We start from the raw sequence: 112,556 nt of genomic DNA, 5'->3' as shown, positions 1-112,556 counted from the left end.
TAGTTGATCCACGACAGGGTGTGCATGAAGCCCCACACGCCGGCGCCGAAGAAGGCCACGGCGGCACAGCCCATGGTCCACAGCATGGCGGCCTTGTTGGGGTGGTTGCGGTTGCCCTTCCAGAACATGTAGAAGGCGAACACCACCATGGCGAAGAACGGGATCACCTCGAGGGTGGAGAAGATGCTGCCGATGGGCTGCCAGTAGCCGGGGGTGCCGATCCAGTAGTAGTGGTGGCCGGTGCCCAGCAGGCCGGAGAAGAGCGCCAGGCCGACGATGACGTAGAGCCACTTCTCGATGATTTCGCGGTCCACGCCGGTCATCTTGATCAGCAGGTAGCCGAGCAGGGAGGCCATGATCAGCTCCCACACGCCTTCCACCCAGATGTGGACGATCCACCACCACCACAGCTTGTCCAGTGCCAGGTTGTCGGGGTTGTAGAAGGCGAACAGCCAGAACACGGCGGCCAGCCAGAGGCCCAGCATCAGCACCATGTTGATGGCCGTCTTGCGCCCCTTGAGCATGGTCAGGCTGGTATTGAACAGGAACATCAAGAACGAGATCGTGATCAGGAGCTTCGACCAGAGCGGCTGCTCGAGGTAGTGGCGCCCCCCTCGTGGATGCCGAACTGTAGCTGATCAGCGCGCCGGCGCCGGCGATAGCGAAGATGCCCAGCTGCAGGTAGGCGAGGTTGGGGCTATAGATCTCGTTCTCGGCCTCCTCGGGCATCAGGTAGTAGGTGCAGCCCATAAAGCCGATCAGCAGCCAGACGATCAGCAGGTTGGTATGGCTGGTACGGGTGATGTTGAAGGGCATGGCCTCGGACATGAAGTGAGGCCAGACATAGGCGGCGGCGGCGGCGAGACCGAAGACGATCTGCAGCGCGAACAGCGCCATCGCGACCATGAAGAATGGCAGGGCCACCTTCTGCGTTTCATATTTCATCGGTGCGGCTCTCCTTGGTTCTGGAATCCGGCTGTGTCATGGGTCCGGATCAACCGGCCGGATGGGGCGGCCAGCCCTGGGTGTCGATGGAGTCGGTCCACTCGAAGAAATCGATCAGTGCCTCCATCTCTTCGTCGTTGATCTCGAAGTAGGGCATCTGACGACGGTTCGGTGCTCCGGTGGGCTGGGCGCGCATCCAGGCCGCCAGCGCCATGCGGGCGCCCTCGGGGTTCTGGTGGCCGCCGTAGCGGGTCCAGACGTTGCCGACTTCCGGTGCGAAGTAGGAGCCTTCACCGAGGATGGTGTGGCAGTTGATGCAGTTGTGCTCCTCCCATACGTGCTTGCCCAGCCGCACGGAGTCCGTGAGCGGCTGGGTCGAGGTGTTGACGATGTAGTAGTGGCTGTGAGCCGTCAGCGCGGCAAACACCAGGAAGAAGAACAGCGACCCGCCATAGAAGATGTTGCGGGCCGCTGCCTTTGTCAGGCCTTCGGTCATGGACCATACCCCCTTGCTAGTCTGTCTTCTTGTGGAAAACGACCGATGGTGCCGGCCGCCTCCGCCCCCTTAATATGCATTCTCTATGCATGTTAAAGAGTAGCAGCGAGGACGCGTCCATGACTTTGACGAGGGTCAATAGGGAGGAGGCCGAATCACATTGGCAAGGCTTGCCAGACCTGGCGGGATAGGCAGGGCCGGCAGCGCACTGCCGGCCGGGAGGGTCACTTCTCGGTGAGATCCTCGATCCAGGTCAGGGCCGCCACGCCGGTGGGCAGGCCCAGGGTCGGGATGGCCAGCATGGCCACCTGCTTGAGCGCCTCGGGAGACTCGCCCTCCTCCAGGCCGCGGCGGGCGTGGGAGTGCACCGCCCCCTCGGAGCGCGCGCCCACGGCCAGCGCCAGCTTGACCAGGCGGCGGGTGCGCTCATCCAGGGGACCGGCCTCGGCGCAGGCCTTACCCAGCTCGGCATAGGCGTCCCACACCTCGGGATACTGCTCGGCGACCTTGCCGGCGCCGGCGGGAAGTTGCTCTTGGCTCATCGAATCGCTCCTTGTGGGCTGGAGTGGGTGCCGGGGAAGGTCGGCGCCCAAGCGGGAGTATAGTGAGCTCCGGCCCCCGGCGTCATGCCGCGCCTCAGCCGGCCGCCAGCCAGGAGAGCGGGCTGTTGTGCAGCGCCGCCCCCAGCATGTAGGCGAAGGTGGCCACCGCTGCCAGGGCCGCGCCCCCGCGCACCGCGGGGCTGCGCCCGCGCTTGATCGCCAGGGTGCCCAGGCCGATGTAGAGCAGCAGGGCGATCAGCTTGGCGGCAAGCCAGGGGTGGTGCTGGGGCCACATCCTGAGCATCACCATCAGCAGCACGCCGAGCGTCAGCAGCAGGGTGTCGTTGACGTGAGGCAGCACCCTGACCCAGCGGCGCTGGAGCCAGGACGACTCGCGCACCGACCACCAGGCCCGCACCACGACGAACAGCAGGCTCAGGGTGGCGGTGGTGATATGCAGGTGCTTGATCAGAAAGTAGTGCTCGATCATCTCGAACCTCGCTGGAAGCCTAGCCGTCCTTGCCATCCGCGCGGGTGGTCAGCAGCGGCAGCGTGTAGTGGAACAGGAAGATCAGGTAGGCGATGCACCAGAACAGGATGCTGAGGTTGTAGGTCCAGTGGGTGATCTGGGGAAACATCGCCAGCACCGGCGAGCGCAGCAGGGCGCCGGCGAACATCAGCACAAGCCCCACGCCGATGCCCGGCAGGGTTCGAATCTCGCGGCCGGTATGGCCAAGCGCCACCCGGGACATCATCGCCAGCATCATGGAGGCGATGCCGCCGATGGCCAGGGCATGCAGCGCCAGCTCCACCCGGAACACCCCGGTCTGGGCCAGGGCCCACATCACCAGCCCCACCACGATGAAGGCATAGCTCAGGTGCAGCCCCCACAGCAGCGGCTCATGCAGGGTGTGCCATCCCTCCCAGGGGGCCAGGCGCACGCCGTTGGCGGCGGCCGCCACCAGCATCGTCCAGCCCAGCAGGCCCGCCGGCAGCACGACACCGAGCACCACCGCCAGCTGCAGCAGCACCACGGCGTAGATGGACCACAGCGAGAGGCGCTCGAGCATCGGCCAGTCGGCCGGCTTGGCACGCCCCAGCTTGCGGGAAGTGAAGAAGGGGATGACCCGGCCGCCCAGCAGCACCATCAGGGTGGCGATCAGCAGCACCCCCAGGTAGCCGCCCTCGCGGATCGGCGGCAGCTGGCCGCGCATCACCCCGAGGTGCATGGCCAGGTTGGCCACCGCCATCAGCAGCAGCAGCGGCACGAAGACCAGGTTGCGCCACTGGCGCGCCGCCACCACCATGCGCGCCAGCGCCAGGGCGGCCAGGGGCAGGAAGGCCAGGTCGATGGCCATCAGCACCCCGGCGGGCAGCCCCATGGGGAAGGCGATCAGCAGCCGGGCCGCCAGCCAGAGGCCGACCAGGCCCAGCAGCGGCGCGCCCCGCAGGCTCGGCTGGCCGGTCCAGTTCTGCGCCGCGGTGAGCAGGAAGCCCACCGCAACGGCGGCGCCGAAGCCGAAGATCATCTCGTGCTGGTGCCACCACATCAGCCCGCCGTGGGGGCGCAGCAGGATATCGCCGTGCCAGAAGGCGAACCACACCACCATGGCCAGCACGCTGAACAGCGAGGCGAGCAGGAAGAGGGGGCGGAAGGCGAGCCGGGCGACGGGGATGCCGGCCGGCTCGGGTTGGGGTGACGTCATGGCAGCTGTCCCGACGGTTGCGCTAGATTTCCCATTGTGCCTTGCCCGAGGCCGCCGGGGCCATGACAGGTATCAAGAATATTTCTTATCGCGGCCGCTCGGTGACCGCCCGGTGCCTACCGGGTCTGGTTCCAGATGTTGTACTTGCCGGAGGGGCGTTTCATGGGCATCCGCCCCAGCTCCTCGAGGGTATCGGCATCGAACCACAGCAGGTAGCCATCATCCTCCCAGATGCTCAGCAGCAGGGTCTCGCCGCGCCGGTCGAACTCCACGTGGGCGGCGGTCTTGCCCGGCTCCGGAATCAGCGTCTCGACGACCTGAAGGCTCTGCTTGTCGAGCACATGGACGCGATCCTGATGGGGACCGAAGAAGACATCCACCCAGGCGTAGGGGGAGTTCTCGTGGCTGCGCGTGAAGAAGCCCGGACCGTCAGTCTCGATATGGGTGATCAGCGACCAGTCGTTCATATCGAGCACCGAGACCCGCCCCATGTTGAGATGGGGCACGGCCATCACGCTGGTGCCATTGCGCTCCCAGGTCAGGCTGGACCCCAGATGCGGCATGCCCTCCAGGGGCAGGTCCGCCACCTTGCGCGCCTCGTCGAGGTCGAACACCTGAGCGCCCCGGCCACCACGCGTTGCGCCGATGACATGGCGATAGTCACGATCGAAGAAGAAGTTGTCCAGGTGGTCGGGCGCCTTCACACGATGCAGGGCGACATCGCCCAGAATCGTCTCATCGCCCTCGATGCGCTCCTCCGGCCAGCGTATCTCCCAGACCTCGGGGATATCGGGAAGCGCCGCCACGAAGCTGTTGCGTGGCGCCGCGGTATAGACGGCGCTGACCCGGGAGGTCTCGCCGCTGAGCCCCTCCGCAGGGATCCTGGCAACCAGATCGAGGTTCCGGGCATCCAGCAGCACCAGGCTGTGGGGCAGGTAGTTGCCCGCCAGCACGTAGCGCCCATCGGCGGAGACGGCGATGTTGCGCATGTTGATGCCGGCGCGCACCTCGGCGGTCACCGCCAGGTTGTAGATGTCGTACTTGGTCACCCAGCCATCCCGGGAGCCGAAGTAGACATAGCGACCATCGGCGGAGAACTTGGGCCCACCGTGTAGGGCATAGCGGCTGGGGAAGCGGGTGATGCGCTCGAAGGTGTCGCCGTCCAGCAGGCTGACGTGGTGATCGCCGATCTCCACCACCAGGAAGAGGTTCTTCAGATCCTCGACCTCGAATACCGGCGCGTCCGGCAGGCTGCCATGGGGGTGAGCGACATCGTGGCTGGCCAGGATATCGGCCTCTTCCCAGGCCAGGTCATGCTCAGGCGGCGTGAAGATCCACTCGGCCAGGGCCGCCACCTCCTCCTGAGACAGCAGCTCGCGGTAGGCCGGCATCTCGGTGTCCTTCCGCCCCTCCAGTATCGTCGCCATGGCGTCGTCGGGGCGGACACGGGCCAGGTTATCCGGCAGCAGCGCCGGCCCGATGCCGCCCAGCCGGCTGACGCCGTGGCAGATCGCGCAGTGATGGTTGTAGAGCACGTTGGCATCGGGCTCCGCGGCCATCAGCGGCAGGGCGGGGGCGGCCAGCAGGCCGCCCAGCAGCAGGGTGCGCAGGGTCGTCACGGCGTGTCTCACAGCGCCACCCTCCCCATCCCGTGCGCCAGGGCGTCGATGGCGTCTTCCGGCGTCCGGGCCAGGCGGGTCATGGCCGGCGCCAGGGTCTCGGCCAGGCTGACCACCTCGCCCACCACGATCAGGGTCGGCGGCCGGAAGGCCTCGCGCTCGATCGCCCCCACCAGATCCCCCAGGGTGGTCAGCAGGTGGCGCTGCTCCGGCGTGGTGCCCCGCTCCACCAGGGCCACCGGAGTCTCGGCGGGCATGCCGTGGGCCTGCAGCTCGCGGCGGATCAGCTCGGCGTTGGCCAGCCCCATGTAGAACACCGTGGTGTGATGGGGCACCGCCAGAGCCGCCCAGTCGAGGGCCAGGTCCCGGTCCCCCTTGCAGTGGCCGGTGACGAAGGTGACGCTCTGGGCGTAGTCGCGGTGGGTCAGCGGGAAGCCGGCGTAGCTGGAGCAGCCCGAGGCCGAGGTGATGCCCGGCACCACCCGGAAGCCGATGCCGTGCTCGATCAGGTACTCGGCCTCCTCGCCGCCGCGGCCGAAGATGTAGGGGTCGCCGCCCTTGAGGCGCAGCACCCGCTGGCCCTCGCCGGCCAGCCACACCAGCAGGGCGTTGGTCTCGTCCTGGGTCAGGGCGTGGCAGCGCGAGGCCTTGCCCACGTAGTAGCGGCGCGCCTCGGGCCTGGCCATGGCGAGGATCTCGGCGGAGACCAGCCGGTCGAACACCAGGCAGTCGGCCTGCTGCAGCAGCGACAGGGCGCGCAGGGTCAGGAGGCCGGGATCGCCCGGGCCGGCGCCCACGATGGCGACCTCGCCCGGCGCCAGCGGCGCCTCGTCGAGGCCGAAGTGGCAGGTCTGGTTGTGTCGGAATGCTGTCATGGCTCGCTCTCCCGGAGCATCACGGTCTGAATTCTCGCTCGACGTTCAGAGCTCGGTGGCCTGAATGGCCTCGTAGGGTGCCGACACCCGCCGCTCGCCGTCGGCACTGGCGCCGATCTCCTCGTTGGTGAGGTAGCAGCCGGGATCCTCTTCCCAGGGGTCCCCGGTCACCTTCCAGGCCCGCACCCGGGTGTTGCCGTTGCAGATGTCGAGGAAGCGACACTCGGCGCAGCGCCCCTTGAGCGGCCGCGGCCGCTGGCGAAAGCCCGCCATCAGGGGGTCTGTGGTGTCGCGCCAGATTGTGGAGAAGGGCCGCTCCCGGACGTTGCCGAGGTCGTGGTCCCACCAGAAGGTATCCGGGTGGACGTTGCCGAGGTTGTCGATGTTGGCGATATGCTCGCCCGAGGCGTTGCCGCCCCAGTTGACCAGCCGCTGGCGCAGGGCGTCGGCCTGGTCGGGGAAGTGCTCCCGGGCCCACATCAGCAGGAAGGGGCCGTCGGCGTCGTTGTTGCCGGTGACGTACTCGCGCTCCACGCCGCGCTCGAGCTCGTCGCGGCAGTGGTCGAAGAGCCGGGTCATGGCATCGCGGGTCATGCGGTACCAGGCATCCTGCTTGCTGTGGCGCCGGCCGCGGCCGCCGTAGTTGAGGTGCGAGAGGTAGAACTTGTCGACGTCGTGTTCCTCGATCAGCGCCAGGATGTCGCCGAGCTGCTCGTAGTTCTCGCGGGTCAGGGTGAAGCGCAGACCCACCTTGATGCCGCGCTCCTTGCACAGCTTCACCGCGTGCATCGACTCGCGGAAGGCGCCCTGGCGCTGGCGGATGACGTCGTGGGTGGCCTCCAGGCCGTCGATGCTGATGCCCACGTAGTCGTAGCCGATGGCGGCGATCGCGTCGATGTTGGACTCGTCGATCAGGGTGCCGTTGGTGGAGAGCCCGGTGTAGATGCCCAGCTCCCGGGCGCGCCGCGACAGCTCGAAGATGTCCGGGCGCATCAGCGGCTCGCCGCCGGAGAGGATCAGCGCCGGCACCCGGAAGCCCTTGAGGTCGTCGAGCACCGCATGGGCCTCGGCGGTGGAGAGCTCGCCGGCGAAGTCGATGTCGGCCGAGGTGGTGTAGCAGTGCTTGCAGGTGAGGTTGCAGCGGCGGATCAGGTTCCAGATCACCACCGGCCCCGGCGGCTTGCGGGCCGTCGGGATCGGGGTCGGCTCCATCAGGCTCTTGATATAGCGGGTGACGCGAAACATGGCTTACCTCCTGGGCTCGGGCTTTCGCCCGGCACCGGGTCGGCCGGCCAGTCGCAGGCCGGTCTTCTTGAGAATGCGGGAGCTGTAGAGGATGCGGTGGTCTCGGCAGGCCTCGCCGAGCAGCGCGCGCAGCGCCTCGGCCTGGCGCTCGACCTCCTCCCGGGTGTGGCCGTGAAGCATGGCAAAGAGGTTGTAGGGCCAGTCGGGAAGGTGGCGCGGGCGGCGGTAGCAGTGGCTGACCCCGGGCAGGGTCGCCACCTCGCGGCCGAGGCGGTCGATCTGGGCGTCGTCCACGTCCCACACCGTCATGCCGTTGGCCACGTAGCCGAGCCGGTAATGGTTGGGCACCGCCGCGACGCGGCGCACGATGCCCACCTCCTGCATGCGAGCCAGGCGAGCCCGAACCTCTTCGGCGCCGAGCCCCAGCGGCCGGCCCACCGCGCCCCAGGGGTCGGGCACCAGGGGCAGGCCGGCCCGGGTGGCCAGCACGATGGCGCGATCGGTGGCGTCGAGCAGCGAGGATGACTCAGACGGGCAGGTGGAGACGGACATGGAATTCCTCCTGCTTGGGCATGTTGAAGACGGGCAGGCCGGTCGCGGCCTCGATCTCGTCGATCACTTCCTGGATGCGCTCCGGCGTCTCGGTGGCCAGCACGAACCACATGTTGAGCGCGTGCTCGCGGCGGTAGTTGTGAGCCACCTCGGGAAAGGCGTTGACCGCCTCCACGACCGCCTCGAAGTCCGGCTCCGGGACCGCCAGGGCGGCCAGGGTCAGGCCGCCGCCGAGGCGCTCGGCGTGGTACATGGGGCCGAAGCGGCTGAGCACCCCCGCCTCCAGCAGCCGCTCCAGGCGGTAGAGCAGCTCGCCCTCGGAGAGGTCGAGCTCCGCGGCCACGGCGGCATAGGGCGCCGCCACCAGCGGCAGGCCATCCTGCAGGCGGTTGATCAGGCGCCGATCGGCGGCGTCCAGCTCGGCGGCCGGCCCCGCGGCGGCGGGCTGGCGTGCAGCGGCGGCGGGCTGGCGTGCAGCAGCGGCGGGCTGGTGTGTAGCGGTGGCGGGCATGGCGGTCATGGGCGCTCCTCGGCGGTATAGCGGCCGCCGTGCTGGCGGTAGGCCTTGAGGCTGAACAGCACGCGGTGGGGGATGGCCTGCAGCGCCTGGCGCTCGACGATCTCGTCGAGGGCGGCCAGCACGCGCTCGCGGCGGGTGCCGTGGATCATGCAGAACAGGTTGTAGGGCCAGTCGGGCAGGCGCCGCGGCCGGCGGTAGCAGAGGGTGACGACGGGCTCGGCGGCCAGGCGTCGGCCGAGCTCGGCCACCTCGGCGTCGGGCACGTCCCACACCACCATGGCGTTGGCGGTGATGCCCAGGGCGCGGTGACGCACCACCAGGCCGAGGCGCTTGACCAGCCCCTCGGCCTGCCAGCGACGCACGCAGGCCATCACCTGCGCTTCGCTCAGGCCGCACTGCTCGGCCAGCGCCTGCCAGGGGCGCGGCACCAGCGGCAGCCCCTGCTCGACCAGGGCGCGCAGGCGGCGCTCGGCGAGGGGCTCTGCGCAGGCGGGAGCCGGCTGTCGGGCGTTCATGGCGCCTCCAGTTCATGCCAGGGGATCGGGAAGCCGAGGTCGATATGGAACCCCTCGAGCATGGGCAGGCGCAGGATCTCGCGCTCGAGCTCCGCCTCCAGGGCATCGAGGCGGGCCTCGAGGACCGCCTCGTCCGGCGCGGTCATCACGAACCAGAGGTTGAAATCGTGCTCGCGCAGGTAGTTGTGGTTGACGCCGGGGGCGCGGTTGATCGCCTCCGCCACGGCATCGCGCGAGGGCCCGGGCGCCGCCACCGCGGCCAGCAGGCTGGCGCCGGCCCGGGCGTGGTCGAACACCGGCCCCACTCGGCTGAGCACCTCGAGATCCGCCAGGCGTGCCAGGCGCTCGAGCACCTCCGCCTCGCTGCTGCCCAGGCGCGCCGCCATGGCGGCGAAGGGCCGCTCGCAGACCGGCAGGCCTCGCTGGTAGGCGTCGATCAGTTGGCGGTCCAGGGGGGCGAGTGTGACCATGGGGCGCTCCTCGTGGCGCTTTTAAGATGCCTTTCTCGAGCATCTTACCTGCAGCCCGAACCCCGCAAGCGGAGAACTCCGCGGTGGTTGACGCAAGTCAAAAGAGGCATGCGGAATGCCCTTTTATGACCCGATCCCCTTCGCAACGGCGCCGCGGCTTGATATTCATCAACGCAGAGCGCCGCCCGGACGGCGAGACTCGGGTATCCGTCAGCCACCTCCTGCGAGCCCCGATATGCCCAAGAGAGCCCTTCCCCTGCTGTTACTCGGCCTGGCCTGGCTGCTGCCCCAGGTGGTCCAGGCGGAGAGCCGGGACGCCGACGCCCTGAACCCCGAGCGCCTGGAGACCCTGCTCTACCAGGACTGCGGCTCCTGCCACGGTATGACCCTGCGCGGCGGCCTCGGCCCCGCCCTGCCCCGCGACCGCATGCAGACCCTGAGCCCCGAGGCGCTGACGCACATCATCCGCCACGGCATCCCCGGCACCGCCATGCCCGGCTGGAAGGCGCTGCTCAGCGAGGAGGAGGCGCGCTGGATCGCCGAGCACCTGCAGACCGACAACCGCCTGAAGACCCTGGACGACTGATCCCCCGAGGAGACCGCCATGCCGTTGCACCGCCCCTTCAAGACCCTGCTCGCCGCCGGCGCCCTGTCGCTGCTGGCCGCTGGCCCCGCCCTGGCCGAACCCGCCGTGGAGCTGCGCGGCACCGGCGACCTGGGCGTGGTGATCGAGCGCGCCACCGGCAGCGTGGCGCTGGTCGACACCACCCACAAGCGGGTACTCAGGAACATCGAGGGCTTCGGCGACCTCTCCCACGCCTCGGTGAAGTTCACCCGCGACGCCCGCCACGCCTTCGTCTTCGGCCGCGACGGCGGCCTGACCCGGCTCGACCTGCTCACCGGCGAGATAGACGGGCGCATCATCCAGGGCGGCAACAGCATCGGCGGCGCCATCTCCCAGGACGGCCGCTTCGTGGCGGTGGGCAACTACGAGCCGGGCGGCGTGAAGGTGTTCGACGTCGAGACCATGGAGCTGGTGGTCGACGTGCCGGCCACCTACGAGAAGGCCGACGGCACCACCGACCAGGCCAAGGTGGTGGGCGTAGTGGACGTGCCGGGCAACATGTTCGTGTTCAGCCTCTTCGAGGCCGGGGAGATCTGGACCCTGGACATGTCCACCGAGGAGCACGAGGTGACCCGCTACCGGGACATCGGAAGCATGCCCTACGACGCCCTGATCACCGCCAACGGGCGCTACTACATTGCCGGGCTGTTCGGCGAGGACGGCATGGCGCTGCTCGACCTGTGGCACCCGGAGAAGGGCGTGCAGCGCATCCTGCCCGACTACGGTCGCGGCGAGGAGCGCCTGCCGGTCTACAAGATGCCCCACCTGGAGGGCTGGGCCATGGCCGGCGACCAGGCCTTCTTCCCCGCCGTGGGCCGCAACGAAGTGCTGGTCGCCGATACCCGCGACTGGTCCCTGACCCAGCGCATCGAGGTGCACGGCCAGCCGATCTTCGTGATGAGCCGCCCCGACGAGCAGCAGGTGTGGGTCACCTTCGCCCACCCCGACAACGACCGCGTCCAGGTGATCGACACCCGCACCCACGAGGTGATCGAGACGCTCTCCCCCGGCGAGTCGATCCTGCACAAGGAGTTCACCCCCCGCGGCGAGCACATCTGGATCTCCGCCCGGGACAGCGGCCACGTGGTGGTCTACGACACCCGTACCTTCGAGGAGCTGGCCCGCCTGCCGGCGGAGTCCCCCAGCGGGATCTTCTTCACCCACCGGGCCCACCGCATCGGCCTGTGAGGGATGCGTCGGGGGGGCGACAATTCGCCCCATGACAGCGCCCCCACTAAGAGGTATTTTATATGCATCTTAAAAAACACCCCCCGACGAACGACTAGAAGAGGAGCCAGCCATGCTGACCCCTGCCCAGGAAGCCCTAATCGCAGCCACCGCCCCCACCGTCGCCGAGCATCTCGACGCCATCACCCAACGCTTCTATCCGCTGATGTTCGACCGCTACCCCGAAGTGAAGCCGCTATTCAACGAGGCCCACCAGGCCGACGGCGGGCAGCCGAGGGCCCTGGCCGGTGCCGTGCTGGCCTATGTGCAGCTACGCCGTGATCGCGAGAAGGTGCGCGAGACCCTGGCCACGGTGGTCAGCAAGCACGTCTCCCTGGACATCCGCCCCGAGCACTACCCCATCGTCGGCGAGTGCCTGATGACCGCCATCGGCGAGGTGCTCGGTGACGCCGTGACACCGGAGATCGCCGCCGCCTGGAGCGGTGTCTACGAGGAGCTGGCCGGCCTGCTGATCGAGCTGGAGGCCCACCGTTATCGGACGTTCGAGCAGCGACCCGGCGGCTGGCGCGGTACCCGCACCTTCCGCATCGCCGAGATCCGCCAGGAGAGCGCCGTGATCCGCTCCTTCGTGCTGGCGCCCGTGGACGGCGACCCGGTGGCCGAGCATGCCCCGGGCCAGTACATCGGGGTCAGGCTGACCCTCGACGGCGAGCCGCTCTATCGCCACTACAGCCTCTCGGCGCTGCCCAACGGCCGCACCTACCGGATCTCCGTCAAGCGCGAGCCGGAAGGGCGCGCCAGCCGCCACCTGCATGACGCCATGGCACTCGGCGATACCCTGGAGCTGCTGCCCCCGGCCGGCGACCTGACCCTGGTCGAGGGTGACGAACCGCTGCTGCTGGCCTCCGGCGGCGTCGGCCAGACGCCGATGCTGCCCCTGGCCCACCAGGCGCTGGCCCAGGGTCGCCGGGTGGTCTATCTGCACGCCGCCCTGGATGCCAAGCATCACGCCTTCCGTGACGAGGTCGCGGCCCTGGCCGAGGCCCACCCGGAACGGCTTCAGGCGGTGAGCGTCCACGAGCGCGGCGAGGCGGCCGACCATGTGGGCCGCGTCGACCGCGCGCTGCTGGCCCGGCTGCTGCCGGAAGGGGCACGCTGCTACACCGTCGGCCCCCAGGGTTTCATGAGCGCCGTCGACCGGGCCCTGGCCGAGCTGGGCGTGCCGGCCGAGCGCCGCCACCACGAGCACTTCGGCCCCTCGCGCCCCCTCGACGCCGCCTGAGTCCGCCGTCGCTGCCCCGGGCGCCGTCTGCCACCTGAACTGAAGTGTGTTACCCACCCCACGAGGAACTCACCATGAACCTGATCGAACAGAGTGTCGGCCGCACCGCCCTGACCCTGCCCGGCGCCACCCGGGTATTCCGCGACCACAACATCGACTTCTGCTGCGGCGGACGCATCAGCCTGCGCGAGGCCGCCGAGCGCATCGGCCTCGCGCCCGAGGCTCTGGTCGCCGAGCTCGAGGCACTGCCCGCCGGCGCGAGCGACGAGCGCGACTGGCAGTCGGCCAGCAACGACGAGCTGATCGACCATATCCTGACCCGCTACCACGACGTCCACCGCCAGCAGCTGCCCGAGCTTGTGCGCATGGCGCGGCGCGTCGAGCAGGTCCACGGTGAGCGCGACAGCTGCCCCAACGGCCTGGCCGACCTGCTCACCACCATCCATCAGGAGATGGAGAGCCATATGCAGAAGGAGGAGCAGATCCTCTTCCCGATGCTGCGCCGGGGCATGGGCGCCCAGGCCCAGGGGCCCATCGCGGTGATGCGCCACGAGCATGACGACCACGGCGAGAACCTCGAGCAGGTGCTGGCGCTGACCGACAACATCACCCCGCCCAAGGGCGCCTGCACCACCTGGCGCGCCCTCTACACCGGGCTGCGGGAGTTCCGCGACGACCTGATGCAGCACATCCACCTGGAGAACAACCTGCTCTTCGAACGCGCCGGCTGAACGATGCCACGCTGGCCCGCCCGCCACGGCCCCCGATACCGGGGGCCGTTTGCGTTCAGGAACGCCTGGTTTCAGGAAAAAGTGCCGACGCCTGGCGCGCCCGCAGACCCAACCCGGGGTCGCCATGACCCGCGTCAAAAGACCGCCGGGGATAGTCGACTAGCATGGTCGGGATTCCCACCACAGGAGGCTCACCATGGAGCTCGTCTGCCCCGCCGGCAACCTGCCCGCCCTGAAGCGCGCCGTGGATGAAGGGGCCGATGCCGTCTATTTCGGCTTCCAGAACACCACCAACGCCCGCCAGTTCGCCGGCCTCAACTTCACCGACAAGCGCGCCCGGGAGGGCATCGACTACGCCCACGCCCGCGGCAGGAAGGTGTTCTGCGCCATCAACACCTACCCGCAGCCGGACGGCTGGGCGCTGTGGACACGCGCCGTGGACCAGGCCGCGGAGCTTGGCGTCGATGCCCTGATCATGGCCGACATGGGGCTGCTCGACTACGCCGCCCGCCGCCACCCGGACCTCGCCCGCCACCTCTCGGTGCAGGGCTCGGCGACCAGCCATGAGGCCCTGCGCTTCTACCACGACCAGTTCGGCATCAAGCGCGCCGTGCTGCCCCGGGTGCTGTCGATCACCCAGGTGCGCGACCTCGCCAGGCAGAGCCCGGTGGAGCTCGAGGTCTTCGCCTTCGGCAGCCTCTGCATCATGGCCGAGGGGCGCTGCTACCTCTCGTCGTATCTCACCGGCGAATCCCCCAACACCCGCGGGGTCTGCTCGCCGGCCGCCCACGTGCGCTGGGAGGAGACCCCCGAGGGGCTGGAATCGCGCTTGAACGGCGTGCTGATCGACCGCTACGGCGAGGGCGAGAACGCCGGCTACCCGACGCTGTGCAAGGGGCGCTTCGAGGTGGGTGGCGAGACCTACCACGCCATCGAGGAGCCCACCAGCCTCAATACCCTGGAGCTCTTGCCCGAACTCGCGGAGCTCGGCATCAGCGCGGTGAAGATCGAGGGTCGCCAGCGCAGCCCGGCCTATGTGTCGAAGGTGGCCGGCATCTGGCGCCAGGCCCTGGATCGTCTCGAGCGAGCCCCCGGCCGCTTCCACGCCGAGCCCGCCTGGATGACCGGCCTCGGCGAGGTGTCCGAAGGCAGCACCACCACCCTGGGCGCCTACGAGCGCCGCTGGAAATAGGAGAGAGCCCCATGTCCGAGACCCCCAAGCTTCAGCTGTCGCTGGGCCCGGTGCTCTTCTACTGGACCCGCGAGCGCTACGCCGACTTCTACCGCGAGGCCGCCGATTGGCCGGTGGAGATCGTCCACCTGGGCGAGTCGGTCTGCTCGCGGCGCCGGGACATGAAGCTCGACGACTGGCTGGGGCTGGGCCGCGAGCTGGCCCAGAGCGGCAAGCAGGTGGTGCTCGCAAGCCAGACGCTGATCGAGTCAGAGGCCGACCTGCGCGACCTGCGCAAGCTCTGCGACAACGGCGAGTTCCTGGTGGAGGCCAACGACCAGAGTGCCCTGCAGCGCCTCTCCTCGGCCGGCCTGCCCTTCGTCGCCGGTGCGGCGCTCAACCTCTACAACCCGGCCACCCTTTCCGTGCTGGCCAGGGCCGGCATGCAGCGCTGGCAGGCCCCGGTGGAGATGGCGAAGGACGACCTCGCCCGCCTGCTGGCGGACTGTCGCAACGAGGGCCTCGAGGCGCCCTGCGAGGTGTTCGCCTACGGCCACCTGCCGCTGGCCTGGTCGTCGCGCTGCTTCACCGCACGCCGCTACCAGAAGCCCAAGGACCGCTGCCAGTTCGTCTGCCAGAAGCACCCGGAAGGCCTGGCCCTGCGCACCCAGGAGGCCGCCCAGGTCTTCACCCTCAACGGCATCCAGACTCTCTCCGGCGCCTGCCAGGACCTGCGCCACGAGCTTCCCGCCATGGCCGAGATGGGCGTGGGCATCGCCCGCCTGAGCCCCCGCCCCGAGGGCATGGCCGAGGTGGTCACCGCCTTCGACGCGTCGCGCCGCGGCGAGCTCTCTGGCCCCGACCCGCTCGCCCTGGTCGATGCCGAGATCTGCGACGGCTACTGGCACGGCCGCCCCGGCATGGACCATAGCCGAGCAGCGAGCCTGGGATGAGGGCCGCGGCGATCCACCTGGCGCACGACCCGGCGACGATCCGCCTGCCGATCGCCGGGGTCACCGCCCGGGATGACCAGGCCCTGCCGGGTCGGCGGGCCGCGGTGGTCTATCTGCAGGGGTGTCCGCTGGCGTGCGGCTACTGCGAGACGGCGGGCAGCATGGGGCCGGCGCGCCGGGCTGCCCCGGGCGAGTGGCAGGCCATCGAGGCGCTGCTGGCCGCCCGGGCAGGAGAGATCGATGCCGTGGTCTTCAGCGGCGGCGAGCCCACCCTGCACCCCGACCTGCCGGCCGCCGCCGACGCCTGCCGAGCCCTGGGCCTGGCGGTGGGGCTGCACACCGCCGGCCCCTACCCGGAGCGGCTCGAGGCGCTGTTGCCACGGCTCGACTGGGTGGCGCTGGATACCAAGGGGCGCGGCGCCGACTTCGACCGCATCAGCGGCCGGCCCGGCATCTGGCAGCGCCACGCGCGCAGCCTCTCGCTGCTGCTGGAGGGCGACACCCCCTTCGAGTGCCGCACCACGGTGCACTGGCGCGACTTCACCCTGGAGGAGCTCGAGCGACTGGCCATGACCCTGGCCGACTGCGGCGTACGTCGCTACGCTATCCAGCTGGCACGGCGGGAACACTGCCTCGACCCCGGCTACTGTGAGCCGGTGGAAGAGGCCCCGCCCCGGGAGGCCCTGGAAACCCTGATCAGGCGACTGAAGCGCCACTTCGAGCACCTCGAGCTGCGCGGCTGAGCCCCCGCCTGAAACGCCACCGCCCCGGGCCACTCTCGTGACCCGGGGCGGTGCGTGTACTGCGCTGGTCCGTCAGCGCGAGGAGCCGTGGCGCGCTGACGTCAGCCGCACTACTGTTAGCCGCACTTGGACCAGCCGCAGCCGGAGTAGCAGGTGGGGCAGCCGTCCATCATGATCAGCTCGCCGTTGCACTCGGGGCAGTGGCCCACCACGGTGGGGCCGTCGGCCTTGGCGTGGGCGGCCTCCTGGGCCTTGCGCTCGGCCTGCTCGATCTCCTCCGGGGTCGGCGGCTGCCACAGATGGCCGCTGGCCTGGCGCTGGGCGTAGCGGGCCACCAGCTCCTCCACCGGCACCTGGTTGCCGTCCTGGTCGAGGAAGCCGCGGCGGAAGAGGATCTGCTGGATCGACCAGGCGATGGCCGCCACCTCGGAGTCGTGGAACATCGGCTTGCCCCAGCGGTTCATACCGCAGCGCACCAGGCCCTTGTCCCAGGCCACCTTGCGCAGGTCCGCCACCGCCTGGGTGACGTAGCCGCCGCGGGCGGCCAGCGACAGGCTGCGCATGGTGGCGGTGATCCACTGGTGCTCGCTGGAGAGCTGGCCGGAGGGGAAGAAGAACTCCACCGGGCGCTCGATCACCACCCGCTTGCCGCCCAGCACGCCCTCAACGGGCATGAAGGAGACCAGCAGGTAGACCTTCTTGCGCCCCTCGGCGCCGACGTAGGAGATCTTCTCCGACACGGCCTCCAGAGTGCCCTCGGGACGCGAGGGAATGCGCACCGTGAGCGGATTCTCCTCGGGCAGCGGCGGCTCTTCCACCGCCTTCTTGACGCTGTAGGAAACGATCTTGGACGTGATCTCGACGGCCATCAGGAGGCTCCTCCGGAAAGTTGTTGGGTGGCACTGGGCATCCATCGCTCGGGGCTGATCCGGCAAGTGCCGTTATTACCACTTGCCATAGGTGCCTTCCTTCAGCGCATCATAGAGGTTGGCCGCGTTGTGCTCCTCGCCGTCGTAGATGATCTTCTCGTCACCGGCAAGCTCAATGGTCTCGCCGTTCTCCAGCTCGAACACGTAGGTGGTGTTCTTGAGATCGTCCTCGCGCACCAGCACGCCCTGGAAGGCCTCCGGGTTGAAGCGGAAGGTGGTGCAGCCCTTGAGCTTGCTGGCGTAGGCGTCCAGGTAGAGGTCCTTGAACTCCTCGAAGGCGAACTCGGTGGGCACGTTCACCGTCTTGGAGATGGCGGAGTCGACCCAGGCCTGGGCGGCGGCCTGCACCGCCACGTGCTGCTTCGGGCTCACCGCATCGGCGGTGATGAAGTAGTCGGGCAGGTCGCTCTCCACGGCGTCGGCGGCGATGAAGTGGCGGTAGGCCGCCAGCTCGAAGGAGACCACCTCCACCTGCTCCTTGGTCTTCTTGCCCGACTGGATCACGTTGCGGAAGTAGCGGTGCGAGAACGACGGCTCGATGCCGTTGGAGGCGTTGTTGCCCAGCGACAGCGAGATGGTGCCGGTCGGGGCGATGGAGCTGTGGTGGGTGAAGCGCGCGCCGTGCTCGGCGAGCTGGGCGACCAGCTCCGGCTCCACCTCGGCGACCTTCTGCATGTAGCGGCTGTAGCGGGCGTGCAGGATGCGGCCCGGCACCTTGTCGCCGACCTCGTAGCCGTCCTTCTTGAGCTCGGGACGCTCGCGCATCATCTTCGGGGTGATCTCGTAGTCCTCGGCCAGCGCCGGGGCCATGCCCTTCTCCCGGGAGAGCTCGAGCGCCTGCTTCCAGCCCTCCACGGCCAGGTTGCGGCTCACCTCCTCGGTGAAGGCCAGCGACTCCGGCGAGCCGTAGGGGATCTTGAGCATGGTCAGGGTGGAGCCCAGGCCCAAGAAGCCCATGCCGTGGCGGCGCTTGGCCTCGATCTCGCGGCGCTGGCCGGGAAGCGGCAGGCCGCTGATCTCCACCACGTTGTCGAGCATGCGGGTGAAGATCGCCACCACCTGGCGGTAGCGCTCCCAGTCGAAGCGCGGCTTCTTGCCGAAGGGGTCGATGACGAAGCGGGTCAGGTTGACCGAGCCCAGCAGGCAGGCGCCCTCCGGGGGCAGCGGCTGCTCGCCGCAGGGGTTGGTGGCGCGGATCTCCTCGCAGAACCAGTTGTTGTTCATCCGGTTGACCTGGTCGATCAGGATGAAGCCCGGCTCGGCGAAGTCGTAGGTGGAACGCATGATGGTGTCCCACAGCTCGCGCGCCTTGATCACCTCGACGATGCGGCAGGCCACGCGGCCCTCGGCGTCGACGGTGTAGCCCTCCTCGATCACCGGCCAGTCGCGGTAGAGCAGCTCGCTCTCGTCGACGTCGTCCTTCTCGCCGGCGTGCAGCGGGAAGGCCAGCGGCCAGTCGGTGTCGTTCTTCACCGCTTCCATGAACTCGTCGGTGATCAGCAGGCTCAGGTTGAACTGGCGCAGGCGGCCCGCCTCGCGCTTGGCCTCGATGAACTGGCGCACGTCGGGGTGGCCGACGTCGAAGGTGCCCATCTGGGCGCCGCGGCGCCCGCCGGCGGAGGCCACCGTGAAGCACATCTTGTCGTAGATATCCATGAACGCCAGGGGGCCGTTGGTGCCGGCCCCGGCACCGAACACGAAGGCGCCCTTGTGGCGCAGGGTGGAGAAGTCGTAGCCGATGCCGCAGCCCGCCTTGAGGGTCATGCCGGCATCCACCACGGAGTCGAGGATGTCGTGCATGGAGTCGCGGATGGTGCGGGACACCGTGCAGTTGATCAGGCTCACCGCCGGCTTGTAGGCCTCGGCGCCGGCGTTGGACATGATCCGCCCGGCCGGGATGGCACCGTTCTCCAGCGCCCAGCGGAACTTCGGCAGCCACTCGTCGGCACGTTCACCCTCCACCGCGGCCAGGGCCCGGGCCACCCGCTCCCAGGTGGCACCCACGTCCTTGTCCACGGGCTTGCCGTGGCGATCCTTGAGGCGGTACTTGGAGTCCCAGATGTCGCGGGACGGCCCCTGCAGGGGGACCTCGCTGGATGACTTCACGGCCTTGGTGGAAGTGCTCATGCGGATGGCTCCGGAAGAAAGTCGGTTTATCGGAAAAGGGTCAGGTCGTGCGTCTCGCCAGCCGCTCCAGGCGGACCAGCAGTTCACCGAAGGGCCCCTGGGCCAGCCCCTCCTCGCGACCGTCGAGGAGGTTCTTGACCATCAGGCCGAGCTCGGTGTCGCCCTCGATCAGCAGCCGGCGCTGGAAGAACAGGGCGTCGGGGTCCTCGCGGCGGGTGGCCAGGCAGAGGAACTCGCGCCAGCCGCCGCGGATGGAGGCCTCGCCGGGCTCGGTACAGACCCTGAGACGCTCGTTCTCGAGGGTCAGGGTCAGCGCCACGCCGAGATCCTCGATGGCCAGGGTGATGCGGCGCCCCTCCAGGGCGTCGAACTCCCCCTCGGCCAGGGGCTCGGCGAAGGTGCGGTTGAGCAGCGGTTCCACCAGGCGGCGCTTGACGCCGACCGGCACGCGCGGATCGACGGCGCGAATCAGGCGGGCGGGTGCGGGAAGGCGCGGCAGGGCCTGTAACGGTAAAGGCAACAACGGCAGGGACATGACAGCTCTCCTGAGGATAACCACGCGGCCGAGGCCGCCGAACCGCTCATCCTAGGCCGCTGCTCCCCGGGCTGCACTGACATGCATCATGTCGCCGGACAGCCCTCGATCACCCGCGGCCCGCCTACCATATATAGACCATATCGCCTCGGCAAGCCCCATATCTGGTGCAGGCGAGGCGACATCATGACCCATTTTCATTTGACAGCGGAAGAGCCGCGGCGTGGCGCGGCCAGGGGCGGGAGACGGCGCGCCGGCCGGCTGCGCCGACTCGCTCAGACGGTGCGCGAGTAGCGGTTCTCTTCGGGCTTGAGATAGGCGTCGAAGGCCATGGCGGCATTGCGCATCATCAGCCGTCCGGCGGGCAGCACCTCGATCTCACCCTCACGGATCGCCAGCAGGCCGTCGTCGGCCATCTCCTGCAGCTGCGCCAGGGCGTCGGCGAAGTAGCCGCGGAAGACGATGCCGTGGGCGGCCTCGATGGTGGCGAAGTCGATGCGGTTGTGGCACATCAGGGCGTTGATCACGTCGCGGCGCAGGCGGTCATCGGCGTTGAGGCGGTAGCCGCGGAACACCGGCAGGCGCCCTTCCTCCAGGCGATGCTGATACTGGGCGGTCTCCTTGACGTTCTGGCTGTAGGTGTCGCCCACCTTGCCGATGGAGGTGATGCCCAGGGCGATCATGTCGCAGTCGGCGTGGGTGGAGTAGCCCTGGAAGTTGCGCTGCAGGGTGCCGTTCTCGCGGGCCAGGGTAAGCTCGTCGTCGGGCAGGGCGAAGTGGTCCATGCCGATATAGACGTAGCCGGCGGCGGTGAGGCGGCGGATGGTCAGCTCGAGCAGCTCCAGCTTGCGCTCCGGCGGCGGCATGTCCTCGGGGCGGATCAGCCGCTGGGCCTTGAACAGCTGGGGCAGGTGGGCATAGCTGTAGCTGGCGATGCGGTCCGGCTGCAGGGCGATGATCTTGGTCAGGGTGGCATCGAAGCTGGCCACGGTCTGGCGCGGCAGGCCGTAGATCAGGTCGACGCTCACCGACTGGAAGCCGGCGTCGCGGGCCGCCTGGACCAGTTCCACCACCTGCTCCTCGCTCTGCAGACGGTTCACCGCCTCCTGGACGTCACGATCGAAGTCCTGCACCCCGAAGCTCAGCCGGTTGAAGCCCAGGTCGTGGAGCTCGTGGATCTGCTCGGGCGTCACGGTGCGCGGGTCCACCTCCAGGGAGAACTCGCGCTCGGCGGGCGGGGCGAAGTGGAAGGCCTCGTCCAGCGCCGCCATCAGCTCGCCGAGCTGGGCGTTGCTCAGGTAGGTGGGCGTGCCCCCGCCCAGATGCAGCTGGGTCATGCGCCGCGACTCGTCGAACAGCGCGCCCTGCACGCGGATCTCCTGCTTGAGCCACTCGAGGTACTCGGCGGCCCGCTCGGTGTTGTGGGTGATGATCTTGTTGCAGGCGCAGTAGTAGCAGAGGCTCTTGCAGAACGGGATATGCACGTAGACCGACAGCGACTTGGGCGTCTCGGCCCGGTTGCTGCGTTCGGCCGCGGCGCGATAGTCGTCCTCGGCGAAGGCCGCATGGAACTGGGGTGCCGTGGGGTAGGAGGTATAGCGCGGGCCCGGACGGTCGTACTTCTCCACCAGGGGGCGATCGAACAGCAGGTCGTCTTGCATCGTGAAACAGCCTCTTTAAACCGGGTGGCGGCACCGCGGCGCCGCCGTATGGGGCAGAGTATGCCATTCAGGGTCCGGCGCGTCGGTACCCTTCTCGAGGTAGCTGACCTGGATCAAGCCTGCGGCGCACCGTGCGGCGGCACCAGTGGAGCAGCCGCCAGGCGGCGAGCCCCCAGGCCAGGCTCCAGGCGAGGGCAGAGCCCCACAGCAGCAGCAGCCACCCCTCCCCGGCATCCAGCGCCAGCAGGCGCAGCAGCGCGGCCAGGGAGAAAAGCAGCGCCAGGGGCAGCAGCAGCGTCTCCGCCTCGGGGCGCGCCTTGGCGCGCAGGATCGCCTGGCGCAGCATGATGCCGGAGGCCAGGGTGCCGAGCGCCCCGATGGTGAAGGCGTGCAGGGTGGCGCTGGCGTGGGGCTGCTGCCACCAGGCTCGGGCCAGCAGCAGCAGCAGCAGACCCACTCCCAGCCAGGCGTAGCCCACCATGAGCCCCAGCAGGTCGGGTCGCCCGCGGCAGGCCCAGGGCCGCCAGCGCCATAGCCGCCACAGCACCAGCAGCCCGGCCGCCAGCACCAGCCCCGCGGCCAGTGGCCTCAGCGGCGGCCACAGCATCAGCAGCGGCGTCACCCCGAGCAGCACGATCAGCGCCGCCTCGAGGCGCGGCGCGACCCCCCCGCCCCGGCCTGGCGCCGGTTCGCCATCAGGTGGCCGTTCACCGCCGGCGCCAGCACCCGCCCGCCCATGAACACCATCAGCAGCACCAGCCACAGCACCCCCTGATGCATCACCAGCACCGTGGTCGGCATGGCGCCCAGGTGGCGCCAGACCAGGGTGACCAGGGCCAGCAGGCAGAGCAGGCCCAGCAGCGGCGAGAGCACCCGGTTGCGCCACTTCTTGGCGGCGATGAAGCGCGGCACCAGGTGCCAGGCGACGAACAGCACGAAGCCGGCATCGGCCAGGATCACCGGCAGCGCGCCCGGCCAGACCAGGCCGCCCAGGCGAGCCAGCAGCCACAGCCCGACCAGCAACCGCAGCCGGCGCGGCGGCAGCGGCCCGAGCAGGTAGCCGGCGATCACCGCCAGGACGAAGCCGAACAGCAGCTCGCGACCATGTGCCGCAGGGGAGGCCAGCAGCGGCACCTCCTGCAGGTGATAGAGTGACAGCAGGGAAAGCGGCACCAGCAGGGCCGCGTGCAGGGCCGCCAGCGGGAAGAGCCAGCGCCAGGCCGGAACGGTGGAAGCGGTTCTCCCGGGGCGATTCACGGAAGGCTTTGCGTCACTCTTTAACATGCATGTAAAATACTATTTATCGAGCATCGCCGCCACGGGGGAGGTTCTGCATGACACACCCGGTCTCGCGTATCGCCTGGAGCGGGCTGGCCTATGGCTGCATCGGCCTGGGCACCGCCGGCCTGGTAGTGCCGCTGCTGCCCACCACGCCCTTCCTGCTGGTGGCGGCCTGGGCCGCCCCCAAGGGCTCCCCGCGGCTGGCCCGATGGCTGCACGCGCATCCGCGCCTGGGCCCCACCCTGCACGCCTGGCGGGAGCAGCGCGCGGTGCCGCGCCGGGCCAAGCGGCTGGCGCTGGTGCTGCTGCTGATGAGCTGGCTGGTGCTGTGGGTCGGCGGTGCGGCGCCCGCCGTGCTGGCACTGACCGGGCTGCTGTTCACCGGCGTGGCGACCTTCCTGCTGACACGACCCGATGCCACAGGCGCAGGCTCTCTCACGGCGATGAGAGAAAAAGTGATAGAATAGAAGCATATTACATAATTAAGTTTGACTAATATCAAGCCGATAGGTGCCAACACTCGTATGCATCTGACCCGCTTTACCGACTACTCCCTGCGCGTGCTCATCTACCTGGCGGTGAAGGGGGAGGAGCGCTCCACCATCCACGAGATCGCCGGGCGCTTCGAGGTCTCCCGCAATCATCTGATGAAGGTGGTGCAGGACCTGAGCCACAAGGGTTATATCACCGCCATTCGCGGCAAGAACGGCGGCCTGCTGCTCAAGAAGGCCCCCGAGGAGATCCGCCTGGGCAGGCTGGTGCGCGATACTGAGAACGACCTGCAGTTGGTGGAGTGCTTCGGTGAGAAGAACGAGTGCAAGATCACCCCGGCCTGCCGGCTCAAGCCGATCCTCGCCGAGGCGCTACGGGCCTTTCTCGCCGTCCTCGACAAGTACACCCTGGCCGACATGCTGGGTCCCCAGCAGCCGCAGCTGGTCGAGCTGCTGAAAATCGAGCCGCTGACCGGCAGCAAGGCCGGCAGCACCCCGCCGCTGGCCTCCTGACGGCCGCCCGGCTTGCGCTGCCGGGCGGCGTCGGCGATGCTTCAAAGTGCGTTCTGCCATGACATGGGTCATGGCTACCCATGGGGCCCTGCGCCATCATGGGCCCAGACATCGGAGGCGTCGGCGCCATCCGATTTTTTCACCGCCTTAAGATGCATTCTGGAGACATGTTCATGAAGCGACTGGCTACCCTCACCCTGACCGGCGTCGCCGCCCTGGCCCTCTCGGCCGCCGTCCAGGCCGAGCCCGACGGCGAGGCGATCTACAACCAGGCCTGCATGGCCTGCCACATGACCGGAGCCGCCGGCGCGCCCATCAAGGGCAACGAGGGGCACTGGGCGGAGCGCCTCGAGAAAGGCATGGACGAACTCTACGCCAACTCAATCAACGGTATCGGCGCCATGCCACCCAAGGGTGGTCACGCCAACCTGAGCGACGAGGAAGTGAAGGCTGCCGTCGACTTCATGCTCGAGCCGGTGCTCTAACTCTCTTCGCGACTCGCGACCAGCGGTGGCCTGCCCACCATCCAGCGGGGCGCTAGCGCCCCGCTGCGCCCTCCTCCTTCAGCGCATCGCGCGCCTCCAAGACACGTAACCCTTTGGGATTACTCCCTCCGGCTTGACCTGGGCCACACCGGGCATGACCCAAGTCAATTAAAACCAAGCGGTCAACTGGCATGATGGGCAACAACACATAAGCAACATTTCAAATGCATGTTCTTGGCAACTCCCTTCCCTGGCCTCGAACACGCACTTGATAAGGAAGGCCCATGTCCATCCGGCACCGCCCGTTCCTCTCCCTGGCCCTCGCCTGTGTCTTCGGCTTGTCGATGCTGCTCGGCGCGTCCGCGCAGGCCTTCGAGCTGTCCCAGGTGAAGGCGGGTTTCCCCCGCGCCACGCGACTGGCGGAAGTGGAGGGCGAGCATGCCGCCAAGGCGGTCTACGCCGGCGACACCCTGCTAGGGTATGCCTTCGAAACCGATAACATCGCACCGATACCGGCCTACTCCGGCAAACCGATCAGTATGCTGGTGGGTATCGACACGCAGGCCCGCATCACTCAGGCCACCATTCTCGGGCACGAAGAGCCGATCATGCTGGTGGGCATCCCAGAGCAGCGCCTCATCGACTACGCCGATGCCCACGTTCCCCATCACGTCAGCGAGCGCCTGCGCGTCGGTGAAAACCTGGACGCCATCTCGGGCGCCACCGTCACCGTGATCGTGCTCACCGAGACGATCATGCGTTCCGCCCGGCGGGTGGCCGCCGAGCAGGGCCTGATCGACGACCCCCTGGCCACTCCGCCGGCCAGGGTACGCCAGGAGGTGTTCGAGCCAGCCAACTGGGAGACCCTGGTCGGTGACGGCACCATTCGCCGGCTTCACCTGACCCATGGCCAGGTCAACGAGGCCTTCGCCGGTACGCCCGCCGAGGCGTACGCCAGCAGTGCGGCGGCCGACAGCACCTTCATCGATCTCTACCTGACCTACCTGAACGCCCCGACGGCCGGCCGCAACCTGCTCGGCGACGTGGTCTATGACCAGCTCATGGAGCGCCTCGACGAGGGTGAGCACGCCATCGGGGTGATGGCCCGCGGCGACTACTCCTTCAAGGGCTCGGGCTATGTGCGCGGCGGCATCTTCGATCGCATCGAGGCGGCCCAGGGCAATACCGCCATCACCTTCCACGACAGCGACCACCGCCGCATCGTGCGGCTCGGCATCGAGGGTGCCCCGGCGCTGACCGAGCGCGATATCTTCATCATTCGCGAGGAGGCCCAGTTCGATCCCGGCGAGCCCTGGGAGCTGGGCCTGCTGGTACGCCGGGCGACCGGCGCCCTGGATACCGAGTTCGTTCGCTTCAACGCTCACTACAGCATTCCCGAAGCCTATGTCGAACGCTTCGAGGCGCCCGTGGAAGAGGCGCTGTGGGTGCAGGTGTGGCGCGACCGCACCTTCCAGATCGCGATCCTCGGGGTAGGCCTGACCGTGCTGACTGCCGTGATGCTGTTCCAAGACGTGCTGGTGCGCTACCCAAGGGTGTTCAACCCGCTGCGGGTCGGCTTCCTGGTCTACACCGTGGTATTCATCGGCTGGTACTCACTCGCCCAGCTCTCGGTGGTCAACATCCTGACCTTCGTTCACTCGCTGATGGACGGCTTCAGCTGGGAGTCGTTCCTCATCGACCCGATGATGTTCATCCTCTGGTCGTTCGTGGCGGTGACGCTGCTGATGTGGGGCCGCGGTGTGTTCTGCGGCTGGCTGTGTCCGTTCGGCGCCATGCAGGAGCTGATCAACAAGGCCGCGCGCAAGCTCAGGGTGCCTCAGTTCGAAGTGCCCTTCGCCCTGCATGAGCGGCTGTGGGCGATCAAATACATCATTCTGCTGGCGCTGTTCGCGGTCTCGCTGCACTCGCTGGGCCAGGCCGAACGCTACGCCGAGGTGGAGCCGTTCAAGACCGCCGTGACCATGCGCTTCCAGCGCGAGTGGGCCTTCCTGGCCTATGCCCTTGGCCTGCTCGCCATCTCGGCCTTCACCCACAAGGCCTACTGCCGCTACATCTGCCCGCTGGGTGCGGGACTTGCGATTCCCGCCCGCCTGCGCCTGTTCGACTGGCTCAAGCGCCACCGCGGCAGCTGCGGCACCCCCTGTCAGATCTGCGCCAACGAGTGCGAAGTGGCCGCCATCCATCCCGACGGCCGCATCAACGCCAACGAGTGTCACTACTGCCTGGACTGCCAGGTGACTTACCACGACGACCGGCGCTGTCCGCCGATGGTCAAGCGCCGCAAACGCTTCGAGAAGGCCGCTCGCGCCTCCTCCAAGGGCGGTGCCGTTGAATCCTTCCCGGCCGATGCTGCGCAGGGCAGCCAGGCCAAACTGCAGCGCATTCCCACTCTTCAGGAGGAGTGAACCATGAGCGACAAGAACGACCACATCAAGGACCTCAGCCGCCGAAACTTCCTGCGCAACAGCGCAGTGACCGGTGTGGCCGGGGCCAGCCTGGCGAGCGGTTTCGGCGCTGGCGCCCTGGTACGCAGTCGTCCCGCCGAGGCGGCGACCAACAACGAACACCACGTGGAGCCGGGTGAGCTGGACGAATACTACGGCTTCTGGAGCGGCGGTCACTCCGGTGAGGTGCGCATCCTCGGCGTGCCCTCCATGCGCGAACTGCTGCGCATCCCGGTATTCAACGTCGACAGCGCCACCGGCTGGGGCATCACCAACGAGTCCAAGCGCGTGCTGGGGCCCAACGCCCCGCTCAACGGCGACACCCACCACCCCAAGGTGAGCTACACCGACGCCCGCTACGACGGCCGCTGGTGCTTCATCAACGACAAGCTGAACACTCGGGTAGCGCGTATCCGTCTGGACATTATGCGTGCCGACAAGATCGTCACCATCCCCAACGTACAGGCCATTCACGGCCTGACCCTGCAGCGCGTGCCGAGTACCGAGCGGGTCTTCGCGGCAGGCGAGATGATCGTGCCGCTGAACAACAACGGCGAGCACCTGGACGATCCGTCCGAATACTGGACCATGATGACGTGTATCGACGCCGAGACCATGGAGTTCAAGTGGCAGGCGATCGTCGACGGTAACCTGGACAACTGCGAAACCGACTACACCGGCCGCTTCGTCGCCGCCTCCTCCTACAACTCGGCGCGCGGCATGACCCTGCCGGAAATGATGGGCCCGGAGCGCGACTGGACGGTGTTCTTCGACGTTCCTGCCATTGAAGCAGCGGTTGCCGCCGGCAACTACACCACCATCGGCGACTCCCAGGTACCCGTGGTCGACGCTCGCGAGCAGGCACACAGCGGCCGCAACCCTTTCGCCCTCTACGTACCGACCCCGCGCAGCCCCCACGGCGTCAACACCATGCCTCCGGAAGGCAAGTACTGCGTCGTCAGCGGCAAGCTGTCGCCCACCTGTACCGTATTCGAGTGGTCCCGCGTGGCCGAGTGGTTCGACGGCGGTCTGTCCGACCCGCGCGACACTGTGGTGGCAGAGCCGGAAGTGGGCCTGGGGCCGCTGCACACCACCTACGACGACCGCGGCAACGCCTATACCGGGCTGTTCCTCGACAGCCAGGTGGTGAAGTGGAACGTGGAGGATGCCATTCGCGCCTACAACGGCGAGGAGGTGAACTGCATCCGCGACCGCATCGACGTGCACTACAACATCGGCCATATCAAGGCCTCGCTGGCCTGTAGCCGTGATGTCGACGGCAAGTATCTCACCGCGCTGTGCAAGTTCTCCAAGGACCGCTTCCTGCCGGTGGGCCCGATGCACGCCGAGAACGATCAGCTGATCGACATCTCTGGCGAACAGATGAAACTGGTGCACGACGGCCCGACCTACGCCGAACCCCACGATGCGCTGATGATTCGTGCCGATCAGCTCAACCCGTCCCAGGTCTACACCCGCGACGATCCCTACTTCGCCGAGACCGTGGCCATGGCCCACGCCGATGGCGTCACGCTGGAGACGGACAACAAGGTCATCCGCGACGGCAACAAGGTGCGCGTCTACATGACCTCCGTGGCGCCGAGCTTCGGCACCACCGAGTTCCGCGTGAAGCAGGGCGACGAAGTCACCATCGTGGTCACCAACATGGACACCATCGAGGACGTCAGCCACGGCTTCGCCCTGGTCAACCACGGCATCAACTTCGAGATCCATCCGCAGCAGACCTCGTCGGTGACCTTCGTGGCCGACAAGCCTGGGGTCCACTGGTACTACTGCAGCTGGTTCTGCCACGCCCTGCACATGGAGATGTCAGGTCGCATGCTCGTAGAACCCGCGTGACGTGGTAACCCGGCCGGCCCTGCGGGGCCGGCCACTGTCCTACTCGAGGTGACCGTGGTGCGACACTTTCTTCTTTCTCTACTGGGTGGCTGCGGCCTGCTGCTGACGGCGACCTTCGCCTTCGGCGAGCTGCGCATCGCGCCCGGCGACGGTCCTCTCCAGCTTCATATCGATGCCGCCGCTCCCGGCAGCGAGCTGATCCTCGCCGAAGGGCTGTACAGCGGCAGCATCCTGATCGACAAGCCGCTGACCCTGCGCGGTGACTCCGGCGCCATTCTCGACGGCGAGGGCAGCGGCGACGTGATTCGCGTGACCTCCCCGGACGTGCGCATCGAGGGCCTGACCCTGCGCAACTCTGGCTTCAACCTGACCGATATGAACGCCGGCATTCATGCCGAGCGCGAGGCCCACCGCATCCACGTCGAGGACAACGTGCTGGAGAACGTGGCCTTCGGCCTCTGGCTGTGGCACCTGGAAGCGCCCAGCGTGATCGGCAATCGTATCGCCGGTAACACCAGTGTCCGTTCGCAGGACCGCGGAGATGCCATCCGCCTGTACAACATCAGCGGCGGCACCATTGCCGACAACGACGTGCGCGACTCACGCGACGCCATCTACGTCGATACCAGCCGCGACCTGACCTTTCGCAACAACCGCCTGCGCGACTCGCGCTTCGGCATCCATTACATGTTCACCCACGGCGGCAAGATCGTGGGTAACCATACCAGCGGCACCCGGGCCGGCTACGCGCTGATGATGTCCCGCGATCTGGAAGTGGTGAACAACCGCTCCGAGCGCGACATGAACTACGGCATCCTGATGAACTACGTCAACTACAGCACCATCGCCGGCAACGACATTCGCGGCATTACCGCCTGGCACGGGCCCGGCGGCAGCGAGCACGGCGTGACCCTGGGCGCCGAAGGCAAGGCGCTGTTCATCTACAACTCCCAGCACAACGAGATTCGCGGCAACCGCCTGGCCGATAGCGAGATGGGCATCCACCTGACAGCAGGCTCGGAGAACAACCGGCTCTACGCCAACGCCTTCATCAACAACCGCCAGCAGGTGATGTACGTGGCCACCCGCCATCAGGAGTGGTCCCGCGACGGCCGCGGCAACTACTGGAGCGACTACCTGGGCTGGGACCTGGACGGCGACGGGATCGGCGATACCCCCTACGAGCCCAACGACGCCGTGGACCGCCTGCTGTGGCGCCACCCCGAGGCGCGCCTGCTGCTGCACAGCCCCGCCGTGGTCGCGCTACGCTGGGTACAGCGCCAGTTCCCGATCTTCCGTGCCCAGGGCGTGCAGGACAGCGCCCCGTTGATGCACGCCCCCGACCTTGGAGAAGCCCAATCATGAATCCGGTAATCGAATGTCGCGGGCTGACCAAGCGCCACGGCGAGCTCACCCGCCTCGACGCCCTCGACCTCACCGTCAAGGAGGGCGAGGTACTCGCCCTGCTCGGCCACAACGGCGCCGGCAAGACCACCACCATGAAGCTGATCCTGGGGCTGATTTCGCCCAGCGAGGGCACCCTGTCGGTGCTGGGTGGCGCCCCGGACGGCCCCCACGCGGAGACCCTGCGCCGGCGCCTGGGCTACCTGCCGGAGAACGTCAGCTTCTACGAACAGCTCACCGGCCGCGAGGTGCTGGCCTACTTCGCCCGCCTCAAGCGCATCGAGTCCCGCCAGGTGGGCGAGCTGCTCGAGCGGGTCGGCCTCGCCGAGGCGGCCGACCGGCGGGTCAAGACCTACTCCAAGGGCATGCGCCAGCGCCTCGGCCTGGCCCAGGCCCTGCTCGGCGAGCCGCAGCTGCTGCTGCTCGACGAGCCCACCACCGGGCTCGACCCCGCGGCCACCCGCGACTTCTACGAGACGGTGCGGGAGCTGCGCGAGCGTGGCTGCACGGTGCTGCTCTCTTCCCATGTGCTGCCCGGCGTGGAGCCCTATATCGACCGCGCCCTGATCCTCGGCGGTGGCCGGCGCCTGGCGCTGGGCAGCCTCGACGAGCTGCGGCGGGAAGCGGCACTGCCGCTGACGGTGCGCGCCCGCGGCAGCTGGCCCGGCACCGACTGGTCGCATGGCTGGGAAGCGGACCGCGTGACACCCCGCCACCTCAACGGCCATGCCCTCGAGCTCCAGGTCCACCCCGACGCCAAGATGGCGGTGCTCCGGCGCCTGGCCGACGCCCCGGGGGTCGAGGACATCGAGCTGCTGCCGCCGACCCTCGAGCACCTCTATGCGCATTTCTCCGCCCCACCCCCCCATGCCACCGGAGGCCCCCGATGAACGCGACCCTGACCGTGGCCCACAAGGAGTTCCGCGACGGCCTGCGCAATCGCTGGGTACTGGCCATCGCCCTGATCCTGGCCGCCCTCGCGGTGGGCATCGCCTGGTTCGGCGCCGCTGCCAGCGGCGGCATGGGCTTCACCTCGCTGGCCACCACGGTGGTCAGCCTGTCGACGCTGGCGGTATTCCTGATTCCGCTGATCGCGCTGCTGCTGGCGTACGACGCCGTGGTCGGCGAGCAGGAGTCGGGTACGCTACTGCTGCTGCTCACTTATCCGCTGAGCCGCACTTCCCTGCTGCTCGGCAAGTTTCTCGGCCACGGACTGATTCTGGGCGCCGCCACCGCGCTGGGCTTCGGTATTGCCGGCGTGGTGATCGCCTTCGGCGCCGATGGCGTGACGCTCGGCGACCTGGTGGCAAGCCTCGGCCTGTTGATCGTCAGCAGTATTCTGCTGGGCTGGGTGTTCATCGCCTTCGCCTACCTGATCAGCGTGTGGGTCACCGAAAAGGCGCGCGCCGCCGGACTGGCGCTGGCGCTGGGCGTGTGGTTTCTGTTCGTGCTGGTGTTCGATCTGGGGCTGCTGGCGCTGCTGGTGAGCGTGCAGAGCGGCGGCGACTGGCTGCCGTGGCTGCTGCTGCTCAACCCCACCGACGGCTTCCGCCTGATCAACATGGTGGGCTTCGAGTCGGCCCAGGCCTACACCGGCGTCACCGCCATTGCCCAGAACAGCGCCTTCCATGCCGGCTGGCTGATGCTGGTGCTGGTTGGCTGGATCGTCGCCCCGCTGGGGCTGGCCATATTGCGCTTCCGTCACCATTCGGCCTGACCCATCTCCCCCTTACCGGAACCCTTGCCATGAAACCTGCTAGCCTCGCCGGATACACCCTGCCCCTGGCCCTGTCGCTGCTGCTGACCGCCTGCGGCGGCAGCGGCGATACCGAGCTGGCGGCTCCCCAGCCCATCACCGATGGCGACAGCTGCCACGTCTGCGGCATGCTGATCCAGGAGCTGCCGGGCCCCAAGGGACAGGCCTACCTGAATCGCGATGCGTCCGCCCGCAAGTTCTGCTCCACCACCGACCTCTTCGCCTTCCTGCTGCAGCCCGAGAACGAGACCCGCCTGAGCCATGCCTGGGTGCATGACGTGGGCGTGACACCCTGGACCACCCCGTCGGATGATGCCTTTATCCTGGCAAGCGAAGCCTACTATGTGGTGGAACACGAGCGCCGCGGCGCCATGGGCCACACCCTGGCGCCCTTCGCCGAGGCCCGCCTGGCCGAGGCCTTCCAGGAGACCTACGGCGGTCGCATCCTCACCTTCGAGGAGATCGACCTGGAGCTGCTGACCGAGCTGGGCCGCCGCGACGCCGTGATGCAGCCCGGCGGCCACCATGGCGAGACTGGGGCCGGAGGCCACATGCACGGGCACTGACCCCCTCCACAGGAGGATCCCTCCATGTCTGCGACCCCCGCCCCCCATCGCGTCGCCGTCATGTTCCTTGCCCTGACCGCCATCGCCCTCGCCGGCCACCCGGCGATCCTCCTGGCCGGAGGCAAGCCCGCCGACCCGGAGGCCGCCGCGGCGGATGGCGCTGCCAGCCGCGGCGCCGAACTGGCAGCGCTTTGCACCAGCTGCCACGGCCGCGATGGCCGCAGCAACATCTCCCGCTTTCCCAGCATCGCCGGCCTCGAGCCCGAGGTATTCACGGCCCGCATGCAGGCGCTCAAGGCCGGCGAGCGCGGCCACCTGCTGAAGCGCATGACCCGTGACCTGAGCGAACAGGATATCGCCGACCTGGCCGCCCACTTCGCCGAACGGAAGTGACGCGACCTCGGGCCCCGCGGCAGGGCGGATGTCGGTCGGCAGGCAATGGACGGGGTGCTACCATCGGCAGCTGGTCCCCAGGAGTGCGTCCATGCCCAAGCTGCCCCTTCTCGCCCCCCCCACCCTGCTGGTCACCGGCCTCATGGCCCAGGGCGCCGCGGCCGCCATCTATAACACCGCCGATGCCGAGGCCCACCGCCACTGGCAATCGCTGATCCTGACGCTGGGCGAGGAGCGCCACTATCGCGCCCTGGAGGTCGGCAGCTACAGCGACTCCCTGTTCAGCGTCAACCTCACCCCCGGGGCCTGCGACAGGCCCTGGCTTGAGCTGCGCGTGGACCTGGGCGAGCGTCAGCCGGAGAGCCGGGTGGTCAACCGCGTGCCCGCCGACCTGCGGGTGGACCACGAGACGATCCACGGCGGCGAGGCGGAGTTCATCACCGAGCGCGGCGACAGCGGCTTCTACGTGCAGTTTCTGCTCGAGGAGCAGCCACTGCTGCTGGAGGAGATGCGGCGCGGCGAGACCCTGCGGCTGCGCCTGATGCGCGCCGAGGACGATCCCTGGTTCATGGTGTTCTCCCTGGAGGGTGCCGCCGAGGCCATGGCCCGCGCTGAGCGACTGTGCCGAGTCGACGACTGACGCGAGGATGCCCAGCCCGCGACCCGCGGCTTCTCATGCAAAGGGCCGCGCCGAAGGGCGGCCCAGGGTGCAACAGGATGGTGGGGGCAACTACTGGCGACCGGAGAGCCGCCGATTGTCCAGATACTCCACGGTCAGGTACTCCTCGAAGGTCCACAGCCGCACGAAACGGTCGCGCTGCTGCTCGTCGCCGCCCCAGGCGGAGAAGCCCAGCGGGGTAGCCGGCATGCCCTCGGCAAGCTGCTCCAGCCACCACTCGGCCATCTCCTCCCCCCATGGCTGGCCGTACTCGGCCGTCAGCCGCTCCTTGACCGCGGGGTGATCGTCCACCTCGGGATGGAAGGCCACCACCAGCGCCAGCTGCTCACTGCCCGCGGGGAAGACATAGCGCAGGTCGGTCTCCACCGCAGGGTCGCCGCCCAGGCGGCCATCGATCAGCAGGTCGCCGTCGGCGGTCTGCTCCTCGGTGACGTCGGTCACGCCATCCGCGGCCAGGCGCTCGCGCACCTCGTCGGGGGACATGCCGAACTCGGCGCTGCCGTAGCCGGTGATGGTCGGGGCGGCCAGGGCCGCCCCGGTGACCAGCAGCAGGGCCGGCGCCAGGGCGCCGATCCAGCCGCGGAACTGCCTCGCTTGACTCATGCCACCTCCTTCTCTCAGCGCTCGATGCGCGTGGCGTTGATCTCGACCAGCTCCTCGTCCACCTCGTCGGCGCCGAACATCAGGCCGTGCTGCCAGGAGACGTGGTGGAAGCGGGAGGAGGCATGGTCATCGTGAAGCGCGAAGTTGATGTTGTACTTGCCGTCCAGGGAGAGCGGCTTGTCGCCCTGCTGACCGGTGCGCAGGGCGCGGGTCATGTAGGCAGTCCAGACACCGTCCTCCTTGCTGGCGCTGAACACCACCGCCTCGCTCTCGTTGAAGTGGCGCTGCTCGAGGATATAGCCGGACTCGGTGCGCTCGCTGCCGCTCTTGAAGCGCGCCATGTCCAGGTAGACCCCGCCTGCGAACAGCTCGTCGATCTCCTCGCTCTCCTTGAGCTTGTCCCAGCCGCCGCGGGCGGCGCCGCGACGGCCGCGCACCTCGATCTCGGTCCGGCTCTCGGAGAGGTACTTGGTCACGCCGTCCATCAGCGCCAGGCGCTCGGCCAGTTCGCTCTGCTCCAGGGCCTCCTGGTCGGGGGCGTCCGGCATGTAGGTGGAGTCGTGGTGGCAGCTCGCCCAGCAGCCGCCGCGGTCGGCCATGTCGACGCGGTCATCGGCGAAGCTGACAGTCAGCTTGATCTCGTTCTCCGGGTCCATCATGCCGCCATCGACGAAGGGCAGCGGCGCATGCTCGGCGTCTTCCCACTGGAAGCGCATGTAGAGGTAGTCGTCATCGAAGGCGGTCTGCACGGTCATCGGGATATGGCCGCGCTTGTCGCCCAGGTCATAGGTCTCGATCTTCTCGGCGCTGGTGGCCAGGGCACCGATCTGCGCCTCCTCGCCGGCGTGGCACCAGATGCAGCGGTCGCCGAAGCTGAAGGCGCGCCCGCCGCCGTGGGAGCTGCCGTCCTGGATCCACTCGATGGAGGTCTGGCCCGGCATGAAGAGGGTCACGTCCAGCGCCGGCACCTCGTCCCAGGCCAGACCGGAGGCGATATCGCCCTCGGCGGCCACGGCGTCGCCCAGCTCCTCGGCCTCCAGCGGCATCGCCGGCTCGCCGCGCTCGGCCAGGTCGGTCTCCGGCTCGTCGTGCTCGAAGCGGGCGGCCCACACCTCGGACTCGTCCCAGGCCTCGGGCAGCTCGTGGGCGATGCCCTGGTGGCACTCGATGCAGGTCTGGCCCTGCTCGAAGGCACGGGCGTGCTCACGGGCGGCGCGGGCCGGCTGCTGCTCCAGGTCCATGGCGGACCAGTCGTGGCAGTTGCGGCATTCGCGGGAGTCGGTGCGCAGCATGGAGCGCCAGACGTTCTCGGCCAGATGCAGCCGCTTGTCCTCGAACTTCTCCTTGGTGTTGATGGTCCCCAGCATCCAGTGCCACACCTCGCGGCTGGCCTCGATCTTGCGGATCATCTTGGGCCCCCAGGCGTCGGGCACGTGGCAGTCGGAGCAGGTGGCCCCCACGCCCGACTTGTTGTGGTAGTGGGGGCGGTCCTTGTACTCGTCGTAGACCCAGCTCATCTCGTGGCAGGCGGAGCTGCAGAACTTCATGTTGTTGGTGGCTTCCATCACCGTGTTGAAGCCACCCCAGAAGAGGATACCGGCGACGAAGAAGACCGCCACGGCCCCCAGCGACGCCCCCATGATCGTTAACTTGCGCCAGTTGCGCAGTCGCTCCCTCAGCATGTCAGTCTCCCGAAAATGTCATGACAGCAGATGCCTGCTCTCGAGATGCCTTGCTTTCGTTATGGTGTCCGGCCCCTTGCCCAGCCACTCCGGCGTCCTGCGTCCGGGAAGGCGAGAATGGCTGGAAAAGGAGCCGGAGCGCCCGAGGGCGCTCCGGCGGGGCGGCCTAGCCGCGCTCGTACTTCTTGAGACGGTTGTAGACGTTGAACTTGCCGGTCGGCGTGTTCAGGTTCTCGACCCGGGCCTTCTCTTCCAGGGTCTTGTCGTCGTAGATCACGATGGCGCCGTCATCCTGGTGGCCGCGGCCGCGGGCCCAGATGGAGACCCACACCTCGGTACCGGACTGGTCGTACTCCATGTGCACCGCCACGGCGTCATGCTCGGCGGGACGGTCGGCGACGTGGATCGGAGTCAGCTCGCGGGTCTCCTTGTCCATGACCATGACCCACTGGTTGACGTCGGCCTCCGGGTGCATCGCCTGATCGATCCAGACGTGCGGGGAGTTCGGGTGGCTGCGCACGAACAGGCCGGGGCCGTCGGTCTCGACGGTGCCGCAGATCTCCCAGGCATGATCCGGATGCCCTTCGGGATCGGTGCCCCAGAAGGTCATCAGGCCCTGACCCAGGTGGGTGGTGCCGGCCACCGGGCCGCACTCGGGATCGATCCAGTTGGCGCCCGGACCCGGGTGCGGGATCTGCCCGGTGTTGAGCAGGCTGACGAGCTTGCGCTCCACGGTGTCGATGAAGGCCATCTTGTTGCTGAAGTTGGCCGCGATCATGAAGTAGCGGCCGGTGGAGTCGAAGAAGCCGTCGTGGAGGTACTCGGCGGAGGCAATGTGGTCGATGCGCAGGTTGTCGATGTCGCTGTAGTCGACCTGCCAGACCTGTCCGGTCTCCTTGACGTTGACCAGGAAGGTAGGCGCATGGGGCGTGTCATAGAGCGCCGCCACGCGGGCCTCGTGGACGTAGTTGCCCTCGGTGTCGTAGCCCCGGGTGGAGACCACCTTCAGCGGCTCCATGGTGTGGGCGTCGGCGATCACGAAGTGGGGGGGGCAGTAGCCGCCGCCGATGACGTACTTGTCGGCCCACTCGCCATAGTGGGAGACGGCCACGTCGCGGGCGTCGATGCCGATGAACACCTCGGCGGTCACCTGGGGCGGATCCATCCACAGGTCGATCTTGGAGAGGCGACCGTCGCGGCCCTGGACGTACCAGAAGCGTCCGTCGGAGCTCGACTTGGCGACGTGCACGGCGTATCCGGTCTCGGCCTCGGTGACCAGCTCCTTGGTGTCGCCGTCGATGATGCCCATGGCGCCGCGGTCACGCAGGATGGTGACCATGAAGTTTTCCCAGTTGCGATCATGCTGGGGCGAATCCGGCCACTCCTCCTCGGGGACCACGATGGTCCAGGTCTCGCGGATATCGGCCAGGGACATCTCCGGCGGCTCTTCCGGGGTCTGCTGGATGTACTTGGAGATCAGGGTGATCTCCTCCTCATCCAGAATGCCGTCGAAGTTGTTCATCCCGCCTTCGGTGCCGAAGGTGATGATGCTCTCCAGACGGCGCTGGCCCATCTCGATGGTGCTCTCGGGCAAGAGCCCGGGACCGGTGGCGCCAGCGCGCAGGGTGCCGTGACAGCCGGCACAGCGCTGGAAGTAGATGTTGCCGGCGCGGTCCAACTCCTCTGCGGTCATCTCCGGTGCCGCCGCCTGCGCGCCGCCCGCCATCATGGCGGCCAGCGGGAAGCTGAGGGCGAAGATCCCCTTGCTCAGTGCTTTCTTGTGCATAACGTGCCTCGCTCTGTTTCCCCGTGGGGTAGGGTCTGGAGAGAGCCTCGCGTGGCCCGGGTCGGCGATTCGACAACCCGGGGAGACACCCTCCACCTGCCAATAAGTAGTAGCAGCTTTACTTCTTTACTCACTTGACAGTGGTCAAGTGGCAAACCGGAGCGTTGACTTATGTCATGGGTCGTGACGAAACGGCGTCCAGCCCCCGGCTGCCGCTGAGGCCGGGGCAGGCGGGCAGGGGGCGCGACTCTCCCCCGCGGACCAGCTGGCGCAGGGCCGGCAGGTCCTCAAGGTGGACGCAGTTGCGCTCGCAGCGCACGCCGAAGGCCCGCAGGCGCGCCATGGCCCGGGAGAAGCTCTCCGGCTTCATGCCCAGGCGAGCGGCGATCAGCATCTTGTCGCAGGGCAGGCTGACGGTGGCACGGGGGGCATCGTCGGGGCATAGCGAGAGCAGGAAGGCCGCCAGCCGCTGGTGAGTCGACTGGTTGGTGAGCTGGTCGAGCTGCAGCACCAGCGCCCGCAGCATGCCGGTCAGGTTGGCCAGCAGGTTGAGCGTCAGGCCGTGGTGCTCGTGCAGGGTGTCCAGGAAGGGCTCGGCCGGAAAGACCAGCAGTCGAGCGTCCTCGGCCACGCCGGCGTTCACGGGGAAGCCCTGGCGGTCGAACATCGCCGCCTCGGCGAAGGAGTCGCCGCGGGTGAAGAGCCCCACCATGCATTCGCTGCCATCGGGGCTGTCGCGGTAGAGCTTCACCCAGCCGTCGAGCACCACGAAGAAGCGATCGGCGGGCTCGCCCTGGGCGAACAGCCGGGTGCCGCGGGGGCAGCAGCGCTCATGGGCACCCCGCGCCAGCAGCGCCAGGGTCTCCTCGGTGAGGCCGGTGAACAGCGGCACCTGATGCAGGATGCGCAGGGTCTCCCGGGTGAAGCGGACTGTCATCTTGGCCTCCTTGACCCTTTCCCGGGCTAGCGCAGCGTCATTTCCGCCAGGTTGCCGCGGATCACCTCGGCCTCGGCCGACTCCGCGGGCAGCACCGCCAGCAGGCGCTCCCAGTAGGCGCGGGCCTCGTCGAAGGCCTCGTCCTGGTAGGCGCGGGTGCCGGCAAGCCACAGCCCCTGGGCGTGCTCGGGGTCGATGGCCAGCGCCTGCTCGATCAGCGCCGCCGGCTCACCCGCAAGCCCCCCCTCGAGCTCGGCCAGCACATCGGCGTAGCGCACCAGCACCTCGGGGTCACGGTCGCCACCGTGGCGCAGCGCCTCGCCGAAGGCGCGGCCGGCGGCCTCGAACTCGTCGAGGAAGGTCAGCGTCCGGCCCAGCAGCACCCAGCCCTGGAGGTCGGCCGGGTCCTGGGCCAGGCGCACCTGCAGCCCCTCCACCAGCCGGGTGAACTCGCGGGTCATCTCCTCGTCGCTGGGCTCGACCTGCTCGGGCGGCATCGTCACCTGGCCGGCCGGAGCGCGGGCGGCGAACACCTCCTCGCTGTAGCCCACCGAGAGGTAGGTGCCGATGGCCAGGAAGGGCAGCAGCGCCATGCTGGCCACGGCGGCGACCTGGGCCAGGCGGCGCTGGCCGCGGCCCTCACTGCCGGCGCCGGCATCGGCCTCCAGCACACCGCTGTCGAGCAGCTCGCGCTCCAGGTCGGCCAGGGCGCGGGCGTGGCGCTCGGCGGTCAGGGTGCCGGCCGCCAGGTCCTGGTCGAGCTCGGCGACGCGGTCGCGGTGCACCGCCAGCAGCACCTCGCGGCGATCGGGGCCGGCCGCGCGGGGTTCACGCAGCAGCGGTATCAGCACGAAGGCCAGGGCCAGCAGGCAGAGGCCCAGGGCCAGCAGCAGGAAGACGCCATTCATCTCGTCGGACCTCCGGGGTCAGTCGCCACGGCGCAGGCGCTCCAGCGCCGCACGCTCCTGGTCGGTGAAGTGGGGCTCGTCATCGGGCCGGGCGCGCCGGCGCATCACCTGCCACCAGACCAGCAGGCCGCCGCCGAAGAGCAGGAAGGGGCTCGCCCAGAGCAGCGCCGTATTGGCCTGCAGCGGCGGCCGGTAGCGCACGTAGTCGCCGTAGCGCGCCACCATGAAGTCGACGATGGCCTCGGCGGACATGCCGTCCCGGGTCATCTGGTAGACCCGCCGGCGCATGTCGGCGGCGAGCTCGGCGTTGGACTCGTGGATCGTCTCGCTCTGGCACACCGTGCAGCGCAGCTCCCGGGTCAGCGCCTCGTACTGCTGGCGCTGGGCCTCGCTGTCGAAGGCAAGCGGCTCGCCGATGGCCGTGGCCAGGGCGATGCCGGGCGAGAGCGCCAGCGCCAGCAGCATGAGCAGGCCTGCCAGCCAGCGGTTCATGACGCCCTCCCCGCCGACTCGGCGCCCAGTTTCTCCGTCGTCCGCTGTTCGGCTCTCAGCTTCTCGGCTCTCAGTTTTTCAATCAGGGGCAGCACCTCGTCGAGGAGCAGCTGGCGGCTGAGCGGGCCGATGCGCTTGTAGCGGATGATGCCCTCGGCATCGAGCACATAGGTCTCGGGGGTGGCGTAGACGCCCCAGTCGATGCCGGCATCCCCCGCGGGGTCGTAGGCGATGGTGCGGTAGGGGCTGTCGGTCATCTCCAGGTAGCGCAGCGCGGCGTCGCGCTCGTCCCGGTAGTTGAAGGCGTGGATGGGGATGCCGCCGCGGGCAAGCTCCATCAGCAGCGGCTTCTCAGCGCGGCAGGTGCTGCACCAGGTGGCCCAGACGTTGACCAGCGCCACCTCGCCGATGAAGTCCTGCTCCGTCAGCAGCACCTCGGGATCCTCCAGGGCCTCCAGGGTGAAGGCCGGCGCCGGCTTGCCCACCAGGGGCGAGGGCAGGTCCCGGGAGTTGAGCCCCAGGCCGAGCAGCAGCAGGCCGAGCAGCGCCATCACCGCTACCAGCGGAATCAGCAGCTTGAGCTTCATGAGGCGGTCACCTCCCGACCGACGCCCGGCGTGGCCGCTGGCTCGCGCTCGCGGCGCCGGGCCAGCCGATAGCGCTTGTCACAGGCCGCCAGCAGGCCGCCCAGGGAGAGCAGGATGGCACCGCTCCACATCCAGGCCATGTAGGGCTTGTAGTAGAGACGGAAGCTCCAGGCATCCCCCACCAGCCGCTCGCCCAGGGAGACATAGACGTCGCGGGTCGCCGCGCGATGCAGCGAGGCCTGGTGCATGGGGTTCTGGGGCTGGGTGTCGTAGTAGCGGCGCTGGGGCAGCAGGGTGGCCACCGGGCGGCCGTCGCGGGTCACCGCGACCACCGCCTGATCGGCGTCATAGTTGGGCCCGCGCACCTCCTCCATGCGCAGCAGGGTGAACTCGAAGCCCGCCGCCGCGGTGGTCTCCCCCGGCTGCATGCGCACGTCGCGCTCCACCTCGTAGGTGTTGACCATAGCGATGGCGACCACCACCAGCGCCAGGCCCACGTGGGCCAGGTGCATGCCCAGGAAGCTCGGGCGCAGCACCCGGCGGACGCGCGTGGCCAGGGGCTGGCGGCCGGCGAGGCGCTTGCGGATATCGAGCAGCGCGGTGAGGATGATCCAGCTGCCCAGCATCAGCGACAGGGCGGTGAGCGGGCGCCAGGCGCCCAGGGTGAGCGGCCACAGGCCGCCGGCCACGACGCTTGCCAGCAGCACCCAGCGCAGCTGGCGCACCACCTCGGCGGGGGTGGCCTGCTTCCACATCACCGTGGGGCCGAGGCCCACCAGCAGCAGCAGCGGCAGCATCAGCGGCGCGAAGACGGTATCGAAGTAGGGGGGGCCCACCGAGATCTTGCCCAGGCCGAAGGCGTCGAGCACCAGCGGGTAGAGGGTGCCGATGAAGACCGCTGCGAAGGCCACGGTGAGCAGCACGTTGTTGGCCAGCAGCAGCGACTCCCGGGAGAGCCAGTGGAAGCCGCCGCCCAGGCCGACCCGGGGCGCCCGCCAGGCGTAGAGGGTCAGCGAGCCCAGCAGGGTCGCCGCCAGCATGGCGAGCAGGAAGACGCCTCGGTCCGGGTCCGTGGCAAAGGCATGCACCGAGGTGATCACCCCGGAGCGCACGATGAAGGCCGCCAGCACGACCAGCGCGAAGGTGATGATCGCCAGCATCAGGGTCCAGACCTTGAAGCCGCCGCGCTTCTCGGTCACCGCCAGGGAGTGCAGCAGGGCGGTGGCGGTGAGCCAGGGCAGGAAGGAGGCGTTCTCCACCGGGTCCCAGAACCACCAGCCGCCCCAGCCCAGCTCGTAGTAGGCCCACCAGGAGCCCATGGCGATCCCCAGGGTGAGGAACACCCAGGCCACCGTGGTCCAGGGCCGTGACCATCGCGCCCAGGCGGCGTCCAGGCGGCCGCCCATCAGCGCCGCCATGGCCAGGGCGAAGACCACCGCAGTGCCCACGTAGCCCATGTAGAGCAGCGGCGGGTGCAGGATCATGCCCGGGTCCTGGAGCAGCGGGTTCATGCCGCGGCCATCCAGGGGACCGGGCACGATGCGGTCGAAGGGATTGGAGGTGAAGACCGTGAAGGCGATGAAGGCCACCGAGATCATGCCCATCACCGCCAGCACCCGTGCCAGCATCTGGCGGGGCAGCGCGCGGCTGAAGCGCGCCACCGCCACGCCCCAGAGGCCGAGGATCAGCACCCACAGCAGCAGCGATCCCTCGTGGCCTCCCCACACCGCGGTGATCTTGTACATCAGCGGCTGGCTCAGCGCCGAGTGGCTGGCCACGTAGCGCACACTGAAGTCATTGGCCAGGAAGGCCCAGGTCAGCACGCCGTAGGCGATCGCCAGGAAGACGAACTGGCCGCTGGCCAGGAAGGCCCCCGTGCGCATCAGCCGCAGGCTGCCGGTCTGGGCACCCACCAGCGGCAGCACGCTCTGGATCAGCGCCAGGCAGAGCGCCAGGATCAGCGCAAAGTTACCGAGTTCCGCCACCATCTGCTGTTCCCTCCCGCCACCGCTGAGGCCCGGCCGACCGGGCCTGGATTCACCGGGCCGGCGGCTGGCGCCGACCCCCATGCAGGGAATGGTCGGGGAATCCCCCCTTAAGATCCATACTCGATACCTCTTTTCGGGCGGGGCCGTGACCCATGTCAAACATTGCCGAACGCTGCCTCAACGCACATGAAAGACGGACGCTGACAGGGCCTCGGCGGGGCGTTATGCTGGGAACCCTGTTTTCCTGACCCTCGATTTTCACAACCCTCGATCTTCACAACCCTCGATTCTCAAAACCATGGTGACCCGCCCCGTGAAACGTCCGCTGATCCCCGCCCTGCTGCTCGCCGCCGCCCTGCCCCTCGGCCTCGCCGTCACCACGGCCCAGGCCGAACAGGCCGCACCCGATGTCATCCTGCACACCAGCCACGGTGCCATCGGCATCGAGCTGTTCCAGGCCGAGGCCCCGGAGAGCGTCAACAACTTCCTCACCTATGTGCAGGAGGGCCACTACGACGGCACCATCTTCCACCGGGTGATCGACGGCTTCATGATCCAGGGCGGCGGCTTCGACGAGGAGATGCGCCAGAAGGCGACCCGCGACCCGATCACCAACGAGGCCGACAACGGCCTGAAGAACCGCCGCGGCACCCTGGCCATGGCACGCACCGGTGACCCCCACTCCGCCACCGCCCAGTTCTTCATCAACGTCGCCGACAACGGCTTCCTCGACCACGCAAGCCCGCAGTCGGGCCAGACCTGGGGCTACGCGGTGTTCGGCCAGGTGGTGGAGGGCATGGAGGTGGTCGACGCCATCCGCCGCGTGCCCACCGGCAGCCGCGGCCCCTTCCAGGACGTGCCCCGCGAGCCCGTGGTGATCGAGCGCGCCGAGCTGCCCTGAGCCGGCCAGACAGGAGAGCATCGTGGCAAGACTGCTGTTCCGGCTGGGCAACGTGCCCGACGCCGAGGCCGAGGAGGTGCGGGCGCTGCTCGAGGCGCACGGCTTCGACACCTACGAGACCCGGGCCGGCTTCTGGGGCCTCGGCGTGGCGGCCATCTGGCTGCGTGACGAGGGTCAGTTCGAGGCGGCCCGGGAGGCCCTCGACGCCTATCAGCAGGGCCTCACCGAGCGGGTTCGCCAGGAGCGCGACGACCTGGCCGAGCGCGGCGAGGCGCCGACCCTGTGGACGCGCCTGCGCCACCACCCCATCCGCATGCTGCTGGTGGCTGTGGCAGTGGGGGCGATACTGGCCCTCACCCTGCTGCCCTTCCTCTGGCTGATCTCTCGCTGATCGGCCAACACCTGGCAACACGCCAAACCATGCAAACGACGACGCCCCCGCAGGCCAGGCCTGCGGGGGCGTCGCTGTGACGGGCGGGGGCCGGGAAGAAGAGCCCGGCCCCGCCGATCAGCTGCGGATCAGGTGGTCGAAGGCGCCCAGCGCCGCCTTGGACCCCTCGCCCATGGCGATGATGATCTGCTTGTAGGGCACGGTGGTCACGTCGCCGGCGGCGAAGATACCGGGGAAGCTGGTGGTGCCGTGGGCGTCGGTGATGATCTCGCCGCGCTCGGAGAGCTCCACCGGGGAGCCCTTGAGCCACTCGGTGTTGGGCACCAGGCCGATCTGCACGAAGATGCCTTCCAGGTCGAGCTTCCTGATCTCGCCGCTGGCGCGCTCCTCATAGGTGAGGCCGTTGACGCGCTGGCCGTCGCCGTTCACCTCGGTGGTGCGGGCGCCGAGGATGATGTCGACGTTGGGCAGGCTCTTGAGCTTCTTCTGCAGCACGGCGTCGGCGCGCATCTCGTCCATGAACTCGATCAGGGTCACGTGGCCGACGATGCCGGCCAGGTCGATGGCCGCCTCGACGCCGGAGTTGCCGCCGCCGATCACCGCCACGCGCTTGCCCTTGAACAGCGGGCCGTCGCAGTGGGGGCAGTAGGCCACGCCCTTGTTGCGGTAGTCGGCTTCGCCGGGCACGTTCATCTCGCGCCAGCGGGCGCCGGTGGCCAGGATCAGGGTCTTGCTCTTGAGGCTCGCGCCCGACTCGAACTGCACCTCGTGCTCGCCGCCCGGCTGGGCCGCCGGCACCAGCTTGACCGCACGCTGCAGGTTCATGATGTCGACCTCATACTCCTTGACGTGCTCCTCCAGCGCGGCGGCCAGCTTGGGGCCCTCGGTGTGGGAGACGGAGATGAAGTTCTCGATGGCCATGGTGTCGAGCACCTGGCCGCCGAAGCGCTCGGCGGCAACGCCGGTGCGGATGCCCTTGCGCGCGGCATAGACCGCCGCCGCGGCGCCGGCCGGGCCACCGCCCACCACCAGCACGTCGAAGGCGGCCTTGTCGTTGAGCTTGGCGGCCTCGCGCTTGGCGGCGCCGGTATCCACCTTGGCCAGGATCTGCTCCAGGCTCATGCGCCCCTGATCGAAGGGCTCGCCGTTGAGGTAGATGCTGGGCACCGACATCACCTGGCGCTGCTCCACCTCGTCCTGGAACAGGGCGCCGTCGATGGCCACGTGGCTGACGACCGGGTTGAGCACCGCCATGAGGTTCAGCGCCTGCACCACGTCGGGGCAGTTCTGGCAGGAGAGCGAGTAGTAGGTCTCGAAGTGAAGCTTACCCTCGAGGCCCTTGACCTGCTCGATCACATCAAAGCCGACCTTGGGCGGATGACCGCCCACCTGCAGCAGCGCCAGCACCAGGGAGGTGAACTCGTGGCCCATGGGCAGGCCGGCAAAGACCACGCCGGTCTCCTCACCGGGGCGGTTGATGGCAAACGACGGCTTGCGGGCGTCCTGGCCGTCGAGCTTCAGGGTAATCTTGTCGCTCAGGCCGGCGATATCGGTCAACAGACCGTGCAGTTCCTGAGACTTGGCGCCGTCATCGAGGGAAGCGACGATCTCGAACGGCTGGGTGACCTTCTCCAGATAGGCTTTGAGCTGGCTTTTCAGATTGTCGTCCAACATGACAGCGGTTTCCTTCATGTTCGCGAAACAGGGTCACAAGGGGGCCGTGCGAGCACCGAGGGCGTCGCGAGGGCGATCTTGTGAGGGGGTAGGAACACCCGGGCGGAAGTGCCCGGGTGGGGAGCGGCGAGGCCCGGGGCGGGGCCTCGCGGCAGGGGCAGATCGTTTAGATCTTGCCGACCAGGTCCAGGGACGGAGCCAGGGTCTTTTCGCCTTCCTTCCACTTGGCCGGGCAGACTTCGTTCGGGTTGTTGCGAACGTACTGGGCGGCCTTCAGCTTGCGCAGGCTCTCGGTGACATCGCGAGCGATGGCGTTGTCGTGGATCTCCAGGGTCTTGATCACGCCGTCCGGGTCGATCACGAAGGTGCCGCGCAGGGCCAGGCCGGCTTCTTCGATGTGCACACCGAAGGCGCGGGTCAGCTGGTGGGTCGGGTCGCCGACCAGCGGGAACTTGGCCTTGCCCACTGCCGGGGAGGTCTCGTGCCACACCTTGTGGGAGAAGTGAGTGTCGGTGGTGACGATGTAGACTTCGGCACCGGCCTTCTGGAACTCCTCGTAGTGGTCGGCAGCGTCCTCTACCTCGGTCGGGCAGTTGAAGGTGAAGGCGGCCGGCATGAAGATCACGACGGACCACTTGCCCTTCATGTTCTCTTCGGAGATCTCGACGAACTCGCCGTTGTGGAAGGCGGTGGCATTGAACGGCTTGATTTCGGTGTTGATCAGGGACATTCGACAACGATCCTCTAGACTTTGGTATGAGGGGTGACCGGAATACGGAAGGGATGGTAGCCCGCATCCGCCGATAGCGTAAATTGAATGGTGGCATCGAGGTGATAATTCAACCCTATGGGTGATGACACCCCGATGTCAGCCGATCTGGACGGCCTCGCCCTGGCGATCCAGCGCCAGGAACTGCTCGACGTTGCCCATCTTGAGCGACTCTACCATGCGGTTGAGCTGGGCCTCGGCCTGCTCCGCGCTCGGCGCCTCGCCGCCGCGGCCGGAGAGCGCGCCAACGAAGACGATGTCCCACTCGATGCCGGTCTCCTTCGACTCCGCCACCAGGGCGGCCATGTCGCTGAGCTCCACCGGCGCCTTGTCGACGCAGAGCACCGGTGTCAGCACGCCGCCGACGCCCTGCTCGAAGTTGCGGCGCTGCTCGGCGGTGGGGTTGTCGGGCAGTTCGGCCCGGGTGAAGACGAACAGCAGCCGCTGGGCGTCGGGCTGCAGGCGGGCCTCGCCGAGCAGATCGGCAAAGTTGGTGATGGCCAAGGGAACCTCCGGGGCGAAAGCGTGATGGATGAGCGCCAGCCTGCCCCCTTTCGCGCGGGGGCTCAAGGGGCTGGCGGGTCAAACGGCTACGTCAATATGGATGGGACAAGGATGCATAGCTATCACCGCCGGATAGCCCGCTCGGGGCTGTTCCGGCGACAAGCCTACGGGGAGGCGCTGTGAACCCATCCCTGGGCGCTACCGATGCCATCCCTGGCATAGGACCTCCCCTTCGACTTGTCCCCGGCGCCCCTGGCTTGGCGGCTTGCGTGGGACTCAGCCCTGGCGGGCGGAGAGGATGGAGGAGAGGCCGTCGCAGGCCACCAGGGGGTCGTCGCAGTTGACCACCACCTCGGTGTGGCCGAGCACAAAGGCCTTGCCGGTAATGGTGTTCTCCACCACGGCGTGGGACCCCTCCTGGCGGGTGCCGGTGAAGGTGCCGATGAAGCCGGTCTCGCGCAGGGAGACGGTCTCCAGCCGGTCGCCGGGGCGGATGCGCCCCTCGTGGTTCATCAGCGCCAGCCGCGCCGAGGTGCCGGTGCCGGTGGTGCTGCGGCAGATCACTCCCGGGTGAACGTAGGTAGTGGAGCGGGAGCGGTAGAAGTCGTTGGCCACCTGCTCCACCGGCCCCATGAAGTGCAGGAAGGGCAGCGGGCCCACGTCGCCCAGGGTGTAGTGGGAGAAGCCCCGCTCGGCCTGGATCGCCTCGACGATTCGGTGGGCGCACTCCGCGAGGCGCCGCTCCTCCTCCCGCACCAGCGAGAAGCCGAGCTCGGTGGCATCCACCAGGGCGTAGAAGCCGCCGCTGTAGGCCACCGAGTAGGTGACATCCCCCACCTCCGGCACATGGATCGACGCGCGGTAGGTGTCGATGTAGCTGGGCAGCCCCTCGCAGGTGATCGCCTCCACCACGCCGTTCTCCACCCGGGCCTCGATCTGGACCCGGCCCGCCGGGGCCTCGAGGGTGAAGTGCTGCACTCCCTCCCGCTTGGGCACGATGCCGGCCTCGAGCACCGCGGTGGCGGTGCAGATGGTGTTCGAGCCCGAATAGATCGGGTAGCCCATCACCTCCATGATGATGTAGCCGGCGGCGGCCTCGGGGTCGGTGGCCGGCACGATCAGGTCCACTGACATCTCGGGGATGCCGTAGGGCTCGAAGAGCAGCAGCTTGCGCAGGCCGTCGGCGTCGTCGCGCAGGTAGTGCATCTGGTCGCGCACGGTATCACCGGGCAGCGGCGCGATGCCGCCGAGCACGATGCGGCTGACGTCGCCGCCGGCGTGGGTGTCCATCATCTGGAAGGTCAGCGGGCGGCTCATGGGCGCGGCTCCTGGGTGGCGGAGGGCTGGCTGGTAGAGAAAGAGACAAGGGCGAAGGGGGCGCCGTGCTCCTCCCACTGGCTATCGGGGACGATGACGATCTTGCCCAGGAAGTTGCTGCCACGGCTGACGAAGTAGCGCTCGGCCTCGTGCAGCGCGGAAAGCGGGAAGGCGGCATGCAGCACCGGCCTGAGCTCGCCCGAGCGGATCCAGGCGATAAGCTGCTCCGCCTCCTCCCGGGTGCCGTGGGAGACGCCGAAGATCTGCACCTGGTAGAGGTAGATGCGCGTCCAGAGGATCTCCGAGATATTGCCGCCGCTGGCCCCGGCGATGGAGAGCCGCGGGTAGGTGGTCCGCGCCTTCATGTCGTGGATCATGGTGTCGATGAACAGATCGGTCATCTCGCCGCCGACGAGGTCCATCACCGCATCAACCGGCGCGCCGCCGGTGGCCTCGAGCACCCGGGGCACGAAGGTAGCCAGGTCGCCGCGGTCGATAACCGCCTCGGCGCCCAGCGCCTTCAGCGCCTCGGCCTTCTCCGGCTGACTCACCGCAAAGGGAATCGCCCCGACGATGCGGCAGAGCTGGATCAGCGCCGTGCCCACCCCGCCGCTGGCGCCGGAGACCAGCACCCGCTCGCCGGCGGCGACGTTCGCCGAGGTCATCATGTGGTAGGCGGTCTGGTAGGAGCACATCCCCATGGCGGCGAGCTCGGCGTCGCGCAGTTCCGGATTGGGCACGTGATGGAACTGGTCCGAAGGCACCGCCACGTACTCGGCGAAGCCGCCGTCGGCGCCATGGCCGTAGTAGTCCGGGGTCAGGTTGATGTCGCGGCGGGCGTCGGCGTAGAGGTTGAAGTCGAGCAGGCCGCGCTCGCCGATCCGCGCCGGGTCGACCCCCTCGCCCACAGCCGCCACGCGCCCGGCGATATCGGCGCCCTGGATGCGCGGGAAGGTCAGGGTCGGCTCGCCGCCCATGGCAAACGACGTCACCTGGCCCTTCTTCACCGGGTAGAGCCCCTCCCGGGCCTTGCGGTCGGTGTTGTTCTTGGCGGTGGCGGTGACCCGCACCAGCACCTCGCCCGGCCCCGGCCGGGGCACCGGCACATCATCGCGGTAGACCAGCCGGTCGACGTCGCCGTGCCCGGTCAGCAGCATGGCCGACATGGTGGCGGGAAGGGATGCATCGGGGGTGTTGCCTGCCATCTGCGGCCTCCTCTTGTTGGGGTCACTTGCAGGGCTTCCGGCCGGATGCCGGAAGCGTCGATATGCAACGAGACGATAGCAGAGGCGTCCCGGGCTGACCGAGGGGGCCACCCGGCATTTCGGCCACCCATTCTTTCTGTTCTTGCCGCCCGGAAGTTGCGATTCTTTCGGCGCGCCGCGGCTGGCGCCGGGCCGAGGAGAAATCAACGCTGCCGATGCGCTACCCTGAGAGCGAACGCCACGCCACCAGACCGGACCATGACCCGCAACCTGACCCGCAGCCTGACCCAGCGACTCAATGTGACCCGGCATGGGCGCGGTGCCATCCCGGTGGTGATGGTCCACGGCTTCGGCTGTGACCAGACGGTGTGGAGCCGCCTGCTGCCGCGCCTGGAGTCCGACTACCAGCTGATCCTGCTCGACCTGCCCGGCTTCGGCGCCGCCGACCCCGCCGCCTTCGATCCGCAGCGCCACGGCACCCCCGCGGGCCATGCCGAGGACCTGGCCGCCCTGTGCGAGGAGCTCCAGCTCGAGGGGGCGATGATGGTGGGGCACTCCATCGGCGGCACCATCGGCATGATGGCCTCGCTGCTGCGCCCCGGCACCTTCGACAAGCTGTGCCTGATCTGCAGCTCGGCCCGCTACCTGGATGAGCCACCCCACTATCGCGGGGGCTACAGCGAGGCGGAGCTCGACGGGCTGATGCAGCTGATGGAGCAGAACTATCTGGACTGGGCCGGCGCCCTCTCCACCATCGCCCTGGGCGATGCCGGCACGCCGAGCCACCGACACGACCTGCAGCAGCGACTGCTCGCGGTGTCCCCGGAGGTGCTGCGCCCCCTCGCGCGCAGCATCTTCTTCGGCGATACCCGCCACCTGCTCCCCGGGGTGGGCGTACCCAGCGTCGTCGTGCAGACCGCCCACGACGCCATCAGCTCACCGACCCGGAGACCCTGGCCTGGGTGCTGCGGGGCTGCCTGACCCTTCAGGACCACTGAGGCGCTGCATGCCCATAGGCCCCACCGAACTGGCCCACTTCTGGGATCTCGCCCCCTCCGGCCATGCCGTGATCGATGAGCACGGCATCCTCCTGGCCACCAACCGCACCCTGGCCGACTGGATGGGAGAGCCCGCCGCCGCGCTGGCCGGCCGCCCCGCCAGCGACCTCTTCACCTCGACGGCCCGCGTCCTCTACCTGGGCCTGCTGGCCTATCGCCTGGCCGAGCGCGGCCGGGCGGAGGAGGTCCACCTCGAGCTGGCCGTGCTAGGAGCGCCCCCCCTGCCGGTGCTGTGCAGCGGGCGGCGCATCCGCTACCGGGGGGCTCACCTCATCCTGCTGACGCTGCAGGAGTTCTCTCGCAAGCATGCCCTCGAGAAGGAGATGCTGGCGTCCCGCCAGGCCAGTGAACGGGTCCTCAGCCAGCGGGAGGCGGCCATCGCCGAGCTGGAATCCCTCGGCCGCACCCTGGAGGCGCGGCGCCTGGAACTCGAGGCCATCAACCAGCGCCTGGGCCACGAGGCCACCACCGACCCGCTCACCGGGCTGCCCAACCGGCGACGGCTGGACGAGGCCCTGCTGGGCGCCATCCGCCACGGCGAGTCCCGGTCACACCACGGCAGCTTCAGCCTGGCGCTGCTGGATGTGGATCACTTCAAGCAGATCAACGACCGGCATGGCCACTCCGCCGGCGACCGGGTCCTCGCGCGCCTGGCCGCCCTGCTCGAGGCCACGCTGCGCGGCGACGACCTGGCGGCCCGCATCGGCGGCGAGGAGTTCGCCCTGCTGATGCCGCACACCCCCATGCCGGCGGCCCGCAGCGCCATGCAGCGGCTGCTCGAGGCGATCCGGGCCCATGACTGGGAGGGGCTGAGGGTCACCGTCAGCAGCGGGCTGACCGATTTCCGGCCCGGTGACACGCCACAGACGATGCTGGAGCGCGCCGACCGGGCGCTCTACGCGGCCAAGGCCGCGGGACGGGATCGCATCGCCGACGGCTAGAGACAGATGGGCTAGATAACGATGCAGAGGAGCGGAGGAGAAGTGCTGTCCCGAAAACACGAAAGGGCCTGCGACATCGTCGCAGGCCCTTGAATTCGTGGCGCGCCCGACAGGATTTGAACCTGTGACCCCTGCCTTCGGAGGGCAGTACTCTATCCAGCTGAGCTACGGGCGCGCAGTGCCTGGTGAAGACACCAGGCGGTCGACATCCTAACCGCCTCGCTGGCGCCTGTCCAGCGCGGGCCGGGCGCGTCGCCTGGGCCTCTCATGCGAATGGCGGGGGGTGCAGCATTTTCCAGCCGCCGGGGATGCCGGTATACTGGACCGCACTAAAATATGCGTCATGGCGTCTTCCGGCCGTATCGGCAACCGGGCCTGCGCCGCGAATAACTTCTACAGGACCGTCAAGAGGTGGTGAGAGTGAAATCCAGCAAGCTGATCATGGGGTGCCTGGCCACCCTGGGCCTGACCGCCGGCATGGCTACCGCCCAGGCCAACGTCGACCGTGACGCCATCGCCGAGCGTCTCAAGCCGGCGGGCCAGCTCTGCCTGCAGGGCGAGGACTGCGGCACGGCGGCCTCCGCGGACGCCGCCCCGGCGGCCAACGGCAACGGCGCCGACAGCATCGACGGCGGCGCGATCTACAACCGCGTCTGCATGGCCTGTCACGAGACCGGTGCCGCCGGCGCTCCGGTGCGCAGCGATGATGACGCCTGGGCGGCACGTATCGATCAGGGCTGGGATACGCTGCTCGACCACTCCATCAATGGCTTCAACGCCATGCCGGCTCGCGGCGGCAACCCCAACCTCTCCGATGACGAGGTCGCCGCGGCCACCGCCTACCTGCTCGAGCCGGTGATGGACGTGCCGGAACTGGACGGCGCGGCGGACGAAGCGCCCGCCGAGGAAGCCCCGGCCGAAGAGGCTGCCGTTGAGGAAGAGGCCGCCAGCGACGAGGCTACCGAAGAAGCCGCCGCCGAGGATGACGCCAATGGCGACGCCCCCTCCCATGCCGGCATCGACGGCGAGGCGATCTACAACCAGGCCTGCATGGCGTGCCACATGACCGGTGCCGCCGGCGCCCCGATCCGCGGCAACGCCGACCAGTGGGCCGCCCGCATGGAGCAGGGCATGGAGACCCTCTATGACCACTCCATCAACGGCTTCAATGCCATGCCGGCCCGTGGCGGCTTCACCAACCTCAGCGACGATGAGGTGAAGGCCGCCACCGACTACCTGGTCGAGCCGGTTCGCTAGGCTTCCCCGCAGGGGAACAGCAGCGGGGCGCCTGTCGGCGCCCCGCTTGCGTTTGTGGCTCCCTCCCGTGGCAGCATCCGGACTCGGCGGCCCAATAACGCGCCTTCAGCTCAGCAGAGAGCCCTCAGCCCAGCAGAGAGCGCAGGCCGGCGATGGCATCCTGGCCGCGGGCCTGCTTCTTGTCCGGATCCTCGCGGTCCGGCCGCCCCTCCCACTCCAGGTCATCCGCCGGCAGCTCGTCCAGGAAGCGGCTGGGCGCGCAGTCCATCAGCTCACCATAGGCCTTGCGCTGGCGGGCCAGGGTCAGGGTCAGGGTGCGCCGGGCCCGGGTGATGCCCACGTAGGCCAGGCGGCGCTCCTCCTCCACGGTGCCCGCCTCGATGGCGTTGCGATGGGGCAGCAGCTCCTCCTCCAGCCCCATCAGGTAGACGTGGGGAAACTCCAGCCCCTTGGAGGCGTGCATGGTGAGCAGCTGGACGCGGTCGGTGTCGTCCTCCTCGGCCTGCTGCTCGAGGATATCGCGCAGCACCAGCCGGGAGATGGCCGCCTCCACGCTGTCGGTCTCGGTCTCCTCGGAGGCCATGCTCTCCTCGGGGTCCGACTGCATCGACTTCTCGAGCTGGTCGATCAGGATCCAGACGTTGGCCATGCGCCGCTCGGCGATGGTGGGGGCGCTGGCGTTCTGGTAGAGCCAGGCCTCGTAGTCCATCTCCCGCAGCATGTCGCGGATGGCGGCGATGGCGTCGCCCTGGTCCATGCGCCGCCGCACCCCGTCGATGAAGTGGGTAAAGCGCCCCAGCCGCTCCACCGCCCGTGTCGGAAGCACCTGTTCCAAACCCAGTTCATGGCAGGCGGCAAACAGCGAGATGCCGCGTCCGGTAGCCGGGTCGTTGGCATAGTTGGCCAGCTTCTCCAGGGTGCCGGGGCCGATCTCCCGGCGCGGCACGTTGACGATGCGCAGGAAGGCGTTGTCGTCCGCCGGGTTGATCAGCAGCCGCAGGTAGGCCATGGCGTCCTTGATCTCGTTGCGCGAGAAAAAGGAGGTGCCGCCGGAGAGCTTGTAGGGCACCTGGTAGTGCTGCAGCTTGAGCTCCAGCAGCCGGGCCTGGAAGTTGCCGCGGTAGAGCACGGCGAAGTCACGCCACTCGGCCTTCTCCTTGATGCGCCGGGTGAGGATCTCGCTGGCCACCCGCTCCGCCTCGGCCTCCTCGTGGCGGTTGACCACCACGCGGATCGGCGCCCCCTCGCCCATCTCCGACCAGAGCGTCTTCTCGTAGACGTGGGGGTTGTTACTGATCAGGGTATTGGCGGCGCGCAGGATGGTGCCGGTGGAGCGGTAGTTCTGCTCCAGCTTGACCACCTGCAGGCGCGGGAAGTCCTCGCCCAGGGTCACCAGGTTCTCGGGCCGCGCGCCGCGCCAGGCGTAGATCGACTGGTCGTCGTCGCCCACCACGGTGAAGGTCTGGCGCTCCCCCATCAGCAGCTGCACCAGCTGGTACTGGCTGACGTTGGTGTCCTGGTACTCGTCCACCAGCATGTAGTGGATGCGCTTGCGCCAGCGGGCCAGGGCCTCGGGGTCGTCGCGCAGCAGCACCACCGGCAGCAGGATCAGGTCGTCGAAGTCCACCGCGTTGTAGGCCTTGAGGTGGCGGTTGTAGGCCTCATAGACCCGGGCGGCGAAGAGCTCGTCGTCGTCCGCGGCGTGGGACATCGCCTGGCCCGGCAGCACCAGGTCGTTCTTCCAGGCCGAGATCTGGTGCTGCACCGAGTTGATCGCCTCGGCGTCCACCTGGGCGTCCTTGTGCATCAGGTCGCGCAGCAGCGCCTTGGCGTCCTCGGGGTCGAAGAGCGAGAAACCCGCCTTGTAGCCCAGCGCCTTGAGCTCGCGGCGGATGATGTTGAGCCCCAGGGTGTGGAAGGTGGAGACGGTGAGCCCGTGCCCCTCGCGCCCCTTGAGCATCTGCCCCACCCGCTCCTTCATCTCCCGGGCGGCCTTGTTGGTGAAGGTCACCGCGGCGATGCGCCGGGCGCTCATCCCGCAGGCCTGGACCAGGTAGGCGATCTTGGTGGTGATCACGCTGGTCTTGCCGGAGCCGGCGCCGGCCAGCACCAGGCAGGGGCCGTCAATATAGCGCACCGCTTCCTGCTGGCGGGGGTTGAGCCGGGCCAGGCGCTGCTGGATGGTGACAGGGGCATTCATCGCACGGGCCTCGCAGAGTCCACCGCTGCCGCGCCGGGAAAGCCCTGCTGTCGCCAGGCCTCATAGACCAGCACCGCACAGGCGTTGGAGAGATTCAGGCTGCGGCTCTCCTCGCGCATGGGGATGCGCAGCCGCTGGGGCTCGGGCAGGGCATCGAGCATCGCCTGGGGCAGGCCGCGGGTCTCGGGGCCGAACACCAGGGCATCGCCCTCGCCATAGGCGGGCTCATGATAGCCGGTGCGGCCCCGGGTCGACACGGCGAATACCCGCGCCGGTGCGGCCGCCTCGAGGTAGGCCTCCCAGTCGGGGTGCACCCGCACCGCCGCCCACTCGTGGTAGTCGAGCCCGGCACGGCGCAGTCGCTTGTCGTCCAGCACGAAGCCCAGCGGCTCGATCAGGTGCAGGCGAAAGCCGGTATTGGCGCACAGCCGGATCAGGTTGCCGGTGTTGGGCGGGATCTCGGGCTGGTAGAGGACGACATCGAGCATGGTGGTTCCGGTAGGGGCCCCGGTGGAACGCAGGCGGGCCCCATGACGGGGCCCGCGATCATCGGCGGCGGCAGGCGGCGGGAGCGGTCAGAAGCGCAGGCGCACGCCGACCTGGGCACCGCGATCCAGGGTGCGGGTGCCGGCATCGTTGTCGAAGTCGGCGCCCAGCTGGCGCAGGCCCAGGTAGCCATCCACGTTGGGGGTGAAGGCGTAGCGGGCGCGCACGCCGATCTCGTAGCCGTCTTCCAGGTCGCGGCTGGATACCACGCCGGGGGTATAGAAGCCGTAGCCGCCCAGGGAGACCTCGGGCAGGTTGGGCAGGTAGACATAGCCGTAGCCGCCCAGCCCCAGGCCACCGCCCTTGCCGTAGTCGGTGTCGTACTGGGTCCAGCGCGCGCCCACGCCCACCTCGTGGTCACGGGTGTGGTTGGCGGCCATCAGCTGGGCGTGGAATACCGTGGCGTCCTCGCGATACTCGCTGTGGACCACGCCGCCACCCAGGCTGATGCCGTCCACCACCTCGCCGGCGGCCTCGAACTGCACCGCATCCGGCCCCAGGTTGAGATCCAGGCCCGCGGCGAAGGCGCCCTGTGCCAGGAAGGATGTCAGCAGGGCTGCGCCCCATGCGTAGACGTTGTTCATCGTTCTCCCCTTGCCATCACGCATTGTTGTCGGTGTTTAGAAACCTACGCTCACGCCCATTACCCAGCCGCTCTCGAGCCGCCTGGAGCCACCCCCATCGCCGTCGAAATCGGCCTTGTAGTACCGGTAGCCACCGGTCAGGAAGCTGTTGCCGAGCACCCTGAAACGCAAGTTCGCCCCGTATTCGTAGCTCTCGTCCACGTCGCCGTGCGAGAGCGCCGAGGGGAAGTAATGGGCATAACCGCCCAACGACAAGCGCGGTATCGTCGTCGGAATGTAGGCGCTGCCGCTCACGCCCAGGTTGCCGCCATCGCCGTAATCGGTGTCGAGATACTGGTAGCGGGCGCCGAAGCTGACATCGACCAACGGCGTATAGGGCGTGAACATCAGCGAGCCGGAATAGGCCCGGGCATCGCCGCCGCTATCGTCGCTCGAGTAGTAGCCGGCCCCGGCGTGCAGTCCCGGCACGATCCGTTGGGTACCCTGGATGCTGTAGGAGTTCTCGCCCACCGTGGCCCCGAGACTGAGTGCGTGGGCCTGCTGGCTCATGGCCGCCACGGTGGCGGCGGCTGCAATCAAGGCATGCTTCTTCACTGATCAATCCCCTTGTGTGTCGCGACCCGATGGACCCTGCAGGGTATCGATGCCATAGCGGTTCCCATAGTCGCGAATCGCGTCGGCGTATTGGCGTAGTGCGCCGCCGTGATTTTCCAGATAGGCAAGCACCATATCCAGGGTGACGATACTGATCACCGGCATACCGTAGGTCTGCTCGACCTCCTGGATGGCGCTTTGCTCGCCCGTGCCGCGCTCCTGGCGGTCGAGCGCGATGATCACGCCGGCGGCCTCGGCACCGGCCGCCTCGATCAACGTCATCACCTCGCGAATGGCGGTGCCGGCGGTGATCACGTCGTCGATGATCAGGATACGCCCGGCCAGCTCGGCACCGACGATGTTGCCGCCCTCGCCGTGACTCTTCGCCTCCTTGCGATTGAAGGCGAAGGGCAGATCGCGGTCGTGATGGTCGGCCAGTGCCACCGCGGTGGTGGCCGCCAGCGGAATGCCCTTGTAGGCGGGGCCGAAGAGCACGTCGAAGGCCGGGGCACGGTCGACGATGGCGCGGGCATAGAAGCGCCCCAGCCTCGCCAGGGCGCCGCCGGTGCGGAACAGCCCGGCGTTGAAGAAGTAGGGGCTGACCCGACCCGACTTCAGGGTGAACTCGCCGAAGCGCAACACCCCCTGCTCGATGGCGAACTCGATGAATTCACGCTGGTAGTCCTGCAGCGCAGGCGTGCCGGAATGCTCCACCGCTGGCTCCTATCACCTTTATTGGCCGTAGCCATTTACCCAAACGTCGAAACGTCGGGTATCATACACGCGCGACGGTAAAGGGACCACGTATGAAAATAGCAACAGTCAATGTCAACGGCATCCGCGAGGCCGTCGGTCGAGGCTTTCTCGACTGGCTGGCCAGCCAGGATGCCGATGTCGTCTGCGTCCAGAACCTCAAGGCCAAGAGCTTCGAGCTGGACGACAGCATCCTCTACCCGGAAGGCTACGAGGGCTACTTCCTCGACGCCGAGCAGGACGGCTTCTCCGGGGTGGGGATCTACTGCCGGAAGATTCCCAAGGCCATCATGTACGGGCTGGGCTTCCCCCAGTGCGACCATGAGGCGCGCTTCCTGCAGGCCGACTACGACCGCTTCAGCATCGCCAGCTTCCTGATGCCCGACGGCAGCGATTTCGCCGCCAAGGAGGCCTTCATGGCCCAGTATCAGGAGTACCTGAGCAAGATGGCTCGCAAGCGCCGCGAGTACATCATCTGCGGCACCTGGCATATCGCCCACAAGACCATCGACCTGGAGAACTGGGCCGACAACCAGGACACCCCCGGCTTCAAGCCCGAGGAGCGCGCCTGGATGGATCAGGTCTTCGGCCCCACCGGCTTCATCGACTGCTTCCGCGAGATCAACCGCGACGCCGGCGAATACACCTGGTGGCCCAAGCTCGACCAGGACGTGCCGCGCTCCCGCCAGGAGGGCTGGCGCATCGATTACCAGGTGGTGGGCCCCAACTTCCGCCGCCATGTGGTGGACGCCTGGGTCGACTACGACGCCACCTTCTCGGAGTTCGCCCCGCTGATCGTCGAGTACGACCTGCCGATCTGACGCCCCTCCCCGTCGCCGTTCCGGTTCACCGGAACGCAGCACGCCGGCCATCGTGGCCGGCGTGCTGCGTTAAGGGACCTTGCCCGGCGCCCTTCGCTTCCCGCTTACCGCGGGATGCCCAACGCCTCGCGCTGGTGGTCGAAGAGCTGGTTGCCCGCGTTCTCGGCCAGCTCCAGCATGGCGTTGAGCTCGGCGCGGCTGAAGGAGCCCTTCTCGGCGGTGCCCTGCACCTCGATCAGGCTGCCGTCCTCGGCCATCACCACGTTCATGTCGGTATCCGCCCCGCTGTCCTCGGGGTAGTCCAGATCCACCACCGGCACCCCCCCCTGAAGAGCCCCACGGAGACCGAGCACACCAGCTGCACGAAGGGGTCGCTCTTGATCAGCTTCTTGCGCTGCAGGTAGCGGATGGCGTCCACCAGCGCCACGCAGCCACCGGTGATGGAGGCGGTGCGGGTGCCGCCATCGGCCTGGATGACGTCGCAGTCCACGGTGATGGTGAACTCGCCGAGCTTCTTGAGGTTGAGCGACGCCCGCAGCGAGCGGCCGATCAGGCGCTGGATTTCCAGGGTGCGGCCGCCCTGCTTGCCGCGGGCCGCCTCGCGACCGCCGCGGGTGTGGGTGGCGCGGGGCAGCATGCCGTACTCGGCGGTCACCCAGCCCTGGCCCTTGCCGCGCAGCCAGCGCGGCACGCCGGGCTCGACGCTGGCGTTGCACAGCACCTTGGTGTCGCCGAACTCCACCAGCACCGACCCCTCGGCGTGGCGGGTGTAGTCGCGGGTCAGGCGGATCTCGCGGGGCTGCTCGGGCGCACGGCCGCTGGGGCGTCGAAACGGAGTGGACATATCACCTCTTTGGGTCGGGTCTGAAACGCACGGGAATCATGGCTGGCGGCCATTCTACACCCTTGGGCAGCCGCATCGGCGAATCGGGTACACTCGGCCTATCCGACACTTCTGTCCGTTCATCCGCGTCACCCCGGAGTCCTCGCCATGGTCCACAGCATGACCGCCTTCGCCCGCCAGGAGCACACCGCCGACTGGGGCAGCCTGCAGCTCGAGCTGCGCTCGGTGAACCAGCGCTACCTGGAGCCCCACTTCCGCCTGCCGGAGAGCCTGCGCGACCTGGAGCCGGCCTTCCGCGAGGCGCTGCGCGGCCGGCTGGCCCGCGGCAAGGTGGAGGTGAGCCTGCGCTTCGAGGCCGCCGGGGCGGCCGAGGGCCTCAGCGTGAACGCGACGCGGCTGGCGGAACTCGCCCGCGTCCTGGGCGAGGTGCGCCAGGCCGTGGCCGATGCCACCCCGCCCGATGCCCTGGCGCTGCTCGACTACCCCGGCGTGCTGGAGAGCCGCGGCCCCGACCCCGAGAGCGTCAAGGCCGCGGCGCTGGCCCTGTTTCAGGCCGCCCTGGATGACCTGGTGGCCGGTCGCGCCCGGGAGGGCGAGAAGCTCGCCGCCCTGATCCGCGAGCGGCTCGTCGCCATCGAGGCCCTGGTGGCCGAAGTGCGCAGCCTGCTGCCGCAGATACGGGAGCGACAGCGCAGCCTGCTGCTGGAGCGCCTGGAGGCGGTGAAGAGCGAGCTCGACCCCCAGCGCCTGGAGGCCGAACTGACCCTGCTGGCCCAGAAGGCCGACGTGGACGAGGAGCTCGACCGCCTGGCCACCCATGTGGCCGAGGTGGAGCGCCAGCTCAAGCAGAAGGGCCCGGTGGGCCGGCGCCTGGACTTCCTGATGCAGGAGCTCAACCGCGAGGCCAACACCCTCTCCTCGAAGTCGGTGGTGGCCAGCACCACCCGCTGCGCGGTGGAGCTCAAGGTGCTGATCGAGCAGATGAGGGAGCAGATCCAGAACATCGAGTGAGGCGGTTTCATACCGCTGTCAGCAGATGCCGGATAGCGGTTTCAAACGGAAAGCCGGCAATGGCTTGCAGCTCTTCCTCGAGAAACTCCAGGAAGAGTGCCTCGTCGAGCTCGAACCACTCCTGCAGCTCCTCGGCCCGGCTCAGATACCCCTGGAGCGCCGAGCGCCGCATCTGGCGCAGCGCCCCGCGCTCATGGTCGAGGTTGAACACTCGCAGCGTCTCCTCGGCCCGATGGCGCCGGTCGGCTGCCAGATCGTGGCGCAGCGCTATCCCTCCATCGGAGAGGAAGCGCAAGTAGTCGTCAGGATCGTCGACATCTGGCTTGAGAATGTCGCCTGCCCGGTACTCGCTGCGGTCCTTTCGCTTCCCGCAGCTGCCAGACTTGTTGCAGGAGCCAAACAGGTTGTCCCACTGGAAGGTGCCCTCCGGGAAGCGCGACCGCTGCCGAAAGTGCTCGATATGTCGGCGCTCTGGGTGGAGCAGATCCTCGCAGTAGGCGCACCGCTGGCCCTGCATGGCGTCCAGCTGTACCCAGATCTCTCGCTTCTCCGCCGAGCTGATGCGCTGCCAATCCTTCGCGCCACGCCGGTACTGGGCAAGGCATCCCGGGGGCTCCGGTCGCTCCAGCTTATGCATCCGATGACGACTCCCTGCCCTTGATCCTCCGCTTCATCGCCTGGAACCGACGCAGCCGCTCACACTCCAGCATCTCGGGATGCTGCTCGCCGAAGTGCGCCACAAGACGTTCATGAAGGCTACGGGCTTCAGGAGACTGATCGTCGCCGAGCTCGATGGCTCGCCGATAGTCATGAAGCATACGAGCCTCCACCACCTCGGGCACGGGGTCGATGCCCATGATGCGCGACAGCGTCTCGGCGCTGGCCACGCCCAGCGTCTGGTAGTCCGGCTCGATGGAGGTCAGTGACCAGACATGGGCGTTCTCATCCCACTGTGTCTCCAACAAGCGGATGCACTCCCTGGGGACCGTGGTCAGCACCTGCGGACTGTGTGTGGTGACGATGAACTGGATCTCGGGAAAGGTCGCCTGCAGGCTCTGCACCACTCGCTGCTGCCAGGCTGGATGCAGGTGCAGGTCGATCTCATCGATCATCACCACGCCGGGGGTCCGGCTGGCTGCCTCGACACCTAGGTGGGGATTTAGCTTGGCACACCGCCAGGCCATGTCGGCCACCATCGAGACCATGGTGCGCACGCCGTCGCTGAGCAGGCTGACCGGCAGAACGCCCTGGCCTTCCTGCTGCATGGCCAGCTCTTCATGGGTCAGGCTGAAGTGAGTACCCGACCAGCCCTCGGGCTCCAGCACCTTGTCGACCGCTCTCAACACCGCATTGAGCTGCCCCACCAGGCGCCCGGTCCCGTTCTCCTTGCGCTCCTGCTGCTGGAGAACCGCCATCGTGGCCTTACCCATCCACTCCTGAAGCTGCAGGTAGTTGGAGGCCGATGTCAGGCAGTCTTCATAGCCCAGCGTGCGGCTCTCGCTGAGCACCGCCTTGCGCTTGAGGTTCTTGTGGGTCTTCCACAGGCGCCCCGTGCCGTAGTAGCTCACCAGTGGCAGCGTGACAGGCTGAAGGCCCCGTACCTGCCGCATCAGGGCCTTGCCGTACTGGACCAGCGGCGCGGCGTCCTTGACGGTGGTGCGATTCTTCGGCCCCGTCAGCTCACGCGCAACGGAAACCTCACCCTCCTCAAGGTCAGACAGCACCGCGGCAATTCGCACCGGGTACTGCTGCTCCTGCTCAGCCTCCTCGCCTTCTCGCTGGTAGCGGGCATCGGAGCGCTCGATGTGGTGCCCCTTGCCCATGTCGAAAGTCCCCACGAAAGAGCCCAGCAGAATGGCCAGCGCATCGAGCAGGGTGGTCTTGCCCTGGCCGTTGCGAGCGACCAGCACCGTCAGGCGCTCATCCAGCGTGGTGTCGAAATGCACAAGATGCCGGAAGTTGGTGAGGGTCATCCGTTTGAACTTCATGCTCCGGCTCCAGGTGGCATGGGGCTTTTCCACATTCTGCCTTGTTGTGGGCAGCCAGTCATCCGGGCTGCACCTCCCTCATGACTCGCAATTTCTGGGCAGTTTATCGACCTGATTCGCCGGAACAACTTGATAGTCCGGCACCCGATGATTGCGGCGAAACGGCAAAGAAACAGGGAATGAGCCGGTCAAGAATCACCTATCAAACCTTTTCCGCCTGTATGGCCGAAAGCGTCGGCACCGGCACAGTGCGATTGGGATGATCAGCCCAGAGGTCTTCGAGGCCCGAATGATCGCTTAGATCGGTGTCCACCAATGCTGGGTAAGATCAGTTAGGCGCTGGATCTCGGGGCTGACGAACGCACGACTGGAAGGGATGAACGGCCTGTTCCAGGCGGCAAGGTCACGCGCTCGCGGCTACCGTAACGAGGCCAACTTCATCGCCATGATCTACCTGATTGGCAGCCCGGTGGGCCGCCTGTTCGATCAGGCCAAAATCCACGTGAAGTGACGAAGAACCGATCAACCTAACGAACACCGCTGGCGTTCTTCGGTTCTTCGCCGAGGCGCTCAAGAAGTCGGCCCCCTTGCCGAGCACCTTTCAATAGCGTTGCGCTTGGAACTTGAGGCCGCCCACGCGGAGATGTACAATGGATTTTTTACGTATAAATTTTATCGAAAAAATCACAATTAAAGCGCTTTGTGACTGGTTAAGGCCAGCGCTAATTACCGGCAAGGTGACTGAAGGATGATAATAAATACTGCGTTCCGACTCTTGCTAACGCTCAATGCCACATCACTTCTTGTGATTATTTTTCTTGTGCAGAAAGGCTATACTTTAGGCCCTGTTCTCAGTGGCACCGCATGGCTCGATTGGACTGGATTGCTTCCGAACTCAGCGTCTTATCTTATTTATTTTCTTATCCCTGTGCTTTCCACCGGTGGCAGTATTCTGCTGAGCTCCAAGCTGGGAAAAGATGACTTCAAGTCTGGCGAGGTGGAAAGAATAGAGCATGCAAACAACAGTTTTCTCCCCAGTTATCTTGGGTACTTTTTTGTCGCACTAAGCATAGGAAGCTGGGAGGCGCTAGGGTTTGTTTACAGCGTTCTTTTTTTGTTTACGTTCTTATCTCAAGCCCTTTATTTTAACCCTCTCTTTCTATTATTTGGCTATGAATTCTACAACATAACCACAAAGAATGGCACAGCCATTTTTCTGATTAGTCGTCACAAATATAAAAAGCCAGACGAAGTTCAGATCCCGGTAGCATACAGGATCAATAACTACACATTCATAGAGCGGAAGTGAATATGGATCAAGTGCTTGCCAAAGTGAAGAGGAAAAAAAAGAAACAGTACTTCAAGCTGATTTCGGATGAAGCGCTTTTTGATGTTATAGGAGTTGACTTGAACTCCTGCGTAACATACAACCCTGACCACAACTTAGACGAAGACTCTTGGTTTAAGGTCGATCACTTTAGTCAGAAATCATTTTGTATTGATTTTCTGAAAAATAAATTTGATTCAAAAGACTATGACGACTTGACTAAAGATCAGTTTTCTAAGATAGCATATCTTATCTCTGTTCAAGGTGGTGAGTTTTATTTCCAGAAGGTAACGCCTGGGCTATTCATAAAAAGGAAAACACTTGTCTTCGGCGAGACGGCAAAGCTGGAAAAAGGTGAGAGCAGGCTGGTTGTGAATCCAACCCCTGATGCAGTTTATTTTGCAAAAACGGACACTCTAGTTTTTCGTAATCTGGCGACTATTTCCAGTATTTTCAAGGGAATTGACGAACTTTACAAAGAAGCTACTGACAATGAGGTTGAAAGCTTCCTGGCTGAGTCATTCATCGAGCTTAGCGATTCTTATTGCGTGAAAAATGTTTCAAAGCCCAACCGGAAACGAATCGGCCTCGCCATGGCGACCCTGCAAGCCATGTCAGCAGATGATAAAAAACTTATGCTCAGTTACGTTGAGGGCTACTGCAAGGAAAAGCTTAGTTTTGACCATAAAAACCAGAAGTTTGAGATATCCTCTGATAAAGAACTAAAACTTCTTCTCTACGGCATAGAGCAGCGTTTTTACACTACGCCATTTGGTCAAGAGAAAAGACTTGCCAACTCTGTTCAGGCTATATAGTAAAGCGAAATAACCAAACGGTATTAGGGTGAATTGTATCCGCCGTTGGCTTCAAAGCAGCTGCGGCGGGGTAGTAAAGCATTCCCTCAGCTTTCAAATAGTCCCTCGGGAAAACATTAACTTGCTAATTTATTACCTTATCTGAGCCCAATTTTCGATCCGCGCAAGTGGTTGAACACCTTCCCATTAGGCGCCAGAGAAGAAGAAAAGAGGTTTGACCATTAAGAAACTGCATGATTATTTCAATCTCAGGCGAATGAAATTTTAGCATAGATGTCGGGATTCGCCTGATTGTTATCGCCTTGTCGGCGACGTTTCCCTGAAAATTATCACTTCACGTAGCCATCTCCTCTGAAACTTCAAAGGTACTTGTATCGAGCTCCAGCAGCTCAACGGGGCGGCTCTTCCGGATACCTACCTGATTCTCTATTAGCATCTCGATCAGCCGTTCTCCATCAATCAGTGTGATGGGGGCTGCACCAGGGAAGAGTGCCGCTTGCTCGCAGCTACTGGCGAACTTCCCAAGGGTGATGAGGGTTCCTCGGATCGCCTTGTGGTAGGGAAGCGCCCCTCGGAGCTGGTCAACCACCGGGCGGGTAATGCTACCCTGCTGCCGCTTGACCTGGACGACCTCGGTAATCGTTGTGATGCCCACCTGCACACTGCCAACGACGTCGACCCCCTTGTCACCGGATGCCTTGGTCACTTCGACGTCTTCATAGCCCATGGTTCTCAGCAGCTCACCGATCAGCGCTTCAAACTGATAGGGGTCCATCTTGCCAAGGTAGTCCCTCAACTGCTGCTTCTGCTGCTGGTTGTAGCGATTGACCCCGTCGATGATGGCCTTGCGTGGGTCATCTGGCCGCTCTGGCAGGCTCCCCTTGAGCCAGGAAAGGCCGGTAGGCGATATCTGGTACCGATTGCCCTGCCGCTCGACCAGCCCCCGGTCCACAAGGTTGCTCAGCCTCTGATGCAGGGTGGTCTTGCAGGACGACTCGGAGGCAAAGTTGGACACCTTGTGCAGGTACGACATCCATTCAGGTAGGAGGTCACTGCGCTTCGCCATCTCAAAGCCAGAGAGCAGCTCAAGAACGGCCAGCAGGCCTTCCTCATCATCGACCTGCCTCAAGGTCGCTTCATCACCCTTCAGGAACTTCTCGCCACGCTCCGATGGCTGCCATCTCCCCTCGCCATCAGCTTCCATCAGGGCGTAGTTGTTGATGAACATCCAGCTGCCATAGCTGTGGCGGGGGTGCATGACATGGCCGTCGGTTTGCCAGATTTTCAGGGCCAGCGCTTCATGGTCCCCCTGCAACCGCTCGATGATCCAAGTGTCGGGATCCGACCAGTCCACTGGATTCTGAGGCGTCCCGGTCTGGTCGTGGATCGCCGTGATCATGTCGCGCACGGCCTTGGGCGGCGTGCCTGTGGACGCTTTCATCAAGGCCGCTGCCTGCGCATAGGTGGGAAAAAGTGGTGTCCGTACCTTCTTCATCGAGAAACTCCCTGTGGATATCTCAATCGGTTGAGGCGCCTCGTATTGCCACTGGCAACCAGGCGCCTGCAAGCTGGCTTACTCCACCTCCCCCGCCAACTCCGCGCTTACGCTGCGGAACTGCTCCAGGGCGGCTTCCAGGTTCTCGACAATCTCGGTGGCCAGCACGTCCGGCTCCGGCAGGCTGTCGATGTCCTCCAGGCTGTCGTCCTTGAGCCAGAAGATATCCAGGTTGAGCTTGTCACGCTGGATCAGCTCGTCATAGCTGAAGCGGCGGAAGCGCTCGGTCTCCTGGCGCTCGTGGTAGCAGCTTACGAAATCATCGAGGTCGGCGTGGGTCAGCCGCTTGGTCTTCAGGGTCTTGTGGACGTTCGTGCGGTAGTCGTAGACCCACAGCTCCTGGGTCTGGGCCTCGCGAGCGGCGGGGCGCTTGTCGAAGAACAGCACGTTGGCCTTCACCCCGGGGCTGTACCAGATGCCAGTGGGCAGGCGCAGCAGGGTGTGAAAATTGAAGCCCTCCAGCAGACGCTTGCGGATGCCTTCACCCGCCCGACCTGCCTCGAACAGGACGTTGTCGGGCAACACCACGCCGGCACGGCCATGGGTGTCGAGGATGGTCATGATGTGCTGGAGGAAGTTGAACTGCTTGTTCGAGGTGGAGAACTTGAAGTCCTCACGCTCGTAGCTCTCCCGTTCGGTGCTCACCGAGCCGTCTTCCCCCACCACCTTGTAGCTGGACTTCTTGCCGAAGGGCGGGTTGGTCAGCACCACGTCGAAGCGTTTGCCACCGTCGCCGGAGAGGGCATCCCCCTGCTGAACGGGGCTGCCGCCGTTGCCGATGCCGTGCAGGTAGAGGTTCATGGCACACAGCCGCACCACCTCATCGACGATATCCACGCCGTGCAGGGCGCTATGCTTGAGCTGACGCAGCTTCTCGCGGTCCTGGCTCTGGGTCTTCATGTGCTCGAAGGCGGAGAGCAGGAAGCCCCCGGTGCCACAGGCGGGGTCGCAGACGGTCTCGTCGATCCGCGGGTTCACGCACTTCACGATGGCGTCGATCACCGGGCGCGGGGTGAAGTACTGGCCGGCGCCAGAGCGCACCTCGGAGGCGTTGCGCTCCAGCAGCCCCTCGTAGATCTCGCCCTTCACGTCGACCTTGAGGCCGATCCAGGGGCCCTCCCTGTCGATCAGGCTGACCACGCGCTTGAGCTTGGCCGGGTCGGAGAGCTTGTTCTGGGACTTGCGGAAGATGGTGCCGATCAGGCCGCTCTCGCGGGCCAGGCCCTCCAGGGTGTGGCGGTACTGCAGCTCCAGATCATCGCCGTCCTTCTCCACCAGCTTGGCCCAGCGCCACTGGCTGGGGATGCAGGTCTCCTCACCCAGCAACTCTACCCGCTCCTCGTCCATCTTGAGGAACAGCAGGTAGGTGATCTGCTCGATGTAGTCGCCGTAGGAGACCCCCTGGTCGCGCAGCACATGGGCGTAGTTCCAGACCTTGGAGACGAGTTGTTCGTTGCTCATGCAGTGACCTTCTTGCGGGTGCGTTTCTTGGGGACGGCGGCGTCACGTTCGGCGCGGATGCGGGCCAGCAACTCGTTGGCGGGCTCATCGTTGGGGTCCTGGGGTACCAGCTTGCCGGCAAAGGCGTCCTTGAGGATGGACTGGCGCAGGGCGGCGGAGCGGGTAAGTTCAGTTTCGCACCATGTGGCGAGGGCTTCTGAAGTATAAAAAGCCTCGTCAACTCGAGTAGCTATCTCCCTCATTTCATCAATTGAAGGAAGTGGCATGACAAACGATTTGACCTTTGATCCATTCAATGCCGGCTGGTTTCCGCCCTGCCCAGCCCTCCTGCTTTCTTGATACCTTCCCATCAAGTAATAATAGACATAATCACAAGGAATGCCGCTTTCTGAGACCCTTATGGCTGCAGAATTTTGATTATTACACGCGGGGATATCCAAGATTGCAGCCTGCCCCCGAGTCTTACCCTCCCCAATCATGGCCAATAAAACCGTTCCCTCAGGATGCAGCTTTGTCGAACAGCTTTGATAGCCTGCCTCTGTGATCTTTTCCTCAGTATTTTTGATTCGGCAAAAAGCAACTTCGCCACTGCTCACCCAAGGAATATCACCATTCCAATGTTTGGAGTCTTTTCTAGAAGGTGTGGCTCCACCATAAACGTCGAATAGTTGTTCAAAGCTAGCCCACGCCCATCCCTCGGGTAGCTCTGGCATGTCGCTGGTATCCGACGCCACGGGCTCCTTGTACTTGCCCCGCCCCTGCCAATTCTCGCGACGGGCCTGGAGGATACGCTCCAGCAGGTCATGCCCCGACTCAAGGCGATCAGCGTTCTCGGACCGCCAGTCGGCGGTCAGTTGGCCAGTGACGGCGGCCTTGAGGACGGACTGGCGATAGCGAGCCAGCAGCTGCTGCACGCCGCGCGGACTGGCCTCGCCGTGGTCTAGCTGGACAAAAAGAGACTCGATTTTATCGACGATGCGACGTTGCTCGTTGAGAGGAGGGAAAGGAAGTGTTATTCGACGAATACTGTCTTGGGAGATATTCCGCATAGACTGCTGGGCGCCAGTTGCAAGCGATTCAATCTGAACCCTCCCACCTCTGGAATTGATATATAGATTCACCCATTTTTCAAAACCATCGACCAGACAAAGCCGCAATACCTTGTCGCTTAACTGGAGAGCCCTCTGGATCTCCCCAACTATTACACTCGCTCCGACCAACTCTATCGTATTGGCTCGGCTCATCAGAAGGTCACCACTTCTGATCAAGTACCGCTCATCACGGTGCTCTTCTTTCTGAATTGTTTTGCTCTCATCTTGCCGAAACTGACCCCAAGAAACAGCGCTGACCTTAACAATGCCTGTTTCATCACCAACAGGTGGACGCTCAATGCAACGATAGTTCTTTCCGGCTTCAATTTTTCTGATGATATCGCCAAGAGAGATCATCACCCAGTTGCCTGGCAGGTCATTAACCATCACGCCACCAGTGCCTCTTGCAGCTCATTTAGCATCTCATTCAATCCATTACCCAGTACCTGTCTGGCGCGGAGGATACCACCCTGGTCGGCCAGGCTGGGCACTTCCATGAAATCCCGCGGGGCGATCTCGGCATTGGCGGCGAGGTAGGCGGCGATGGAACGCAGCCACGCCTCCTGCTCAGCGTTATATTCGCGCCCGGCCTTCTTCTCGCGGCCCAGCCAGAGATTGAAGCGGCGCTCCACCACGGCATCAATGGGCTCCAAGGTGTCAGTCTGCCCCAAGGCATAGCGCACCAGGCTGACCACCTCGGTGAGCTGCTCATCCACCGGTGCACCGCGCACCTGAGAGGCCTCCAGGCGCTTGTAGGCCTGCCAGACGTTGGCCACCGCCAGGTGAGGAGGCTTCTCCAGCATCGCATTGACCAGCTCGCGGATGGCGGCATAGGTGAGCCGCTGCTGGCCCAGCGGCTGGTTATAGAGGATCTGCAGGGCGGTCAACTCGTCGCGGTGCTCCTCGATGAAGGCCTTGAAGCTGCTGATGGTCTGCTCGGCCCGCTGATGGTCGAAGTCGGCGTGCACCAGGGCATCGGTGGTCACCTCGTCGATGACGATATCGCGCTTCTGCTTGATCTCCTTGAGCAGGGTGCGCAGCGCCGGCCTGTCGAAGGGCCGGCAGGCCTCGTCCAGCCGCTCCTGTACCACGGCCTGCTCCTGCTCCGGCGTGGGAGCCGGCCCATGCCGCTCGGAGATGGCGGCCTGCTGGCTGTCCGGGTCGATGGCATCGAGCAGCCGGTTGGCGAGCTGACGAGGCGCCTGACCGCCGCTGGCCTCAGCCAGGCGGGTACGGTCCTCATCGGTCAGCTTGCGATCCAGGGCGGCTAGGCGAGCCGCCAGGGAGGAGACGGCGTCCTCATCGCGCCGGCCCATGGCCACCTGCTCCAAAAGGGCATCGAAGCTGAGCGTGGGCTTGCGCTCCAGGGGCTGGCTGGCGTTCTTCTTCGATTCCGTCACCCCCACGGCATCGATCAGGATGAAGCGTGTCTTGGTTTCGGCGTCCGGCGTCACCGCCTTGAGGTCGGCGTCGGGGATGGTGCGCACGCCGCGCCCCTTCATCTGCTCGTAGTAGCCCTCGGACTTCACGTCGCGCATGAAGATCAGCACCTCCACCGGCTTGATGTCGGTGCCGGTGGCGATCATGTCCACGGTGACGGCGACCCGCGGCATGGGGTCGACCCGGAACGCCTTGATCAGCGCCTTGGGGTCCTCGCCGCTGTTGCGGTAGGTGATCTTCTTGGCGAAGTCGTTGCCCTCGCCGAACACCTCGCGCACGGCGTGGACGATCTCCTCGGCGTGGTTGTCGTCCTTGGCGAAGATCAGCGTCTTGGGCAGCCACTCCCCCGTGCGCTCCGGGAAGAGCTCGGTGAATACCCGGTCGCGGTAGGTCTGCAACACGGTGCGGATCTGGTTGGGGTTCACCACCGAGCGGTCGAGCTCCTTGCCGGTGTACTCGAACTCCTCGTCCAGGGTCTCGTAGCGCATCTTGCGGGTGCGCCGGTCGCGCACCGGCACCTGGTAGCCCACGTCGCCGGGCTCCACCTTGCCCCCCTCCTCGGTGACCCGGGTGCGGATGCGGTAGATCTCGTAGCCGACGTTGACGCCATCGGCCACCGAGCGCTCGTAGGGGTACTCCGCCACCAGGTTCTGGTTGAAGAAGCCCAGGGTGTGCTTGGAAGGGGTCGCCGTCAGGCCGATCAGCGAGGCGTCGAAATACTCCAGCACCTGTCGCCACAGTCCGTAGATCGAACGGTGACATTCGTCGGTGATGATGAAGTCGAAGGTCTCGATAGGGATCTCAGGGTTGTAGCCGAGGGGCAGCGGGTCCCCCTGCTCGACCTCCCACTGTTCGAAGGCCGAGGCCTCCTCGTCGGCTTCCTCCAACGGCTTGCCGCGCAACATGGCATAGAGGCGCTGGATGGTGGTGATCACCACCTTGGCATCGGGGTCGATGTGGTGCCCGTGCAGGTGCTGAACGATGTAGGTGTCGGTGAAGCGGTTGGCCGCGCCCACCGGCTGGAAGTTCTGAAACTCCTTGAGGGTCTGGTCGCCGAGGTTGTTGCGGTCGACCAGGAACAGGATGCGCTTGGCTCCGGCATGGCGAATCAGGCGATAGGAGAAACTGCAGGCGGTGAAGGTCTTGCCCGCGCCGGTGGCCAGCTGGATCAGCGCCCTCAGGCGGTCTTCCGCCAGCGATCCCTCCAGGCCCTGGATAGCCTCGATCTGACAGTCACGCAGGCCCTGGGTCTCAAGCGAGGGCATGTGGCGCAGCCGGGCACGCAGGGTCTCCGGCTGGCGTAGCCACTCATGCAGCGTTTCCGGGCGGTGGAAGGCAAACAGCCGGCGAGAGCGCGGCTTGGGGTCGCGCAGGTCGCAGAAGAAGGTCTCATCCCCGGTGCTCTCGTAGTGGTAGACGAGCCGCTGCTCCCAGCGTGCCAGGTGCTCGGGCAGCTGGGCCACGTACTTGGCCGACTGTTCGGCTACGCCACTGAGCGTCACCCCGGCCTTCTTGGCTTCGATGACGCCGGCCGCCTTGCCGTCGATGAACAGCAGGTAGTCGCAGTAGCCGGCGGGCAGGTGGAACTCCCGCACGGCCACTCCCAACGCCGCCTGTCGGTCGAAGTAACTTCTGTCCTGAATCACCCAGCCGGCATCGCGCAGCAGCTGGTCGATTCGGGTCCTGGCCTGCTCTTCCGGTTGTTGCACAGCGTTCCCCTTCTTTCCCTGGTCATCGCGTGGGTGATCCCACGTCTGCTCTGGCAGCCCTTCCCTGGCGGCCCTGATCAGCCGGCAGCCCTTGCTCAGCGCTTTGCGGCGCCACATGGCGAAAAGGTGCTACCCCAAGAGTACCGGCTAATGCGCAGGTTTTCCTGTTGGAGCTAAGGCCGTTGAGCCCTAGCTGATGGCGGCAATGACGGGCAGCGCCTTCAATACCGCCGGGGCGCCTGCGGCGCCATTCGCTCGGGGAACCCGAGCTCCTACTGGGCAATGTCACGCCAGCCTGCGAAGAATCCAATTCTTCATGTCGGCCTTGCACAGATACGATGCACGGTAGAAGGCATGCCGGAAGCTCTCGACATCACCTCGGTTGCTCCAGTACGCCGGGTTCTGAGGAACAGGAGTCCAGAGCTTCTCGGGTTCCACTCCATCCCCAGAGCGCTGTACCAAGCTATTGAGACTCAGCTGAAGAGGTTTTCGTTGGGAGAGCATGCCCTGCCTGGCAGGTGGTAGACGTCTCGATGCAGCGTCACCCTGTCACTGATCGCGGTAGGTATGACGAGATCGACTCTGAAGGCCAGCACTCGAGGCTAGTCGCTGGTAGGCCTGCAGCGCGCCGCCGATTCATGCGATACTGCGCGCTTTCCTTCGGCCCATGCCGCTTCATCCAGCTGCCATAACAGGGATGCCGACCATGCCACAGGGTACCCTCTTCATCGTTTCCGCCCCCTCCGGTGCCGGCAAGACCAGCCTGGTGCGCGAGCTGATCGAGAGCCTCGACGGCATCCAGGTCTCGGTATCGCACACCACCCGGGCCATGCGCAACGGCGAGGTGGACGGGGTCAACTACCACTTCGTTGACGTGGCGGCCTTCGAGGCGATGATCGAGCGCGGCGAGTTCTTCGAACACGCCCGGGTCTTCGACAACTACTACGGCACCTCGCGTCCCGCAGTACAGGCCGCCCTGGCCGCCGGCCAGGACGTGATCCTGGAGATCGACTGGCAGGGCGCCCGCCAGGTGCGTCAGCAGATGCCCGATGCGGTCTCCATCTTCATCCTTCCCCCCTCCCGGGAGGAGCTGGAGCGCCGCCTGGCCAGCCGCGGCACCGACGAGCACGCGGTGATCGAGCGGCGCATGCGCGACGCGGTCAGCGAGATGTCCCACCACGACGAATACGACTACCTGGTGATCAACGACGATTTCACCACCGCCCTGCGCGAGCTTCAGGCGCTGGTGATCGCCCAGCGGCTGAGCCACGAGCGAGCCGGCCAGGCCCACGCCCCGCTGCTGCAGGCGCTGCTCTGCTGAGCTTGACAAGCGCTGCACTGCAGCGCTTGTCAGGGCAACCGGCGGTCGAGTAACCTATCAGGTCTACCCATAGGTGGAATCCGTCCACACGCCCACCGCGTGTGCAGCGCCGGGTTCCCGCACGCTTTACAGGAAGGCACCCCCCATGGCGCGAGTCACAGTCGAAGATTGTCTGGAAAATGTCGAGAACCGCTTCAAGCTGGTGATGATCTCCACCGCACGCGCACGCCAGCTGGCACGCGGCTCTCGCGATGCCCAGCTGCCCTGGGAGAACGACAAGCCCACCGTGGTCGCCCTGCGCGAGATCGCCGCCGGCCTGGTCGACGCCAGCGTCCTCGACGAGCCGGTCGAGCCCGCCGTGCGCCCGGTGCGCGAGCCCTACTTCGGCGGCGCCGGCGAGGAGTGATCCACGACGGCGCCAGGGCGCCGTTATCCTTCCCAGGACACTCACGCAGGAATCAGGGCGCGCCGCATGTTCACCATCGATGACCTCGCCGACCGCCTCGGCGGCTACCTTCCCCAGAGCGAGATCCAGCAGGTCAAGCGCGCCTTCTACTATGCCGAGCAGGCCCACGACGGCCAGCGCCGGCGCTCCGGCGAGCCCTATGTCACCCACCCCCTCGCCGTCGCCAATATCCTCGCCAACATGCACATGGACCATCAGAGCCTGATGGCGGCCATGCTGCATGACGTCATCGAGGATACCGGGGTCGGCAAGGAGGCACTGGCCGAGCAGTTCGGCAAGCCGGTGGCGGAGCTCGTCGACGGGGTCTCCAAGCTGACCCAGATCGCCTTCGAGGACAAGGCGGTCGCCCAGGCCGAGAACTTCCAGAAGATGGTGCTGGCGATGTCCCGGGACATCCGGGTCATCATCGTCAAGCTCGCCGACCGCCTGCACAATATGCGCACCCTGGGGGCGCTGCGCCCGGAGAAGAAGCGCCGCATCGCCCGCGAGACCCTGGAGATCTACGCCCGCATCGCCAGCCGCCTGGGCATCAACACCATCCGCGTGGAGCTGGAGGATCTCTCCTTCCAGGCGCTGCATCCGATGCGCGCCGAGCGCATCAAGCGCGCCGTCTCCAGCGCCCGGGGGAACCGCCGCTCGGCGATCCGTCAGATCCAGAACAACCTGCAGAAGAGCCTCGACGACGAGGGGCTCTCCGGCACCGTGGTCGGCCGCCAGAAGCACCTGCTGTCGATCTACAAGAAGATGCGCGACCAGCGCAAGTCGTTCGCCGAGATCATGGACGTGTTCGGCTTCCGCATCATCTGCGAGGACGTCGACAGCTGCTATCGCATCCTCGGCGTGGTGCACAACCTCTACAAGCCGGTGCCGGGGCGCTTCAAGGACTACATCGCCATCCCCAAGGCCAACGGCTACCAGAGCCTGCATACCTCGCTGTTCGGCGCCAATGGCATGCCCATCGAGGTGCAGATCCGCACCCGCGAGATGGAGGCCATGGCCAACAACGGCATCGCCGCCCACTGGCTCTACAAGGCCGGCCAGACCCAGCACCCCATCGCCGAGGGCAGCCACGCCCGGGCCCGCTCCTGGATCAAGGGGCTACTGGAGATGCAGCGCCACGCCGGGGACTCCCTGGAGTTCATCGAGCACGTCAAGAATGACCTCTTCCCCGACGATATCTACGTGTTCACGCCCAAGGGCGACATCATGGAGCTGCCCCAGGGCGCCACGGTGATCGACTTCGCCTACAGCGTGCATACCGATATCGGCAACAGCACCATCGCCTGTCGCATCGACCGCCACCTGGCCCCGCTCTCCACCCGGCTGGAGAGCGGCCAGACCCTGGACATCATCACCGCCCCGGGCGCACGACCCAACCTGGCCTGGCTCAACTTCGTCGCCACCGCCAAGGCGCGCTCGGCGATCCGCCACGCCCTCAAGCACCAGCAGCATACCGAGGCGGTCCAGCTCGGCCGGCGGCTGCTCAACAAGTCCCTGGCGGAGTTCGAGACCAGCCTGGAGGAGCTCCCCGACGGGCCGCTGGCCACGCTGCTGGGCGAGCTCGGCCTGAAGAACGAGGATGTCCTGCTGGAATCCATCGGCCTGGGCACCCGGGTCGCCCATGTGGTGGCACGCCGCCTGCTCGACCTGCAGCACGGCGAGCGCCCCGCGGGCAAGGGCGAGCCGCGTGCCCATGGCCCCATCCTGATCAGCGGTGCCGAAGGCATGGTGATCAAGTTCGCCCGCTGCTGCCACCCGCTGCCCGGCGACCCCGTCATCGGCCACCTCTCGGTGGGCAAGGGCATCGTGGTGCATCGCGCCGAGTGCCGTAACCTGGGCGAACTCAGGAACGATCCGGACAAGCTGTTTGCCCTGGAGTGGTCCGACGACATTGCCGAGGACTTCCCGGTGGCGCTGCGCCTGGAGGTGCAGAGCCGACGCGGCCTGGTGGCCGAACTGGCCGGCCTGGTCACCGATGCCGAGGCCAACATCGAGCGCATCGGCATCGAGGAGCGCGACGCCCGCCTGGCCACCGTCAACCTGACCCTCTCGGTGCGTGACCGCGTCCACCTGGCGCGCATCATCAAGCGGCTGCGCAACCTCTCCCACGTCGAGCGCATCACCCGCCTCGGCAACTGAGCTTCCCCCGCCGGTCCGGCAACGCCCAGCCGGGGCGGCCGGGCCGTTTTCGATTATCCCGAGCAGCAACCAAACCGACGGAGCACACCATGAGCAACAAGGCCGTGATCAACACCGACCAGGCCCCCGCCGCCATCGGCCCCTACTCCCAGGCCATCAAGGCCGGCAACACCGTCTACCTCTCCGGCCAGATCCCCCTGGACCCGGCCACCATGGAGATCGTCTCCGACGACTTCGAGGCCCAGGCCCGCCAGGTCTTCACCAACCTCAAGGCCGTCTGCGAGGAGGCCGCGGGCTCCCTGGGCGAGATCGTCAAGCTCAACCTCTACCTGGTCGACCTGGACAACTTCGCCCTGGTCAACAAGGTGATGGAGGAGTTCTTCGCCAAGCCCTACCCGGCCCGCGCCGCGGTTGGCGTGAAGGCGCTGCCCAAGGGCGCGCAGTTCGAGGCGGAAGCGGTGATGGTCATCGGCGACTGATAGCCCCATGCGGCTCTTCCTGGCGCTGGTACCGCCGCCCGCACTGCGCTGGCGGCTCGGCGCCCTGGCCGATGTGGCCCAGGCCCGCTGCGGCGGAAGACGCATGCCGGACGCGAGCCTCCACCTGACCCTTGCCTTTCTCGGCGAGGTGGGCGACAAGCAGGCCGAGGAGCTGTCGGAAGAGATCCGTTCGCTGGCCATCCCCGCCGGGCACTGGACGCTGGATGTCTGGGGTCACTTCCGTCGCCCGGGTATCGTCTGGGTGGGCGGTCGCCGCCCGGATACCGCCCTCCAGGAACTGCACGAGCGGCTGTGGGAGCGCCTGGAAGCCCACGGCCTGCCGGGGCGCCCCTCCCGCTTCATCCCCCATGTCACCCTGCTGCGCCGGGCCGAACGCCTCGAGGCCGACGGCCTGCCGGACGTGGACCTCGAATGGACCTATAATCGGGTGACGCTGATTCATTCGATCAACGACGGCCAGACCGCACGCTACGTGCCCCTGGCATGCTCTCGGGCGCGCTGAGCGCGATCACAGACAAGATAGGGAGAAGGGAATGTCCCGCGCATCGCACCGGGCGGCCTGCGCCGCCCTGACGCTGCTGCTGGCCGGCGGCCCGGCCATGGCCGACCTGCAGGTCGCCGTCGGAGCCACCAGCGAATCCACGGTCGCCCTCAAGGCAGAGGTGGACCGGATCGTTCCGCTGTCGAGCCTGCACCCCCGCCTGGAGCTACGGCTGGCCACCGGCCTGCTGCTGCTCTCCAGCGACGAGGAGGACGGCAACGCCGCCCTGACCCTGGCACCGGCACTGCGCTGGACCTTCGCCGGCGACCAGGGTGCCTTCGTGGAAGGGGGCATCGGCGCGGCGCTCTTTCTGAAGACCCGGGTGGAGTCACGCAACCTCTCCACCGCCTTCCAGTTCGAGGATCGCCTGGCGGTGGGGGTGCCCTGGGCCAGCGGGGAGCTCTCCCTGGCGCTGACCCACTACTCCAATGCCGGCATCAAGGAGCCCAATGACGGCTTCGAGACCCTGACACTGGGCTATCGCTTTCCGCTGTAGCCACGGCCCCGGGGATCGAGCGACCGCGTGACCTCGGCGATCACGCCTTCTCGGGGAGGAAGCCGCCCTCCCTGAGCACCTGGAGGTAACCCTCCCGGTAGCTGGGGTAGCGGAAGGCGTAGCCGCTGGCCAGCAGGCGGGCATTGTTGCAACGCTTGCTGGCCCGGCGACGCAGCGGCGACTGGATGATCTCGGTGGCCTCCACCTTGAGCTGCTTCGCCAGCCAGCTCATCACCTCATGCAGCGGCGCCGGCTCGCAGTCGCTGGCCAGATAGAGGTCGTCGACGGGCTCGCCGCCCAGCTCCCGCTCGATCAGGTGGGCCAGCACGCCGACGCAGTCATCGCGGTGGATGCGGTTGGTATACATGGCGGGGCTTTCCGGCGCGATGCGGCCCTCGCTGACCTGGCGGATCAGGCGATCGCGACCGGGGCCATAGATGCCCGAGAAGCGTACCGCGGTGCCGGGCAGGGCATGGTCGAACAGGGCCTGCTCGGCCTCGCGAATCAGTGCGCCGGCGAAGCCGGTGGGCTCGGCGGGGCTCGCCTCGTCCACTTCCTCGCCGGTCTGCTGGGGATAGACGCTGGTGGAGGAGACGAAGACGACCCGCCGCGGCGCCTTCTTGCGGGGGCCGAACTCATCCAGCACCGCCTTGAGCCCCGCGGGGTAGGCGGCACGGTAGGCCTCTTCCTCGAAGTGGTCGGCACTGGCCACGTAGACCAGCACATCGGCATCGGGCAGGGCGGCGAGGCTGGCGGGATCGGTGAGGTCTGCCGCCGCCGCCTCGAGGCCGCTGCCCTCCAGCGCGGCCACGTTGCGGCGCACGCCCACCACCCGTTGGCCGGCCGCCTGCAGCCGCTGGCCAAGCCCGATCCCGATATCCCCACAGCCCAGAATCAGCGTTGTTGTCTTCACCTTTTCCCTGCCTCCTGATAAAAAGTCCCTATTGGATTTTCAAGAGGATGCCTGCAAGGCAACCAAGATGACTCTAACAGAACTTCGCTACATCGTGACACTCGCCCAGGAGCGCCACTTCGGGCGCGCCGCCGAGCGCTGCTTCGTTTCCCAGCCGACCCTCTCCGTGGCGGTGAAGAAGCTCGAGGAGGAGCTGGGTGTCGCCCTGTTCGAGCGCTCCAAGTCCACCGTCCAGGTGACCCCCCTGGGCGAGAAGATCGTCGAACAGGCCCAGCGGGTTCTGGAGCAGACCAGCGTGATCAAGGAGGTGGCCAATTCTGGCAAGGACCAGCTGGCCAGCCCCCTGCGGCTCGGCGCCATCTATACCATCGGGCCCTACCTGTTCCCGCACCTGGTGCCCGAGCTGCGCCGCGGCGCGCCGCAGATGCCGCTCTACATCGAGGAGGGCTTCACCGGCAACCTGCGCCGCAAGCTGAGAAGCGGCGAACTGGATGCCATCATCGTGGCGTTGCCCTTCACCGAGACCGACGTGCTGACCAAGGCGCTCTACGAGGAGGAGTTCGAGGTGCTGATGCCGGCGGACCACCCCTGGGCCGAGCGCGAGGCGATCCACAAGGAGGAGCTGCTCAAGGAGCGGCTGCTGCTGCTCGGCGAAGGCCACTGCTTCCGGGACCAGATCCTCGAGGCCTGCCCGGCCATCAGCCAGAAGCTTGCCAGCCCCAACAACACCCTCACCGCCGAGGGGGGGTCGCTGGAGACCATCCGCCACATGGTGGCCTCCAAGCTCGGCATCACCGTGCTGCCCCGCTCGGCCATCGGCACCGTCCACTACGAGAGCGGCCTGCTGGTCAGCCGTCCCTTCACTCCCCCCGCACCCTCGCGCACCGTGGCGATCGCCTGGCGGGCCAGCTTCCCGCGGCCCAAGGCGATCGACGCCGTGACCGAGGCCATCGCCCGCTGTCGCGAGGCAGAACCCGTGACGGCATGAACGCCCTCGACGCGCCGGTCACGTCGCTCAAGGGGGTCGGCGAGGCGCTGGCGCTGAAGCTGGCCCGGCTGCGCCTGGAGAGCGTGGCCGACCTGCTCTTCCACCTGCCGCTGCGCTACCAGGACCGCACCCGCATCACCCCCATCGGCACCCTGCGCGCCGGCCACGAGGCGGTGGTGGAGGGTGAAGTGGTCGCCGCCGAGGTGGTGCGCGGTCGCCGCCGCAGCCTGCTGGTCCGGCTGCGCGACGGCTCGGGCCTGCTCAGCCTGCGCTTCTTCCACTTCTCGCCGGCCCAGCAGCAGCAGTTCCAGCCCGGCAGCTGGCTGCGCTGCTTCGGCGAGGCCCGCGCCGGGGCCACCGGGCTCGAGATCTACCACCCCGAATATCGCCTGCTCAAGGCCGACGCCCCGCCGGTAGAGGACCACCTGACCCCCATCTACCCCGCCACCGAAGGCCTCCACCAGACCCGCCTGCGGGCGCTGATCGAGCAGGCTCTGGCCCTGCTGGCGGCTCATCCCGAGGCGCTGCCGGACTGGATCAGCGAGGAGCTGCGCGCCCGCTTCCGGCTGCCTGAACTGCACCACTGCCTGCAGGTGCTCCACCAACCGCCGCCGGAGGTCGACCCCGCGCAGCTCGCCGGCGGTCGCCACCCCGCCACCCGCCGTCTGGCGCTGGAGGAGCTGCTGGCCCACCGCCTGAGCCTGCAGGCGGTGCGCCTGCGCATCCAGGAGGACGGCGCGCCGGCACTTCCCAGCGGGCGTAACCTGCAGGCGCGCTTCCTGACCCAGCTGCCCTTCTCGCTGACCGCCGCCCAGCGCCGCGTGCTCGACGAGATCGGCGCCGACCTGGCCCGGGAGGTGCCCATGCTGCGCCTGGTGCAGGGCGACGTGGGCTCCGGCAAGACGGTGGTGGCCGCCATGGCGGCACTCTCCGCCATCGCCGGCGACTGCCAGGCAGCGATGATGGCGCCCACCGAGATCCTCGCCGAGCAGCACTACCGTGCCTTCCGGGCCTGGTTCGAACCGCTGGGCATCGAGGTGGCCTGGCTCTCCGGCAAGCTCAAGGGCAAGGCGCGCCTGGACACCAAGGCGGCCATCCAGGACGGCCGCGCGCGCATGGTGGTGGGCACCCATGCCCTCTTCCAGGGCGACGTGCACTTCCAGCGCCTGGGCCTGGCCATCGTCGACGAGCAGCACCGCTTCGGGGTGCACCAGCGCCTGGCGCTACGTGAGAAAGGCAAAAAGGGCGAGAAGGGCGAGGCCGGCGGCCTGACGCCCCACCAGCTGGTGATGACCGCGACCCCCATTCCCCGCACACTGGCGATGAGCGCCTACGCCGACCTCGACGTCTCGATCATCGACGAGCTGCCCCCCGGGCGCACCCCGGTGAAGACGGTGGCGATGCCCGACGAGCGGCGCCCCGAGGTGGTGGCACGCATCCGCCACGCCTGCGCCGAGGGGCGACAGGCCTACTGGGTCTGCACCCTGATCGAGGAGTCCGAGGTGCTGGAGTGCCAGGCCGCCGAGGCGACCCGGGACGAGCTCACCGAGGCTCTGCCGGAACTGGCCATCGGCCTGGTGCACGGGCGCATGAAGGCCGCCGAGAAGGCCACGGTGATGGACGCCTTCAAGGCCGGCGAGCTGGACCTGCTGGTGGCCACCACGGTGATCGAGGTGGGGGTCGACGTGCCCAACGCCAGCCTGATGATCATCGAGAACCCCGAGAGGCTTGGGCTCTCCCAGCTGCACCAGCTGCGCGGCCGGGTGGGGCGCGGCTCCACCGCGAGCTTCTGCGTGCTGCTCTCTCACCCGCCGCTCTCCGCCCACTCCAAGGAGCGCCTGGCGGTGATGCGCGAGACCAACGACGGCTTTCGCATCGCCGAGAAGGACCTCGAGCTGCGCGGCCCCGGCGAGGTGCTGGGCACCCGCCAGACGGGCCTGGCCCAGATGAAGATCGCCGACCTGGAGCGCGACGCCGACCTGCTGGAGCGCGTCGCTCCGCTGGCCGAGGCGCTGCTGGCCATCCACCCGGAGGCGAGCCGGCCGCTGGTCAGGCGCTGGCTGGGCGAGGAGGCGGGCCGCTACGGGCAGGTGTAACCCTCACGACCCAGTAGCCGGGCAGCGAGGCGAGGGTGGGAGGTCAGAGGTGGATCAGAGGTGCCGGAGGAGCTTCTGGAGCTTCTGCAGATCGGCGGAATCACCGACCAGACGCACGGTGCCTGCCATCATGCCATCGAGGAAGGCCTGCTGGGTGGGTTTCCTCAGCACCTGGAGCGCGGTGGCCTCGTCCTCGAAGCGCAGCTCCAGGTCGAGGTCCACCGGCAGGCCGCGCCCGGACTGGATACCGCGGGGGGTCATCCGGTAGTGGCGGGCGATGGCGAGGTCTTCGGTGGCGATGCCCCAGTCGAGGCCGCGCATCTCGGTCAGCAGCTCGCGGAAGCGGGCCTTGCGGCGCAGGGCGCGCTTGAGCAGGAAGGCCAGCAGCCAGAGCATCAGTCGCAGCTTCATGTCGATCTCGCCACCGAATCCGAATCCATGGAGGGGAAGGCCGCCGCGGCCCACCGCAGCGGGCCGCCTGGCGCCTTGCTGTGTCTTACTTGGCCACCGCGTCCTTGAGGCCCTTGCCCGGCTTGAAGGCCACCGTCTTGCTGGCCGGGATGGTCAGCGGCTGGCCGGTCTGGGGGTTCTTGCCGGTGCGCGCCGCACGCTCACGCACGGTGAAGGTGCCGAAGCCGATCAGCGACACATCCTGTCCCTGGGCCACGCTACCGGTGATCTCGTCGAGGATCACGTTGAGCACCTGGCTCGCCTTGTCCTTGGAAAGATCGGCACGCTCGGCAATCGCCGCGGCGAGTTCTGGCTTACGCATACTGCCCTCCTGGTATTGGCATACTCCCCGGGCGCCTGTCGCCGGGGTCTTGTTCTGTCGAAGATCTAGCCTAGCAACGGCGGCGCAACCCGCGCCAGTTCAACTTTCCGACGGACACAGGCCCCTGTCAACGCAAATCCGATCAAACGACCGTCTTCCGATTCCGCCAGGGCGGTGAAATCCCCCGCCTCCCCCTCGATGCGCCAGCGCGCCGGCGGGCGGGTCGGCGGCAGGGCCACCACCAGCAGCAGCGGCGTCTTGACCACCACCGGCCAGGGGCCGTAGGCGACCGGGGTGGGCGTGCCGGTCAGGGTCCTCGCCAGCGCCTTGGCGCTCGCCTGCAGGGGCTGCACGTACATGGCACTCACCCCATCGACGCAGGCCACGTCGCCCAGGGCGTGGATGCCGGGCACCGAGGTGGCCAGGCAGCGGTCGGTGTGGATGCCGGCGGCGCTGACCGCGAGGCCCGCCGCCTCGGCCAGGGCGGTGCGGGGCCTGAGGCCGGTAGCCACCAGCACCAGGTCAGCCACCAGGCGGCTGCCGTCGTCCAGCGCCACGCCCAGGTCGGCGCCGGCGTCCTCGAGGGCCGTCACCCCGCCCCCCAGCGCCAGCGTCATGCCGGCCGCCTCGAAGGCCTCGCCCAGGGCACGCCCCAGGGGCTCGGGCAGCAGCCGCGCCAGGGGCGCGGTCTCGGGGGCCACCAGGCTCACCTCGTGACCGCCCGCCAGCAGGTCGTTGGCGAACTCGCAGCCCACCAGGCCGGCGCCGACGATGGCCACCCGGCCCGGCCGCCCCAGCGCCGCCAGGGCGGCGTGGAAGGCGCGATAGTCCTCCAGGTCGTTGATGGTAAAGACCCGGCCGGCCACCGCCGCGGGCAGTGCAAAGGGCACCGCCGGCGCCGCCCCGGTGGCCAGCACCAGCTCGCTCCAGGGCAGCCGCTCGGCGCCGATCCGCAGGGTGCGCGCTGCCGTATCGATGGCCTCGACCCGGGTATGGGTGCGCACCACCGCATTCAGCTCCTCGGCGACCCGCAGGGCGCTGCGCGCCGCCAGGCGATCCGGCGGCAGTCGCTTGGCGAAGCCGGTGGAGAGCAGCGGCTTGGCGTAGTCATCGCCGCCGTCAGCGGTGATCAGGGTCACGGGGCGTTCGGCATCCAGCGCACGCAGGGCACGCAGCAGGCCAAGGCCCGCCATGCCGGAACCGATGATGGTCAGGGGAGCGCTCATGGGCCTCCTCGCTCAGGGGTGGGGATGGCACCGCATGTTACACTAGCCGCCCCTGAAGCGACGCGGAGCCCGACGGTGTCCGACCTGCCACCTGCCGACACCTGCGCCCTGGCGCACTGGATCCCCCTGGCCGCCTCCCGGCCGGCCATGAGCCCCGCCTGGCACCGCTGGGTCGGCTCCCGGGACTCCCTGACCCTGCGCCTCACCGAGGCCGGTGCCCCGCGCCCCTTCCGCGTCCGGCTGCTCGACCAGCGCCTCGGCACTCCCCGCCGCGACGAGGCCAGGGCGCTGGGCATCGCCCCCGGCCAGCGCGCCTGGCTGCGCGAGGTGGCGCTCTGCCTGGGGGAGCACCCCTGGGTGGTGGCGCGCTCGGTGGCGCCGCTCTCGGGCCTGCCGGAACACGAGTTGGCCCACCTGGGCGAGCGCTCGCTGGGCTCCTGGCTGTTCCGCCAGCCGGGCCTCGAGCGCGGCGAGATCGAGGTGACCTCCGCCCCCGCCGGCTTCCACGCCGCCACGGGCCCCTGGGGGCGCCGCTCGGTGTTTCGCCGCGGCGACTTCCGGGTGCTGGTGCAGGAGTGGTTCCTGGATGCCATGGCGGATGACCTCGGTCTCCCTTCACGCTAGGCTCTGGGCCAGTCTCCGATGCCGACGGGCGGGGCGCCGGGGACAAGCCGAAGAGGAGGTCCTACGCCAGGGATGGCGTCGGTAGCGTACAAGGAAGTATTCACAGCGCCTCCTCGCAGGCTTGTCGCCGGAACAGTCCCGCCGCTTAACACCGTCTGCCAATAAAGAACATTCGTAACTATTCAGGTGGCTGCGGATGGGGTATCGCCAACCAGCTGATTTTTCTGGCATAGTGCACAGCATCATTCGGCACACCTATGCGGTGATATGACCATCAGCGATATCAACGTCGACGAGGCCCTGGAGCGGGTCCGGCAGCAGCTCAAGGAAGACCAGACGGTCTCGCCGTCGCTGCGTGCCGCCATCGATGTGCTGATGCTGCTGGTCAAGCTCATGGCCGATCGCCTGGCCACCAGTAGCCGCAACAGCAGCAAGCCACCGTCCCAGGATCCCAATCGCCAGCGCCGCTCGCGCGCCAAAGGCGAGCGGCGCCCCGGCGGACAGCCAGGGCATGAGGGTAAGACGTTGGCGCCGGTGACGGACCCCGACGAGGTGGTCAAGCTCCGTGTCGATCGTCGGCAACTCCCCAAGGGGCGTTCTTACCGCCCGGTCGGCGTCGAAACGCGCCAAGTGCAGGACATCGTAATCCAGGCCGTGGTCACCGAATATCAGGCTGAGGTCCTCGAAGATGATCAGGGGCAACGCTACGTGGCGCCATTCCCCGAGGGCGTGACTCGCCCCATCCAGTATGGCCCTCGCCTCAAGGCGCATGTCGTCTATCTCTCCCAGTATCAGCTGTTGCCCTATGCGCGTATCCGCGAGTTGCTCACCTCGCAGTGCGGCCTGTCGCTGAGCACCGGCACCCTGTTCGCCTTCAACCAGGAGGCCTACCAGCGGGCCGAGGCGTTCGCCGAGTGGGTGATCCCGGCGCTACGTGAAGCAGCCACCGTCCATGCCGATGAAACCGGAATGCAGGTCGGTGGCAAACGCTACTGGCTACACAGCGCCTCCAACGAGGCCCTGACCTGGTTGGCCCCGCACCCCAAGCGCGGCCAGGAAGCGATGGACGCCATCGGCGTATTGCCCTTCGTGCGTGGCGTGCTGGTGCATGATCACTGGAAGCCCTACTACCGCTATCCGGATTGCCGGCACGCGCTCTGTAATGCGCACCACCTTCGGGAGCTGACAGCGGCCTGGGAGAACGATGGCCAGGCATGGGCCAAGGCCTTGCATGACCTGTTGTTGGAGATGCATCGCGCCGTGGAGGTGGCCGACGGCTGCCTCTCGGCCGATGAGACCCGAGCCTGGCGGCAGCGCTATCGAGATTGCCTGGCGAAAGGGGACGCCGAGTGCCCCCCGCCGGTGAAACCGCCACCTGGAACGCGAGGCCGGGCCAAGCGCACCAAGTCGCGCAACCTCCTGGAACGCCTCCAGGCGTACGAGGACGACGTGTTGCGCTTCCTCGACGACCCTGCCGCTCCCTTCACCAACAACCAGGGGGAGCGCGATCTGCGAATGACCAAGGTCCAGCAGAAAATCTCGGGCTGTTTCCGCTCCTGGGAGGGTGCTGAGAGATCTTCTGCCGCATGCGTAGCTTTCTCTCGACCGCCGTCAAGCAAGGGGTAGCGGCGCATACCGCACTGGAGCAACTGTTTGCGGGGGAGGTGCCAGCCTTCATGCAGCAAGAAGCCCCGACTCAGCCAACCGGTGCTGAATAGTTACGAACATTCTTACGAGGTAGAGATGGACCGTTCCCTGATGCGCCCCACGGGCCTCGCCCGGGTGCCCGACTTCCTGCAGCTGATGCGCCTGAACCGCCCCATCGGCACCTGGCTGCTGATGTGGCCCACCCTGTGGGCGCTGTGGGTGGCCGCCGAGGGCATCCCCGGCCGCCGCGTGCTGCTGATCTTCATCGCCGGGGTCTACCTGATGCGCGCCGCCGGCTGCGTGGTCAACGACTACGCCGACCGCCACTTCGACGGCCACGTCAAGCGCACCCGGCTGCGCCCCCTGGCCACCGGGCGGATCAGCGAGGGCGAGGCCCAGGCGCTGTTCCTGATCCTGGTGATGGCCGCCTTCGTGCTGGTGCTCTTCACCAACCTCTTCACCGTGATGCTCTCCCTGGTCGGGGTGGCGCTGGCCTTCATCTACCCCTTCATGAAGCGCTACACCCACCTGCCCCAGCTCTTCCTGGGCGCCGCCTTCTCCTGGGCCATCCCCATGGCCTTCGGCGCGGTGCTGGGCCATGTGCCCTTCGAGGCCTGGCTGCTGTTCGCCGCCAACGTCGCCTGGACCGTGGCCTACGATACCCAGTACGCCATGGTCGACCGCGACGACGACCTCAAGATCGGCATCAAGTCCACCGCCGTGCTGTTCGGCCGCGCCGACCGGCTGATGATCGGCCTGCTGCAGGGCCTGACCCTGCTGCTGCTGGCCTGGGCGGGGCTGCGTCTGGGCTTCGGCGGCTTCTTCTGGCTGGGCCTGGCCGGCATGGCGGCCACCTTCGTGCACCAGCAGTTCCTGATCCGCGAGCGCGAGCGCGATCCCTGCTTCCAGGCCTTCCTCAACAACCACTGGTCGGGCCTGCTGGTGTTCGCCGGCATCGCCCTCAGCCTGTGGCCGGCCGCCGGCGCGTGACAGGCGGGCGGTCCTGTCATGCGAGTGTCATACTGGCATGGTGAGATCGTCATCGATCCGTCACTGTGCCGAGGCTTCCGGATGACCGCCAAGACCGTTCTGATCGTCGATGATGAGGCGCCGATCCGCGAGATGATCGCGGTGGCGCTGGAGATGGCCGACTATCGCGTCCTCGAGGCCGACAACGCCCAGGCCGCCCATGCCATGGTGGTCGACCACCAGCCCGACCTGGTGCTGCTGGACTGGATGATGCCCGGCACCAGCGGCATCGAGCTGGCCCGCCGCCTCAAGCGCGAGCCGACTACCGCCGAACTGCCGATCATCATGCTCACCGCCAAGGGCGAGGAGGACAACAAGATCCAGGGGCTGGAGGCCGGCGCCGACGACTACATCACCAAGCCCTTCTCTCCCCGCGAGCTGGTGGCCCGCCTCAAGGCGGTGCTGCGTCGCGCCACGCCCCAGGGCGTCGAGGAGGCCGTGGAGGTCGATGGCCTGCTGCTCGATCCGGTGAGCCACCGGGTCAGCGCCAGCGGCAGGCCCGTGGAGATGGGCCCCACCGAGTATCGCCTGCTGCAGTTCTTCATGACCCACCAGGAGCGCGCCTACACCCGCAGCCAGCTGCTGGACCAGGTGTGGGGCGGCAATGTCTACGTGGAGGAGCGCACCGTGGACGTGCATATCCGCCGCCTGCGCAAGGCGCTGGGCGAGCGCCACCAGCACCTGGTGCAGACGGTGCGCGGCACCGGCTACCGGTTCTCCGCCAAGGGCTGACGTGGGCCTCTGGAGGCGGGAGCTATGGCGACTTCTGCTGCTGGCCGGCATCGGCCTGCTGGTGGGCTGGCTGCTGTCCCATGCCTGGGCGGGCCTGGCCCTCGGCCTCGCGGCCTGCCTGGCCTTTCATCTACGCCAGCTCTACCGCCTCCACCGCTGGCTGACCCTCACCCCCCAGGCCGAGCCTCCCGCCACCACCGGCGTGTGGGGCGAGCTGTTCGACCGTCTCTACCGCTACCAGAAGGGGCAGCGCCACACCCAGGAGCGGCTGCTCGGGATCATCAAGCGCATCCAGGAGTCCTCCGAGGCGATGCGCGACAGCGTGGTGATGCTCGACCGCCACGGCGACATGGAGTGGTGGAACAGCGCCGCCGAGCGCATGCTGGGGCTCAACGCCGCCCATGACCGCGGCCACCACATCACCAACCTGCTGCGCGATCCGCGCTTCATCGACTACTTCCATGCCCGCGACTACCGCGAGCCGCTGACGCTGCCCTCGCCCATCGACGAGCAGATGGTGCTGCAGTTCCAGATCACCCTCTACGGCGATGACGAGCGGCTGCTGATGGCCCGCGACATCACCCGCCTGCACCGCCTGGAGGAGATGCGCCGCGACTTCGTGGCCAATGTCTCCCACGAGCTGCGCACCCCACTCACCGTGCTGGCCGGCTACCTGGAGACCTACGCCACCTACGCCGACCAGCTGCCGCCGCGCTTCGCCCGGGGGCTGCCCAGTATGCAGGAGCAGACCAGCCGCATGCAGAACCTGGTCAGCGACCTGCTGCTGCTGTCGCGCCTGGAGATCGACCGCGGCGGCGAGGACCACACCCCGCTGGGCATGGACGCCCTGCTGGGCAGCGTGCAGCGCGACGCGACGGCGACGGCCGCCGGCCGCCACACCGTCGAGGTGGAGCTGGTGGAACCCAAGTCACTGCTCGGCAGCGAGCAGGAGATCCACAGCGCCCTCTCCAACCTGGCCTTCAACGCGGTGCGCTACACCCCCGAGGGCAGCCGCATCGTGCTGCGCTGGCGGCCCCACGGCGACGGCGCCTGCCTGGAGGTGGAGGACAACGGCGAGGGCATCGATCCGGTGCACCTGCCGCGGCTCACCGAGCGCTTCTACCGGGTCGACAAGGGGCGCAGCGCCGCCACCGGCGGCACCGGGCTTGGCCTCGCCATCGTCAAGCATGTGCTGCTGCGCCACGACGCCCGCCTGGAGATCGACTCCCGCCCGGGCCAGGGCGCCCGCTTCCGCTGCCTGTTCCCCGCCGAGCGACTCGCGGCTGAGGCCGCCGAGAAGTCCTCAGCGAGCCTCTGAGACCGCCGGCTCCCGGTAGTGGCGGTCCCACATCAGCACCGCGCCGGACACCGCGCCGGGCAGCAGGAAGAGGTTGGCCAGGGGAATCCAGGTCACCAGGGTCACGCAGCCGCCATAGGTGAGGCTCTGCCACCAGCGCGCCGCCAGCCGTCGGCGCATCTCGGCGAAGCTCACCTTGTTGTTGTCCATGGGGTAGTCCAGGTAGGCGATCGCCATCACCCAGGCGGAGAAGAGCGCCCAGAGCAGCGGGGCGGCGAGGTTCACCCCGGGAATCCAGCTCACCAGGAAGAGCAGCAGGGCTCTTGGCGCGATATAGGCCAGCTTGACCAGCTCGCGCCCCATGGCATCCACCGCCGTCTTCATGAAGCCGCGATCGTCCAGCGGTGGCCGCCCGGTGGCCACCGCCTCCACCCTGGCCGCCAGGAAGCCGTAGAAGGGGGCGGCGATCAGGTGGGTCACCAGGGTGAAGGTGAAGAAGACAATCACCACCAGGCTGATCACGAACAGCGGCCAGATCAGCCACTCGAGCCAGCCAAGCCAGGCCGGCACCAGCGCCATCCAGCCCTCCAGCCAGCCGCCGAAGTTGGCCAGCACGAAGCGCAGCATGGCCCCGTAGACCAGCAGGTTGATGACGATGGGCACGAAGACGTAGCGGCGCAGGCCGCGGGAGTAGGCCAGGCGGGTGCCCCGGGCCAGGGCGGTGACGGCATCAAGCATGGTGATTCCTTCACGGGAAAACGACGAAGGCCACCGCCAGGGGCAGTGGCCTGCGACATTGACAGCCAATCCAGAGGGACCGTCAACCCATGCACCGTTGCAATGAGCGAGAGGCGCCGGGGACAGGTCGAAGAGGGGGTCCTACGCCAGGGATGGCGTCGGTAGCGCCCAAGGATGGGTTCACAGCGCCCCCTCGAAGACCTGTCGCCGGAACAGCCTCGAGCATGACGGTCGACCGAGTCAGGCCTATCCCTTGCGGGTGATCGCCTGCTCGTCGAGGTCCTCGGGGTCGGTGTGGCGGATATCCAGCCCCTTGACCAGGTAGACCACGTACTCGGCCAGGTTGTTGGCGTGATCGCCGATGCGCTCCAGGGCGCGCAGGATCCACATCAAGCTGAGGATCGGCGAGATCGAGCGGGCATCCTCCATCATGAAGGTCATCAGCGAGCGCATGGCGCTGCGGTACTCCTCGTCCACCTCCTCGTCCTCATGCACCAGCTTCAGCGCCAGCTCGGTATCGAAGCGGGCGAAGGAGGTCAGGGCATCGCGCACCATGCGCCGCACGTGCTCGCTGATCATGCGCACCTCGACGAAGCCGCGGGTGCCGTTATCGGCGGCGATCAGGTCGGCGGCGTTGCGGGCGATCTTGCTCGCCTCGTCGCCGATGCGCTCCAGATCGGAGGCGGCGCGGATCACCGCCAGCACCAGGCGTAGGTCCGAGGCCGCCGGCTGGCGGCGCGCCAGCACCTGGGTGCACTCCTCGTCGATCTTGATCTGCATGTCGTTGACCGCGCGATCGTTCTCCACCACCCGGCGGGCCAGGTCGGAGTCCCCCTCGAGCAGTGCGGCCACCGCCTCCTGGATCTGCTTCTCCACCAGGCCGCCCATGGCCATCAGGTGGGTCTTGAGCTCCTCGAGCTCCTGGTTGAACTGCCGCGAGATGTGGCGGCTGTGGATATCGCTGGTGATGTCCATGGGACTCTCCTTGGGGCCGGCCGTCAGGCCATGCGCCCGGTGATGTAGTTCTCGGTGCGCACGAGGCGCGGATTGGTGAAGAGCCTGTCGGTGGGGCCGTACTCCACCAGCTCGCCCTCCTGCAGGAAGGCGGTGTAGTCGGAGACCCGCGCCGCCTGCTGCATGTTGTGGGTGACCAGCACCAGGGTCAGCTGCGACTTAAGGTTACGGATCAGCTCTTCGATCTTCAGCGTCGAGATCGGATCCAGCGCCGAGGCCGGCTCGTCGAGCAGCAGCACCTCGGGGCGCACCGCCAGGGTGCGGGCGATCACCAGGCGCTGCTGCTGGCCGCCGGAGAGCGCCCAGGCCGAACTCCTCAGGCGATCCTTCACCTCATCCCACAGCGCCGCCGATTGCAGCGCCCACTCGACGATGTCGTCCAGCTGGCGCTTGCGGATACCCCCCTGCAGCCGCAGCCCGAAGGCGACGTTGTCGTAGATCGACATCGGGAAGGGGTTGGGCGCCTGGAACACCATGCCGACCCGCCGGCGCAGCTCCGCCACCTCCACCTCGGGGGCGTGAATATCCTGCCCCTCGAGGCGAATCCGCCCGGCGAGCCGCACCTCGTCGTTGAGGTCGTGGAGCCGGTTGAGGGCCCGCCGCAGCGTCGACTTCCCGCACCCCGAGGGCCCGATGAAGGCGGTGACCCGCTGGCGCGGCACGCGCAGCGAGAGCTCGCGCAGCGCCGGCGTCTCCCCGTAGGCCAGGCTCAGCCCCTCGATCTCCAGGCAGCAGGCGGCCGGGTCGAAGTCGATGATCGGACTGCCGGCAGCGGACCGTGGCGACGGGAAGACGGACATCGGGTTCCTCACTCCTCGGGCGCTGCCGCTAGCGGCGCGGCAGGGCCCCGTGACGCGCTCTTAGATGATGGCGCAGGAATATTGCAGTCAGGTTAAGCACCAGGATCACCAGCACCAGCAGCAGCGCGGTGGCGTAGACCAGCGGCAGCGCCGCCTGGACATCGTCCCCATGGAAGGCCACGTCGTAGATGTGGTAGCCCAGATGCATGAACTTCCGTTCAAGATGCAGGAAGGGGAAATCACCGTCCACCGGCACCTGGGGCGCCAGCTTGGCGACCCCCACCAGCATCAGCGGCGCCACCTCACCGGCGGCCCGGGCCACGGCCAGGATCACCCCGGTGAGCATGGCCGGGGCGGTCATCGGCAGGATCACCCGGGTCAGCATCTCCACCCGGGTGGCGCCCAGCGCCAGGGCGCCCTCGCGCTGATGGTCCGGCACCCGCGCCAGCCCCTCCTCGGTGGCCACGATCACCACCGGCAGGGTCAGCAGCGCCAGGGTCAGCGAGGCCCACAGCAGGCCGCCGGTGCCGAAGGTGGGCGAGGGCAGCTGATCGGCGAAGAACCACTCGTCCAGGGTGCCGCCGATGCCGTAGACGAAGACCCCAAGCCCGAACACTCCATAGACGATGGAGGGCACCCCGGCCAGGTTGCGCACCGCGATGCGCACCAGCCGGGTGAAGCGTCCCTGATGGGCGACCTCGTTGAGGTAGATGGCCGCCAGCACGCCGAAGGGGGTCACCACCACCGACATCAGCAGCACCATCAGCACGGTACCGAAGATCGCCGGCCACACCCCGCCGGCGGTGTTGGCGGCGCGGGGCCCCTCGGCGAGGAAGCGCCACACGCCCTGCCCCCAGGCGGCCAGCTTCTGGGGCGTCGACATGGCGTTGGGCCGCCAGGCGCGCAGCACCTGCTCCAGCGGCTGCTCGAGGCGACGCCCGTCGACGCTCTCCAGCAGCAAGCGAGTCCCCCCCATGCGCGCCTGAAGCACCCGGATGCGGGCATTGGCCCGGGCAAGCTGACTGTCGGCCTCGGGATCCCGGTCCAGCCGCCGAGCCAGGGGTACCACCTCGTCGCGCAGGCGATCACGCTCCGCCCTCAGGGCCGCGAGCTCCTGCAGGCGCACCTGCAGGGCCGCCCAGGCGGCCTCCCCCTCGACGCGCCCTGCGGCACTCTCGAGGGCCAACAGGCGCCCCTGGAAGGTGCCCCAGCGGGTACGCTCCAGCACCACCAGGTCCCGGGGGCGGCTTTCCTCGGCGATCTCGTCCACGGCCACCCAGCGCCAGATCGCGCCGTCCAGGTCGCGATTGGCCGTGCGGTAGAGGCGCTCGCGCTTCTCGCCGCCTGGCAGGCGCTCCTCGCGCACCGCCTGGCCGGCCAGCTGGCGGCCATCCTCCAGGGTCACCAGGGTGAGGGGCGACGGCCAGAAGTGCCCCATCCCCCGCACCGCCAGCAGGGTCAGGAGCCCGGCCAGCAGCAGCAGCGACAGCGCCACGCTGCCGGCGGCCAGCCACGGCCAGGGCCCCTCGCCGCGGGGCAGCCGAGCGCGCCCGGGGCCGATCATGAAAGTCCCCCCAGGCGGCGGTAGCGGCGGCGCAGCCGGGCGCGCACCAGCTCCGCCAGGGTATTGACCAGGAAGGTGAACACGAACAGCGCCAGCGCCGCCAGGAACAGCAGCCGGTAGTGGACCCCGCCCGGCACCGCCTCGGGCAGCTCGATGGCGATGGTGGCGGCCAGGGAACGCATCCCCTCCAGGGGGCTCAGGGTCATCAGCGCGGTGTTGCCGCTGGCCATCAGCACGATTATGGTCTCGCCCACGGCGCGGCCGGCGCCGATCATCACCGCGCTGAACACCCCGGGGGCCGCCGCAGGCAGCACCACCTTCCACAGGCTCTGCCAGCGGGTCGCGCCCAGCGCCTGGGCGCCCTCGCCCAGGCTCGCCGGCACCCCGGAGAGTGCATCCTCGGCCAGGGCATAGATGCCGGGAATGACCGCGAAGCCCATGGCCAGGCCGACGATCAGCGCGTTGCGCGAGGCATAGCCGAGCCCGAAGTGCGCCTCCAGCCAGCCGCGCAGGTCACCGCCGAACAGCAGCGACTCGAGCCAGGGCGAGAGCCACAGCGCCAGACCCGCCAGCAGCGCCAGCCAGGGGATCAGCCACAGCCCGGCCCAGCCCTGGGGAAGCCGACGCCGCCAGGGCGCCGGCAGGCGTGTCCAGGCCAGGCCGGCGAGCAGCAGCCCCCCCGGCAGCACCGCCACCAGCGCCAGGGCGCCGGCCAGGTGGCGCTCCACCCAGGGCGCCAGTACCAGGCCGGCAACGAAGCCGACCACCACGCCGGGCATCGCCTCCATCAACTCCAGGGTCGGCTTGAGGCGGCTGCGCAGCCGCGGCGGCATGTAGAGGGCCGAGTGGATGGCCGCGCCCAGCGCCAGCGGCACGGCGAACAGCAGCGCCCAGAAGGCCGCCTTGAGGGTGCCCCAGGCCAGCGGCTGCAGGCCAAACAGGGGGGACTCCCCGGGCAGGGTGCCGGGCTGCCAGCGGGGCTGCCACAGCTCGCGCCAGCCGACGCCCGAGTCCGCCTCGAGAAACAGCGGCGCCACCTCCAGGGCCAGGAAGAGGCCGATGGCGAGCACCGCCGCCACCACGCCGATGCCGCCGGCCGTGATCAGCAGGGTCGCCAGGCGGTCCCGCAGGCGCCGCCACCACTGGTGGCGCGGCTGGGCCCTGGGCGGCAAAGGGTCGATCATGGCCGCTCCCGGTCGATCATCGGCAAGGGTGATGACAACACTTTACGACATCCTGATGACAGTTGGGTGACAGCCTCAGCGGCCTCCATGGCCCTCGAGACGGCGCCTCTGGCGCTCACGCTCGGCCGGGGTCAGGGGCACGAAGCCGAGCTCTTTCACCACCGCCTGGCCGGCGTCGGAGAGCACCAGCTCGAGGAAGGCGCGCTCGGGCCCGGGCAGGGTCGCCCCCGGCGGCCGGTTGACATAGACATAGAGGCTGCGCGAAAGCGGATAGTCGCCGCGGCTCACCATCATGGCGCTGGGCGGGTGGAGCTCGCCGCTCTCGCTGTCGCGCCGGGCAACGGGGCGCACCGCCGGCGTCAGGTGGTTGAGCCCGGCATAGCCGATGGCGCCGGGCTCCGCCGCTACCGCCGCCACCACCGCGGCCGAGCCGGGATGCTCGTTGACGTCGAGCCGAAAGCGCCCCCCGCACAGGCCGCGCAGGCGAAAGAGGTCATGGGTGCCGGAGGCCACGTTGCGGCCATGCAGCCGCACGCGCCCTTCGGGCAGGCCGCTGCCGAGCTGTGACCAGCGCTCGATGGGGGCCTCGCCACCGCAGCGCAGGGTGTCCGAAAAGAGCGCATCCAGCTCGGCCAGGGTCAGGCTCTCCAGCGGATTGTGGCGATGCACCACCACCGCCAGGGCATCCCGGGCCACCTCGAGCTCCAGCGGCGGATAGCCGTGGCGCGCCACGAAGGCCGCCCGCTCGGCCTCGCTCATGGGGCGCGACATGGGGCCCAGGCGGGTGGTACCAGCGATCAGCGCCGTGGGAGCGCTGGACGAACCGCTGGCCTGCAGCTGCAGGCGTACCGCCGGGTACTGCTCGGCCAGGGCCTCCCCCCAGTGCAGCATCAGCCCTGCCAGGGTATCGGAGCCCACGGCCCCCAGGGTACCGGCCACCTCGTCGGCATCCGCCTGGGCCAGGCCCGGCGCCCACACCAGCAGCAGCGCCAGACAGCCCATCGCCGCCCGCTGCCGCCAAGTCATCCGCCTGCCGCCGCCCCTGCGGCGGGCCACGGGGCCATGCTGGTGGGCGGCGGCGACTGCATATACCATGACCCCCGATTCAGACATCCGTATGCCTCTTGTCGCTTACGGCCACAATAACAAGCCAGGATGATGACACTTTCATGACAGACCTCGACGATATCCCCGCTCCCCGGGGCGAGCTCACCCTGAAACTGCTGGCCAGCCGTCAGGACACCAATCTGCATGGCGACATCGCCGGCGGCTGGCTGGTGGCCCACATGGACCAGGCCGCCGAGCTGGCCGCCGGTCGCGAGGCCCATGGCCGCACCGCCACCGTGGCCATCGAGGCCATGGACTTCCTCTGCCCGGTGCGCGTGGGCTCCATGGTCAACATTTACACCACCGTCTGCGAGATCGGCCACAGCTCGATCCGCATCGACGTGGAGGTGTGGATCCGCCAGCCCCAGGAGCGTGACTCCAAGGAGCTGCACAAGGTGACCGAGGCGACCTTCGTGATGGTGGCCCTGGACGACAAGGGCCGCATCCGCGCCGTGCACCAGTAGGCCATCTCTTCTCGCCGATCAGCCGCAACGCATCGGGGGCGCCAAGTGGCGCCCCCGATAGCGATTCCGCACGCGCGGTATCAGGCGCCGACGGCCTCGCGCCCCTTCAGGTAGGAGTACTCGCCGACGTCGCTGAACGGCCGTACCAGCTGCTGGAAGGCCACGTAGGAGTCGTAGACCTTCTTCGAATCCGGATCGCTGTCGACCTGGGCCTGGACCACCTCCATGGAGGCATCATAGAGCGCCTGCATGACATCCTCCGGGAAGGTGCGCAGCTGCACGCCGTGCTCGTCGACCAGGGTCTCGAGGGCCTGGGCGTTGCGGTAGGCGAACTCGCTGATCATCGCCAGGTTGGAGGCCTTGGCCGCCTCGCGCACCACCGCCTTGAGGTCGTCGGGCAGGGCGTTCCAGGCATCCAGGTTGACGGTCCCCTCGAGCACCGCGCTGGGCTCGTTCCACACCGAGGTGTAGTAGTAGTAGGCCACCTGATAGAGGCCGAGTGCCATGTCGTTGTAGGGGCCGACCCAGTCGGCGGCGTCCAGCACGCCGGTCTGCAGGGAGGTGAAGATCTCGGAGGCCGGCATGTTGACGGTGGTGACGCCGATGCGGTTCATCGCCTCCCCGGCCAGGCCCGGCAGGCGCAGGCGAATGCCCTGCATGTCCGAGAGGGAGTTGATCTCCTTCTTGAACCAGCCCGCCATCTGGGTACCGGTGTTGCCCACCGCGAAGGGCTTGAGGTTGTGCTTGGCGTAGATCTCGTCCCACAGCTCCTGGCCGCCACCGTGGTAGAGCCAGGCGTTGGTCTCGGTGGTGTTCATGCCGAAGGGCACCGCGGTGAAGAACTGGGAGGCCGCGACCTTGCCGCGCCAGTAGTAGGCGGCGGAGTGACCCATCTCGGCGGTGCCGGCGGCCACGGCATCGAAGACCTCCATGGCGGGCACCAGCTCGCCGGCACCGTGCACGCGGATGCGCATGCGCCCGCCGGAGAGCGCCTCGACGCGCTGGGCGAACTCGTTGGCTCCGGTGCCGAGCGCCGGAAAGTTGCGCGGCCAGGAGGTGACCATGTCCCAGGTGATGGTCTCCTGGGCCTTGGCGGTGGTGGCCACGAAGGGGGCGGCGGCGACGCCGGCGGCGCCGGCACCGAGGGTCTTCAGGAAGTTGCGGCGTTGCATGAGGGCATGACTCCGAAAGGCTTGTTATATCGGGCCGCGCGGCGTGATGACGCGCGGTGGTGTCCGCCAGCGAGTATGCGCCAAGGCCGAATTGGGCCACAAGACTGCGACGTTGACGTTATCGTCAACGACCCTCAGAGCGGCGTCAGCTTGGCGAAGCCCAGCACCAGCCACTTGTCGCCCTCGCCCTCGAAGCTGACATGCACCCGGGCGCGCTCGCCCTGCCCCTCGGCGTTGAGGATCACCCCCTCGCCGAACACCGGGTGGTGGACCCGCTGGCCCAGCGAGAGACTCGGCAGGTCGGCGCCGCCATTCACCTCGGTCTGGCGCAGCCCCGAGGGGCGCGAGGTCGTTACCGGCCGGCTGATCTGGCCGCGCAGGCGCACCTCCTCCAGGTACTGCTCGGGGAGCTCGCGCAGGAAGCGCGAGGCCCGCTGGAAGGTCTCCTTGCCGTGCAGGCGGCGGATCTCGGCGTGGGTCAGGTAGAGCTTCTTCATGGCGCGGGTCAGGCCCACGTAGCAGAGCCGGCGCTCCTCCTCCAGGCGCCCCGGCTCCTCCGCCGACATGCGGTGGGGGAAGAGCCCCTCCTCCACGCCGGCCATGAAGACCACCGGGAACTCCAGCCCCTTGGCGGCGTGCAGGGTCATCAGCTGGACGCTGTCCTCGAACTCGTCGGCCTCGTGCTCGCCGGCATTCAGCGCCGCCTCGGAGAGGAAGGCCTCCAGCGCCACGGCTCCCTCGCCGGCCTCGGGGGGATCGAAGGACTCGCCCTGGGTGAAGGCGCGGGCGGCGTTGACCAGCTCCTCCAGATTCTCGACCCGGGCCTGCCCCTTCTCGCCCTTCTCGCTGCGGTGGTGCTCGACCAGCCCCGAGCGCTCGATGACGTGATCGATGATCTCGTGCAGCGCCAGCCCCGCGGTCTCGTCGTCGAGCCGCTCGATCAGCTCGGCGAAGGCCTGCACGACGCTGCCGGCACGCCCCTTGAGGGTGCCGTCGCTCAGTCCGTCATGCAGCGCCTGCCACAGCGAGACGCCGCTCTCCCGGGCCCGGGTGCGCAGAAGCTCCACGGTGCGGGTGCCGATGCCCCGGGCCGGCACGTTGATCACCCGCTCCAGGGAGGCGTCGTCGTCGCGGTTGAGCAGCAGGCGCAGGTAGGCCAGGGCGTTCTTGATCTCCAGGCGCTCGTAGAAGCGGTGCCCGCCGTAGATGCGGTAGGGCACGCCCTGGCGGATCAGGGTCTCCTCGATCACCCGGGACTGGGCGTTGGAGCGGTAGAGGATGGCGATCTCGCGGCGATGGAAGCCCTCGTCGACCTTCTCGCGGATGGTGTCGACGATGAAGCGGGACTCGTCCAGGTCGTTGAAGCCCGCATAGACGGAGATGGGCTCGCCGCGGGCGCCGTCGGTCCACAGCTCCTTGCCCATGCGCTCGGTGTTGTGGCTGATCAGGGCGTTGGCGGCCTCGAGGATGGCGCTGGTGGAGCGGTAGTTCTGCTCCAGGCGCACCGTCTTCGTCTCCGGGAACTCCTGCTCGAAGCGGCGGATGTTCTCCACCCGGGCGCCGCGCCAGCCGTAGATGGACTGGTCGTCGTCGCCCACAACGGTCATCGGCGTGCGCATGCCGGTGAGCAGCTTCAGCCAGGCGTACTGCAGGGTGTTGGTGTCCTGGAACTCATCCACCAGCACGTGGGCGAAGCGCTCCTGGTAGTGGGTCAGCAGGGCGGGGTTGTCGCGCAGGAGTTCGAGGCTGCGCAGCAGGAGCTCGCCGAAGTCCACCAGGCCGCCGCGCTCGCAGGTGAGCTGGTAACGCTCGTAGAGCTCCACCATCTGCCCCAGGTAGGCGTCGCCATGGACGTCGACCTGGTGGGGGCGCAGCCCTTCCTCCTTGCAGCCCGAGATGAAGCTCTGCACCTGGCGCGGCGGGAAGCGCTCGTCATCGATCTCGTGCTCCTTGATCAGCCGCTTGATCAGGCGCAGCTGGTCATCGGAATCGATGATCTGGAAGTGCTGGGGCAGCCGGGCATCCTGCCAGTGGGTGCGCAGCAGGCGGTGGGCCGTGGAGTGGAAGGTGCCCACCCAGACGTGGCGCAGGGAGAGCCCGAGCAGCGCCTCCAGGCGGGTGCGCATCTCGCGGGCCGCCTTGTTGGTAAAGGTCACGGCGAGCACGGCATAGGGGGAGAGCCCCTCGGCCTGCATCAGCCAGGCGATGCGGTGGACCAGCACCCGGGTCTTGCCGGAGCCGGCACCGGCCAGCACCAGCATGTTGCCCTGGGGGGCACTGACCGCCTCGCGCTGGGCGGTGTTGAGGTGGTCGAGGATCGCCGTGACGTCGTCCATGGAGAGGGCATCGCTGCTCGGAAAATGGGCGATCAGCTTAGCATATTGCCCGCCTCTCCTCCTCGGCCTGCCCTCGCCGCGCCTGGTTTTGCCTAGGCCTCTTCCTCGGGGTAGCGCAGCGGAATCAAGCTTTTCTTCACCGACTTGAGCTGCTCGGCCAGCTTGGGACCGCGGGTCTTGGCCACGCCCACCGCCAGCACGTCGACCAGCACCAGGTGGGCGATGCGCGAGCTCATGGGAGTGTAGATCTCGGTGTCCTCGTGGACGTCGATATAGAGCGGCAGGGTGACCTCCTCGGCCAGCGGCGAGCCGCTGGGGCAGAGCCCGATCACCGTGGCGCCGGCCTCCCTGGCCAGGCGCACGCTGGCCACCAGCGCCCGGGTACGGCCGGTCTGGGAGATCGCCACCACCACGTCGCCCTCCTTGAGGGTCACCGCCGACATGTTCTGCATGTGCGGGTCGGCATAGGCCGCGGTGGAGATCTGCAGGCGGAAGAACTTGTGCTGGGCGTCGAAGGCCACTGCGCCGGAGGCGCCGAAGCCGTAGAACTCCACCCGGTTGGCCATGGCCAGGGCGTTGATCGCCTGGCTCAGCGCCTCGTTGTCGAGGCGGTCGCGCACCGACAGCAGGGTGCCCACGGTGGAATCGAAGATGCTCTGGGAGAATTCCGCCACCGAGTCGCTGTCGTTCATGGAGAACTGGGCGAACTGGCTGCCGGTGGCCAGCATCTGGGCCAGCTTGAGCTTGAAGTCCTGGAAGCCGTTGCAGCCCAGGGCGCGGCAGAAGCGCACCACCGTGGGTTCGCTGACCTTGGCCTCGGTGGCCAGGTCGACGATGCGCATGTGGATCACTTCCTCGGGGTTGCGCAGCACGAAGCGCGCCACCTTCTGCTCGGAGCGGCGGAAGTGCTCCATGCGGCGTCTCATCTCATCGAAAAGGGCGCTGCTCACTGGAAGCTCCTCGAATGGGGGTATCGCCCCGGGCAGTGACGATACGGGTAACGGGTTTGACACAGTATGCCCAAGGAGCCGGCGTTGTGCAGCGCAAGATGTCGGTGCCGCCCCGGCCGCCAGCGGTGACCCCGTCCGAACGCTAGCGTTTACCCTGCGTTGTGGCGTAAAACCCTGATCGTCATCATTCTGTCAAGTGAGATATAGTAAGACTTGCAGTGCCGCGTAGTGTCCAAGGAGAGTCGATCATGCGCAATGTCGAACGGTTAACCTCCCTGAAGAGCGAACTCCTCGACATCTTCATGAGCATGGAAGTCGTCGAGCACGAGCAGCGCAGCCGCACCGCCGCCCAGCGCAACCTGCGGGCCCGGCGGGGCATCGAGCTCCATGAGGAGTTCAAGCAGCTGTCCCGTGACATCGCCGAGCTGCCGGAAGACGAGCTCGACGAGATGCACTGACCCCGGCCCAACGGCCAGGGCACCCCCCAACACGCGAGCCCCCCCCCGCCGGGGCGGGGCTCGCAGGGCTTTCTGCCCTCTTCGGATCGTCCCGCCTAGAGCAGGCCGGTGACGAAGACCACGATCACCCCGATGGGCGCCACATAGCGGGCCACCAGGTGCCATAGCCGCTCCGTGCCGCCGGCCAGGCCAAGCTCGCTGGCCACGCTCTGGCGCTCCAGGCACCAGGCCACGAAGAGGATCGCCCCGAGGCCGGTCAAGGGCAGCAGCACCTTGCTGGTGAAGGTATCCAGCAGGTCGAAGATGTTCAGGCCGAAGATCAGGAAGTCTCCCCAGACGTTGAACGACATCAGCGCCGCGATGCCCAGCGCCCATACCGCCACGCCGCTCGTCAGGGTCGCCGCCACACGGGAGAGCGGGGTGCGCTCCTCCACCAGCTCCACCACCGGCTCCAGCAGCGAGATCGCCGAGGTCAGCGCCGCGAAGGTGAGCAGCAGGAAGAACATCAGGCCGAGGATGGCACCGCCGGTCATGTTGCCGAAGGCCACCGGCAGGTTGACGAAGATCAGCCCGGGCCCATCGGCGGGGCTCATGCCGTTGGCGAAGACGATGGGGAAGATCGCCATGCCCGCCAGCAGCGCGATCACGGTGTCGAGGATGATCACCGTACGGGCGGTGCCGATCAGGTTGACGTCCTCGCCCAGGTAGGAGCCGTAGGCCATCATGATGCCCATGCCCAGGGAGAGGGTGAAGAAGGCCTGCCCCATGGCGGCCAGCACCACGCCCCCGGTCACCGCGCTCCAGTCGGGGCGGAACATGAAGGCCAGCGCCTCGCCGAAGTGACCGGTGGTCATGCCGTAGCCGACCAGCACGATCAGCAGCAGCACCAGCCCCGGCATCATGGTGCGCACGGCGCCCTCGAGCCCCTTGGTCACACCGCGGGCGACGATGAAGATCACCAGTGCCATGAAGGCGGTGTGCCACAGGGTCAGCATGCCCGGGCTGCCCAGCAGGCTGCCGAAGAGCGCGCCGATGCCGTCGGCATCCTGGCCGGTGAAGCGGCCGGTGACGGAACCCAGGGTGTAGGAGAGCGACCAACCGCCGATCACGCTATAGAAGGAGAGGATCAGGAAGGCCGCCAGCACGCCGCTGGCACCGACCACCGCCCAGGCCGGCAGGCGTCCGTTCCGGCGCGCGAGATCCGCCATGGCGTTGATGGGGTTCTCCTGGCCGCGCCGGCCGATCAGCCATTCGGCCACCAGGATCGGCAGGCCCACCAGGGCCACGCAGGCCAGGTAGATGAGCACGAAGGCCGCACCCCCGCTGTCGCCCACCATGTAGGAAAACCGCCAGATGTTGCCCAGTCCCACCGCGGAGCCCGCGGCGGCGAGCACGAAGGTCATCTTCGATGACCACTGCGCATGCACGAGTTTAGACATGATTCACCCTGAGTGTACGTGTCGCCATCAGCCGGTCTGGCGCGATGACGGCTTGTGCTTGTCATTGCCACGTCCAGGACGCCATGGATCGCACGGCGTCTTCCAGAGCATGACAGGATCCAGGCAGGATCGCTGCCGTGCCGCTCGCCTCCGCCCGGCAGGTTGTTGCTCCGGGAAGGGCAGGCACCGTGCGGCCGATACCGGCAGGAATCACGCCTTTATGGGCAAGATCCGGTAAATATCCATGGGTATGCCGCACAGGGGGATAAAACTATCCGATCAAACGCTGGATGGCCAGTCGAAGCTGGCCCGTCGCGCCGATCGGCTGTCATGGATCATGGGGCGTCAGAAGAGGGTCGTCTGGGCCTCGCCCGGGAAGTCCGCCAGGGGCGGCAGGGAGAGGGCCTCGGCGAGCCGTGCATGGAGGGATCTTGCCAGCTCCGGGGCCTGGCGGTTGTCCGGAGTATGCACCATCAGATAAGGGGTTTTCCCCTGTTTTATCCACAGGACGAGGCGCTGGATCCAGGGCGCGAAATAGCGCTCGTTGATCGCGGGATCGAGGTGGCCGATGAAGCGCACCAGCGGGCGATCTGCCGTGGAAAGCACGTGTGAAGGGCGTTTAGGCTTTTCCCTCTGGGCCACGGCGAGGCCGGGACAGGCCCCAGGCGGGGTCGAGAAGAGCGGTCGTACGTCGAGCATCACCCGGTCGACGCCGTGACTTATCAACAATCTGTTGAGGGCGACCTCGGCGGGCCCCTTGTGGAAAAACTCGGGGTGGCGCACCTCCACCGCGCAGGGGATCTGCGCCGGCCAGCGGGAGAGCAGGGCCGCCAGTCGGGGGAGCTCCTCCACGCCAAAGTCGCGGGGCAGCTGGACCATCATGGGCCCGAGCCGGTCATGCAGGGGCGAGAGCGCCTCGAGAAAGCCCTCCAGTTCCGCCTCGATGCCGGAAAGGCGGCGCTCATGGGTGAGCGCCCCCGGCAGCTTGAAGCAGAAGCGGAATCCCGATGGCGCCTGGCGCGCCCAGGCCGCCACCGTCTCCGCCCGGGGGGCCCCGCTGTAGAAGGTGGTGTTGCCCTCCACCGTGCCGAACACCCGGGCATACTCCGCAAGCCCGCCGCCATGGGGCGGATAGAGGGTGCCGCGCCACTCCGGGTTGGCCCACATGGGCAGCCCCAGGTAGAGGCGCGGCGGCTCGGCGGCCGGCGTCACTCCACCGTCACGCTCTTGGCCAGGTTGCGCGGCTGGTCCACGTCGGTGCCCTTGAGCACCGCCACGTGGTAGCTGAGCAGCTGCAGCGGCAGGGTGTAGAGGATCGGGGCGAGGGCCTCGTGCACATGGGGCAGGCGCAGCACCCGGATCCCCTCCTCCTCGGCCAGCGCCCCCCCCTCGTCGGCGAACACGAAGAGCTCGCCGCCCCGGGCACGCACCTCCTGGAGGTTCGACTTGAGCTTGTCGAGCAGCTCGTCGTTGGGGGCGACGGAGATGACCGGCATCTCGCTGTCCACCAGCGCCAGGGGGCCGTGCTTGAGCTCCCCGGCCGGATAGGCCTCGGCGTGAATGTAGGAGATCTCCTTGAGCTTGAGCGCGCCCTCCAGGGCGATCGGGAAGTGCGCCCCGCGGCCCAGGAAGAGCGCATGCTGCTTCTCGGCGAAGGCCATGGAGAGCGCCTCGATCTCGGTATCCAGCGCCAGCACCCGCTCCACCAGTCGCGGCAGGCCGCGCAGGGCCGTCACCAGCTCGGCCTGGGTGGCCTCGTCGAGCCCCTTGACCCGCCCCAGCGCCAGGGTGAAGAGCATCAGCGCGGTGAGCTGGGTGGTGAAGGCCTTGGTGGAGGCCACCCCGACCTCGGGGCCGGCCTGGGTCATCAGGGTCAGGTCCGACTCGCGCACCAGGGAGCTGCCCGGCACGTTGCAGATCGCCAGGCTGGCCAGGTAGCCGCGCTCCCTGGCGAAGCGCAGCGCCGCCAGGGTGTCGGCGGTCTCGCCGGACTGGGAGAGGGTGACGAAGAGGGTGCCCTCGGGCACCACCACCTGGCGATAGCGGTACTCCGAGGCCACCTCCACCTGCACCGGTACCCCGGCGAACCGCTCCAGCCAGTAGCGGGCCACCATCCCGGCGTGGTAGCTGGTGCCGCAGGCGACGATATGGATCTGGCGGACGCGGCCGAACAGCGCCTCGGCGTCGGGGCCGAAGCTCTCCACCAGCACCGAGCGCTCGCCCAGGCGGCCCTCGAGCGCCGCGGCGATCACCGCCGGCTGCTCATGGATCTCCTTGAGCATGAAGTGGCGGTACTCGCCCTTGCTGGCGGCCCCGTCACCGTGCTCGAAGGTCTGCACCTCGCGCTCCACGGGTCCACCTGCGGCATCGAAGACCTCGATGCGACCGCCCGCGGAGAGGCGCACCATGTCGCCCTCCTCCAGGTAGATGAAGCGGTCGGTGACCTGCAGCAGGGCCAGGGGGTCCGAGCCCAGGAAGGCCTCGCCGATGCCCACCCCCACCACCAGCGGGCTGCCCTTGCGGGCGCCGACGATCACATCGGGCTCGGCCGCGCTGACCACGCCCAGCGCATAGGCGCCCTCGAGTCGGGCCAGCACGCGGCGCACCGCGGCCAGCAGGTCGCCCGCCTCGCGGCTCTCGCGCTCCAGCAGGTGGGCCACCACTTCGGTATCGGTCTCGGAGGTGAAGACATAGCCCGCCGCCTTGAGCTCCTGGCGCAGGGCCTCGTGGTTCTCGATGATGCCGTTGTGCACCACCGCCAGGCGCTCGCCGGACTGGTGGGGGTGGGCATTGGCCTCGCTGGGCCGGCCGTGGGTGGCCCAGCGGGTATGGGCAATGCCGCAGCGCCCCGGCAACGGCTCCGCCGCCAGGCGCTCGGCCAGGGCCGCCACCTTGCCCACCGCCCGGCGGCGCGACAGCGTGCCCTCCGGCGAGAGCACCGCCATGCCGGCGGAGTCATAGCCGCGGTACTCGAGGCGCTTCAGCCCCTCGAGAAGAATGCCTTCCACGTTACGCTCGGCAACGGCCCCGACGATTCCACACATGGTGACTCTCCTTACCTGTCCTTGCTGGGGCGCGGCCAGTCGGCCTTGCTGATCTGACGGCCGCGGGAAACGGCCAGGGCGTTGTCCGCCACGTCCTTGCTGATGGTGGAACCGGCGCCCACGGTGGCGTTGCTGCCCACGCTCACCGGGGCCACCAGCGCCGTGTTGGAGCCGATGAAGGCGCCATCGCCGATCTCGGTGCGATGCTTGTGGGCGCCGTCATAGTTGCAGGTGATGGTGCCGGCGCCGACGTTGACGTCGCGGCCCAGCCGGGCGTCGCCCACGTAGCTCAGGTGGTTGATCTTGCTGCCCTCACCCACCTCGGCGTTCTTGGTCTCGACGAAGTTGCCCACCTTGGCGCCCACCGCCAGGCGGGTGCCGGGGCGCAGCCGGGCGAAGGGACCGACGCGACCGCGACCGGCGATCACCGTGCCCTCGATGACGCTGTGAGGCTCGATCACCGTCTCGGCGCCGATATGGCTGTCGCGGATCACGCAGTGGGGGCCGATGCGCACCCCCTCGCCGAGCTCCACGTTTCCCTCGAAGACGCAGCCCACATCGATCTCCACGTCGTGGCCGCAGGTGAGGGCGCCGCGGATGTCGATCCTCGCCGGGTCGATCAGCGCCACCCCGTCGGCCATCAGCCGCTCGGCCGTGGCCAGCTGGTGGGCGCGCTCCAGGCGTGCCATCTGCAGCCGGTTGTTGACCCCCTCCACCTCCAGCGGGTCGGCCGGCTGGGCGGTGACGATCCTGACCCCCTCGGCGGCCGCCATGGCGATGATGTCGGTGAGGTAGTACTCGCCCTGGGCGTTGTCGGCGGAGAGCCGCGGCAGCCAGCGGCGCAGCTGGGCGGCGGTCATCGCCATGATGCCGGTGTTGCACTCGGCGATGGCAAGCTCCGTCTGGGAGGCGTCCTTGTGCTCGACGATGGCCACCGCCTCGCCCTCGGCATTGCGCAGGATGCGCCCGTAGCCGGTGGGGTCCGCCAGGGTCACGGTGAGCAGGCCGAGGTGGTCGTCATCGACGCCGTCCAGCAGCCCCGCCAGGGTCTCGCGACGGATCAGCGGCACGTCGCCATAGAGCACCAGCACCTTGCCCTCGCCGAGGCCCTCCAGGGCCTGGGCCACGGCATGGCCGGTGCCCTTCTGTTCGGCCTGCAGCGCGAAGTGCACCTCGCAGTCGGCCAGGGCCTCGCGCACCTTCTCGGCGCCGTGCCCCACCACCACGTGGGTACGCTCGGCAGCGAGCCCTGCCGCGGTGTCGATCACATGGCGCACCATGGGCTTGCCGGCCAGGCGGTGCAGCACCTTGGGCAGGGTCGAGCGCATCCGGGTTCCCTGCCCGGCCGCGAGTATCACCACATCCAGCGTCATCAATGACTCCTGTCGTTCATTCGTTCGGGGCGGGCTCGGTCTCGAGCTCGCCCGGCTCGGCTACCGCCACCAGGCCGAGCTCCTCGACCAGCTCATCGCCGAAGTATGCCACGAAGGCGGGGCTGACGAGGCTCTCCCAGCCCTCGTCCACGCGTACGATCATCAACACCTTGAGGTCCTGGGCGACGGCCAGGGCCATGCCCGCCTCGTCCCCCAGCACCATCAGCGCCGTGGCCCAGGCGTCGGCCCAGGCGTTGGAGGGGTGCAGCACGCTCACCGAGGCCAGGCGATGGTCGATGGGCCGGCCGCTGCGCGGGTCCAGGGTGTGGGAGAAGCGCTGCCCCCCCTCCTCGAAGTAGTTGCGGTAGTCGCCGGAGGTGGCCAGGGAGACATCGCCGATGGGCAGCACGTACTGCGCCTCCTGACGGTCTTCCAGCGGCGCCTCCACGCCGATGCGCCAGGACTCGGCCTCGCCGTCGTCCCCGCCGCCGGCATTGCGATAGCCCCGGGCGATCAGGTCGCCCCCCAGGTTGACCAGATAGTGCTCGATGCCCTCACGGTCGAGGTAGGCCGCGACCCGGTCCACCGCATGGCCCTTGGCCACACCGCCCAGGTCGACGAAGACGTCCCGGGTGCGCCGCGCCTGCAGCCCCGCCGGGTCGAGTTCCAGCGCATCGAAACCGACCACCTCGAGGCGCTCGGCCAGCGCCGCCTCGTCCGGCACCTCGCGGGGACGCGCCTCGCCGCCGAAGCTCCACAGGTTGACCAGCCCCCCCAGGGTGACGTCGAAGGCGCCGTCGCTCTTCTCGGCCACCGCCTGGCTGATCGCCAGCACCTCGACCAGCTCGTCGGAGAGCGGCTGCCACTCACCGAGGGGCGACTGGTTGAAGGCCATGAGCTCCGAGTCCTCGATGTAGATCGACATGCCGACATCCACCGCCTCGAGCGTCTCGAGGATGCCCTCCTCCAGCGCCTGGGCCTGGCCCTGGGTCAGCGAGTCGGCGATGGTCACCTGATAGAAGCTGCCGAAGATCCCCCCCTCGAAGCGCACCGGCGAGTCGAGGGGACGGTCGCGCTCCGAGCAGCCGGCCAGCAGCAGCAGCCCGGCGAGGAGCAGCAGCGGGAAATGGAGACGCAGGAACTTCATGATGACAGGCACTCCCGTGACGGATGAGGGTCGGCCACTACCAGAACAGCCACAGCAGCCAGCCGCCGAGCAGCAGCCGATAGACCACGAAGGGCTGCATGCCGACGCGCTTGATGAAGACCAGGAAATAGTGGATGCAGAGGTAGGCGCTGATGCCGGAGAGGATGGCCCCCACCGTCACCGCCGGCCAGTCCACCGCATGGGACTCCCGCACCAGGCCGACGATCTCCAGGCCACCGGCCAGCACGATCACCGGGATCGACAGCAGGAAGGAGAAGCGTGCCGCGCCCTCCCGGCTCATGCCGAGCAGCAGCGCCGCGGTGATGGTGATGCCGGAGCGCGAGGTGCCAGGAATCAGCGCCAGGGCCTGAGCGCCACCGATGAAGAGCACGTCCCTGAGGCCCAGCTGGTACTCGCTGCGCCCGCCGCGGCGGCGGCGCCAGTCGGCATAGCCCAGCACCAGGCCGAAGCCGATCAGGCTCGCGCCGATGATCAGCGGCGAACGCATGCCCAGCTCGATGGCATCGCGGGAGGTGAAGCCGATCAGGCAGACCGGCACGGTGGCCAGCAGCACCCACCAGGCGAGCCGAGCATCCTGGTCCATGCCGCCGCCGCGCAGCGAACCGACCCAGCTGCCGGCCATGCGCGCAAGCTCATGGCGGAAGTAGAGCACCACCGCCGCCAGGCTGCCGATATGCAGGGCGACGTCGAAGGCGAGGCCCTGATCCTCCCAGTCGGTGAGCACCGGCACCAGGATCAGATGGGCGGAGCTGGAGATCGGCAGGAACTCGGTGAGCCCCTGCACGATGGAAAGCACGAAGACCTGCAGCCACTCCATGCTAGACCCCGGACAGGATGGCGGTGGCGATGCTGAAGTAGATCACCACCCCCGAGGCGTCGATCAGGGTGGTCACCAGCGGCGCCGAGGCGGTGGCCGGGTCCCAGCCCAGCCGGTTGAGCACGAAGGGCAGGCACATGCCGAGCAGGCTGCCGAACAGCACGATGGTCACCATGCTCATGGCCACCACCATGGCCACCGCCTCGCCGCCGCGCATCACCCCGATGGGCGCTACCGCCAGGGCCATGGTCAGGCCCAGGGAGCCGGCCACCAGCAGTTCGCGACCGAGCAGGGTGCTCCAGTCCTTGACCCCGACGTCGCCGGTGGCCATGCCGCGCACCATCAGGGTGGCAGCCTGGGCCCCGGCGTTGCCGCCGCTGCCGATCAGCAGCGGCAGGAAGAAGACCAGCGCCACCTGGGCGGCGATGGTGTCCTCGAAGTAGGCGATGCCGGCGCCGGAGAAGAGGTTGGCGAAGACCAGCAGCACCAGCCAGGTCACCCGCTTGCGGTAGAGGCTCCACAGCGGCACCCGGCTGACGCCGTCCTCCAGGGCACCGATGGACATCCCCTTGTGGAAGTCCTCGGTGGCCTCGGATTCGGCCACGTCCATGGCATCATCGTGGGTGACGATGCCCACCAGGCGCTCGTCGGCATCGAGCACCGGCAGCGCCAGCAGGTCGTAGCGGGCCACGACCCGGGCGACCTCCTCCTGGGCCTCGTCCACCGGAATGCTGATCACGTCCTTGATCATGATGTCGTCGACCTGGGCTCCCGGGCGCGCCACCATCAGCTGGCGCAGCGACAGGGTGCCGGCCAGCTTGCCGTCGGGGTCGATGATATAGAGCTGGTAGACGGTCTCGGCGTCGGGGGCGGTCTGACGCACCCGCATCATCGCCTGGGAGACGGTCATGCCGGTGGGGATGGCCACGTAGTCCGAGGTCATGATCGCCCCGGCGGTGCCCTCCTCGTAGCTGGCCAGGCGCTTGAGGTCCTCGCGCTCCTGGCGCGCCATGCGCCGCAGCAGCCCCTCGCGGCGATCCTCGTCGAGCAGGTTGAAGAGGTCGGCGCGCTCGTCCGAGCCCATCTCCTCGAGCACCGAGAGCAGCGTTTCGTCGGACATGGTCGAGGTGATCTCGACCTGCTCCTCGCCGGGCAGGTAGCCCAACACGTTGGCCCGCCGCTCCAGCGGCAGGGCCTCGAGCAGGCCCATGGCGACCGGCAGATCGTCATCCTCCTCGAGGACTTCCTCGAGGATCTCGGCGATGTCCGCGGAACGCAGCTCCGACAGCATCTCGTCGAGGCGCTCGCGGTCCTCCTCGGCCTGGGCCGCGACCAGCGCCTCCTTCTGTTCCTGCAGGGTCTCGTTCAGTGACATGGCATCCTCCTGACGCCGGGGGCGCAGAGATGGGTGAGCGGAACCAGCGGCGCGGGGCCGGCGCCCATGATAGCAGAGACGAAAACGCCCCCCGAACCCGCTATTTCACGGGATCGGGGGGCGCGCCGTCACGGCCCGGGCCGAATCAGCCCTTGCCGGCCTTCTTGCGCAGCTGCTGGATGGTACGCAGCTGAGCCACGGCCTCGGCGAGCTCGGCGGCGGCGCGGGTGTAATCCAGCTCCGCCGACTTGTCGTTGAACGCCTTCAGCGCATGCTGGCGGGCCTCCTCGGCGGAGGCCTCGTCGAGGTCACCGGCACGGGATGCCGCATCGGCGAGAATCGTCACGACCTTCGGCTGCACCTCGAGGAAGCCGCCGGAGACGTAGAAGTTCTCCTCCGCGCCACCCTCGTGGATGACGCGAATCGGACCCGGCTTGAGCTCGGTGAGCAGCGGACGGTGGCCTGCGAGGATGCCGATATCCCCCATGAGCCCCGAGGCTACCAGCTGCTCGATCTCGCCCGAGAAGATGGCCGCTTCGGCGCTGACGATGTTGCAAGTGAAGCTGTTCGCCATAGCGAATCCCCCTGATGGACGGGATTACTTCATCTGGTTGGCTTTCTCGACGGCCTCGTCGATGGTGCCCACCATGTAGAAGGCCTGCTCTGGCAGCTCATCGTACTCGCCGTTGAGAATGCCCTGGAAGCCACGGATGGTGTCCTTGAGGGACACGTACTTGCCGGGCGACCCGGTGAACACCTCGGCCACGAAGAACGGCTGCGACAGGAAGCGCTGGATCTTACGCGCCCGCGACACGGCCAGCTTGTCCTCGTCGGACAGCTCGTCCATGCCCAGAATCGCGATGATGTCCTTGAGCTCCTTGTAGCGCTGCAGCACGTTCTGCACGCCGCGGGCGGTGTCGTAGTGCTCCTCACCGACCACCAGCGGGTCCAGCTGGCGCGAGGTGGAGTCCAGCGGGTCGATGGCCGGATAGATACCCAGCTCGGCGATGGAACGCGCCAGTACCACGGTGGCGTCCAGGTGCGAGAAGGTGGTCGCCGGGGACGGGTCGGTCAGGTCATCCGCGGGCACGTAGACGGCCTGCACAGAGGTGATCGAGCCGGTCTTGGTGGAGGTGATGCGCTCCTGGAGCACACCCATCTCCTCGGCCAGGGTCGGCTGGTAGCCCACAGCGGAGGGCATGCGGCCCAGCAGTGCGGACACCTCGGTACCGGCCAGGGTGTAGCGGTAGATGTTGTCGACGAACAGCAGCACGTCACGGCCTTCATCGCGGAACTTCTCGGCGATGGTCAGGCCGGTCAGGGCCACGCGCAGGCGGTTGCCGGGCGGCTCGTTCATCTGACCATAAACCAGCGATACCTTGTCGATAACGTTGGATTCGGTCATTTCGTGGTAGAAGTCGTTACCCTCACGGGTGCGCTCGCCCACGCCCGCAAACACCGAGTAGCCGCTGTGCTCGGTGGCGATGTTGCGGATCAGCTCCATCATGTTGACGGTCTTGCCCACGCCGGCGCCGCCGAACAGGCCGACCTTGCCGCCCTTGGCGAACGGGCAGACCAGATCGATGACCTTGATGCCGGTCTCCAGCAGCTCGTTGGAAGCGGACTGCTCCGCGTAGGTAGGCGCCTTGCGGTGGATCGGCATGCGCTCCTGCTCGCCGATGTCGCCGGCCTCGTCGATGGGGCGGCCCAGCACGTCCATGATGCGACCCAGGGTCTCCTTGCCGACCGGCACGGAGATGGCGGCACCGGTGTTGACGGTTTCCATGCCGCGCTTCAGGCCCTCGGTGGAGCCCATGGCGATGGTGCGCACCACGCCGTCGCCCAGCTGCTGCTGGACCTCGAGCACGGTCTCGGAGTTCGAGACGTTCAGCGCGTCGTAGACCTTGGGAACGTCGTCCCGCGGAAACTCTACGTCAATCACCGCGCCGATGATTTGTACGATACGTCCGCTCATCTTGCGATCCTCTAAATAACCTGCCTATGAAGCCTGTGTGCCGGGAGGGCCACGCCCTCCCCGGCGCTATACGGCGGCGGCGCCCCCGACGATCTCGGAAATTTCCTGGGTGATCGCGGCCTGGCGAGCCTTGTTGTAGATCATCTCCAGGTCGTCGATCAGGCCGCCGGCGTTGTCGGTGGCATTCTTCATGGCGATCATCCGCGCGGCCTGCTCGCACGCCGCGTTCTCGACCACCGCCTGGTACACCTGGGATTCGATGAAACGAACCAGCAGGCTATCCAGCAGCGCCTTGGCATCCGGCTCATACAGGTAGTCCCAGGTGTATACGGGACCGGATTGTTCGTGGGAGTCATCCATGCCCATGTCCGCAGACAAGGGCAGAAGCTGACGGACCACCGGCTTCTGGGTCATGGTGTTGACGAACTCGTTATACACCACGTACAGGCGATCCAGGCGCCCCTCGTCATAGGCTTCCAGCATGACCTTGACGCTACCGATCAGGTCCTCGACCTCGGGCGACTCGCCCAGGCCGCTCTTCGCCGCCACGAGGTTGCCCCCGTAGTTCTTGAAGAAGCCGCCAGCCTTGGAACCCAGCGCGCAGAAATCCAGCTCGGCGCCCTCGCCACGCCACGCCATCGAGTCCTTGAGCACCGCCTTGAACAGGTTGACGTTCAAGCCGCCGCACAGGCCGCGGTCAGTGGAGACCACGATATAGCCCACGCGCTCGACGTCCCGCTCGACCATGTAGTCGTGCTTGTACTCGGGGTTGGCATCGGCAATATGGGCAACGACGTTGCGGATCTGACGCGCATAGGGCTGGCTGGCCTTCATCAGGTCCTGAGCCTTGCGCATCTTCGACGCAGCGACCATTTCCATGGCGCTGGTGATCTTCTGCGTGTTCTTGATGCTCCCGATCTGGGTGCGAATCTCTTTTGCAGCTGCCATAGCGATCTACTCCGTTCGTGGCCCTCAGACAGTTCCCGGGCCCGCCCTCGGCGGGCGGGCCTCCAGGCTTACCAGCTCTGAGTGGCCTTGAACTTCTCGAGACCCTCTTTCAGCCCTTGCTGGATCTCGTCGTTGTAGTCGCCGGTCTGGTTGATCTTGTCGAGCAGCTCGGCGTACTCGGACTTCATGAAGTCGTGCAGGGCACGCTCGAAGTCCAGTACCTTGCTGACGTCGACGTCATCCAGATGGCCCTCGTTGGCCGCGTACAGAGACAGCCCCATCTCGGCCACGGAGAGCGGCGAGTACTGCTTCTGCTTCATCAGCTCGGTGACGCGCTGACCGTGCTCGAGCTGCTTGCGGGTGGACTCGTCCAGGTCCGAGGCGCACTGGGAGAAGGCCGCCAGCTCGCGGTACTGGGCGAGCGCCAGACGCACACCGCCGCCAAGCTTCTTGATGATCTTGGTCTGGGCCGAACCACCCACGCGGGAAACCGACAGACCGGCGTTGATGGCCGGACGGATGCCCGAGTTGAACAGGTCGGTCTCCAGGAAGATCTGACCGTCGGTGATCGAGATCACGTTGGTCGGAACGAAGGCGGAGACGTCGCCCCCCTGGGTCTCGATGATCGGCAGCGCGGTCAGCGAGCCGGTCTTGCCCTTCACTTCACCGTTGGTGAACTTCTCGACGTACTCGGGGTTGACGCGCGCGGCGCGCTCCAGCAGGCGAGAGTGGAGGTAGAAGACATCACCCGGGTAGGCTTCACGGCCCGGCGGACGACGCA

107 protein-coding genes, 1 tRNA gene and 4 pseudogenes (2 of these 112 only partly in view) are annotated in these 112,556 nt (G+C 67.5%); 43 read left to right on the top strand and 69 right to left on the bottom strand.

Features of this window, described 5'->3' with window-relative positions:
- The 13 genes and pseudogenes from B6N23_RS10540 to B6N23_RS10480 form a co-directional block, all read right to left on the bottom strand.
- A protein-coding gene (locus tag B6N23_RS10540) for a cbb3-type cytochrome c oxidase subunit I (protein ID WP_305498605.1) crosses the window boundary here: on the bottom strand, positions 1–551 show its 5' portion. The gene continues 403 nt to the left of window position 1, outside the view; only the first 551 of its 954 coding nucleotides appear in the window; its start codon is at positions 549–551; the stop codon falls past the left edge of the window.
- 130 nt (positions 552–681) lie between these two features.
- A pseudogene (locus tag B6N23_RS10535) lies at positions 682–897 on the bottom strand (cbb3-type cytochrome c oxidase subunit I); the annotation flags it as partial.
- A gap of 97 nt (positions 898–994) precedes the next feature.
- A complete protein-coding gene (locus tag B6N23_RS10530; protein ID WP_119021272.1) occupies positions 995–1,441 on the bottom strand; it encodes a c-type cytochrome in 447 nt (148 codons plus the stop codon).
- A gap of 224 nt (positions 1,442–1,665) precedes the next feature.
- Positions 1,666–1,983 (bottom strand): carboxymuconolactone decarboxylase family protein, encoded by a 318-nt coding sequence (locus tag B6N23_RS10525; protein ID WP_302139833.1) that lies wholly within the window; start codon positions 1,981–1,983, stop codon positions 1,666–1,668.
- A 94-nt stretch (positions 1,984–2,077) separates the two neighbouring features.
- Positions 2,078–2,473, bottom strand: coding sequence for a SirB2 family protein (locus tag B6N23_RS10520; protein ID WP_305498602.1), 396 nt, complete (start codon positions 2,471–2,473; stop codon positions 2,078–2,080).
- 19 nt (positions 2,474–2,492) lie between these two features.
- A complete protein-coding gene (locus B6N23_RS10515; RefSeq protein WP_305498600.1) occupies positions 2,493–3,689 on the bottom strand; it encodes an NnrS family protein in 1,197 nt (398 codons plus the stop codon).
- Positions 3,690–3,805: 116 nt separating this feature from the next.
- The gene (locus B6N23_RS10510; protein WP_305498598.1) at positions 3,806–5,320 is read right to left on the bottom strand and encodes a nitrite reductase; all 1,515 of its coding nucleotides are present in this window, start codon (positions 5,318–5,320) and stop codon (positions 3,806–3,808) included.
- Positions 5,317–6,183 (bottom strand): uroporphyrinogen-III C-methyltransferase, encoded by an 867-nt coding sequence (gene cobA / locus B6N23_RS10505; RefSeq protein WP_305498596.1) that lies wholly within the window; start codon positions 6,181–6,183, stop codon positions 5,317–5,319. Before cobA ends, B6N23_RS10510 begins: the two co-directional genes overlap by 4 nt.
- Positions 6,184–6,228: 45 nt before the next feature.
- A complete protein-coding gene (nirJ, locus tag B6N23_RS10500; protein ID WP_305498594.1) occupies positions 6,229–7,428 on the bottom strand; it encodes a heme d1 biosynthesis radical SAM protein NirJ in 1,200 nt (399 codons plus the stop codon).
- A 3-nt stretch (positions 7,429–7,431) separates the two neighbouring features.
- A complete protein-coding gene (gene ahbB, locus B6N23_RS10495) occupies positions 7,432–7,980 on the bottom strand; it encodes a siroheme decarboxylase subunit beta (protein ID WP_305498592.1) in 549 nt (182 codons plus the stop codon).
- Positions 7,955–8,500 carry an AsnC family transcriptional regulator gene (locus tag B6N23_RS10490; protein ID WP_305498590.1) on the bottom strand — a complete coding sequence of 182 codons (546 nt, stop codon included), beginning with the start codon at positions 8,498–8,500 and terminating at the stop codon, positions 7,955–7,957. The genes ahbB (B6N23_RS10495) and B6N23_RS10490 overlap by 26 nt, the downstream gene beginning before the upstream one ends.
- The gene (gene ahbB, locus B6N23_RS10485; protein ID WP_305498587.1) at positions 8,497–9,015 is read right to left on the bottom strand and encodes a siroheme decarboxylase subunit beta; all 519 of its coding nucleotides are present in this window, start codon (positions 9,013–9,015) and stop codon (positions 8,497–8,499) included. Before ahbB (B6N23_RS10485) ends, B6N23_RS10490 begins: the two co-directional genes overlap by 4 nt.
- The gene (locus B6N23_RS10480) at positions 9,012–9,485 is read right to left on the bottom strand and encodes an Lrp/AsnC family transcriptional regulator (RefSeq protein WP_119021265.1); all 474 of its coding nucleotides are present in this window, start codon (positions 9,483–9,485) and stop codon (positions 9,012–9,014) included. The genes ahbB (B6N23_RS10485) and B6N23_RS10480 overlap by 4 nt, the downstream gene beginning before the upstream one ends.
- A 235-nt stretch (positions 9,486–9,720) precedes the next feature.
- On the opposite strand from B6N23_RS10480, the gene B6N23_RS10475 reads away from it, so the two are divergent.
- The 7 genes from B6N23_RS10475 to B6N23_RS10445 all read left to right on the top strand — a co-directional run bounded on the left by B6N23_RS10475 (position 9,721) and on the right by B6N23_RS10445 (position 16,178).
- Positions 9,721–10,071, top strand: a complete 351-nt coding sequence (locus B6N23_RS10475) for a c-type cytochrome (protein ID WP_302139846.1) — start codon at positions 9,721–9,723, stop codon at positions 10,069–10,071.
- A gap of 18 nt (positions 10,072–10,089) precedes the next feature.
- Positions 10,090–11,298, top strand: a complete 1,209-nt coding sequence (locus tag B6N23_RS10470; protein ID WP_305498583.1) for a cytochrome D1 domain-containing protein — start codon at positions 10,090–10,092, stop codon at positions 11,296–11,298.
- 112 nt (positions 11,299–11,410) lie between these two features.
- Positions 11,411–12,580 (top strand): globin domain-containing protein, encoded by a 1,170-nt coding sequence (locus B6N23_RS10465; RefSeq protein ID WP_305498580.1) that lies wholly within the window; start codon positions 11,411–11,413, stop codon positions 12,578–12,580.
- A 74-nt stretch (positions 12,581–12,654) separates the two neighbouring features.
- A complete protein-coding gene (gene ytfE / locus B6N23_RS10460) occupies positions 12,655–13,311 on the top strand; it encodes an iron-sulfur cluster repair protein YtfE (RefSeq protein WP_305498578.1) in 657 nt (218 codons plus the stop codon).
- A gap of 196 nt (positions 13,312–13,507) precedes the next feature.
- The gene (ubiU, locus tag B6N23_RS10455) at positions 13,508–14,503 is read left to right on the top strand and encodes a ubiquinone anaerobic biosynthesis protein UbiU (RefSeq protein WP_305498576.1); all 996 of its coding nucleotides are present in this window, start codon (positions 13,508–13,510) and stop codon (positions 14,501–14,503) included.
- An 11-nt stretch (positions 14,504–14,514) separates the two neighbouring features.
- A complete protein-coding gene (locus B6N23_RS10450; protein WP_305498574.1) occupies positions 14,515–15,435 on the top strand; it encodes a U32 family peptidase in 921 nt (306 codons plus the stop codon).
- Positions 15,432–16,178, top strand: a complete 747-nt coding sequence (locus tag B6N23_RS10445; RefSeq protein ID WP_305498572.1) for an anaerobic ribonucleoside-triphosphate reductase activating protein — start codon at positions 15,432–15,434, stop codon at positions 16,176–16,178. Before B6N23_RS10450 ends, B6N23_RS10445 begins: the two co-directional genes overlap by 4 nt.
- Before the next feature lie 116 nt (positions 16,179–16,294).
- Here B6N23_RS10445 and B6N23_RS10440 read toward each other — a convergent pair whose 3' ends face one another.
- From B6N23_RS10440 to B6N23_RS10415, 6 genes are all read right to left on the bottom strand, one after another.
- Positions 16,295–17,047, bottom strand: a complete 753-nt coding sequence (locus tag B6N23_RS10440) for a ribonucleoside-diphosphate reductase (RefSeq protein WP_302139861.1) — start codon at positions 17,045–17,047, stop codon at positions 16,295–16,297.
- A 75-nt stretch (positions 17,048–17,122) separates the two neighbouring features.
- Positions 17,123–19,234 (bottom strand): adenosylcobalamin-dependent ribonucleoside-diphosphate reductase, encoded by a 2,112-nt coding sequence (locus B6N23_RS10435; protein WP_302139862.1) that lies wholly within the window; start codon positions 19,232–19,234, stop codon positions 17,123–17,125.
- 40 nt (positions 19,235–19,274) lie between these two features.
- Positions 19,275–19,769, bottom strand: a complete 495-nt coding sequence (gene ubiT, locus B6N23_RS10430) for a ubiquinone anaerobic biosynthesis accessory factor UbiT (protein ID WP_119021251.1) — start codon at positions 19,767–19,769, stop codon at positions 19,275–19,277.
- A gap of 275 nt (positions 19,770–20,044) precedes the next feature.
- On the bottom strand, positions 20,045–21,430 hold the full coding sequence (gene hemN / locus B6N23_RS10425) for an oxygen-independent coproporphyrinogen III oxidase (protein ID WP_305498560.1): 1,386 nt from the start codon (positions 21,428–21,430) through the stop codon (positions 20,045–20,047).
- Positions 21,431–21,497: 67 nt separating this feature from the next.
- Entirely contained in the window at positions 21,498–22,064 is a 567-nt protein-coding gene (locus tag B6N23_RS10420; RefSeq protein WP_305498557.1) for an NnrS family protein, read from the bottom strand.
- A gap of 2 nt (positions 22,065–22,066) precedes the next feature.
- On the bottom strand, positions 22,067–22,687 hold the full coding sequence (locus B6N23_RS10415; RefSeq protein WP_305498556.1) for an NnrS family protein: 621 nt from the start codon (positions 22,685–22,687) through the stop codon (positions 22,067–22,069).
- Between the two features lie 77 nt (positions 22,688–22,764).
- Between B6N23_RS10415 and B6N23_RS10410 the strand changes: the two genes are divergently transcribed.
- The 11 genes from B6N23_RS10410 to B6N23_RS10360 all read left to right on the top strand — a co-directional run bounded on the left by B6N23_RS10410 (position 22,765) and on the right by B6N23_RS10360 (position 33,284).
- Positions 22,765–23,178, top strand: coding sequence for a YbaN family protein (locus B6N23_RS10410; RefSeq protein ID WP_305498555.1), 414 nt, complete (start codon positions 22,765–22,767; stop codon positions 23,176–23,178).
- 57 nt (positions 23,179–23,235) lie between these two features.
- Positions 23,236–23,715, top strand: a complete 480-nt coding sequence (locus B6N23_RS10405; protein ID WP_305498553.1) for an Rrf2 family transcriptional regulator — start codon at positions 23,236–23,238, stop codon at positions 23,713–23,715.
- Between the two features lie 173 nt (positions 23,716–23,888).
- Positions 23,889–24,200: a c-type cytochrome gene (locus B6N23_RS10400; protein ID WP_305498551.1), complete on the top strand. Its 312-nt coding sequence runs from the start codon at positions 23,889–23,891 to the stop codon at positions 24,198–24,200.
- A 284-nt stretch (positions 24,201–24,484) separates the two neighbouring features.
- On the top strand, positions 24,485–26,626 hold the full coding sequence (gene nosR, locus B6N23_RS10395) for a transcriptional regulator NosR (protein ID WP_305498550.1): 2,142 nt from the start codon (positions 24,485–24,487) through the stop codon (positions 26,624–26,626).
- Between the two features lie 3 nt (positions 26,627–26,629).
- The gene (gene nosZ / locus B6N23_RS10390) at positions 26,630–28,525 is read left to right on the top strand and encodes a TAT-dependent nitrous-oxide reductase (RefSeq protein WP_305498547.1); all 1,896 of its coding nucleotides are present in this window, start codon (positions 26,630–26,632) and stop codon (positions 28,523–28,525) included.
- Between the two features lie 57 nt (positions 28,526–28,582).
- Positions 28,583–29,890 (top strand): nitrous oxide reductase family maturation protein NosD, encoded by a 1,308-nt coding sequence (locus B6N23_RS10385; protein ID WP_305498545.1) that lies wholly within the window; start codon positions 28,583–28,585, stop codon positions 29,888–29,890.
- Positions 29,887–30,819 (top strand): ABC transporter ATP-binding protein, encoded by a 933-nt coding sequence (locus tag B6N23_RS10380; RefSeq protein ID WP_305498543.1) that lies wholly within the window; start codon positions 29,887–29,889, stop codon positions 30,817–30,819. The genes B6N23_RS10385 and B6N23_RS10380 overlap by 4 nt, the downstream gene beginning before the upstream one ends.
- The gene (locus tag B6N23_RS10375) at positions 30,816–31,646 is read left to right on the top strand and encodes an ABC transporter permease (protein WP_305498541.1); all 831 of its coding nucleotides are present in this window, start codon (positions 30,816–30,818) and stop codon (positions 31,644–31,646) included. Before B6N23_RS10380 ends, B6N23_RS10375 begins: the two co-directional genes overlap by 4 nt.
- 29 nt (positions 31,647–31,675) lie before the next feature.
- Positions 31,676–32,251, top strand: a complete 576-nt coding sequence (locus B6N23_RS10370; protein ID WP_305498534.1) for a nitrous oxide reductase accessory protein NosL — start codon at positions 31,676–31,678, stop codon at positions 32,249–32,251.
- A 24-nt stretch (positions 32,252–32,275) separates the two neighbouring features.
- Positions 32,276–32,644, top strand: a complete 369-nt coding sequence (locus B6N23_RS10365) for a c-type cytochrome (protein WP_305498532.1) — start codon at positions 32,276–32,278, stop codon at positions 32,642–32,644.
- A gap of 91 nt (positions 32,645–32,735) precedes the next feature.
- On the top strand, positions 32,736–33,284 hold the full coding sequence (locus B6N23_RS10360; RefSeq protein ID WP_305498531.1) for a hypothetical protein: 549 nt from the start codon (positions 32,736–32,738) through the stop codon (positions 33,282–33,284).
- Positions 33,285–33,374: 90 nt separating this feature from the next.
- On the opposite strand, the gene B6N23_RS10355 is transcribed toward B6N23_RS10360, so the two are convergent.
- The 8 genes from B6N23_RS10355 to B6N23_RS10320 form a co-directional block, all read right to left on the bottom strand.
- Positions 33,375–33,926 (bottom strand): hypothetical protein, encoded by a 552-nt coding sequence (locus B6N23_RS10355; RefSeq protein ID WP_305498530.1) that lies wholly within the window; start codon positions 33,924–33,926, stop codon positions 33,375–33,377.
- Between the two features lie 14 nt (positions 33,927–33,940).
- Positions 33,941–35,608, bottom strand: a complete 1,668-nt coding sequence (locus tag B6N23_RS10350) for a NapC/NirT family cytochrome c (RefSeq protein ID WP_305498528.1) — start codon at positions 35,606–35,608, stop codon at positions 33,941–33,943.
- Positions 35,609–35,774: 166 nt separating this feature from the next.
- Positions 35,775–37,394: a cytochrome D1 domain-containing protein gene (locus tag B6N23_RS10345; protein ID WP_305498525.1), complete on the bottom strand. Its 1,620-nt coding sequence runs from the start codon at positions 37,392–37,394 to the stop codon at positions 35,775–35,777.
- 169 nt (positions 37,395–37,563) lie between these two features.
- On the bottom strand, positions 37,564–38,331 hold the full coding sequence (locus B6N23_RS10340; RefSeq protein ID WP_305498523.1) for a Crp/Fnr family transcriptional regulator: 768 nt from the start codon (positions 38,329–38,331) through the stop codon (positions 37,564–37,566).
- A gap of 26 nt (positions 38,332–38,357) precedes the next feature.
- Entirely contained in the window at positions 38,358–39,239 is an 882-nt protein-coding gene (ccmI, locus tag B6N23_RS10335) for a c-type cytochrome biogenesis protein CcmI (protein ID WP_110069473.1), read from the bottom strand.
- A gap of 18 nt (positions 39,240–39,257) precedes the next feature.
- Entirely contained in the window at positions 39,258–39,731 is a 474-nt protein-coding gene (locus B6N23_RS10330; protein WP_305498520.1) for a cytochrome c-type biogenesis protein, read from the bottom strand.
- Positions 39,728–40,318, bottom strand: a complete 591-nt coding sequence (locus B6N23_RS10325) for a DsbE family thiol:disulfide interchange protein (RefSeq protein ID WP_110069471.1) — start codon at positions 40,316–40,318, stop codon at positions 39,728–39,730. Before B6N23_RS10325 ends, B6N23_RS10330 begins: the two co-directional genes overlap by 4 nt.
- A complete protein-coding gene (locus B6N23_RS10320; protein ID WP_305498515.1) occupies positions 40,315–42,306 on the bottom strand; it encodes a heme lyase CcmF/NrfE family subunit in 1,992 nt (663 codons plus the stop codon). Before B6N23_RS10320 ends, B6N23_RS10325 begins: the two co-directional genes overlap by 4 nt.
- Before the next feature lie 355 nt (positions 42,307–42,661).
- Between B6N23_RS10320 and B6N23_RS10315 the strand changes: the two genes are divergently transcribed.
- Together B6N23_RS10315 and B6N23_RS10310 are read left to right on the top strand one after the other, a co-directional pair.
- Positions 42,662–43,207 (top strand): peptidylprolyl isomerase, encoded by a 546-nt coding sequence (locus B6N23_RS10315; protein WP_439649846.1) that lies wholly within the window; start codon positions 42,662–42,664, stop codon positions 43,205–43,207.
- A 22-nt stretch (positions 43,208–43,229) separates the two neighbouring features.
- A complete protein-coding gene (locus B6N23_RS10310) occupies positions 43,230–43,598 on the top strand; it encodes a DUF6164 family protein (RefSeq protein WP_169956299.1) in 369 nt (122 codons plus the stop codon).
- Positions 43,599–43,715: 117 nt separating this feature from the next.
- Here B6N23_RS10310 and ahpF read toward each other — a convergent pair whose 3' ends face one another.
- From ahpF to B6N23_RS10285, 5 genes are all read right to left on the bottom strand, one after another.
- A complete protein-coding gene (gene ahpF, locus B6N23_RS10305) occupies positions 43,716–45,272 on the bottom strand; it encodes an alkyl hydroperoxide reductase subunit F (protein WP_305498510.1) in 1,557 nt (518 codons plus the stop codon).
- Between the two features lie 166 nt (positions 45,273–45,438).
- The gene (gene ahpC / locus B6N23_RS10300) at positions 45,439–46,002 is read right to left on the bottom strand and encodes an alkyl hydroperoxide reductase subunit C (protein WP_305498508.1); all 564 of its coding nucleotides are present in this window, start codon (positions 46,000–46,002) and stop codon (positions 45,439–45,441) included.
- A 138-nt stretch (positions 46,003–46,140) separates the two neighbouring features.
- The gene (locus B6N23_RS10295) at positions 46,141–46,545 is read right to left on the bottom strand and encodes a ribonucleotide reductase subunit alpha (protein WP_302139888.1); all 405 of its coding nucleotides are present in this window, start codon (positions 46,543–46,545) and stop codon (positions 46,141–46,143) included.
- Positions 46,546–46,821: 276 nt separating this feature from the next.
- Entirely contained in the window at positions 46,822–47,862 is a 1,041-nt protein-coding gene (locus B6N23_RS10290; RefSeq protein ID WP_305498502.1) for a proline racemase family protein, read from the bottom strand.
- Positions 47,859–49,067: an alcohol dehydrogenase catalytic domain-containing protein gene (locus B6N23_RS10285; protein WP_305498500.1), complete on the bottom strand. Its 1,209-nt coding sequence runs from the start codon at positions 49,065–49,067 to the stop codon at positions 47,859–47,861. The genes B6N23_RS10290 and B6N23_RS10285 overlap by 4 nt, the downstream gene beginning before the upstream one ends.
- 258 nt (positions 49,068–49,325) lie before the next feature.
- Here B6N23_RS10285 and B6N23_RS10280 point away from each other — a divergent pair, with 258 nt between their 5' ends.
- Together B6N23_RS10280 and B6N23_RS10275 are read left to right on the top strand one after the other, a co-directional pair.
- Positions 49,326–50,048, top strand: coding sequence for an alpha/beta fold hydrolase (locus B6N23_RS10280; RefSeq protein ID WP_305498498.1), 723 nt, complete (start codon positions 49,326–49,328; stop codon positions 50,046–50,048).
- A 25-nt stretch (positions 50,049–50,073) separates the two neighbouring features.
- Positions 50,074–51,066, top strand: a complete 993-nt coding sequence (locus tag B6N23_RS10275) for a sensor domain-containing diguanylate cyclase (protein WP_305498496.1) — start codon at positions 50,074–50,076, stop codon at positions 51,064–51,066.
- A 98-nt stretch (positions 51,067–51,164) separates the two neighbouring features.
- Here B6N23_RS10275 and B6N23_RS10270 read toward each other — a convergent pair.
- Positions 51,165–51,241 (bottom strand) — tRNA-Arg (locus B6N23_RS10270).
- Between the two features lie 245 nt (positions 51,242–51,486).
- Between B6N23_RS10270 and B6N23_RS10265 the strand changes: the two genes are divergently transcribed.
- Positions 51,487–52,323 carry a c-type cytochrome gene (locus B6N23_RS10265; protein WP_305498493.1) on the top strand — a complete coding sequence of 279 codons (837 nt, stop codon included), beginning with the start codon at positions 51,487–51,489 and terminating at the stop codon, positions 52,321–52,323.
- Between the two features lie 124 nt (positions 52,324–52,447).
- Here the strand turns inward: B6N23_RS10265 and rep are convergent, their stop codons facing one another.
- The 5 genes from rep to pyrE form a co-directional block, all read right to left on the bottom strand.
- Positions 52,448–54,523 carry a DNA helicase Rep gene (gene rep / locus B6N23_RS10260; RefSeq protein ID WP_305498492.1) on the bottom strand — a complete coding sequence of 692 codons (2,076 nt, stop codon included), beginning with the start codon at positions 54,521–54,523 and terminating at the stop codon, positions 52,448–52,450.
- On the bottom strand, positions 54,520–55,011 hold the full coding sequence (gene trmL / locus B6N23_RS10255; protein ID WP_305498490.1) for a tRNA (uridine(34)/cytosine(34)/5-carboxymethylaminomethyluridine(34)-2'-O)-methyltransferase TrmL: 492 nt from the start codon (positions 55,009–55,011) through the stop codon (positions 54,520–54,522). The genes rep and trmL overlap by 4 nt, the downstream gene beginning before the upstream one ends.
- An 87-nt stretch (positions 55,012–55,098) precedes the next feature.
- A complete protein-coding gene (locus B6N23_RS10250) occupies positions 55,099–55,653 on the bottom strand; it encodes a YfaZ family outer membrane protein (protein ID WP_305498488.1) in 555 nt (184 codons plus the stop codon).
- Positions 55,654–55,689: 36 nt separating this feature from the next.
- Positions 55,690–56,247 (bottom strand): YfaZ family outer membrane protein, encoded by a 558-nt coding sequence (locus B6N23_RS10245; RefSeq protein ID WP_234251628.1) that lies wholly within the window; start codon positions 56,245–56,247, stop codon positions 55,690–55,692.
- 3 nt (positions 56,248–56,250) lie between these two features.
- The gene (gene pyrE, locus B6N23_RS10240) at positions 56,251–56,961 is read right to left on the bottom strand and encodes an orotate phosphoribosyltransferase (RefSeq protein WP_305498484.1); all 711 of its coding nucleotides are present in this window, start codon (positions 56,959–56,961) and stop codon (positions 56,251–56,253) included.
- A gap of 92 nt (positions 56,962–57,053) precedes the next feature.
- On the opposite strand from pyrE, the gene B6N23_RS10235 reads away from it, so the two are divergent.
- Positions 57,054–57,821 carry an exodeoxyribonuclease III gene (locus B6N23_RS10235; RefSeq protein ID WP_305498483.1) on the top strand — a complete coding sequence of 256 codons (768 nt, stop codon included), beginning with the start codon at positions 57,054–57,056 and terminating at the stop codon, positions 57,819–57,821.
- A gap of 104 nt (positions 57,822–57,925) precedes the next feature.
- Here the strand turns inward: B6N23_RS10235 and rph are convergent.
- Positions 57,926–58,665, bottom strand: a pseudogene (gene rph / locus B6N23_RS10230) (ribonuclease PH).
- A gap of 147 nt (positions 58,666–58,812) precedes the next feature.
- Here rph and B6N23_RS10225 point away from each other — a divergent pair.
- A complete protein-coding gene (locus B6N23_RS10225) occupies positions 58,813–59,676 on the top strand; it encodes a YicC/YloC family endoribonuclease (protein ID WP_110069447.1) in 864 nt (287 codons plus the stop codon).
- Positions 59,677–59,683: 7 nt separating this feature from the next.
- On the opposite strand, the gene ptuB is transcribed toward B6N23_RS10225, so the two are convergent.
- Together ptuB and B6N23_RS10215 are read right to left on the bottom strand one after the other, a co-directional pair.
- Positions 59,684–60,313, bottom strand: coding sequence for a retron Ec78 anti-phage system effector HNH endonuclease PtuB (gene ptuB, locus B6N23_RS10220; protein ID WP_305498482.1), 630 nt, complete (start codon positions 60,311–60,313; stop codon positions 59,684–59,686).
- Positions 60,306–61,664, bottom strand: a complete 1,359-nt coding sequence (locus B6N23_RS10215) for an AAA family ATPase (protein ID WP_305498481.1) — start codon at positions 61,662–61,664, stop codon at positions 60,306–60,308. The genes ptuB and B6N23_RS10215 overlap by 8 nt, the downstream gene beginning before the upstream one ends.
- Positions 61,665–61,989: 325 nt before the next feature.
- On the opposite strand from B6N23_RS10215, the pseudogene B6N23_RS10210 reads away from it, so the two are divergent.
- The 3 genes and pseudogenes from B6N23_RS10210 to B6N23_RS10200 all read left to right on the top strand — a co-directional run.
- Positions 61,990–62,175, top strand: a pseudogene (locus B6N23_RS10210) (transposase); the annotation flags it as partial.
- A 237-nt stretch (positions 62,176–62,412) separates the two neighbouring features.
- The gene (locus B6N23_RS10205; protein ID WP_305498479.1) at positions 62,413–62,973 is read left to right on the top strand and encodes a KwaA family protein; all 561 of its coding nucleotides are present in this window, start codon (positions 62,413–62,415) and stop codon (positions 62,971–62,973) included.
- A 2-nt stretch (positions 62,974–62,975) separates the two neighbouring features.
- The gene (locus B6N23_RS10200) at positions 62,976–63,806 is read left to right on the top strand and encodes an ATP F0F1 synthase synthase (RefSeq protein ID WP_305498476.1); all 831 of its coding nucleotides are present in this window, start codon (positions 62,976–62,978) and stop codon (positions 63,804–63,806) included.
- 334 nt (positions 63,807–64,140) lie between these two features.
- On the opposite strand, the gene B6N23_RS10195 is transcribed toward B6N23_RS10200, so the two are convergent.
- The 4 genes from B6N23_RS10195 to B6N23_RS10180 form a co-directional block, all read right to left on the bottom strand.
- A complete protein-coding gene (locus tag B6N23_RS10195; protein WP_305498474.1) occupies positions 64,141–65,301 on the bottom strand; it encodes a restriction endonuclease in 1,161 nt (386 codons plus the stop codon).
- A 78-nt stretch (positions 65,302–65,379) separates the two neighbouring features.
- Positions 65,380–66,822 (bottom strand): type I restriction-modification system subunit M, encoded by a 1,443-nt coding sequence (locus B6N23_RS10190; protein ID WP_305498472.1) that lies wholly within the window; start codon positions 66,820–66,822, stop codon positions 65,380–65,382.
- Positions 66,819–68,300 carry a restriction endonuclease subunit S gene (locus B6N23_RS10185; RefSeq protein ID WP_305498470.1) on the bottom strand — a complete coding sequence of 494 codons (1,482 nt, stop codon included), beginning with the start codon at positions 68,298–68,300 and terminating at the stop codon, positions 66,819–66,821. The genes B6N23_RS10190 and B6N23_RS10185 overlap by 4 nt, the downstream gene beginning before the upstream one ends.
- Positions 68,300–71,062 carry a type I restriction endonuclease subunit R gene (locus B6N23_RS10180; RefSeq protein WP_305498452.1) on the bottom strand — a complete coding sequence of 921 codons (2,763 nt, stop codon included), beginning with the start codon at positions 71,060–71,062 and terminating at the stop codon, positions 68,300–68,302. Before B6N23_RS10180 ends, B6N23_RS10185 begins: the two co-directional genes overlap by 1 nt.
- Positions 71,063–71,768: 706 nt before the next feature.
- Here B6N23_RS10180 and gmk point away from each other — a divergent pair.
- The 6 genes from gmk (at position 71,769) to B6N23_RS10150 (ending at position 76,525) form a co-directional block, all read left to right on the top strand.
- Complete coding sequence (gmk, locus tag B6N23_RS10175) at positions 71,769–72,383, top strand: guanylate kinase (protein ID WP_305498450.1); 615 nt, start codon at positions 71,769–71,771, stop codon at positions 72,381–72,383.
- A 145-nt stretch (positions 72,384–72,528) separates the two neighbouring features.
- Positions 72,529–72,789 carry a DNA-directed RNA polymerase subunit omega gene (gene rpoZ, locus B6N23_RS10170; protein ID WP_169956245.1) on the top strand — a complete coding sequence of 87 codons (261 nt, stop codon included), beginning with the start codon at positions 72,529–72,531 and terminating at the stop codon, positions 72,787–72,789.
- Positions 72,790–72,855: 66 nt separating this feature from the next.
- Positions 72,856–74,988, top strand: a complete 2,133-nt coding sequence (locus B6N23_RS10165) for a RelA/SpoT family protein (protein ID WP_305498447.1) — start codon at positions 72,856–72,858, stop codon at positions 74,986–74,988.
- Positions 74,989–75,077: 89 nt separating this feature from the next.
- Positions 75,078–75,467 (top strand): RidA family protein, encoded by a 390-nt coding sequence (locus B6N23_RS10160; RefSeq protein WP_305498446.1) that lies wholly within the window; start codon positions 75,078–75,080, stop codon positions 75,465–75,467.
- A gap of 7 nt (positions 75,468–75,474) precedes the next feature.
- The gene (gene thpR / locus B6N23_RS10155) at positions 75,475–75,990 is read left to right on the top strand and encodes an RNA 2',3'-cyclic phosphodiesterase (protein WP_305498445.1); all 516 of its coding nucleotides are present in this window, start codon (positions 75,475–75,477) and stop codon (positions 75,988–75,990) included.
- Positions 75,991–76,021: 31 nt separating this feature from the next.
- Positions 76,022–76,525, top strand: coding sequence for an acyloxyacyl hydrolase (locus tag B6N23_RS10150; RefSeq protein ID WP_305498430.1), 504 nt, complete (start codon positions 76,022–76,024; stop codon positions 76,523–76,525).
- 40 nt (positions 76,526–76,565) lie between these two features.
- Here the strand turns inward: B6N23_RS10150 and B6N23_RS10145 are convergent, their stop codons facing one another.
- The gene (locus tag B6N23_RS10145) at positions 76,566–77,438 is read right to left on the bottom strand and encodes an SDR family oxidoreductase (protein ID WP_305498427.1); all 873 of its coding nucleotides are present in this window, start codon (positions 77,436–77,438) and stop codon (positions 76,566–76,568) included.
- Positions 77,439–77,505: 67 nt separating this feature from the next.
- On the opposite strand from B6N23_RS10145, the gene B6N23_RS10140 reads away from it, so the two are divergent.
- Both B6N23_RS10140 and recG read left to right on the top strand, forming a co-directional pair.
- Entirely contained in the window at positions 77,506–78,426 is a 921-nt protein-coding gene (locus B6N23_RS10140; RefSeq protein WP_305498425.1) for a hydrogen peroxide-inducible genes activator, read from the top strand.
- Positions 78,423–80,522 (top strand): ATP-dependent DNA helicase RecG, encoded by a 2,100-nt coding sequence (gene recG / locus B6N23_RS10135; protein ID WP_305498423.1) that lies wholly within the window; start codon positions 78,423–78,425, stop codon positions 80,520–80,522. The genes B6N23_RS10140 and recG overlap by 4 nt, the downstream gene beginning before the upstream one ends.
- Positions 80,523–80,576: 54 nt before the next feature.
- On the opposite strand, the gene B6N23_RS10130 is transcribed toward recG, so the two are convergent.
- The 3 genes from B6N23_RS10130 to B6N23_RS10120 form a co-directional block, all read right to left on the bottom strand.
- A complete protein-coding gene (locus tag B6N23_RS10130) occupies positions 80,577–80,933 on the bottom strand; it encodes a hypothetical protein (RefSeq protein ID WP_110069429.1) in 357 nt (118 codons plus the stop codon).
- A gap of 85 nt (positions 80,934–81,018) precedes the next feature.
- Complete coding sequence (locus B6N23_RS10125; RefSeq protein WP_110069428.1) at positions 81,019–81,294, bottom strand: HU family DNA-binding protein; 276 nt, start codon at positions 81,292–81,294, stop codon at positions 81,019–81,021.
- A gap of 65 nt (positions 81,295–81,359) precedes the next feature.
- Positions 81,360–82,520, bottom strand: a complete 1,161-nt coding sequence (locus B6N23_RS10120) for an FAD-dependent oxidoreductase (RefSeq protein ID WP_305498407.1) — start codon at positions 82,518–82,520, stop codon at positions 81,360–81,362.
- A gap of 75 nt (positions 82,521–82,595) precedes the next feature.
- Between B6N23_RS10120 and B6N23_RS10115 the strand changes: the two genes are divergently transcribed.
- The 5 genes and pseudogenes from B6N23_RS10115 to phoR all read left to right on the top strand — a co-directional run bounded on the left by B6N23_RS10115 (position 82,596) and on the right by phoR (position 87,870).
- The gene (locus B6N23_RS10115) at positions 82,596–83,144 is read left to right on the top strand and encodes a chorismate--pyruvate lyase family protein (RefSeq protein WP_305498403.1); all 549 of its coding nucleotides are present in this window, start codon (positions 82,596–82,598) and stop codon (positions 83,142–83,144) included.
- A gap of 267 nt (positions 83,145–83,411) precedes the next feature.
- Positions 83,412–84,862 (top strand): annotated as a pseudogene (tnpC, locus tag B6N23_RS10110) (IS66 family transposase).
- Positions 84,863–84,887: 25 nt separating this feature from the next.
- Positions 84,888–85,781, top strand: coding sequence for a 4-hydroxybenzoate octaprenyltransferase (gene ubiA, locus B6N23_RS10105; protein WP_305498401.1), 894 nt, complete (start codon positions 84,888–84,890; stop codon positions 85,779–85,781).
- 81 nt (positions 85,782–85,862) lie between these two features.
- Complete coding sequence (gene phoB / locus B6N23_RS10100) at positions 85,863–86,552, top strand: phosphate regulon transcriptional regulator PhoB (protein ID WP_110069425.1); 690 nt, start codon at positions 85,863–85,865, stop codon at positions 86,550–86,552.
- Position 86,553: 1 nt separating this feature from the next.
- Positions 86,554–87,870, top strand: coding sequence for a phosphate regulon sensor histidine kinase PhoR (gene phoR, locus B6N23_RS10095; RefSeq protein WP_305498399.1), 1,317 nt, complete (start codon positions 86,554–86,556; stop codon positions 87,868–87,870).
- Here phoR and cysZ read toward each other — a convergent pair.
- From cysZ to B6N23_RS10065, 6 genes are all read right to left on the bottom strand, one after another.
- A complete protein-coding gene (gene cysZ, locus B6N23_RS10090; RefSeq protein ID WP_305498397.1) occupies positions 87,856–88,587 on the bottom strand; it encodes a sulfate transporter CysZ in 732 nt (243 codons plus the stop codon). The two genes, phoR and cysZ, sit on opposite strands and share 15 nt — an antisense overlap.
- Positions 88,588–88,833: 246 nt before the next feature.
- Positions 88,834–89,562, bottom strand: coding sequence for a phosphate signaling complex protein PhoU (phoU, locus tag B6N23_RS10085; protein WP_119022256.1), 729 nt, complete (start codon positions 89,560–89,562; stop codon positions 88,834–88,836).
- Between the two features lie 23 nt (positions 89,563–89,585).
- A complete protein-coding gene (pstB, locus tag B6N23_RS10080; RefSeq protein WP_305498394.1) occupies positions 89,586–90,401 on the bottom strand; it encodes a phosphate ABC transporter ATP-binding protein PstB in 816 nt (271 codons plus the stop codon).
- 28 nt (positions 90,402–90,429) lie between these two features.
- Positions 90,430–91,965: a phosphate ABC transporter permease PstA gene (gene pstA, locus B6N23_RS10075; RefSeq protein ID WP_305498392.1), complete on the bottom strand. Its 1,536-nt coding sequence runs from the start codon at positions 91,963–91,965 to the stop codon at positions 90,430–90,432.
- Complete coding sequence (locus B6N23_RS10070) at positions 91,962–93,149, bottom strand: ABC transporter permease subunit (RefSeq protein WP_305498390.1); 1,188 nt, start codon at positions 93,147–93,149, stop codon at positions 91,962–91,964. The genes pstA and B6N23_RS10070 overlap by 4 nt, the downstream gene beginning before the upstream one ends.
- A 75-nt stretch (positions 93,150–93,224) precedes the next feature.
- Positions 93,225–94,175: a PstS family phosphate ABC transporter substrate-binding protein gene (locus B6N23_RS10065; protein ID WP_305498388.1), complete on the bottom strand. Its 951-nt coding sequence runs from the start codon at positions 94,173–94,175 to the stop codon at positions 93,225–93,227.
- Positions 94,176–94,318: 143 nt separating this feature from the next.
- Between B6N23_RS10065 and B6N23_RS10060 the strand changes: the two genes are divergently transcribed.
- Positions 94,319–94,720 carry an acyl-CoA thioesterase gene (locus B6N23_RS10060; protein ID WP_119022260.1) on the top strand — a complete coding sequence of 134 codons (402 nt, stop codon included), beginning with the start codon at positions 94,319–94,321 and terminating at the stop codon, positions 94,718–94,720.
- A gap of 80 nt (positions 94,721–94,800) precedes the next feature.
- On the opposite strand, the gene B6N23_RS10055 is transcribed toward B6N23_RS10060, so the two are convergent.
- The 3 genes from B6N23_RS10055 to hexR form a co-directional block, all read right to left on the bottom strand.
- Positions 94,801–95,892, bottom strand: a complete 1,092-nt coding sequence (locus B6N23_RS10055) for a TRAP transporter substrate-binding protein (protein WP_305498385.1) — start codon at positions 95,890–95,892, stop codon at positions 94,801–94,803.
- Positions 95,893–96,026: 134 nt separating this feature from the next.
- Positions 96,027–98,228: a DNA helicase II gene (uvrD, locus tag B6N23_RS10050; protein WP_119022262.1), complete on the bottom strand. Its 2,202-nt coding sequence runs from the start codon at positions 98,226–98,228 to the stop codon at positions 96,027–96,029.
- Positions 98,229–98,320: 92 nt separating this feature from the next.
- The gene (gene hexR / locus B6N23_RS10045; protein WP_110069415.1) at positions 98,321–99,178 is read right to left on the bottom strand and encodes a transcriptional regulator HexR; all 858 of its coding nucleotides are present in this window, start codon (positions 99,176–99,178) and stop codon (positions 98,321–98,323) included.
- 248 nt (positions 99,179–99,426) lie between these two features.
- Here hexR and B6N23_RS10040 point away from each other — a divergent pair, with 248 nt between their 5' ends.
- Positions 99,427–99,636 (top strand): PA3496 family putative envelope integrity protein, encoded by a 210-nt coding sequence (locus tag B6N23_RS10040; RefSeq protein ID WP_110069414.1) that lies wholly within the window; start codon positions 99,427–99,429, stop codon positions 99,634–99,636.
- A 95-nt stretch (positions 99,637–99,731) separates the two neighbouring features.
- Here the strand turns inward: B6N23_RS10040 and B6N23_RS10035 are convergent, their stop codons facing one another.
- From B6N23_RS10035 to atpA, 11 genes are all read right to left on the bottom strand, one after another.
- Complete coding sequence (locus B6N23_RS10035) at positions 99,732–101,075, bottom strand: sodium-dependent transporter (protein ID WP_305498378.1); 1,344 nt, start codon at positions 101,073–101,075, stop codon at positions 99,732–99,734.
- Between the two features lie 345 nt (positions 101,076–101,420).
- Positions 101,421–102,287, bottom strand: coding sequence for a DUF72 domain-containing protein (locus B6N23_RS10030; protein WP_500796444.1), 867 nt, complete (start codon positions 102,285–102,287; stop codon positions 101,421–101,423).
- Complete coding sequence (glmS, locus tag B6N23_RS10025) at positions 102,284–104,119, bottom strand: glutamine--fructose-6-phosphate transaminase (isomerizing) (RefSeq protein ID WP_305498376.1); 1,836 nt, start codon at positions 104,117–104,119, stop codon at positions 102,284–102,286. The genes B6N23_RS10030 and glmS overlap by 4 nt, the downstream gene beginning before the upstream one ends.
- 11 nt (positions 104,120–104,130) lie before the next feature.
- Entirely contained in the window at positions 104,131–105,492 is a 1,362-nt protein-coding gene (gene glmU / locus B6N23_RS10020) for a bifunctional UDP-N-acetylglucosamine diphosphorylase/glucosamine-1-phosphate N-acetyltransferase GlmU (protein WP_305498375.1), read from the bottom strand.
- A 16-nt stretch (positions 105,493–105,508) separates the two neighbouring features.
- Positions 105,509–106,639: an FAD:protein FMN transferase gene (locus B6N23_RS10015; protein WP_305498373.1), complete on the bottom strand. Its 1,131-nt coding sequence runs from the start codon at positions 106,637–106,639 to the stop codon at positions 105,509–105,511.
- Between the two features lie 37 nt (positions 106,640–106,676).
- Complete coding sequence (locus B6N23_RS10010) at positions 106,677–107,477, bottom strand: undecaprenyl-diphosphate phosphatase (RefSeq protein ID WP_305498371.1); 801 nt, start codon at positions 107,475–107,477, stop codon at positions 106,677–106,679.
- Between the two features lies 1 nt (position 107,478).
- Entirely contained in the window at positions 107,479–108,852 is a 1,374-nt protein-coding gene (gene mgtE / locus B6N23_RS10005; protein ID WP_305498369.1) for a magnesium transporter, read from the bottom strand.
- A 145-nt stretch (positions 108,853–108,997) separates the two neighbouring features.
- A complete protein-coding gene (locus B6N23_RS10000; protein ID WP_305498367.1) occupies positions 108,998–109,426 on the bottom strand; it encodes a F0F1 ATP synthase subunit epsilon in 429 nt (142 codons plus the stop codon).
- A gap of 24 nt (positions 109,427–109,450) precedes the next feature.
- Entirely contained in the window at positions 109,451–110,827 is a 1,377-nt protein-coding gene (gene atpD, locus B6N23_RS09995) for a F0F1 ATP synthase subunit beta (protein ID WP_169956211.1), read from the bottom strand.
- Between the two features lie 66 nt (positions 110,828–110,893).
- Entirely contained in the window at positions 110,894–111,775 is an 882-nt protein-coding gene (gene atpG / locus B6N23_RS09990) for a F0F1 ATP synthase subunit gamma (RefSeq protein WP_169956209.1), read from the bottom strand.
- Positions 111,776–111,843: 68 nt separating this feature from the next.
- Positions 111,844–112,556 carry the 3' end of a F0F1 ATP synthase subunit alpha gene (gene atpA / locus B6N23_RS09985; protein ID WP_305498363.1) on the bottom strand. It continues 832 nt past the right edge of the window, so only the last 713 of its 1,545 coding nucleotides appear in the window; its start codon lies off the right edge, out of view; its stop codon occupies positions 111,844–111,846.

Source organism: Halomonas alkalicola, from assembly GCF_030704205.1.
GTDB classification, from domain to species: Bacteria; Pseudomonadota; Gammaproteobacteria; order Pseudomonadales; family Halomonadaceae; genus Halomonas; species Halomonas alkalicola.
The sequence above is the reverse complement of the archived record's forward strand: the minus strand, read 5'-3'. Positions and strand labels throughout refer to the sequence as shown.

Coding starts and splice junctions, on each gene's coding strand:
- B6N23_RS10450 (WP_305498574.1), top strand. CDS start 14,515: ATGTCCGAGACCCCCAAGCTTCAGCTGTCGCTGGGCCCGGTGCTCTTC.
- B6N23_RS10480 (WP_119021265.1), bottom strand. CDS start 9,485: ATGGTCACACTCGCCCCCCTGGACCGCCAACTGATCGACGCCTACCAG.
- ahpF (WP_305498510.1), bottom strand. CDS start 45,272: ATGTTGGACGACAATCTGAAAAGCCAGCTCAAAGCCTATCTGGAGAAG.
- gmk (WP_305498450.1), top strand. CDS start 71,769: ATGCCACAGGGTACCCTCTTCATCGTTTCCGCCCCCTCCGGTGCCGGC.
- B6N23_RS10360 (WP_305498531.1), top strand. CDS start 32,736: ATGCCCAAGCTGCCCCTTCTCGCCCCCCCCACCCTGCTGGTCACCGGC.
- glmS (WP_305498376.1), bottom strand. CDS start 104,119: ATGTGTGGAATCGTCGGGGCCGTTGCCGAGCGTAACGTGGAAGGCATT.
- B6N23_RS10200 (WP_305498476.1), top strand. CDS start 62,976: ATGGATCAAGTGCTTGCCAAAGTGAAGAGGAAAAAAAAGAAACAGTAC.
- phoB (WP_110069425.1), top strand. CDS start 85,863: ATGACCGCCAAGACCGTTCTGATCGTCGATGATGAGGCGCCGATCCGC.
- cysZ (WP_305498397.1), bottom strand. CDS start 88,587: ATGCTTGATGCCGTCACCGCCCTGGCCCGGGGCACCCGCCTGGCCTAC.
- B6N23_RS10330 (WP_305498520.1), bottom strand. CDS start 39,731: ATGAACCGCTGGCTGGCAGGCCTGCTCATGCTGCTGGCGCTGGCGCTC.
- B6N23_RS10060 (WP_119022260.1), top strand. CDS start 94,319: ATGACAGACCTCGACGATATCCCCGCTCCCCGGGGCGAGCTCACCCTG.
- recG (WP_305498423.1), top strand. CDS start 78,423: ATGAACGCCCTCGACGCGCCGGTCACGTCGCTCAAGGGGGTCGGCGAG.
- ubiA (WP_305498401.1), top strand. CDS start 84,888: ATGGACCGTTCCCTGATGCGCCCCACGGGCCTCGCCCGGGTGCCCGAC.
- B6N23_RS10530 (WP_119021272.1), bottom strand. CDS start 1,441: ATGACCGAAGGCCTGACAAAGGCAGCGGCCCGCAACATCTTCTATGGC.
- B6N23_RS10070 (WP_305498390.1), bottom strand. CDS start 93,149: ATGATCGACCCTTTGCCGCCCAGGGCCCAGCCGCGCCACCAGTGGTGG.
- B6N23_RS10380 (WP_305498543.1), top strand. CDS start 29,887: ATGAATCCGGTAATCGAATGTCGCGGGCTGACCAAGCGCCACGGCGAG.
- B6N23_RS10195 (WP_305498474.1), bottom strand. CDS start 65,301: ATGAAGAAGGTACGGACACCACTTTTTCCCACCTATGCGCAGGCAGCG.
- B6N23_RS10035 (WP_305498378.1), bottom strand. CDS start 101,075: ATGTCTAAACTCGTGCATGCGCAGTGGTCATCGAAGATGACCTTCGTG.
- hemN (WP_305498560.1), bottom strand. CDS start 21,430: ATGCAAGACGACCTGCTGTTCGATCGCCCCCTGGTGGAGAAGTACGAC.
- B6N23_RS10065 (WP_305498388.1), bottom strand. CDS start 94,175: ATGACTTGGCGGCAGCGGGCGGCGATGGGCTGTCTGGCGCTGCTGCTG.
- B6N23_RS10225 (WP_110069447.1), top strand. CDS start 58,813: ATGGTCCACAGCATGACCGCCTTCGCCCGCCAGGAGCACACCGCCGAC.
- B6N23_RS10365 (WP_305498532.1), top strand. CDS start 32,276: ATGTCTGCGACCCCCGCCCCCCATCGCGTCGCCGTCATGTTCCTTGCC.
- B6N23_RS10475 (WP_302139846.1), top strand. CDS start 9,721: ATGCCCAAGAGAGCCCTTCCCCTGCTGTTACTCGGCCTGGCCTGGCTG.
- B6N23_RS10055 (WP_305498385.1), bottom strand. CDS start 95,892: ATGCAACGCCGCAACTTCCTGAAGACCCTCGGTGCCGGCGCCGCCGGC.
- B6N23_RS10400 (WP_305498551.1), top strand. CDS start 23,889: ATGAAGCGACTGGCTACCCTCACCCTGACCGGCGTCGCCGCCCTGGCC.
- nosZ (WP_305498547.1), top strand. CDS start 26,630: ATGAGCGACAAGAACGACCACATCAAGGACCTCAGCCGCCGAAACTTC.
- B6N23_RS10355 (WP_305498530.1), bottom strand. CDS start 33,926: ATGAGTCAAGCGAGGCAGTTCCGCGGCTGGATCGGCGCCCTGGCGCCG.
- B6N23_RS10325 (WP_110069471.1), bottom strand. CDS start 40,318: ATGAAGCTCAAGCTGCTGATTCCGCTGGTAGCGGTGATGGCGCTGCTC.
- ahbB (WP_305498587.1), bottom strand. CDS start 9,015: ATGAACGCCCGACAGCCGGCTCCCGCCTGCGCAGAGCCCCTCGCCGAG.
- B6N23_RS10235 (WP_305498483.1), top strand. CDS start 57,054: ATGAAAATAGCAACAGTCAATGTCAACGGCATCCGCGAGGCCGTCGGT.
- B6N23_RS10000 (WP_305498367.1), bottom strand. CDS start 109,426: ATGGCGAACAGCTTCACTTGCAACATCGTCAGCGCCGAAGCGGCCATC.
- B6N23_RS10470 (WP_305498583.1), top strand. CDS start 10,090: ATGCCGTTGCACCGCCCCTTCAAGACCCTGCTCGCCGCCGGCGCCCTG.
- B6N23_RS10520 (WP_305498602.1), bottom strand. CDS start 2,473: ATGATCGAGCACTACTTTCTGATCAAGCACCTGCATATCACCACCGCC.
- rep (WP_305498492.1), bottom strand. CDS start 54,523: ATGAATGCCCCTGTCACCATCCAGCAGCGCCTGGCCCGGCTCAACCCC.
- cobA (WP_305498596.1), bottom strand. CDS start 6,183: ATGACAGCATTCCGACACAACCAGACCTGCCACTTCGGCCTCGACGAG.
- B6N23_RS10250 (WP_305498488.1), bottom strand. CDS start 55,653: ATGAACAACGTCTACGCATGGGGCGCAGCCCTGCTGACATCCTTCCTG.
- B6N23_RS10370 (WP_305498534.1), top strand. CDS start 31,676: ATGAAACCTGCTAGCCTCGCCGGATACACCCTGCCCCTGGCCCTGTCG.
- B6N23_RS10120 (WP_305498407.1), bottom strand. CDS start 82,520: ATGAGCGCTCCCCTGACCATCATCGGTTCCGGCATGGCGGGCCTTGGC.
- B6N23_RS10410 (WP_305498555.1), top strand. CDS start 22,765: ATGACACACCCGGTCTCGCGTATCGCCTGGAGCGGGCTGGCCTATGGC.
- B6N23_RS10010 (WP_305498371.1), bottom strand. CDS start 107,477: ATGGAGTGGCTGCAGGTCTTCGTGCTTTCCATCGTGCAGGGGCTCACC.
- B6N23_RS10435 (WP_302139862.1), bottom strand. CDS start 19,234: ATGAGCACTTCCACCAAGGCCGTGAAGTCATCCAGCGAGGTCCCCCTG.
- rpoZ (WP_169956245.1), top strand. CDS start 72,529: ATGGCGCGAGTCACAGTCGAAGATTGTCTGGAAAATGTCGAGAACCGC.
- B6N23_RS10350 (WP_305498528.1), bottom strand. CDS start 35,608: ATGCTGAGGGAGCGACTGCGCAACTGGCGCAAGTTAACGATCATGGGG.
- phoU (WP_119022256.1), bottom strand. CDS start 89,562: ATGGACATCACCAGCGATATCCACAGCCGCCACATCTCGCGGCAGTTC.
- B6N23_RS10515 (WP_305498600.1), bottom strand. CDS start 3,689: ATGACGTCACCCCAACCCGAGCCGGCCGGCATCCCCGTCGCCCGGCTC.
- trmL (WP_305498490.1), bottom strand. CDS start 55,011: ATGCTCGATGTCGTCCTCTACCAGCCCGAGATCCCGCCCAACACCGGC.
- uvrD (WP_119022262.1), bottom strand. CDS start 98,228: ATGGACGACGTCACGGCGATCCTCGACCACCTCAACACCGCCCAGCGC.
- B6N23_RS10015 (WP_305498373.1), bottom strand. CDS start 106,639: ATGAAGTTCCTGCGTCTCCATTTCCCGCTGCTGCTCCTCGCCGGGCTG.
- B6N23_RS10490 (WP_305498590.1), bottom strand. CDS start 8,500: ATGACCGCCATGCCCGCCACCGCTACACACCAGCCCGCCGCTGCTGCA.
- B6N23_RS10205 (WP_305498479.1), top strand. CDS start 62,413: ATGATAATAAATACTGCGTTCCGACTCTTGCTAACGCTCAATGCCACA.
- ptuB (WP_305498482.1), bottom strand. CDS start 60,313: ATGCATAAGCTGGAGCGACCGGAGCCCCCGGGATGCCTTGCCCAGTAC.
- B6N23_RS10040 (WP_110069414.1), top strand. CDS start 99,427: ATGCGCAATGTCGAACGGTTAACCTCCCTGAAGAGCGAACTCCTCGAC.
- ytfE (WP_305498578.1), top strand. CDS start 12,655: ATGAACCTGATCGAACAGAGTGTCGGCCGCACCGCCCTGACCCTGCCC.
- B6N23_RS10405 (WP_305498553.1), top strand. CDS start 23,236: ATGCATCTGACCCGCTTTACCGACTACTCCCTGCGCGTGCTCATCTAC.
- B6N23_RS10140 (WP_305498425.1), top strand. CDS start 77,506: ATGACTCTAACAGAACTTCGCTACATCGTGACACTCGCCCAGGAGCGC.
- B6N23_RS10375 (WP_305498541.1), top strand. CDS start 30,816: ATGAACGCGACCCTGACCGTGGCCCACAAGGAGTTCCGCGACGGCCTG.
- B6N23_RS10125 (WP_110069428.1), bottom strand. CDS start 81,294: ATGCGTAAGCCAGAACTCGCCGCGGCGATTGCCGAGCGTGCCGATCTT.
- atpD (WP_169956211.1), bottom strand. CDS start 110,827: ATGAGCGGACGTATCGTACAAATCATCGGCGCGGTGATTGACGTAGAG.
- B6N23_RS10275 (WP_305498496.1), top strand. CDS start 50,074: ATGCCCATAGGCCCCACCGAACTGGCCCACTTCTGGGATCTCGCCCCC.
- B6N23_RS10345 (WP_305498525.1), bottom strand. CDS start 37,394: ATGCACAAGAAAGCACTGAGCAAGGGGATCTTCGCCCTCAGCTTCCCG.
- B6N23_RS10290 (WP_305498502.1), bottom strand. CDS start 47,862: ATGAGCCGCCCGCTGACCTTCCAGATGATGGACACCCACGCCGGCGGC.
- ahbB (WP_305498592.1), bottom strand. CDS start 7,980: ATGTCCGTCTCCACCTGCCCGTCTGAGTCATCCTCGCTGCTCGACGCC.
- B6N23_RS10160 (WP_305498446.1), top strand. CDS start 75,078: ATGAGCAACAAGGCCGTGATCAACACCGACCAGGCCCCCGCCGCCATC.
- B6N23_RS10215 (WP_305498481.1), bottom strand. CDS start 61,664: ATGAAGTTCAAACGGATGACCCTCACCAACTTCCGGCATCTTGTGCAT.
- B6N23_RS10280 (WP_305498498.1), top strand. CDS start 49,326: ATGACCCGCAACCTGACCCGCAGCCTGACCCAGCGACTCAATGTGACC.
- nirJ (WP_305498594.1), bottom strand. CDS start 7,428: ATGTTTCGCGTCACCCGCTATATCAAGAGCCTGATGGAGCCGACCCCG.
- ubiT (WP_119021251.1), bottom strand. CDS start 19,769: ATGTCCCTGCCGTTGTTGCCTTTACCGTTACAGGCCCTGCCGCGCCTT.
- B6N23_RS10465 (WP_305498580.1), top strand. CDS start 11,411: ATGCTGACCCCTGCCCAGGAAGCCCTAATCGCAGCCACCGCCCCCACC.
- pstA (WP_305498392.1), bottom strand. CDS start 91,965: ATGATCGGCCCCGGGCGCGCTCGGCTGCCCCGCGGCGAGGGGCCCTGG.
- B6N23_RS10285 (WP_305498500.1), bottom strand. CDS start 49,067: ATGGCAGGCAACACCCCCGATGCATCCCTTCCCGCCACCATGTCGGCC.
- ccmI (WP_110069473.1), bottom strand. CDS start 39,239: ATGAATGGCGTCTTCCTGCTGCTGGCCCTGGGCCTCTGCCTGCTGGCC.
- B6N23_RS10150 (WP_305498430.1), top strand. CDS start 76,022: ATGTCCCGCGCATCGCACCGGGCGGCCTGCGCCGCCCTGACGCTGCTG.
- B6N23_RS10165 (WP_305498447.1), top strand. CDS start 72,856: ATGTTCACCATCGATGACCTCGCCGACCGCCTCGGCGGCTACCTTCCC.
- mgtE (WP_305498369.1), bottom strand. CDS start 108,852: ATGTCACTGAACGAGACCCTGCAGGAACAGAAGGAGGCGCTGGTCGCG.
- B6N23_RS10525 (WP_302139833.1), bottom strand. CDS start 1,983: ATGAGCCAAGAGCAACTTCCCGCCGGCGCCGGCAAGGTCGCCGAGCAG.
- nosR (WP_305498550.1), top strand. CDS start 24,485: ATGTCCATCCGGCACCGCCCGTTCCTCTCCCTGGCCCTCGCCTGTGTC.
- ahpC (WP_305498508.1), bottom strand. CDS start 46,002: ATGTCCCTGATCAACACCGAAATCAAGCCGTTCAATGCCACCGCCTTC.
- B6N23_RS10185 (WP_305498470.1), bottom strand. CDS start 68,300: ATGGTTAATGACCTGCCAGGCAACTGGGTGATGATCTCTCTTGGCGAT.
- B6N23_RS10445 (WP_305498572.1), top strand. CDS start 15,432: ATGAGGGCCGCGGCGATCCACCTGGCGCACGACCCGGCGACGATCCGC.
- atpG (WP_169956209.1), bottom strand. CDS start 111,775: ATGGCAGCTGCAAAAGAGATTCGCACCCAGATCGGGAGCATCAAGAAC.
- pstB (WP_305498394.1), bottom strand. CDS start 90,401: ATGTCCGTCTTCCCGTCGCCACGGTCCGCTGCCGGCAGTCCGATCATC.
- B6N23_RS10130 (WP_110069429.1), bottom strand. CDS start 80,933: ATGAAGCTGCGACTGATGCTCTGGCTGCTGGCCTTCCTGCTCAAGCGC.
- ubiU (WP_305498576.1), top strand. CDS start 13,508: ATGGAGCTCGTCTGCCCCGCCGGCAACCTGCCCGCCCTGAAGCGCGCC.
- B6N23_RS10320 (WP_305498515.1), bottom strand. CDS start 42,306: ATGGTGGCGGAACTCGGTAACTTTGCGCTGATCCTGGCGCTCTGCCTG.
- B6N23_RS10340 (WP_305498523.1), bottom strand. CDS start 38,331: ATGACAGTCCGCTTCACCCGGGAGACCCTGCGCATCCTGCATCAGGTG.
- glmU (WP_305498375.1), bottom strand. CDS start 105,492: ATGACGCTGGATGTGGTGATACTCGCGGCCGGGCAGGGAACCCGGATG.
- B6N23_RS10190 (WP_305498472.1), bottom strand. CDS start 66,822: ATGAGCAACGAACAACTCGTCTCCAAGGTCTGGAACTACGCCCATGTG.
- B6N23_RS10440 (WP_302139861.1), bottom strand. CDS start 17,047: ATGGCCGTCGAGATCACGTCCAAGATCGTTTCCTACAGCGTCAAGAAG.
- thpR (WP_305498445.1), top strand. CDS start 75,475: ATGCGGCTCTTCCTGGCGCTGGTACCGCCGCCCGCACTGCGCTGGCGG.